Annotated in this window: 100 protein-coding genes, 2 tRNA genes and 1 other RNA gene (2 of these 103 cut by a window edge); 57 read left to right on the top strand and 46 right to left on the bottom strand. The window is 69.5% G+C overall.

The features are described from left to right. Positions 1–118: the 3' end of a TIGR02444 family protein gene (locus J2851_RS09685; RefSeq protein WP_209766021.1), read on the top strand. The gene continues 323 nt to the left of window position 1, outside the view; 118 of the gene's 441 nt are visible here — the last part of the coding sequence; its start codon lies beyond the left edge, outside the window; it ends in the stop codon at positions 116–118. Here the strand turns inward: J2851_RS09685 and J2851_RS09680 are convergent. Further along, complete coding sequence (locus J2851_RS09680; RefSeq protein WP_209766020.1) at positions 115–531, bottom strand: hypothetical protein; 417 nt, start codon at positions 529–531, stop codon at positions 115–117. The two genes, J2851_RS09685 and J2851_RS09680, sit on opposite strands and share 4 nt — an antisense overlap. A 188-nt stretch (positions 532–719) precedes the next feature. Between J2851_RS09680 and J2851_RS09675 the strand changes: the two genes are divergently transcribed. Then, positions 720–2,495: a tetratricopeptide repeat protein gene (locus J2851_RS09675; protein ID WP_209766019.1), complete on the top strand. Its 1,776-nt coding sequence runs from the start codon at positions 720–722 to the stop codon at positions 2,493–2,495. Here the strand turns inward: J2851_RS09675 and J2851_RS09670 are convergent. The 5 genes from J2851_RS09670 to J2851_RS09650 all read right to left on the bottom strand — a co-directional run bounded on the left by J2851_RS09670 (position 2,479) and on the right by J2851_RS09650 (position 7,494). Next, positions 2,479–3,855: a flagellar hook protein FlgE gene (locus J2851_RS09670; RefSeq protein WP_209766018.1), complete on the bottom strand. Its 1,377-nt coding sequence runs from the start codon at positions 3,853–3,855 to the stop codon at positions 2,479–2,481. The genes J2851_RS09675 and J2851_RS09670 overlap by 17 nt on opposite strands. 167 nt (positions 3,856–4,022) lie before the next feature. Next, positions 4,023–4,715 (bottom strand): carbonic anhydrase, encoded by a 693-nt coding sequence (locus J2851_RS09665; RefSeq protein ID WP_209766016.1) that lies wholly within the window; start codon positions 4,713–4,715, stop codon positions 4,023–4,025. Between the two features lie 81 nt (positions 4,716–4,796). Next, positions 4,797–5,384, bottom strand: coding sequence for a UbiX family flavin prenyltransferase (locus tag J2851_RS09660; protein WP_209766014.1), 588 nt, complete (start codon positions 5,382–5,384; stop codon positions 4,797–4,799). A gap of 171 nt (positions 5,385–5,555) precedes the next feature. Then, positions 5,556–6,176 (bottom strand): DUF1013 domain-containing protein, encoded by a 621-nt coding sequence (locus J2851_RS09655; RefSeq protein WP_209766013.1) that lies wholly within the window; start codon positions 6,174–6,176, stop codon positions 5,556–5,558. Between the two features lie 313 nt (positions 6,177–6,489). Then, a complete protein-coding gene (locus J2851_RS09650) occupies positions 6,490–7,494 on the bottom strand; it encodes an NAD(P)H-quinone oxidoreductase (RefSeq protein ID WP_209766011.1) in 1,005 nt (334 codons plus the stop codon). A gap of 152 nt (positions 7,495–7,646) precedes the next feature. Between J2851_RS09650 and J2851_RS09645 the strand changes: the two genes are divergently transcribed. Next, the gene (locus J2851_RS09645) at positions 7,647–7,835 is read left to right on the top strand and encodes a DUF1192 domain-containing protein (protein WP_209766010.1); all 189 of its coding nucleotides are present in this window, start codon (positions 7,647–7,649) and stop codon (positions 7,833–7,835) included. A 78-nt stretch (positions 7,836–7,913) separates the two neighbouring features. On the opposite strand, the gene J2851_RS09640 is transcribed toward J2851_RS09645, so the two are convergent. Further along, on the bottom strand, positions 7,914–8,717 hold the full coding sequence (locus J2851_RS09640; protein ID WP_209766009.1) for a DUF2189 domain-containing protein: 804 nt from the start codon (positions 8,715–8,717) through the stop codon (positions 7,914–7,916). A 303-nt stretch (positions 8,718–9,020) separates the two neighbouring features. Here J2851_RS09640 and J2851_RS09635 point away from each other — a divergent pair, with 303 nt between their 5' ends. Further along, the gene (locus tag J2851_RS09635) at positions 9,021–9,365 is read left to right on the top strand and encodes a hypothetical protein (protein ID WP_209766007.1); all 345 of its coding nucleotides are present in this window, start codon (positions 9,021–9,023) and stop codon (positions 9,363–9,365) included. 214 nt (positions 9,366–9,579) lie between these two features. Here the strand turns inward: J2851_RS09635 and J2851_RS09630 are convergent, their stop codons facing one another. Then, on the bottom strand, positions 9,580–9,771 hold the full coding sequence (locus J2851_RS09630) for a DUF4169 family protein (protein ID WP_209766005.1): 192 nt from the start codon (positions 9,769–9,771) through the stop codon (positions 9,580–9,582). A gap of 223 nt (positions 9,772–9,994) precedes the next feature. Here J2851_RS09630 and J2851_RS09625 point away from each other — a divergent pair, with 223 nt between their 5' ends. The 12 genes from J2851_RS09625 (at position 9,995) to J2851_RS09570 (ending at position 26,725) form a co-directional block, all read left to right on the top strand. Next, positions 9,995–13,432, top strand: coding sequence for an AsmA family protein (locus J2851_RS09625; RefSeq protein ID WP_209766004.1), 3,438 nt, complete (start codon positions 9,995–9,997; stop codon positions 13,430–13,432). 108 nt (positions 13,433–13,540) lie between these two features. Further along, positions 13,541–13,927, top strand: coding sequence for an accessory factor UbiK family protein (locus J2851_RS09620; RefSeq protein ID WP_209766003.1), 387 nt, complete (start codon positions 13,541–13,543; stop codon positions 13,925–13,927). A 220-nt stretch (positions 13,928–14,147) separates the two neighbouring features. Further along, a complete protein-coding gene (locus tag J2851_RS09615; RefSeq protein ID WP_209766002.1) occupies positions 14,148–14,651 on the top strand; it encodes a type III secretion system chaperone family protein in 504 nt (167 codons plus the stop codon). 4 nt (positions 14,652–14,655) lie between these two features. Next, complete coding sequence (proC, locus tag J2851_RS09610) at positions 14,656–15,486, top strand: pyrroline-5-carboxylate reductase (protein WP_209766001.1); 831 nt, start codon at positions 14,656–14,658, stop codon at positions 15,484–15,486. A gap of 9 nt (positions 15,487–15,495) precedes the next feature. Beyond that, on the top strand, positions 15,496–15,978 hold the full coding sequence (locus tag J2851_RS09605; RefSeq protein ID WP_209766000.1) for a YbaK/EbsC family protein: 483 nt from the start codon (positions 15,496–15,498) through the stop codon (positions 15,976–15,978). Positions 15,979–16,187: 209 nt separating this feature from the next. Further along, positions 16,188–17,843 (top strand): acyl-CoA synthetase, encoded by a 1,656-nt coding sequence (locus J2851_RS09600; protein ID WP_209765999.1) that lies wholly within the window; start codon positions 16,188–16,190, stop codon positions 17,841–17,843. A gap of 219 nt (positions 17,844–18,062) precedes the next feature. Beyond that, positions 18,063–19,265, top strand: coding sequence for a GNAT family N-acetyltransferase (locus J2851_RS09595; RefSeq protein WP_246500530.1), 1,203 nt, complete (start codon positions 18,063–18,065; stop codon positions 19,263–19,265). A gap of 165 nt (positions 19,266–19,430) precedes the next feature. Then, on the top strand, positions 19,431–21,767 hold the full coding sequence (locus tag J2851_RS09590) for a methyl-accepting chemotaxis protein (RefSeq protein ID WP_246500529.1): 2,337 nt from the start codon (positions 19,431–19,433) through the stop codon (positions 21,765–21,767). A 251-nt stretch (positions 21,768–22,018) separates the two neighbouring features. Continuing rightward, positions 22,019–23,254, top strand: coding sequence for an O-antigen ligase family protein (locus tag J2851_RS09585; RefSeq protein ID WP_209765997.1), 1,236 nt, complete (start codon positions 22,019–22,021; stop codon positions 23,252–23,254). Further along, complete coding sequence (locus tag J2851_RS09580) at positions 23,247–24,182, top strand: glycosyltransferase family 9 protein (RefSeq protein ID WP_209765995.1); 936 nt, start codon at positions 23,247–23,249, stop codon at positions 24,180–24,182. The genes J2851_RS09585 and J2851_RS09580 overlap by 8 nt, the downstream gene beginning before the upstream one ends. Before the next feature lie 33 nt (positions 24,183–24,215). Further along, the gene (locus tag J2851_RS09575) at positions 24,216–25,244 is read left to right on the top strand and encodes a lysylphosphatidylglycerol synthase transmembrane domain-containing protein (RefSeq protein WP_209765993.1); all 1,029 of its coding nucleotides are present in this window, start codon (positions 24,216–24,218) and stop codon (positions 25,242–25,244) included. Continuing rightward, positions 25,241–26,725, top strand: a complete 1,485-nt coding sequence (locus tag J2851_RS09570) for a glycosyltransferase (protein WP_209765991.1) — start codon at positions 25,241–25,243, stop codon at positions 26,723–26,725. Before J2851_RS09575 ends, J2851_RS09570 begins: the two co-directional genes overlap by 4 nt. Before the next feature lie 91 nt (positions 26,726–26,816). On the opposite strand, the gene queG is transcribed toward J2851_RS09570, so the two are convergent. The 7 genes from queG to J2851_RS09535 form a co-directional block, all read right to left on the bottom strand. Continuing rightward, a complete protein-coding gene (queG, locus tag J2851_RS09565) occupies positions 26,817–27,860 on the bottom strand; it encodes a tRNA epoxyqueuosine(34) reductase QueG (protein ID WP_209765990.1) in 1,044 nt (347 codons plus the stop codon). A 128-nt stretch (positions 27,861–27,988) separates the two neighbouring features. Next, entirely contained in the window at positions 27,989–28,453 is a 465-nt protein-coding gene (gene queF / locus J2851_RS09560; protein WP_209765989.1) for a preQ(1) synthase, read from the bottom strand. 54 nt (positions 28,454–28,507) lie between these two features. Continuing rightward, positions 28,508–29,677: a tRNA guanosine(34) transglycosylase Tgt gene (tgt, locus tag J2851_RS09555; protein ID WP_209765988.1), complete on the bottom strand. Its 1,170-nt coding sequence runs from the start codon at positions 29,675–29,677 to the stop codon at positions 28,508–28,510. Beyond that, positions 29,674–30,696: a tRNA preQ1(34) S-adenosylmethionine ribosyltransferase-isomerase QueA gene (gene queA / locus J2851_RS09550; protein ID WP_209765987.1), complete on the bottom strand. Its 1,023-nt coding sequence runs from the start codon at positions 30,694–30,696 to the stop codon at positions 29,674–29,676. Before queA ends, tgt begins: the two co-directional genes overlap by 4 nt. A 57-nt stretch (positions 30,697–30,753) precedes the next feature. After that, a complete protein-coding gene (locus tag J2851_RS09545) occupies positions 30,754–32,100 on the bottom strand; it encodes an ABC1 kinase family protein (protein WP_209765986.1) in 1,347 nt (448 codons plus the stop codon). Positions 32,101–32,344: 244 nt separating this feature from the next. Beyond that, on the bottom strand, positions 32,345–33,766 hold the full coding sequence (locus J2851_RS09540; RefSeq protein ID WP_209765985.1) for an FAD-binding oxidoreductase: 1,422 nt from the start codon (positions 33,764–33,766) through the stop codon (positions 32,345–32,347). 279 nt (positions 33,767–34,045) lie between these two features. Next, positions 34,046–34,969: an alpha/beta hydrolase gene (locus tag J2851_RS09535; RefSeq protein WP_209765984.1), complete on the bottom strand. Its 924-nt coding sequence runs from the start codon at positions 34,967–34,969 to the stop codon at positions 34,046–34,048. Positions 34,970–35,397: 428 nt separating this feature from the next. Between J2851_RS09535 and J2851_RS09530 the strand changes: the two genes are divergently transcribed. Further along, positions 35,398–36,582 carry an ABC transporter substrate-binding protein gene (locus tag J2851_RS09530; RefSeq protein ID WP_307419277.1) on the top strand — a complete coding sequence of 395 codons (1,185 nt, stop codon included), beginning with the start codon at positions 35,398–35,400 and terminating at the stop codon, positions 36,580–36,582. Between the two features lie 166 nt (positions 36,583–36,748). Here J2851_RS09530 and J2851_RS09525 read toward each other — a convergent pair whose 3' ends face one another. The 3 genes from J2851_RS09525 to J2851_RS09515 form a co-directional block, all read right to left on the bottom strand. Continuing rightward, a complete protein-coding gene (locus J2851_RS09525; protein ID WP_209765980.1) occupies positions 36,749–37,150 on the bottom strand; it encodes a bacteriohemerythrin in 402 nt (133 codons plus the stop codon). Between the two features lie 82 nt (positions 37,151–37,232). Then, on the bottom strand, positions 37,233–39,038 hold the full coding sequence (locus J2851_RS09520; RefSeq protein ID WP_209766055.1) for a M3 family oligoendopeptidase: 1,806 nt from the start codon (positions 39,036–39,038) through the stop codon (positions 37,233–37,235). 105 nt (positions 39,039–39,143) lie between these two features. Next, a complete protein-coding gene (locus J2851_RS09515) occupies positions 39,144–39,500 on the bottom strand; it encodes a hypothetical protein (protein WP_209765978.1) in 357 nt (118 codons plus the stop codon). 278 nt (positions 39,501–39,778) lie between these two features. Here J2851_RS09515 and J2851_RS09510 point away from each other — a divergent pair, with 278 nt between their 5' ends. After that, positions 39,779–40,927 carry an extracellular catalytic domain type 1 short-chain-length polyhydroxyalkanoate depolymerase gene (locus tag J2851_RS09510; RefSeq protein ID WP_209765977.1) on the top strand — a complete coding sequence of 383 codons (1,149 nt, stop codon included), beginning with the start codon at positions 39,779–39,781 and terminating at the stop codon, positions 40,925–40,927. 165 nt (positions 40,928–41,092) lie between these two features. Further along, positions 41,093–43,015, top strand: a complete 1,923-nt coding sequence (locus tag J2851_RS09505; RefSeq protein ID WP_209765976.1) for a propionyl-CoA synthetase — start codon at positions 41,093–41,095, stop codon at positions 43,013–43,015. Between the two features lie 162 nt (positions 43,016–43,177). Here J2851_RS09505 and J2851_RS09500 read toward each other — a convergent pair whose 3' ends face one another. Then, a complete protein-coding gene (locus J2851_RS09500; RefSeq protein WP_209765975.1) occupies positions 43,178–43,477 on the bottom strand; it encodes a DNA-binding protein in 300 nt (99 codons plus the stop codon). Positions 43,478–43,869: 392 nt separating this feature from the next. On the opposite strand from J2851_RS09500, the gene J2851_RS09495 reads away from it, so the two are divergent. The 4 genes from J2851_RS09495 (at position 43,870) to J2851_RS09480 (ending at position 48,081) form a co-directional block, all read left to right on the top strand. Then, positions 43,870–44,379, top strand: a complete 510-nt coding sequence (locus J2851_RS09495; RefSeq protein ID WP_209765974.1) for a sigma-70 family RNA polymerase sigma factor — start codon at positions 43,870–43,872, stop codon at positions 44,377–44,379. After that, positions 44,379–45,320, top strand: coding sequence for an anti-sigma factor family protein (locus J2851_RS09490; protein WP_209765973.1), 942 nt, complete (start codon positions 44,379–44,381; stop codon positions 45,318–45,320). Before J2851_RS09495 ends, J2851_RS09490 begins: the two co-directional genes overlap by 1 nt. Positions 45,321–45,451: 131 nt before the next feature. Then, complete coding sequence (locus J2851_RS09485; protein ID WP_209765972.1) at positions 45,452–47,158, top strand: tetratricopeptide repeat protein; 1,707 nt, start codon at positions 45,452–45,454, stop codon at positions 47,156–47,158. Continuing rightward, complete coding sequence (locus J2851_RS09480) at positions 47,155–48,081, top strand: hypothetical protein (RefSeq protein ID WP_209765971.1); 927 nt, start codon at positions 47,155–47,157, stop codon at positions 48,079–48,081. Before J2851_RS09485 ends, J2851_RS09480 begins: the two co-directional genes overlap by 4 nt. 242 nt (positions 48,082–48,323) lie before the next feature. On the opposite strand, the gene J2851_RS09475 is transcribed toward J2851_RS09480, so the two are convergent. The 4 genes from J2851_RS09475 to J2851_RS09460 all read right to left on the bottom strand — a co-directional run bounded on the left by J2851_RS09475 (position 48,324) and on the right by J2851_RS09460 (position 56,748). Next, positions 48,324–50,975, bottom strand: a complete 2,652-nt coding sequence (locus J2851_RS09475; RefSeq protein ID WP_209765970.1) for a tetratricopeptide repeat protein — start codon at positions 50,973–50,975, stop codon at positions 48,324–48,326. Positions 50,976–51,339: 364 nt separating this feature from the next. Further along, the gene (locus tag J2851_RS09470) at positions 51,340–54,840 is read right to left on the bottom strand and encodes an indolepyruvate ferredoxin oxidoreductase family protein (protein WP_209765968.1); all 3,501 of its coding nucleotides are present in this window, start codon (positions 54,838–54,840) and stop codon (positions 51,340–51,342) included. A 248-nt stretch (positions 54,841–55,088) separates the two neighbouring features. After that, on the bottom strand, positions 55,089–56,063 hold the full coding sequence (locus J2851_RS09465; RefSeq protein ID WP_209765967.1) for a response regulator: 975 nt from the start codon (positions 56,061–56,063) through the stop codon (positions 55,089–55,091). A gap of 247 nt (positions 56,064–56,310) precedes the next feature. Further along, on the bottom strand, positions 56,311–56,748 hold the full coding sequence (locus J2851_RS09460; protein WP_209765966.1) for a CBS domain-containing protein: 438 nt from the start codon (positions 56,746–56,748) through the stop codon (positions 56,311–56,313). 228 nt (positions 56,749–56,976) lie between these two features. Here J2851_RS09460 and J2851_RS09455 point away from each other — a divergent pair, with 228 nt between their 5' ends. Both J2851_RS09455 and J2851_RS09450 read left to right on the top strand, forming a co-directional pair. Continuing rightward, complete coding sequence (locus J2851_RS09455) at positions 56,977–57,657, top strand: cation efflux transmembrane domain-containing protein (protein ID WP_209765965.1); 681 nt, start codon at positions 56,977–56,979, stop codon at positions 57,655–57,657. Between the two features lie 232 nt (positions 57,658–57,889). Beyond that, positions 57,890–60,121 carry an anthranilate synthase gene (locus tag J2851_RS09450; RefSeq protein WP_209765964.1) on the top strand — a complete coding sequence of 744 codons (2,232 nt, stop codon included), beginning with the start codon at positions 57,890–57,892 and terminating at the stop codon, positions 60,119–60,121. 38 nt (positions 60,122–60,159) lie between these two features. Here the strand turns inward: J2851_RS09450 and J2851_RS09445 are convergent, their stop codons facing one another. Next, positions 60,160–60,408, bottom strand: a complete 249-nt coding sequence (locus J2851_RS09445; RefSeq protein ID WP_209765963.1) for a DUF2312 domain-containing protein — start codon at positions 60,406–60,408, stop codon at positions 60,160–60,162. 254 nt (positions 60,409–60,662) lie between these two features. Here J2851_RS09445 and J2851_RS09440 point away from each other — a divergent pair, with 254 nt between their 5' ends. The 5 genes from J2851_RS09440 to J2851_RS09420 all read left to right on the top strand — a co-directional run bounded on the left by J2851_RS09440 (position 60,663) and on the right by J2851_RS09420 (position 65,976). Next, a complete protein-coding gene (locus J2851_RS09440; RefSeq protein WP_209765962.1) occupies positions 60,663–62,291 on the top strand; it encodes an ABC transporter substrate-binding protein in 1,629 nt (542 codons plus the stop codon). Positions 62,292–62,583: 292 nt separating this feature from the next. Continuing rightward, positions 62,584–63,741, top strand: coding sequence for a Re/Si-specific NAD(P)(+) transhydrogenase subunit alpha (locus J2851_RS09435; protein ID WP_209765961.1), 1,158 nt, complete (start codon positions 62,584–62,586; stop codon positions 63,739–63,741). Positions 63,742–63,760: 19 nt separating this feature from the next. Continuing rightward, positions 63,761–64,180 (top strand): NAD(P) transhydrogenase subunit alpha part 2, encoded by a 420-nt coding sequence (locus J2851_RS09430; protein WP_209765960.1) that lies wholly within the window; start codon positions 63,761–63,763, stop codon positions 64,178–64,180. A gap of 2 nt (positions 64,181–64,182) precedes the next feature. After that, positions 64,183–65,580, top strand: a complete 1,398-nt coding sequence (locus J2851_RS09425) for an NAD(P)(+) transhydrogenase (Re/Si-specific) subunit beta (protein WP_209765957.1) — start codon at positions 64,183–64,185, stop codon at positions 65,578–65,580. 108 nt (positions 65,581–65,688) lie between these two features. Next, positions 65,689–65,976, top strand: coding sequence for a DUF1330 domain-containing protein (locus J2851_RS09420; RefSeq protein WP_209765956.1), 288 nt, complete (start codon positions 65,689–65,691; stop codon positions 65,974–65,976). Between the two features lie 115 nt (positions 65,977–66,091). Here the strand turns inward: J2851_RS09420 and panB are convergent, their stop codons facing one another. Continuing rightward, positions 66,092–66,916, bottom strand: coding sequence for a 3-methyl-2-oxobutanoate hydroxymethyltransferase (gene panB, locus J2851_RS09415; protein ID WP_209765954.1), 825 nt, complete (start codon positions 66,914–66,916; stop codon positions 66,092–66,094). A 165-nt stretch (positions 66,917–67,081) separates the two neighbouring features. Beyond that, positions 67,082–67,285 (bottom strand): 30S ribosomal protein S21, encoded by a 204-nt coding sequence (gene rpsU / locus J2851_RS36295; protein WP_012974546.1) that lies wholly within the window; start codon positions 67,283–67,285, stop codon positions 67,082–67,084. 203 nt (positions 67,286–67,488) lie between these two features. On the opposite strand from rpsU, the gene def reads away from it, so the two are divergent. Together def and J2851_RS09400 are read left to right on the top strand one after the other, a co-directional pair. Continuing rightward, on the top strand, positions 67,489–68,031 hold the full coding sequence (gene def / locus J2851_RS09405) for a peptide deformylase (protein WP_209765951.1): 543 nt from the start codon (positions 67,489–67,491) through the stop codon (positions 68,029–68,031). Between the two features lie 2 nt (positions 68,032–68,033). Then, positions 68,034–68,744 (top strand): COQ9 family protein, encoded by a 711-nt coding sequence (locus tag J2851_RS09400; protein ID WP_209765949.1) that lies wholly within the window; start codon positions 68,034–68,036, stop codon positions 68,742–68,744. A gap of 71 nt (positions 68,745–68,815) precedes the next feature. Here J2851_RS09400 and J2851_RS09395 read toward each other — a convergent pair whose 3' ends face one another. The 4 genes from J2851_RS09395 to ssrA form a co-directional block, all read right to left on the bottom strand. Further along, positions 68,816–69,688: an SDR family NAD(P)-dependent oxidoreductase gene (locus tag J2851_RS09395; RefSeq protein ID WP_209765947.1), complete on the bottom strand. Its 873-nt coding sequence runs from the start codon at positions 69,686–69,688 to the stop codon at positions 68,816–68,818. A 103-nt stretch (positions 69,689–69,791) separates the two neighbouring features. Further along, the gene (locus J2851_RS09390) at positions 69,792–70,169 is read right to left on the bottom strand and encodes a TfoX/Sxy family protein (RefSeq protein ID WP_209765945.1); all 378 of its coding nucleotides are present in this window, start codon (positions 70,167–70,169) and stop codon (positions 69,792–69,794) included. 27 nt (positions 70,170–70,196) lie between these two features. Continuing rightward, positions 70,197–70,781 (bottom strand): SspB family protein, encoded by a 585-nt coding sequence (locus J2851_RS09385; protein ID WP_209765943.1) that lies wholly within the window; start codon positions 70,779–70,781, stop codon positions 70,197–70,199. 31 nt (positions 70,782–70,812) lie between these two features. Next, positions 70,813–71,189, bottom strand: a transfer-messenger RNA (tmRNA) gene (gene ssrA / locus J2851_RS09380). Between the two features lie 94 nt (positions 71,190–71,283). Here ssrA and thyX point away from each other — a divergent pair. Both thyX and J2851_RS09370 read left to right on the top strand, forming a co-directional pair. Beyond that, positions 71,284–72,222 (top strand): FAD-dependent thymidylate synthase, encoded by a 939-nt coding sequence (gene thyX, locus J2851_RS09375; protein WP_209765941.1) that lies wholly within the window; start codon positions 71,284–71,286, stop codon positions 72,220–72,222. Positions 72,223–72,356: 134 nt separating this feature from the next. Beyond that, positions 72,357–74,267, top strand: coding sequence for an O-linked N-acetylglucosamine transferase, SPINDLY family protein (locus tag J2851_RS09370; protein WP_209765939.1), 1,911 nt, complete (start codon positions 72,357–72,359; stop codon positions 74,265–74,267). Positions 74,268–74,366: 99 nt separating this feature from the next. On the opposite strand, the gene J2851_RS09365 is transcribed toward J2851_RS09370, so the two are convergent. Then, a complete protein-coding gene (locus tag J2851_RS09365) occupies positions 74,367–74,744 on the bottom strand; it encodes a DUF983 domain-containing protein (RefSeq protein WP_209765937.1) in 378 nt (125 codons plus the stop codon). Positions 74,745–74,799: 55 nt separating this feature from the next. After that, positions 74,800–74,976: a hypothetical protein gene (locus tag J2851_RS09360; RefSeq protein WP_209765936.1), complete on the bottom strand. Its 177-nt coding sequence runs from the start codon at positions 74,974–74,976 to the stop codon at positions 74,800–74,802. 81 nt (positions 74,977–75,057) lie between these two features. Here J2851_RS09360 and J2851_RS09355 point away from each other — a divergent pair, with 81 nt between their 5' ends. The 3 genes from J2851_RS09355 to J2851_RS09345 all read left to right on the top strand — a co-directional run bounded on the left by J2851_RS09355 (position 75,058) and on the right by J2851_RS09345 (position 77,860). Beyond that, a complete protein-coding gene (locus J2851_RS09355; RefSeq protein ID WP_209765935.1) occupies positions 75,058–76,023 on the top strand; it encodes an ABC transporter substrate-binding protein in 966 nt (321 codons plus the stop codon). 146 nt (positions 76,024–76,169) lie between these two features. Next, complete coding sequence (locus tag J2851_RS09350) at positions 76,170–77,066, top strand: ABC transporter permease (RefSeq protein ID WP_209765934.1); 897 nt, start codon at positions 76,170–76,172, stop codon at positions 77,064–77,066. Next, positions 77,063–77,860, top strand: a complete 798-nt coding sequence (locus tag J2851_RS09345) for an ABC transporter ATP-binding protein (RefSeq protein ID WP_209765933.1) — start codon at positions 77,063–77,065, stop codon at positions 77,858–77,860. Before J2851_RS09350 ends, J2851_RS09345 begins: the two co-directional genes overlap by 4 nt. Positions 77,861–77,891: 31 nt before the next feature. Here the strand turns inward: J2851_RS09345 and J2851_RS09340 are convergent, their stop codons facing one another. Both J2851_RS09340 and apbC read right to left on the bottom strand, forming a co-directional pair. Next, entirely contained in the window at positions 77,892–79,694 is a 1,803-nt protein-coding gene (locus J2851_RS09340) for a monovalent cation:proton antiporter-2 (CPA2) family protein (RefSeq protein ID WP_209765932.1), read from the bottom strand. 239 nt (positions 79,695–79,933) lie between these two features. After that, positions 79,934–81,100 (bottom strand): iron-sulfur cluster carrier protein ApbC, encoded by a 1,167-nt coding sequence (gene apbC / locus J2851_RS09335; protein WP_209765931.1) that lies wholly within the window; start codon positions 81,098–81,100, stop codon positions 79,934–79,936. Positions 81,101–81,283: 183 nt separating this feature from the next. Between apbC and hflK the strand changes: the two genes are divergently transcribed. The 4 genes from hflK to J2851_RS09315 all read left to right on the top strand — a co-directional run bounded on the left by hflK (position 81,284) and on the right by J2851_RS09315 (position 85,732). After that, positions 81,284–82,495 (top strand): FtsH protease activity modulator HflK, encoded by a 1,212-nt coding sequence (hflK, locus tag J2851_RS09330; protein WP_209765930.1) that lies wholly within the window; start codon positions 81,284–81,286, stop codon positions 82,493–82,495. A gap of 13 nt (positions 82,496–82,508) precedes the next feature. Continuing rightward, positions 82,509–83,453 carry a protease modulator HflC gene (gene hflC / locus J2851_RS09325; RefSeq protein ID WP_209765929.1) on the top strand — a complete coding sequence of 315 codons (945 nt, stop codon included), beginning with the start codon at positions 82,509–82,511 and terminating at the stop codon, positions 83,451–83,453. Between the two features lie 227 nt (positions 83,454–83,680). Continuing rightward, positions 83,681–83,869 (top strand): DUF2065 domain-containing protein, encoded by a 189-nt coding sequence (locus J2851_RS09320; RefSeq protein ID WP_209765928.1) that lies wholly within the window; start codon positions 83,681–83,683, stop codon positions 83,867–83,869. A gap of 396 nt (positions 83,870–84,265) precedes the next feature. Continuing rightward, on the top strand, positions 84,266–85,732 hold the full coding sequence (locus tag J2851_RS09315) for a DegQ family serine endoprotease (RefSeq protein ID WP_209766053.1): 1,467 nt from the start codon (positions 84,266–84,268) through the stop codon (positions 85,730–85,732). Between the two features lie 172 nt (positions 85,733–85,904). On the opposite strand, the gene serB is transcribed toward J2851_RS09315, so the two are convergent. Further along, positions 85,905–86,801, bottom strand: coding sequence for a phosphoserine phosphatase SerB (gene serB / locus J2851_RS09310; protein WP_209765927.1), 897 nt, complete (start codon positions 86,799–86,801; stop codon positions 85,905–85,907). Positions 86,802–86,955: 154 nt separating this feature from the next. On the opposite strand from serB, the gene miaA reads away from it, so the two are divergent. The 7 genes from miaA to ilvC all read left to right on the top strand — a co-directional run bounded on the left by miaA (position 86,956) and on the right by ilvC (position 93,696). Beyond that, positions 86,956–87,942, top strand: coding sequence for a tRNA (adenosine(37)-N6)-dimethylallyltransferase MiaA (gene miaA / locus J2851_RS09305; RefSeq protein ID WP_209765926.1), 987 nt, complete (start codon positions 86,956–86,958; stop codon positions 87,940–87,942). 18 nt (positions 87,943–87,960) lie between these two features. After that, positions 87,961–89,175, top strand: a complete 1,215-nt coding sequence (locus J2851_RS09300; RefSeq protein ID WP_209765925.1) for an aminotransferase-like domain-containing protein — start codon at positions 87,961–87,963, stop codon at positions 89,173–89,175. Between the two features lie 291 nt (positions 89,176–89,466). Next, positions 89,467–91,230 (top strand): acetolactate synthase 3 large subunit, encoded by a 1,764-nt coding sequence (locus J2851_RS09295; RefSeq protein WP_209765924.1) that lies wholly within the window; start codon positions 89,467–89,469, stop codon positions 91,228–91,230. Between the two features lie 50 nt (positions 91,231–91,280). Further along, the gene (gene ilvN, locus J2851_RS09290) at positions 91,281–91,787 is read left to right on the top strand and encodes an acetolactate synthase small subunit (RefSeq protein WP_209765923.1); all 507 of its coding nucleotides are present in this window, start codon (positions 91,281–91,283) and stop codon (positions 91,785–91,787) included. 66 nt (positions 91,788–91,853) lie between these two features. After that, on the top strand, positions 91,854–92,174 hold the full coding sequence (locus J2851_RS09285; protein WP_209765921.1) for a type II toxin-antitoxin system Phd/YefM family antitoxin: 321 nt from the start codon (positions 91,854–91,856) through the stop codon (positions 92,172–92,174). Then, complete coding sequence (locus tag J2851_RS09280) at positions 92,171–92,623, top strand: PIN domain-containing protein (protein WP_209765920.1); 453 nt, start codon at positions 92,171–92,173, stop codon at positions 92,621–92,623. The genes J2851_RS09285 and J2851_RS09280 overlap by 4 nt, the downstream gene beginning before the upstream one ends. Positions 92,624–92,676: 53 nt before the next feature. Beyond that, positions 92,677–93,696 carry a ketol-acid reductoisomerase gene (gene ilvC, locus J2851_RS09275; protein ID WP_209765919.1) on the top strand — a complete coding sequence of 340 codons (1,020 nt, stop codon included), beginning with the start codon at positions 92,677–92,679 and terminating at the stop codon, positions 93,694–93,696. Positions 93,697–93,854: 158 nt separating this feature from the next. Here ilvC and hisE read toward each other — a convergent pair whose 3' ends face one another. Together hisE and phoU are read right to left on the bottom strand one after the other, a co-directional pair. Continuing rightward, positions 93,855–94,241 (bottom strand): phosphoribosyl-ATP diphosphatase, encoded by a 387-nt coding sequence (gene hisE, locus J2851_RS09270; RefSeq protein ID WP_307419292.1) that lies wholly within the window; start codon positions 94,239–94,241, stop codon positions 93,855–93,857. Between the two features lie 76 nt (positions 94,242–94,317). Then, a complete protein-coding gene (gene phoU, locus J2851_RS09265) occupies positions 94,318–95,022 on the bottom strand; it encodes a phosphate signaling complex protein PhoU (RefSeq protein ID WP_209765918.1) in 705 nt (234 codons plus the stop codon). 224 nt (positions 95,023–95,246) lie between these two features. Here phoU and J2851_RS09260 point away from each other — a divergent pair, with 224 nt between their 5' ends. From J2851_RS09260 to mrdA, 5 genes are all read left to right on the top strand, one after another. Continuing rightward, complete coding sequence (locus tag J2851_RS09260) at positions 95,247–95,789, top strand: TIGR00645 family protein (RefSeq protein ID WP_209765917.1); 543 nt, start codon at positions 95,247–95,249, stop codon at positions 95,787–95,789. A 467-nt stretch (positions 95,790–96,256) separates the two neighbouring features. Continuing rightward, entirely contained in the window at positions 96,257–97,297 is a 1,041-nt protein-coding gene (locus J2851_RS09255; protein WP_014240000.1) for a rod shape-determining protein, read from the top strand. A gap of 115 nt (positions 97,298–97,412) precedes the next feature. Then, positions 97,413–98,282 (top strand): rod shape-determining protein MreC, encoded by an 870-nt coding sequence (mreC, locus tag J2851_RS09250; protein ID WP_209765916.1) that lies wholly within the window; start codon positions 97,413–97,415, stop codon positions 98,280–98,282. Positions 98,283–98,295: 13 nt separating this feature from the next. Continuing rightward, positions 98,296–98,808, top strand: coding sequence for a rod shape-determining protein MreD (gene mreD, locus J2851_RS09245; protein WP_209765915.1), 513 nt, complete (start codon positions 98,296–98,298; stop codon positions 98,806–98,808). Between the two features lie 16 nt (positions 98,809–98,824). After that, positions 98,825–100,705, top strand: coding sequence for a penicillin-binding protein 2 (gene mrdA, locus J2851_RS09240; protein ID WP_209766051.1), 1,881 nt, complete (start codon positions 98,825–98,827; stop codon positions 100,703–100,705). A 102-nt stretch (positions 100,706–100,807) separates the two neighbouring features. Here mrdA and J2851_RS09235 read toward each other — a convergent pair whose 3' ends face one another. After that, a complete protein-coding gene (locus J2851_RS09235) occupies positions 100,808–102,346 on the bottom strand; it encodes a class I SAM-dependent methyltransferase (protein ID WP_209765913.1) in 1,539 nt (512 codons plus the stop codon). A gap of 282 nt (positions 102,347–102,628) precedes the next feature. Here J2851_RS09235 and J2851_RS09230 point away from each other — a divergent pair. Both J2851_RS09230 and J2851_RS09225 read left to right on the top strand, forming a co-directional pair. Next, positions 102,629–102,704: transfer RNA gene (locus tag J2851_RS09230), tRNA-Lys, on the top strand. An 18-nt stretch (positions 102,705–102,722) separates the two neighbouring features. Further along, positions 102,723–102,798, top strand: a tRNA-Lys gene (locus tag J2851_RS09225). 78 nt (positions 102,799–102,876) lie between these two features. Here the strand turns inward: J2851_RS09225 and J2851_RS09220 are convergent. From J2851_RS09220 to J2851_RS09190, 7 genes are all read right to left on the bottom strand, one after another. After that, the gene (locus J2851_RS09220) at positions 102,877–103,350 is read right to left on the bottom strand and encodes a MaoC family dehydratase (RefSeq protein ID WP_209765912.1); all 474 of its coding nucleotides are present in this window, start codon (positions 103,348–103,350) and stop codon (positions 102,877–102,879) included. A 430-nt stretch (positions 103,351–103,780) separates the two neighbouring features. Beyond that, positions 103,781–104,122, bottom strand: a complete 342-nt coding sequence (gene sciP / locus J2851_RS09215; RefSeq protein WP_209765911.1) for a CtrA inhibitor SciP — start codon at positions 104,120–104,122, stop codon at positions 103,781–103,783. 279 nt (positions 104,123–104,401) lie between these two features. After that, positions 104,402–105,148 carry a flagellar hook assembly protein FlgD gene (locus J2851_RS09210; RefSeq protein ID WP_209765910.1) on the bottom strand — a complete coding sequence of 249 codons (747 nt, stop codon included), beginning with the start codon at positions 105,146–105,148 and terminating at the stop codon, positions 104,402–104,404. Positions 105,149–105,203: 55 nt separating this feature from the next. Beyond that, a complete protein-coding gene (locus tag J2851_RS09205; protein WP_209765909.1) occupies positions 105,204–107,279 on the bottom strand; it encodes a flagellar hook-length control protein FliK in 2,076 nt (691 codons plus the stop codon). Positions 107,280–107,532: 253 nt separating this feature from the next. Continuing rightward, complete coding sequence (locus J2851_RS09200) at positions 107,533–108,048, bottom strand: flagellar basal-body protein (RefSeq protein WP_209765908.1); 516 nt, start codon at positions 108,046–108,048, stop codon at positions 107,533–107,535. Next, complete coding sequence (locus J2851_RS09195) at positions 108,041–108,412, bottom strand: rod-binding protein (protein WP_246500528.1); 372 nt, start codon at positions 108,410–108,412, stop codon at positions 108,041–108,043. The genes J2851_RS09200 and J2851_RS09195 overlap by 8 nt, the downstream gene beginning before the upstream one ends. Next, complete coding sequence (locus J2851_RS09190) at positions 108,412–109,542, bottom strand: flagellar basal body P-ring protein FlgI (protein ID WP_209765907.1); 1,131 nt, start codon at positions 109,540–109,542, stop codon at positions 108,412–108,414. Before J2851_RS09190 ends, J2851_RS09195 begins: the two co-directional genes overlap by 1 nt. A gap of 251 nt (positions 109,543–109,793) precedes the next feature. On the opposite strand from J2851_RS09190, the gene J2851_RS09185 reads away from it, so the two are divergent. Together J2851_RS09185 and dksA are read left to right on the top strand one after the other, a co-directional pair. Further along, complete coding sequence (locus tag J2851_RS09185; protein ID WP_209765906.1) at positions 109,794–110,210, top strand: flagellar assembly protein FliX; 417 nt, start codon at positions 109,794–109,796, stop codon at positions 110,208–110,210. 184 nt (positions 110,211–110,394) lie between these two features. Next, positions 110,395–110,814, top strand: coding sequence for an RNA polymerase-binding protein DksA (gene dksA, locus J2851_RS09180; protein WP_209765904.1), 420 nt, complete (start codon positions 110,395–110,397; stop codon positions 110,812–110,814). Between the two features lie 33 nt (positions 110,815–110,847). Here dksA and J2851_RS09175 read toward each other — a convergent pair whose 3' ends face one another. Then, positions 110,848–112,296: the 3' portion of a tetratricopeptide repeat protein gene (locus J2851_RS09175; protein WP_209765902.1), read on the bottom strand. 954 nt of this gene lie beyond the right edge of the window; the window shows 1,449 of its 2,403 coding nt (coding positions 955–2,403); the start codon falls outside the window, past its right edge — the gene reads right to left on this strand; its stop codon occupies positions 110,848–110,850.

Here is a 112,296-nt window from a genome sequence, read left to right as displayed (position 1 = left end):
CGCCGCCTCCGGCCTCGTTCCGGGGCCCGGCGGATCGGCCGACCTCGCGGCGGCGAACCTGCGCCTTCTGGTGCCGGGCGACGACCCGGCGCTGGCCGCGCTTCTATCCGCGCTTTAGTGGGTCAGCACCCGGCTCTTCCTGGTCCGGTTGCCCTCCAAGTCCTCCTCTTCCTCGTCGCCGGAGACCTGATAGGGCTTGCCGACGTAGAAGGCGTTGCAGCGCTTGCCGCCGGACAGGCGGGTCAGCCCGGCTTCCCACTCCTGCCCCTTGGGGCCGAGGATGCGCAGCTTCAGCTGGTTGACCAGCGGGAAGATCTGGAACCCCTCCATGGTGACCGACTCACCCTTTTCGGAGAAGACGTCCTGCCCGAGCGTCAGCGTCTTGCCGGCGATCTCCAGCGTCACGTCCTGGGCCCAGGGGCATCCGCCGCCGCCACCGGCCGCCTTCTCGCTGGCGAGGGCCGTCTCCGGCGCGGTCGTGGCGACCGCCGAGACGAGCGTGCAGGTCAAGGCCAGAGCACAAAGCTTCACGCGCCGATCCATCGCGAAACACACCCACCGTCCCATGATCCGGACGGGAGCATATTTGCTGCGGTTGCGTAAGGCAACGCGAAGGACGTTCGAAGCAGGGTTGCACTTTCGGCTAGGCTGGGTTGGCGGCTATGCTGGCTTGGCGGCTAAGCTCATCAGGTTCCCGCAGTTCAGGATCCCGCGTCCCCATGGCGACCATCACCGAGGCCCTGCTGGCGGCCGTCGATCACCACCAGGCCGGCCGCCTGAACGAGGCCGCGACGCTGTACGCCCGCATCCTGGACGCCGATCCGGAGCAGCCGGACGCGGCCCAGCTGCTGGGCGTGCTGTATGCCCAGAGCGGCCACGCCGCGGAAGGCGCGCGGCTGCTGCGCCGGTCGCTGGCCCTGCGGCCGGAGTCCGCAGGGGGCCAGTCGAACCTGGGCGGCGCCCTGCACAGCCTGGGCGACGCGGCCGGCGCGGAGGACGCGTTCCGCCGCGCCCTGCGGCTCGACCCCGGCCTGGCCGACGCCCACGCCAGCCGGGCCGGCGCCCTGCGCGCGCTGGGCCGGGCGGGGGAGGGGGCCGCGTCGGCCGCCCGCGCCCTGGTGCTCGACCCCGCCCATGCGGAGGCTCTGGTGAACCGCGCCGATTCGCTGCTCGCGTTGCGCCGGCCGCCGGCCGCCGAAGCCGCCGCGCGGCGCGCCCTGACGGTCCGCCCGGCCTTTCCGGGGGCTCAGATGGCGCTGGGCTCCGCTCTGGCCGCGCAGCACCGCTGGGATGGGGCGGAGGCCGCCTACCGCGCCGCGCTGGCCGGTCGCCCGCGCTTTGCCGAAGCCTGGGAGAACCTGGGCGGCCTGCTCGCCAAGCTCGGCCGCTTCGAGAAGTCGCTGACCGCCTTCGCGGAGGCCGAGGCCCTGCGCCCCGGCCCCTCCCTGTGGGCGGCGCGCGGCACGGCGCTGGTCGCCATGGCCCGGCCGGTGGAGGCGCTGGCCGATTTCGACCGCGCGCTCGCCGCCCGGCCGCAGGACGCCGGCCTGCGCTGGAACCGCGGCTTCGCCCGCCTGCTGGCCGGGGACTACGCCGGCGGCTGGCCGGAGTTCGACTGGCGCCGCCACGACCAGGGGGCGGAGCCGCCCTGGCGCGATTTCCCGCAGCCGACATGGACCGGAGAAGACATCGCCGGGCGGACCATCCTGCTCTACGCGGAGCAAGGGCTCGGCGACACGCTGCAGTTCGTGCGCTACGTCCCGCTGGTCGCCGCGCGCGGCGCCCGCGTGATCCTGGAGGTGCAGCGGCCGCTTCTGTCCGTCCTGTCCGGGATGGAGGGGGCGGAGCGGGTGATCGCGCGCGGCGACCCGCTGCCCCCCTTCGACCTGGAATGCCCGCTGATGAGCCTCCCGCGGGCGTTCGGCACCACGCTGGACCGCGTGCCCGCCGCCGTGCCCTACCTGCGCCCCGACCCGGCGCGCGCCGCGGCCTGGAAGGAGCGGCTGGCGGGAGGGAAGGGGCCAAAAGTGGGGCTGGTCTGGGCGGGCAACCCGCGCTTTCCCGGCGACCGCCTGCGCTCCCCCCGGCTGGAAGGGCTGCGGCCGGTCCTCGATGTGCCGGGGGTGCGATTCTTCGGCTTGCAGAAGGGGCCGGGGCGGGAGGATCTGGAGGGGGCGCCGCTGCCTGCGACCTTCACCGATCACTTCACGGATCTGGGGCCGGAGATCGCCGACTTCGCCGACACGGCGGCGATCATGGCGAACCTGGATCTGGTGATCTCCTCCTGCACAGGGCCGGCCCATCTGGCCGGGGCGCTGGGCGTGCCGCTGTGGGTGGTGCTGCCCTTCTCGCCGGACTGGCGCTGGCTGCTCGACCGCGCGGACAGCCCCTGGTACCCGACCGCCCGCCTGTTCCGCCAGGACCGGGTCGGCGACTGGCGCACCGTCGCCGGCCGCGTCGCCGAGGCGTTGACGGCCTTTACGCCTTCAGCGTGAGGGTGGTTTGGGTCATCTCGTCGGCGGTGGACACCAGCTTCGACGCGGCCGAGTAGGTGCGCTGGGCCTGGATCAGCGTGGTGAACTGGTTCTCGATGTTGACGTTGGAGCCCTCGACGCTGTTGTTGTTCAGGCTGGCGCCCACCGTCGTGTTGCCGGACGTTCCGTTGCCGGAGGGTTTGCCGAAGGCGGCCAGCTTGATGGCCCCCGACTCGGTGGTCGTCCGGAAGGAGGTGCCGGACAGGTTCTCCAGATCCTGCGGGTTCGCCACGATCGCGTCGGGCACGTGGTAGAGATAGCGCTGCCGCCCGCCGGCGAAGGTCGCGGCGACATAGCCGTCGGAGGTCAGCTCGGCACCCTGGTAGCTGCCGGCCGCGATGCCGTTCTGGCTCGTCCGGGTGCCGATGTCCATGTCGGCGATGCTGGTGACCGAGTCGTCCGGCTTGCCGTAGGTGCCGAGGTCCACGGTCACCGGCCCGAAATTGCCGCCGGGGTTGATGCCCATCGACAGCTTGCTGCCGTTGGCGCCCCCGGTCAGGACGCCGCTGCGGTCGAAGGTCAGGCTGCCCATCGGCTGCCAGGTGGCCGGGTCGCTGGCCTTCACCGAGCCGACCGCCTGGCCGTCCGCCCCGACGGTGCCGGCGTTGTAGACCTTCCAGGTCGTGCTGCCGTCCTCCGCCACGCCCGTCTTCATGAAGCGCAGCATGGTGCTGCCCGCCGACCCGCTCTTGTCGATCAGGTTCAGCGTGGCCCCGGTCGTGTTGGCCAGCGTCGGCGTCGCCGCGACGGCCTGGGCCGTCGGCAGGTTCATGGCCAGCGACGCCTGGGTCGTGGCTTCATGATAGTCTGTCAAGCCGCTCAGCGAGACGGGCTTCAGGCTGGAGGTGGCGCCGAGGGTCGTCGACGGGTTGTTCGGGTCGAGCTTGAACCCCATCAACGCCTTGCCGGCAGTGTTGACCAGATAGCCGTCCTTGTCCATCGAGAAGTCGCCGGCGCGTGTCAGCTCGACGTTCGAATCGGTCGGGGTTCCGGTGGCGGTCGTGGTCCCCGCGGTGCCGTTGAGGAAATCGATGTCCTGGACGACGAAGTAACCGTTGCCGAGGATCGACGCGTTCGTCGTCACCCCGGTCTGGCTGATGGTGCCGGCGCGGTTGTCCAGCCGGTTGTAGGCGCGCACGCCCGCGCCCGGGTCGCCGACGTTGCTGGACCGGTCCTTCAGCCAGACGTCGTCGAACTGCGTCTCCGTGGCCTTGTAGCCGGTCGTCGCCGCGTTCGCGATGTTGGACGAAATGGAGCCGAGGGCGCGGCTTTGCGCCGTCAGCCCAAGCACGCCATTGTTCAGGATCGTGGTCATACCCATGGTCCGGCCGTCCTTCCTCGCGGAATCCGATTCGGCCGGGGTAAAGCAACAGGCGTGCCAGTCGTTTCGGCCGCCGGATCAGGCGTTTTCAGGGCTGGAGGCGGGGGAATGGGCAGAAATTGCCCCCGTCCGGGGGCTTGGAGCCCCCTTCTGGGAAAGAATGATCCTCACTCGACCGGCAAAAAGACCCCGGTCTTCGGGTCGATGGCCCACAGGTCGCCGCTGTCCAGGTCGAACCACCAGCCGTGCAGCTCCAGATCGCCCGACTCCACCTTCTCGCGGACGAAGGGGAAGGTCATCAGGTTGTCGACGGAGGTGCGGACGGCCGCGCGCTCCACCACGCCGGGATTCTGCTGCAGCCGGTCCAGCTCCGCCTTGCGGCGTTCCTCGTCGGTTTCCGCGGCGGGGAGGGGGACGTAGGGATCGAGCGCCGCGCTGGCGATGGACACCCACGGCGACACGAAGTCGTTCTGGTCCGGGGTGCCGGCGCGCAGGCGGATCAGCCCCTGGATGCCGCCGCAGAAGGCGTGGCCCAGCACGATCACATGGCCGACGTTCAGCACGCGCACGGCGTATTCGATGGCGGCGGAGGTGCCGTGGTAGGCGCCGTCGGGCTGGTAGGGCGGCACGAGGTTGGCGACGTTGCGCACCACGAACATTTCGCCCGGTTCGGCCTGGGTCAGCAGCGCCGGGTCGACGCGGCTGTCGGAGCAGCCGATCATCAGCACCTTCGGCTTCTGCCCTTCCTCCACCAGCTGGCGCATGTTCTCGGGCCGGCGCTCGTAGTAGCGGGCGCGAAAGCCCTTGATGCCGGCCAAAAGCTGACGAATGGGGACTTCCCGGTCGCTGTTGTTCATCATGGTACGGACATCCTCGCACGTTCCGGCCGAACCGGACTTCGCCAATCCAGACATTAACAGTGCGGTATAGCCCACGCCGGCCTAGGTTTCTAGAACCTCCGTTTGCTCGCCCCAGCGCCGGACGATTCCGGCGTCGAGCCCGAACAGGTCCAGCGCCCGGCCGACCGCGTGGTCCACCAGATCGTCGATGCTGCGCGGCTTGGCGTAGAAGGCCGGCACCGGCGGCGCGATGACGGCGCCCATCTCCGCCAGCTGCGTCATCGTGCGCAGGTGGCCGAGGTGCAGCGGAGTCTCCCGCACCATCAGCACCAGCGGACGGCGCTCCTTCAGCGTCACGTCGGCGGCGCGGGTCAGCAGGGTGGAGGTCACGCCCGTGGCGATCTCGCTCATCGTGCGGACGGAGCAGGGCGCGACGATCATGCCCATGCAGCGGAAGCTGCCGCTGGCGATGGCCGCGCCGATGTCGGCTGCGGCGTAGGACACGTCGGCCATCGCCCGCAGTTCGGCGACCTTCAGGTCGGTCTCGTGGGCGAGCGTCACCTCCGCCGAGCGGCTGACGACGAGGTGCGATTCGACGCCGATTCGGCGCAACGCGGTCAGCAGCCGGATGCCCAGGACGCTGCCCGAGGCTCCGCTGATGCCGACGACAAGACGGGAAGGAGGGCTCATGGCCGAGATCTAGCGCGGCGCGGTGGCCGCGTCCAGGGAAGGGTCGCTTCTTGCCCCCACCCTAACCCTCCCCCGCTTCGCAGGGGAGGGAACTTAGTCTCCCTCCCTTGCGAAGCGGGGGAGGGAAGGGGCCCATGGCACAGCCATGGGAAGGGTGGGGGCAAAGGCGCCTCAGCGCGCCTCTTCCTGCTCCGAATAGGGCGACTCGTCGCCGTAGCCGCCCTCTTCGCGGTCCTGCGCTTCGCGCTCTTCCGGGGTCAGGGGCACGCCGCCGCGGCGGACGGCCAGCGCCAGCGCCTCCTCCAGCTCGCGCTGGGTGCACAGGCCCAGCAGGACCGGGTTGCGCGGCTTGATGTTCGGGGCGTTCCAGTGCGACCGCTCGCGCACCGACGCGATGGTCGGCTTGGTGGTGCCGATCAGCCGGCAGAGCTGGGCGTCCGACAGCTCCGGATGGTGCTTCAGCAGCCAGGCGATGGCGTCGGGCTTGTCGCCGCGCTTGGTGATCGGGGTGTAGCGCGGGCCCTTCGACCGTGCGGCCGGCAGCGGCAGGTCGGGGACCAGCAGCTTCAGGCGCAGGTCCTGGTTGCGTTCGCACCGCTCGATCTCGGCCTTGGTCAACTGACCGTTGGCCACCGGGTCCAGCCCGACCATGCCGACCGCCACCTCGCCATCGGCGATGGCCTGGACCTCCAGGGAATGCAGGCCGCAGAAGGCGGCGATCTGCTCGAAGGTCAAGGATGTGTTCTCGACCAGCCAAACGGCCGTCGCTTTCGGCATCAAGGGCAGTGCCATCGTCCCTCCTGACAACTCCACTCCGACCACACCCGTTGTCCGGGTGGGGCGTTCGAAATCACTGTACCGGAAATCCCCCGGCTCCGCCCTCCATATAGGGCCGAAGCCGTTCTATGTAAGCGCGCCGGGGCAGGCGGCCGGGGAAGCCCCGGACGCCCATCCTCTGCTAACCATCTTGGCGAGCTTTAGCAAGCCTGCGGCGCGCGCCGCAAACAAGAATGACGGGAAAATCGTGGCCTATGCCGAAATTCCGGGCTGCGGCGCCCGGAATTCCTTCGCCGTCCTACGATTGCCGATCAGACCCGGACGGTCATCACGATACGGTCATCACGATCTTGCCGATGTGCGCGCTGGACTCCATCAGGGCGTGCGCCTCGACGGCCTGCTCCAGCGTGAAGACCTTGTGGATCACCGGCTTGATGGAGCCGCCTTCCAGCAGCGGCCAGACCTTCTCGCGCAGCGCCTGCGCGATGCGGCCCTTCTCCGCCACCGGCCGGGCGCGGAGCGTGGAGCCGGTCAGGACCAAGCGCTTGGTCATCACCGGGAACATGTTGATGGACACCTTCGGCCCCTGGAGGAAGGCGATGGAGACGTGCCGCCCGTCCGGGGCCATGATCTCGATGTCGCGGGCGATGTAGTCGCCACCGACCATGTCCAGCACCACGTCCACGCCGCGCCCGCCGGTCTCCTGCTTGATGACCGCGACGAAGTCCTCGGTCTTGTAGTCGATGGCCCGGTCGGCCCCCAGCTCCTCGCAGGCGCGGCACTTGTCGGCGCTGCCGGCGGTGGTGAAGACCTTCGCGCCGAAGGCCTTGGCCAGCTGGATCGCCGTCGTGCCGATGCCGCTGGACCCGCCGTGCACCAGCAGGGTCTCGCCGGCCTTCAGGGCGCCGCGCTCGAACACGTTGGTCCAGACCGTGAAGAAGGTCTCCGGCACGGCCGCGGCCTCGACCATGCCGAATCCCTTCGGCACGGGCAGAAGCTGCGGGGCGGGAACGACGCAGTACTGGGCGTAGCCGCCGCCGGCCACCAGCGCGCAGACGGCGTCCTCGGCGGCCCAGTCCGTCACTCCTTCGCCCAGCGCCACGACGCGGCCGGCGATCTCCAAGCCCGGCAGGTCCGACGCGCCCGGCGGCGGGTCGTAGCGGCCCTGGCGCTGCAGCAGGTCCGGCCGGTTCACGCCGGCCGCCTCCACCGCCACCAGCACCTCGCCGGGGCCGGGCACCGGGGCGGGGCGCTGCACGGCGCGCAGCACCTCCGGCCCGCCGGGTTGGGAAATCTCGATGCAGGTCATGCTGTCCGGCAGGGCGATGCCCATGGTTTCTCCCCTATCCTCGTTTGGTCGCTTGTTTCAGGTGTGCCGCTTGTTTCAGGTGTACTGTATACCTAAGCGTCGAAGGTAGATTTCCACGGCGGAACTGGCAAGGATGGGTATCGATCGGCCCGCATCACGCTTGGGGGAAAACGACCATGGACATCGACGACCTGGAACCGCGCAAGGCCAAGCCCGCGCCCAAGGATCTCTCCAGCCTCGGCGTGGCGGAGCTGAAGGCCTACATCGCCGGCCTGGAGGCGGAGGTCGAGCGCGCCCGCGCCGCCATCGCCGCGAAGGAGGCGCAGAAGAACGCCGCCGAGGCCTTCTTCAAGAAGCCGTCCTGAGGGTTTGGGCTAGAAACGCGAAAAGGCCCCCTCCCGCGCCGTGGCGGAAGGGGGCCTTTTCTTGACCGATAACGTCCGTCAGTCCCGGCCGACCAGATCGCGGTAGCAGTGCCAGGAGGCGTGGCCGATCAGCGGGAAGGCCAGCGCCATGCCGAGGAAGCCGGTGACCATGCCGGCGGCCATGAACAGCGCGATCAGGAAGCCCCAGACCGCCATGGCCTGCCAGTTCTCGCGCACCACGACGACGCTGGTCGCCATGGCGGTGAAGACGTCGGTCTCGCGGTCCAGCAGCATCGGGATCGACACAACGCTGATGGCGAAGACCACGGTCGCGATCACCCCGCCCAGGATCGTTCCGGTCAGCAGGAACGGGATCGTCTGCGACGAGAAGAAGATGCGCTCGACCAGCTGGTCGAAGGCCGGCGGATCCATGGAAAAGAACAGCGCGAAGACCAGGAAGGCGACGCGGATCCAGGCGAGCAGGGCCAGCATCAGGGTCAGCCCGATCCCGGCGATCTGCATCCCGTTGCGGTGGTAGGCGCCGGCCACCCGGGCCAGAGTCGGGCGCTCCCCGCGCTCCAGCAGGCGGCTCGTCTCGTAGAGGCCGACGGCCAGCACCGGCCCCAGCAGCATGAAGCCCGCCGCCATCGGCAGGATCAGGTAGCCCAGGTCGTACATGGCGAGCCCGGCCACCAGAACGAAGCTGGAGACGACGGCCAGGACGCCGTAGGCCAGGCTGATCGCCGGGCTGGCGCACATGTCGCGCCACCCCGCGGTCAGCCACACCCAGGGACGGTCGGTGCCGACCGTGCGGATGCGCGGCAGGAACCGGGACGGCTTGTGGAATTCGGATGCACCGCGATGAGACCAGACGTCGACCATGGCTGCGGCCTCCTCAGTCTTCAGTGGGCTTTGCCCGTTTGCCTCTCGTGAGCATCACTGTAGCGCAGCAAACGGCAGCTGAACAGATTGTCTGTTCGGCGGACTGTTTCAGCGCGTAATTGTCACGAAAGTCAGAGGGCCCGGTCCCTTGGTGTGGCCCTTATCGCCGCCCCCTGTTGCCGCCCCCCTGTTGCCGCCAAGACTCACCTTCCGGACGACCGTCGGGGGACCCGTCCACGACGGCTGACGCGGGAGTCGTCGCGGTGGTAGCAGAATGGGACTCAACGTCAGGGAATCCCGTTCATGGCACCGAAGGCCCTCAAGTCTCCCGCCCTCACCGTCGTCAAGGGTGGCATCAAGGGCGGCAAGACCCTTCCCCCCAACGCCGCCCGCCACATCGAGCGGCACAAGGCGGCGGCGCGGTCGCTGCGCAAGCCCGCCGCCTTCCAGGCGCCGACCCCGGTCCTGGAGCAGGACGGCCGCGTCGCGTTCCCGGGCGTGGTCGAATACCGCCTGAACGACGGCACCACCGTGGCCACGCCGCCCGCGGACAACGGCATCGTCTACCAGCCGGTCATCCACGACCTCGCGCTCTACGACTGGATGCGCGCCCGCGGCCTGACCGAGACCGGCCACCGCGTGGTCTGAGTCGTCCGTCCGGTCCGCAGACGTCCGCGGGCTGCCGTAAACACCCTCTCCCAGCCCCGCTGGGAGAGGGAGGGACCCGCCGGAGGCGGGAGGGTGAGGGCAAGGTTGTCCCGAGAAACCAAGCCCTCACCCTCCCACGGCTGAGCCGTGGGCCCCTCCCTCTCCCGCCGGGGGCGGGCGAGGGGGATGGAGGACCGCCCGGCGGGAGGGCGGTTCAGTCCTCGACCTTCTTGCCGTCCAAGTTCTTGCCGTCCAGGTCCGTCGTCCGGCGCTCGCGCTCCTGCCGGTCGCGCTGCTTTTCCGCCTTGGTGCGGCCGAAGCGCACGCGGTTCTCCTCCGCGACTTTTTCGCGCTCTTCCCGCTCGCGCATCTTTCGGAATCGGTTCAGGTTGACGACATCACCCATGCGCGTATCTCCAACGTCTTGCCCAAGGTCCCCGGCCATCCGCCGGCGCCTGGGCCGGGGCTGGGGACAAGGCGCGGGCCGGGCGGAAACTCGGCCGTGGATTTGCCCAAATTGCTTGTTCTTGTCTGTGTCTTAGCTTAGCGAAACACCGCGGGGGCTGGAAGGTTCGTGGCCTTGCGGACCGGGCTCGCGGTCCGGTGGTGCGGGGGAGGGCGGGGCGTCGGTGAAGAAGATCCTGATCGCGGTTCTGGTCGTGCTTGCCGTTCTGGTCGGCGCCGTTCTCATCGTGCCCGGCTTCATCGACTGGAACAGCTACAAGGCCCAGATCGCCGAACGGGTGTCGTCGGCCACCGGCCGCGCGGTGGAGCTGAAGGGCGACATCGGCCTGTCGCTGCTGCCGTCGCCGGCCCTGACCGTGCGCGACGCGCGGCTCGCCAACGCGCCCGGCGGGGCGGAGCCGGACATGGCCCGCCTGAAGGAACTGGACGTCCGCGTGGCGCTCGGCCCGCTGCTCGGCGGTCGCATCCAGGTGCAGAGCATCCGCCTGATCGACCCGGTCTTCGTGTTCGAGGTGCTGCCCGACGGACGCTTCAACTGGGACCTGTCCGGCGCCGACCGCCCGCCGCCCCCCGCCGGCCAGGGTTCGGGCGACGGGCTGGCGTCGGCGGTCAGCTTCGACCAGGTGACGGTCGAGAACGGCACCATCCTCTACCGCGACGCCCGCGCCGGCCGGTCGGAGACGCTGGACCGCCTGGACGCCCGCATCGTCGCCGGCAGCTTCACCGGCCCGTTCCAGGGGCAGGGCAGCTTCCGCGCGCGCGGCGTGCCCATGCGCGGGGAGATGTTCGTCAGCCGCCTCGTCGAAGGCGCCGCGGTGCAGGTCCGCGCGGCGCTGTCCATGGCCGACACCGACGCGACCCTCCGATTCGCCGGCATCGTCACCAAGGCGCCGGTCGGCGGCGGCTCGCGCGCCCAGGGCGACCTGCGCGTGGAGGGCGCCGACCTCGCCCGCGCGCTGGACAGCCTGACCGGCAAGGCGGCCGGGCAGGCGGCTGGTGGTCATGGCGCCGCCAACCCGGCGCTGGCGCAGAGCTTCAGCGTCCGCACGGCGGTGGAGGCCTCGGCGGCCGGGGCCAGCTTCACCAACCTGGAAGGCCAGCTCGGCGACACGCGCGCCACCGGAACCGCGACGCTGCGCAGCGGCGGCCCGGAGGCCGGCAGCCCGGCGCGGGCGGAGGTGACGCTGGGCCTCAACCGCCTGGACCTGGACGGCTGGCTCGACCGGGGGCTCGACCGGGCCGGGACCTCCGGCGGCGCGGCACCCTCCGCCTCCGCGCCCACCGGCGGGACCGCCCCGGCCGGCCCCGCCGCCGGCCGTCCCGGCAGTTTCGCGCTGCCGGAGGGGCTGGACGCCAAGCTCGACCTCTCCGTCGACGCCATCACCTACAACGGCGGGATCGTGCGCCAGGGGCGGGTGGAGGCGAACCTGTCCGGCGGCACCCTCAACATCGACCGCTTCAGCGCGCTGCTGCCCGGCGGGTCCGATTTCGTGGCGGCGGGGGAGCTGGCGGCGGCCAACGGTCAGCCGGCGCTGACCCTGCGGATGGAGGCGAACGCCGACAACCTGCGCGCCCTGCTGGAGTGGCTGAAGGTGGACGTGCACGCGGTGCCGGCCGACCGGCTGCGCCGCGCCTCGCTGTCCGCCCAGGTGCAGGGGCGGCCGGGGCGGGTGGATGTCTCCGGGCTCGACCTGCGGGTGGACACCAGCCGCCTGTCCGGCGCCGTCGCCTATGTGGACCGCGGCCGCCCGGCCTTCGGCGCACGGCTCGACCTCGACCGCCTGAACCTCGACGCCTACCTGCCGCAGCCGGCCGACGCCGGTGGGGCCGCGGCGCCCGCGGGTGCCGCGCCGGCGAACGGCAAGGGCAACGCCGCCGCCAGCGCCAATGGCAACGCCCGTCAGCCGATGACGCCCGCGCGCCTGCTCGCCTCGGTGGACGCCAACCTCGACCTGACCGTCGGGCAGCTGACCGTGCGCGGCCTGCCCGCGACGGGGCTGCACCTCGACGCCACGGCGGCCGGCGGCGCGCTGTCGGTCAAGCAGGCCACGGTCGAGGACTTTGCCGGGCTGAAGGGCCGGCTGGACGGGCAGGCCGCCGGGATCGCCCCCCTGCGCGGCGCGCACCTGACGCTGAACGTGGAGGCGGCCAGCCTCGACGGCCTGTCGCGGGTCGTGTCCTGGCCGGCCGGCGCCCCCGATCCGGAGAAGATCGGCCCGGTCAAGGCGCAGGCGCGCCTGTCCGGCGACGCCGACCGCCTGGCGGTGGAGCTGTCCATGGACGCGGTCGGCGGCAACCTGGAGGCCGGCGGCACGGTCCTGAACCTGGAGCACAACCCCTCCGCCGACCTGAAGCTGCGCACCAGGCACCCGGAACTGGGTCAGCTCGCGGCACTCCTCTCCAATCGCGCGGAGGCCGCCGCCTACGGCGCCATGGACCTCTACGCGGAGCTGGCGGGGACCAAGAAGGCCTTCACGCTCGCCAACATCCAGGGCACCGTCGCCGGCACCTCGCTGCGCGGCCGCGCCGCCACCGACCTGAACGGCGCCAAGCCGCGCGTGGACGCGGAGATCCAGACCGGCGACCTCGATCTCGACCGCCTCGCCGCCGGCCCCGCCGCGGCGTCCCGCCGGCCGGGCGCGCCCGCCGGCGGCCCGGCGCCGGCCGGGAGCGCCGCGCCCGCCCCGGCGGCCGACTCCGGAAGCCTGGATTTCGGCTGGCTGAACAGCTTCGACGGCCGCCTGGCGCTGACCTCCGCGGCGCTGGTCAAGGGCGAGACGCGAATCGAGAAGCCGGCCCTGCGCGCCGCCGTGCAGAACGGCGTGCTGACGCTGGAGCAATTCGACGGCGGCCTGCTCGGCGGCCAGTTGGGCATCACCGGCCGTCTTGCCGCGCCGGGCGGGCAGGCGCCGACCGCGGAGGCCGCGATCACGCTGGTCAAGGCGAAGCTCGCCCAAGCCTTCAAGGATGGGGGCATCGGCGGCGGGGCGCTCGACCTGACCGGCGGCACGCTGGACCTCGAATCGACTCTCGCCACCAGCGGCACCAGCACCGACGCGCTGCTGCGGGCCCTCAGCGGCCAGGGCCGGGTCAGCGCGCGCGACGGCGTGATCCGCGGCTTCGACCTGCGCGCCCTGCGCGACCGCCTGACCAGGCTCGACCGCCCGCAGGAGCTGCTGGGCGCGGTGATGGGCGGGCTCCAGGGCGGCGAGACGCAGTTCGCGCGGATGGACGGCACCTTCGTGGTGGACCAGGGCGTGCTGCGCACCGAGGACCTGAAGCTCGACTCGGACGTCGGGCAGGCCTCCGGCGTGGGGCAGGTCAACCTGCCGGCCAAGTCCATCGACATGCGCGTGCGCGTCACCATCCTGTCGGAGCAGGCGCTGCCGCCGCTGACCGTCCGGCTGACCGGCCCGCTGGCCCAGCCGACCCGCTCCTTCGAGATGCAGGAGGTGCAGGAGTATTTCGCCCGGCGCGCCGCCGAGGGCCTTCTGAACCGCGTGATCCCGAAGGACGTGCCGATTCCCGGCGCCGGCGGGGATGGCGCGCCGGTGAAGCCCGACACGCTGCTGAAGGGGCTGTTCGAGGGGCTGCGCCGGTGATCCGGCCAGCCCCGAACGCGGCGCGCCCGTGACGCATCGCACCCAAGCCCGTTGAAGTTCTGCGGGGTGGGTCCCATAATGTGCCAACGAAACCCGGATTTTGAGTCGATGCAGGTGGACAACAAGCTTCTGGACGATCTGGCCCGCGTTGCGGGTGGCGCGCTCGGCGCGCTGTCGTCCCTGCGTGAAGAGGCCGAGGCGCAGATGCGCCAGCAGTTCGAGCGCGTGCTGTCGCGGATGGACGTGGTCAGCCGCGAGGAATACGAGGCCGTTCGCGCCATGGCCGCCAAGGCCCGCGAGGAGCAGGAGGCGCTGACCGAGCGCATCACCGCGCTGGAAGCGACGGTGGCCACCCTGCTCGCCGACCGCGCTCTGCGGCACGAGGAGGGAGCCCCGCACCGCCGCGCTCCCGGCCAGGCCTCCGGCGTGGCGGGCAAGCCGACCGGCACGTCCCCTGGTTCAAGTGACGACTCGGGGACGGGCGCCGGGGTCTGATCCCGCCGCCGCCAGTCACGAATCCATCACGGACGCACCGCCGAAAACCAGTTGCGCCGGCCTGATCCTTTTTGGCACGGTGCTTCCGGTGGTAGCCTTTCGGCCGCCAGACACAATATCTCGGGGCTTTGGCTCTTGGCTTGATGAGCCGGGGGCCCGGCCTTGCCCCGGGGGCCTGGGGGCGGTGACGTCCACCGCGCCTTCACAGGAGGATGCCGACATGTCGGCTGTTGCCGTCGACACTCCCTCTTCCGCCCACAATCCCCTGGACATCGTCGAGGAGATCGTCACCGCCAACGAATGGCCTTTCGAGCGGGCCAGCGAGGATGAACTCGTCGTCGAGATCGGGGGGCGCTGGTGCGACTACCGGCTCTACTTCGTGTGGCAGCCCGACGTCAGCGCGATGCAGTTCTCCTGCCAGTTCGACATGAAGGTGCCCTCCGCGCGCCGGTCCGCGGCCAACGACCTGCTGGCCGAGGTGAACGCGCGCATGTGGCTCGGCCATTTCGACGTCTGCTCGGAGGAGCACACGCCGATGTTCCGCCAGACCATGCTGCTGCGCGGCTCGCGCGGGGCGACGGTGGAGCAGCTGGAAGACCTCGTGGAGATCGCGCTGTCGGAGTGCGAGCGCTTCTACCCCGCCTTCCAGTTCGTGATCTGGGGCGGCAAGTCGGCGTCGGACGCGGTGTCCGCCGCGATCCTGGACACCGTGGGCGAGGCGTAAGGTCATGTCGGAAGGCTGCGCGCTGCTTCTGGTCGGCTGCGGAAAGATGGGCGGCGCCATGCTGGACGGCTGGCTGGCCGCCGGCACCGCGTCGCGCGTCGTGGTGGTGGAGCCGTCGGGCCTGCCGGAGAGCGTGCGCGGCAACCCCGCCGTTTCCGCCGCGACCGGCCCCGCCGACCTGCCCTCCGGTTTCGTGCCTGACGTCGTCGTCCTGGCGGTGAAGCCGCAGGTGATGGACACGGTCCTGCCGGGCTACCGCCCGCTGGTCCGCCCCGGCACCGTCTTCCTGTCCATTGCCGCCGGCAAGACCATCGGGTCCTTCGAATCGCTGCTGGGCGCGGATGCGGCGGCCCCCGAATTGTCGATCGTGCGCTCCATGCCCAACACCCCGGCCGCCATCGGACGCGGCATGACCGTCGCCGTCGGCAACGCCGCCGTCACGCCATCCCAGCGCACGCTGTGCGACGCGCTGCTGCGCGCGGTCGGCGACGTCGCCTGGGTGGAGGACGAATTGCTGCTGGACCCGGTCACCGCCGTGTCGGGCAGCGGCCCGGCCTATGTGTTCCTGATGGTCGAGGCGATGGCCAAGGCCGGCGAGGCCGCCGGCCTCCCGGCGGAGCTTGCCATGCGTCTGGCGCGGGCCACCGTTGCGGGCGCGGGCGAGCTGATGCACCAGTCCCCGACCCCCGCCGCCGACCTGCGCAAGGCAGTGACCAGCCCGAACGGCACGACTCAGGCCGCGCTCGACGTGCTGATGGCCGGCGACGGCCTCCAGCCCCTGATGGACCGCGCCATCGCCGCCGCCACCCGCCGGTCGCAAGAACTGGCGCGGTAAGAGGGCGCCATGACCGACCTCAGCCCCTCCGCCCGCCGCGTTCAGGACCTTCTCGACCAGATCGGCCTCGGCCACCGGGTGGTGGAGCATGAGGGCAGCACCCGCACGTCGGAGGACGCGGCGAACGCCGTCGGCTGCAGCGTGGCGGAGATCGCCAAATCCCTGATCTTCCGCGGCAAGGAGAGCGGGCGCCCGGTCCTGGTGGTGGCCAGCGGGGCCAACCGCGTGGACGAAAAGGCGGTCGGCCGGCTGATCGGGGAGAAGATCGAGCGCGCCGATCCCGACTTCGTGCGCGATAGCACCGGCTTCGCCATCGGCGGCGTGCCCCCGATCGGCCACGCCGTGCCGCCGCTGGTTCTGATCGACGCCGACCTGATGGCGCTGGAGACGATCTGGGCCGCCGCCGGCACCCCCAACGCCGTCTTCCAGCTCACCCCCGCCCAGCTGGTCAGCATGACCGGCGGTCGCGTGGAGGTGGTGCGAAAAGGGTAAGGCACCCCACTTCGGAAGGCTTGGTCAATCGGGCGCATTGACGCGGGCGGATCGCCCCGCGACACGTCCGCGCAATGGCGGCGCTGCCCCCTTCCAAGCCCTTGGCTTCTCTGGCAAGACTCTCGGCAACACAGCCGCCGGGACGCCAAAGCGACTGCCATGGCCAAACCCGGCGGGACACCCTTGCGAGAGGCTGAAGGGAGGCCCCGATGACCGACGCCCGCCACAACCCTTACGAGACCGACCTGGACCAGAACGCGGCCAACACGGTGCCGCTGTCGCCGCTGTCCTTCCTGCGCCGCACCGCCGCCGTCTACCCGCAGCGCACCGCCGTCATCCACGGCCCGGTCCGCCGCACCTGGGCGGAGACCTACGAGCGCTGCGTGCGGCTCGCCTCGGCGCTGACCAAGCGCGGCATCGGGCTCGGCGACACGGTCGCGGTCATGGCCCCCAACACGCCGGAGGCCTTCGAGGCCCACTTCGGCGTGCCGATGGCCGGCGCCGTGCTGAACGCGCTGAACATACGCCTGGACGCCGAGGCGCTGGCCTTCATCCTGGAGCATGGCGAGGCGAAGATCCTGCTGACCGACCGGGAATTCTCCGGCGTGATCGGCAAGGCCATCCATATGCTGGAGCCCAAGCGCCGCCCCATCGTCATCGACATCGACGACCCGCAGGCCAAGGGCGGCGAGCTGATCGGCGAGCAGACCTACGAGCAGTTCCTGGAAACCGGCGACCCCGCCTTCGACTGGCCGATGCCGGCGCGGGAGTGGCAGGCCATCGCGCTGAACTACACGTCGGGCACCACGGGCAACCCCAAGGGCGTCGTCTACCACCACCGCGGCGCCTACCTGAACGCCATGGGCAACGTGCTGACCTGGGCGATGCCGCACCACCCCGTGTATCTGTGGACCCTGCCGATGTTCCACTGCAACGGCTGGTGCTTCCCCTGGACGGTCACGGCGATGGCCGGCACCAACGTCTGCATCCGCACCATCTCGGCCAAGGGCATCTACGACGCGCTGGCCGACCTGGGCGTCACCCACATGTGCGGCGCGCCGATCATCATGGGCCTGATCGTCAACGCGCCGGAGGAGCAGAAGCGCGAGATTCCGCGCGGCGTGAAGATGATGACCGCCGGCGCCGCCCCGCCCGCCGCGGTGATCGAGAAGATCGAGCGCTTGGGCTTCGAGGTCACCCACGTCTACGGCCTGACGGAGGTCTACGGCCCGGTCACCATCTGCGCCTGGCATGAGCGTTGGGACGACCTGCCGCTGGAGGAGCGCGCGGCGCTGAAGGCGCGCCAGGGCGTCAACTACGCCACGCTGGAAGGGCTGATGGTCGCCGACCCCAACACGTTGCAGCCGACCCGCAAGGACGGCGTGACGATGGGTGAGATCTTCATGCGCGGCAACACCGTCATGAAGGGCTACCTGAAGAACCCGCGCGCCACGCAGGAGGCCTTCTCCGGCGGCTGGTTCCACACCGGCGACCTCGGCGTCTGGCACCCCGACGGCTACATCGAGCTGAAGGACCGCTCCAAGGACATCATCATCTCCGGCGGCGAGAACATCTCGACCATCGAGGTCGAGTCGGTCCTCTACAAGCATCCGGACATCGTCGAGGCCGCGGTGGTCGCCCGTCCCGACGAGAAGTGGGGCGAGACGCCCTGCGCCTTCGTCACGCTGAAGGACGGCGTGACCCTGACCGAGGCCGAGGTGATCGCCTACTGCCGCGAGCATCTGGCCCACTTCAAGTGCCCGCGCACGGTGGTCTTCACCGCCCTGCCGAAGACCTCCACCGGCAAGATCCAGAAGTACGTCCTGCGCGAGCAGGCGCGCGCCCTGAACGGCGCGAAGGGCTGAGGACCCTCCTATTCCCTCTCCCCTCTGGGGAGAGGGTTAGGGTGAGGGGGTTGCGCGTTTGCCGGACGTACCAAGGTGGCGGGACCCCCTCACCCTGCCCTCTCCCCGGAGGGGAGAGGGTCATGCACCCTCTCCCGGGGCTCTCGGCAGCCAAAAGGCCACCTGACGCCGTCAGCGCCCGCAAGCGGGCGCGAGAGGCGGGAGAGGGAATTGTTGACCATGGCGGTGCGCATGGATTTCGGCCCCCTCTCTCCCGCCGATCTGGACGCCGCCGCGGCCCTGGTCCGCCAGGGCTTCGGCATCCCGCGGGAGAATTTCGAGCGGTCCATCGCTCTGTTCGGCACCGACGTGCTGCGCGGCCTGCGCCGCGACGGGCAACTGGTCGGCTGCGCCGCCGTCTGGCCGATGGACCAGTGGTTCGGCGGGCGCCCGGTGCCGGCCCATGGCGTTGCCGCCGTCGCGGTCGACCCGGCGGCGCGGGGGAGGGGGCACGGCTCCGCCCTGGTCCGCGGCGTTCTGGAGGAGGCCCGCGCGTCCGGCGCCGCGCTCTCCGTTCTCTATCCTGCGACTCTTGCGCTCTACGCCAGGGCCGGCTACGGCCGGGGCGGGGTGTCCTTCGACTGGAGCGCGCCGCCCGCCGCCTTGCTCGACGGACCTCCGCCGGGCGACGGCACCGTCATGCGCGCCGCCCCCCGGGACGCGACTCCGCTGGCGGCGCTGCGCCGGCGCGTGCTGGAAACCGGCAACGGACTGGTGGAACGCAACGAGGGGCTGTGGAGCTTCGCCCTCTGCCCGGATGGCGAGCCGTCCGACCTCTTCCTCCTGAACGGTCCGGACGGTCCGGAAGGCTACGTTGCCGTCGGTGCGCCAAAACGTCGCAGCCTGGTCGTCGCCGACATCTGCCTGCTCAGCCGCCGCGCAGCAAAGCTCGCGCTGGGTTTCCTGGCGGGCTACCGGGCGCAGGTCGACCGGCTGCGCTGGCGCGGCGGGCCGGACGACCCGCTGGCTCTGCTCGCCCCCGCGCCGGCCGCTGCCGGCGGCGTCGCCGTGGACGCGCGCGAGGAGTGGCTGCTTCGAATCCTGGACGTCGAACGCGCGCTCAGCACCCGCGGCTACCCGGCGGCGCTGACCGCGGAGCTTCTTCTCGACGTCGCGGACCCGCTGTTTCCCGCCAACGGCGGGCTTTTCCGGCTTTTCGTGTCCGGCGGCCGCGGCGGCGTCCAACGTGTTTCCGGGCCTGTCACGCTTCCGCCCGCCGGCGTGCTGTCCTTGGACGTCGCCGCGCTCGCCACACTTTACAGTGGGCATAGGGGTGCGGCTCTGCTCCGTCAGGTTGGGCTGCTGGAGGGCGGGGACGACGCCGTGGCGACCGCCTCCCTGGTCTTCGCGGGACCGAGCCCCTGGATGCCCGACCGCTTCTGACCGCGTGTCAATGAATGACACAGGTCATACCAGAAATTAATTCTTGGCGGCATATAAGGTTAAGACAAGGCATCAAAACCGCGGAAGCGGCGCCGCTGAACTCGGGGGAGCCCGATTGCCATGACGATCGGAAAGCGTATCGCGCTTGGGTTTGTGACCGTTCTTATGCTGACGATGGTTGTGGCCTTCGTGGGCTGGAGCAGCCTGCGCACCTACGCCGGGCGCGTCGATGTCGCAGCACACACCGCCGATTTGGACACCCGCCTGAAAGCCGTGCGCATCGAAGAGGCGCGTTTCGTGACGGAGCGCGACGCCCGCGCCGCCGCCAGCGTGCCGGGCATGCTGGAGACGCTGCGGGCCGAGGCGCGCGAGACGAAGGGCGCGCTGGACGACGCCGGCAGCGTCCGACTGCTCGACGACATCCTGGCGGGCATCGACGGCTACCGCGCCGCCTTCGCCAACTTCGTCGCCCAGGACAAGGAGGCCCGCGCCCGCACCGACGGCATGGAGGCCCGCGCGCGCGCCCTGAAGGACATCGCGGAGAAGATCGGCCGCCAGCAGTCCGACCGCTACGACCAGAACATGGTCAGCCTGCGCGACGCGGAGCACGCGGTCCGGCAGGCGCGCGACACCTCCGACCGCGCCGACCGGCTGATCGAGACGGTGCTGGAGGCCCGCCGCCTGCAGGCGGAGTTCCTGCGCACGCGCAACCCGGCCGGCATGCAGGCCGTGGGCGACGCCGTCGCGCTGCTGCTGTCGACCGTCGAGACCGTCGAGAAGGATCTGGCCGGCACCAACGACGAGGATCTGGCCAAGCAGATCGTCGCCGCGGTGCGCGACTACCGCGCCGCCCTGGATCAGGCCAGCGCGGCCGAGTCGGGCCGGGGGCTGGATGCCCACGCCCAGCAGATCCAGAAGCTCGCCCACGAGATGCAGGAGAATCAGGGCTCGGTTTCCGCCGCCCTCCAGGAGGCCGCCGGCTTCGCGCAGAGCGAGGTGAACGAGGCCGTGCAACTGCGCGGCGTCGCGATGCGCCTGATCCAGAACGCGCAGGCCGCCATGCTCGGCCAGCGCGACTATCTGCTGGGCGGCGACGCGGCGGCGCGGGCCACGGTCGCCGAGGCGGTCAAGGAGACGCTGGATCTGGCGAAACAGGCCAGCGCCGTCCTGGTGGACGCGGAAGGGCGCGCGCTGATCGCCGCGATCACCGACGCCGCCCAGGCCTTCGACCGGGAATTCGCGGCGCTGGTCGCGGCCAGCGAGAACCAGCGCACCGCCTCCACCGCCATGGCCAAGGCGGCCGGGGCGGTCAGCGACCAGGTGGCGCGGCTGGTCTCCATCCAGCGCGAGGACCGCGAGAACGGGCGCGCCAACGCCAGCACCGTGATCATCGTCGGCGCGGTGGTGTCGCTGGCGCTCGGCCTGATGCTGGCCTGGTACATCGACCGCGGCATCACGCTTCCCCTGCACGCCATGACCGGCGCCATGGGCCGCCTGTCCGAAGGCGACCTGGACGTCGACATCCCCGGTGCCGACCGCAAGGACGAGCTGCGCGCCATGGCGCTGGCCCTGCGCGTCTTCAAGGAGAACGCGCTGGAGATGCGGCGCATGGAGGGCGAGCGGGAGGAGATGCGCCGGCAGATCGACGCCGACCGTCGCCGCACCATGAACGAGTTCGCCGCCGGCTTCGAGCAGGCGGTGTCCGGCGTCGTCCTGTCGCTGACCGATTCGGCCGGCAACCTGGGCCGCGACGCGCAGGAGATGTCGTCGGACGCAGCGCTCACCACAGCCAAGTCCAGCGCCGTGGCCTCCGCGTCGGAGCAGGCCTCCACCAACGTCCAGACGGTCGCCGCCGCGGCGGAGGAACTGTCCTCCTCCATCGCCGAGATCTCGCGCCAGCTCAACGCCAGCTCGCAGGTGGCCATGGGGGCGGCCGGCAAGGCGCGGGAAACCAACACCATCGTCGAAGGGCTGGCCGACGCGGCGCAGCGCATCGGGCAGGTCGTCAACCTGATCGGCGAGATCGCCAGCCAGACCAACCTGCTGGCGCTCAACGCCACCATCGAGGCCGCCCGCGCCGGGGAGGCCGGCAAGGGCTTCGCCGTGGTGGCGACGGAGGTCAAGAACCTCGCCGGCCAGACCGCCAAGGCGACCGAGGAGATCTCCTCCCAGGTCGCGGACATGCAGGCCGCGACCGGCGGTGCCGTGGAGGCGATCCGCACCATCTCCGACGCGGTCGGGACGATCAGCCGCACCGTGACCGACATCGCCCAGGCGATGGAACAGCAGGGCCTCGCCACCCGCGAGATCGCGCAGAACGTCAACGAAGCCGCCGAGGGCACCCAGCAGGTGATGCGCCACATCGCCGAGGTCACCCACGCCGCCAGCAAGACCGGCGGCGCCGCCGACGCGGTGCTGGACGCCAGCCGCACGCTCGCCCGCCAGGCCGAACACCTGCGCGCGGAAGTCCAGGGCTTCCTGAACAAGGTGCGGTCGGCGTAAGGGGGAGGCGCCAGCCGTTGGGCCCCCTCCCTAACCCTCCCCCATCTTCGACGGGGGAGGGAACTCCGCCGCTTCGAGGATAGCCCCTCCCCCGCGAAGTGGGGGAGGATGGGTGGGGGCCCAATTCCAACCACTCCCCACCACCACTCCCATCCCCACCATCCCCGCCCCAACATTCGCCCGGCCGCTCCCCGTTGCTTTCACACCGGGCTTCTGTTAAGCCGCGCCGTGCCTTCCGGACGCGAGATCTCATGGCCTTTTCCCTGTCACGCCTCGATTCCTCCAGGGCGCTCCCCGATTCCATCCTTGCGGTGCTGGCCGGTCTGGCGGCGGCGCTGCTCGGGCCGCTGGCGGCGATGGCGCCGCGCGGACTGCCGGTGTGGGCGATCCTGGTGATCCTGATCGGGCTGGCCGGGCTGGCGCGGCGCGACGCGCTGGGCCGCCTGCAACGGGCGCTGCCGGGTCTGGCCGTGGTGGGCGCCTTCCTGCTGCTCGCCGCCGCCTCCGTGACCTGGAGCCCGTCGTCCCGCGCCGGGCTGACGGTGGTGGAGATCGGCTACGTGGCGCTCGGCGCGCTGGTCGGCGGGGCATGGCTGTCCTCGCTGCCGGGGGTGGAGGCGCGGCGGCTGGTCCAGCTGTTCCTGGCCGGCACCTTCGTCGGCATCGCCGTCTTCGCGGCGGAGGCGGCGCTGGACTTCCCGCTGCACCGCTGGTGGAACCGCGTCCCGGCGGACTTCCCCATCGCCGACAGCAACGTGCCCAAGCGCACTGCGGCCTTGCTCTGCCTGCTGGTCTGGCCGGCGGCGATGGCGCTCGACCGCGGCGGGCGCCGCGGGGTGGCGCTGCTGCTGCCACTCGGCTACGCCGCCGCCTGCCTGTTGCTGACCAGCCGGTCGGCGATGATGGGCATCGCGGTCGGCGTGGCGGTCTTCCTGCTGTCCTGCGCGTCGGTGCGGGCGGTCCGGGCCGCCCTGGGCGTTGTCCTGGCCCTGGCCTTCGCCGGCGTCCTGCCGGCCGTCCTGCTGTTCGACCGCGTGCTGGACCTCGACGCCGCCACCTGGCTGTTCCGCTCCGCCCAGCACCGCGTGGAGATCTGGGGCATGGCGGCGGAGCGCGCCCTGGAGACGCCGTTCTTCGGGCAGGGGATCGACGCCTCCCGCGCGCTGATGCCGGAAGGCGAGGTGTCGCGCTTCGGCACCATCACCGACAGCCTGCTGCCGCTGCACCCGCACAACGCCTTCCTCCAGGTCTGGCTGGAGCTGGGCGGCCTCGGCGCCGCGCTGGCCCTGGCGGCGGCCCTGCTGCTCCTCTTCGGCACGGCGCGGCTGGAGGAGCGGGAGCAGCCCTTCGCGCTCGCCCTGTTCGCCTCCGGCCTCGCCATGGTCAGCACCGCCTACGGCATCTGGCAGGCCTGGTGGATGGCCGGCATCCTGTCGGCCGGCCTGATGCTGCGCCTCGCCGCCCGCGCGCCGGCCCACGATGACTAAAGGGCAGCCTCGCCGCATCCTGGTCATCAAGCTGGGCGCCTTCGGCGACTTCTTCCTGGCGCAGACGGCCTTCGCCGCCATTCGGCGCCACCATGCCGGCGCTCATCTGGCCCTGCTGACCCTGCCGTCGCTGGCCCCGCTCGCCCGCCTGAGCGGCCTGTTCGACGAGGTGCTGGAGGACCCGCGCGGGCGCAAGCTCGCCGATTACATGCGGGTGCGCCGCCTGCTGCGCGCCGGGCGCTTCGACCGCGTCTATGATTTGCAGGCGCAGCCGCGCACCGACCGGTATTTCTGGCTGCTCGCCCCCGGCCCCTGGCCGGAATGGTCGGGCACGGCGCTGGGCGCCTCCCACCGCGACCAGTATCCGGGGCGCCGCCGGGTGCCGGTGCTGGCGCGCTACGCCCGGCAGCTGGCCCCCTTCGGCATCGCGCTGGACGACACGCCCGACCTGTCCTGGCTGGACGCCGACATCGCCCGCTTCGGTCTGACCGCCCCCTACGTCCTCCTGATCCCCGGCTCCTCCCCCGGCCGCCCGGACAAGCGCTGGCCGGTCGAGCGCTATGCCGAGCTGGCGGACACGCTGGCGGCGCGCGGCGTGACGCCGGTGGTGCTGGGCACCGCGATCGAGGCCGACCTCGCCAAGGCCATCGTTGCCGCCTGCCCGGCGGCCGTGGACCTGACCAGCCGGACCAGCGTGCCGGAGATCGCCGGGCTCGCCCGCCGGGCCTGGGCGGCGGTCGGCAACGACACCGGCCCGACCCATCTGGTGGCCGCGGTCGGCTGCCCGACGGTGGCCGTCTTCTCCGACGCGTCGAAGCCGATCCACGCCAACGGGCCGCGCGTCGTGGTCCACCACCGGCCGGACTTCGCGGCCATGGACGTGGCCGGCGTGCTGGACGCGATGGACGCGGTTTCCGCGAACCGGTAGAGTGCCGCGCGCAATTCAGGAGTTTTTAAGCGTTTGAGCAGCCACGAGGTCAGCCTCAGCCCGACGGAGCCGATCGTGCTGCCCGCGCCGAAGCCGGGCGGGCGCTTGATGCTGGCCGCCAAGCTGGTGGTGACGCTGGGCGTGCTCGGCCTGCTGGCGTCGAAGGCGGACTGGTCCGGCGTGCTCGACCGCGTCGCCGGCGCCGACCCGGCGTGGCTCGCCGCCGGCTTTGCCGCGAAATTCCTCTCGGTCGTCTTCTCCGCGGAGCGCTGGCGCGACGCGCTGCACGCGGCGGGGGAGCGCGTGTCCCGCTGGCTGGCCATGCGGCTGATGTTCGCCGGCCTGTTCTTCGGGCAGGTCCTGCCGGGAGCGCTGGGCGGCGACGTGGTGCGCGGCTGGCTGACCTACCGCGGCGGCGGCTCCTCCTCCGCGGTGGTGCTCGCCCTGGTCATGGACCGGCTGCTGGCCTTGGTCGGCTGCGTGCTGTTGCTGTTCGCCGGGCTGCCGCATCTGGTCGCCACGGCCCCGCCGGCCGTCGCCTGGGCGGGTCCCGCCGCCGTCCTGCTGCTGGCCGCCGGGCTTCTCGCCGGCATCCAGGCCGACCGCATCCCGCTGCCGTCCATCCTCAAGCGCCCGCCGGTCCTCGCCCTCCAGGCGCTGGTGGCGCGGCTCCGGCGGGCGCTGTTCAGCCGCTGGGCGCTGGTCGGGCTGGTCCACAGCACCACCGTGCATGTCTGCACCATCTTCGCGGTGATCGCCTATTCCCGCGCGCTCGGCCTGCCGGTGGCGGTGGCCGACGCGGTGGCCGTCGTGCCGATGACCATCTTCGCGGCGGCGCTGCCCATCTCCCTCAACGGCTGGGGCGTGCGCGAAGGGGCCTTCGTGGCCGGCTTCGCGCTCTATGGCCTCGGCCCGGCGGAAGCCCTGGTCCTGTCGCTGATGATCGGGCTGTCCGTCACCCTGTCCTCCCTGCCGGGCGGTCTGCTCTGGCTCGGCCTGTCGGGCCGCCGCCCATCGGACCGCCGGGGTGAGAATTCCGCATCCTCCGGAACTCCTTCATGACCGTCATGACTCTCGAACACGACAACCGCCCCGAAACGGTGGAGAGCCGCCCCCTCAGCCCGCGCCAGAAGGCCGTGCGCTCGCTGTTCGAGACGCTGGCCCCGCAGGTGGAGCGCTGGGCCGCCCGCAATGCCGCCTTCCACGAAGCCGACCGCGCCTACCTGCGCTTCCTGGTGCCGGACGGCGCCAGCGTGCTGGAGATCGGCTGCGGCCTGGGCGACACGCTGGCCTTCCTCCAGCCGTCGCGCGGCGTCGGCATCGACCTCGCCCCCGGCATGATCCACCGCGCCCGCGAGCGGCACCCCTACCTGGAGTTCCACGCCGGCAACGCCGAGGATCCCGCTGACCTGGCCCGCGTCGAGGGCACCTTCGACGTCATCCTGCTGTCCGACACCATCGGCTTCCTGGACGACTGCGAGGAGACGCTGCGCCTGCTGCACCGCTTCGCCACGCCGCAGACGCGCATCATCGTCAGCTATCACAGCCGCGCCTGGGAGCCGATCCTGGCCTGGGCGGAGAGCCTGGGTCTGAAGATGCCGCAGGGCCAGCACAACTGGCTCAGCACCGCCGACACCATGAACCTGCTGGACCTCGCGGGCTGGGAGCCGGTGCGGCGGGAATGGCGCCAGCTGGTGCCGCGCAAGGCCTTCGGGCTGGGCACGCTGGTCAACCGCTGGATCGCGCCGCTGCCGGGCATCCGCCGCCTTTGCGTGCGCAACTACGTGGTGGCGCGCCCGGCCGTGACGGAAGCGCCGAAGACGCTGCCCTCCTGCACCGTGCTGGTGCCCTGCCGCAACGAGCGCGGCAACATAGAGAACGCCGTCCGCCGCCTGCCGCGCTTCTGCCCGGACCTGGAGGTGATCTACGTCGAGGGCAACAGCAAGGACAACACCTACGAGGAATGCCTGCGCGTCCGCGACGCCTACCCGGACTGGGACATCAAGGTCCTGAAGCAAGACGGGAAGGGCAAGGGCGACGCGGTCCGCAAGGGCTTCAACGCCGCGCGCGGCGACATCCTGATGATCCTCGACGCCGACCTGACCGTGCCGCCGGAAAGCCTGCCGAAATTCTATCAGGCGATCGCGTCGGGCAAGGGCGAGTTCATCAACGGCACGCGCCTGGTCTACCCGATGGCCGACCAGGCCATGCGCTTCCTGAACTGGGTCGCCAACCGGACCTTCGCCCAGATCTTCTCCTTCCTGCTGAACACCCGCTTCACCGACACGCTGTGCGGCACCAAGGTGCTGTGGAAGCGCGACTACGACCAGATCGTCGCGAACCGCCACTACTTCGGCGACTTCGACCCCTTCGGCGACTTCGACCTGATCTTCGGCGCGTCCAAGCTGAACCTGAAAATCGTCGAGGTCCCGATCCGCTACGCCGACCGCACCTACGGCGAAACCCAGATCAGCCGCTTCAGCCACGGCTTCCTGCTGCTCCGCATGGTCCTGTTCGCCTGGAAAAAGCTGAAGGCGTTCTGATCCCTGCCGCGATGTTGGGTTCCGCCTGCGGCTGCACCCAACCTACGACGCCCGTAGGTTGGGTGGAGGCGAAGCCGCAACCCAACACCCTTTAGGGAAGAAGGCGCCCCAACGCCCATCCCGCCGCGTCGCGCACCACCTCGCTCGGGTCCTCCAGCAGCGCCCGCACCACCGGCGCCTGCCGCGCGTCTCCGGAATTCCCCAGCGCCACCAACACGTTGCGCACGAAGCGGTCGCGCCCGATCCGCTTGATCGGCGACCCGCTGAACACCTGCCGGAATCCGGCATCGTCCAACTGCGCCAGATCGGCCAGCCGCGGCGCGGTCAGTTCCGCGCGCGGCAGGAAGGCCGCCTCGCGGGAGCGTTGCGCGAACTTGTTCCAGGGGCAGGCGGCCAGGCAGTCGTCGCAGCCGTAGATGCGGTTGCCCATCAGCGGGCGCAGATCCTCCGGGATCGGCCCCTTGTGCTCGATCGTCAGGTAGGAGATGCAGCGCCGCGCGTCCAGCTGGTTGGGGGCTGGAAAGGCCGCGGTGGGGCAGGCGTCCAGGCAGCGTCGGCAATTGCCGCATCGGTCGGTGCCCGGTTCGTCCGGCGGCAGCTCCAGCGTCGTGTAGACCTCGCCCAGGAACAGCCAGGAGCCGTGGGTGCGCGACACGAGGTTCGTGTGCTTGCCCTGCCAGCCGAGCCCCGCCTTTTGCGCCAGCGGTTTTTCCATGACGGGGGCGGTGTCCACGAACACCTTCAGCTCGGTCTTGTATATGTGCGCCAGCCACTGGCCCAGCGTCTTCAGCCGGCCCTTGATCAGGTCGTGATAGTCGCGGTTCTTCGCGTAAACCGACACGATGCCGCGGTCGGGGTGGTCCAGCAGGGCGCGCGGGTCCTCCGCGGGGGCGTAGCTGGTGCCGAGCGCGATGACGGTGCGCGCCTCCGGCCACAGGGCCTGGGGATGGACGCGGCGGTCGGCCTTGTCCTCCATCCAGCCCATGTCGCCGTGCCGGCCCTGGCGCAGGAACTCGGCCAGCCGGGCTTTGGCCTCCGGACCCAGCTCCGCTTTCGCGAAACCGACCGCGTCGAAGCCGAGCGCCAAGGCCCGGTCGCGGATGGCTTCGCGGATGGAGAGGGCAGGGTCAGCCATGGTGATGCCTTGAACCACAGAGGCACAGAGGCACAGAGACTATCAAGGGAAGACGGTCGCGCCGGATACGGGCGGTCGTCCGGGCGGAAATCTCCGTGTCTCCGTGTCTCTGTGGTGAAATCCCCCGATCAGCCACGCCCACGATACGGCTGGACCTCCTGCGACGGGATCCACACGCCCTTCGGCGGCTCGCCGGTGGCGTAGAACACGTCGATGGGGATGCCGCCGCGCGGGTACCAATAGCCGCCGATGCGCAGCCACACCGGCTTCAGCTCGTCCACCAGCCGCTTGCCGATGCCGACCGTGCAGGCCTCGTGGAAGGCGCCGTGGTTGCGGAAGGCGGTCAGGAACAGCTTCAGCGACTTCGATTCCACCAGCCAGTCGCCGGGGACATAGTCGATGACCAGATGCGCGAAGTCCGGCTGCCCGGTGATGGGGCAGAGCGAGGTGAATTCCGGCGCGGTGAAGCGCACGAGATACTGTTCACCAGGGTTCGGGTTCGGCACGCGCTCCAGCACCGCCTCTTCCGGCGTCTTCGGCTGGACGGTCGCCCCGCCGAGCTGCGTCAGCCCGGCGTAGATGTTCTCGGACATGGTCTCTTCCACAATGCTTGCCGCTGTTGGGTTGCGCCTGCGGCTCCACCCAACCTACGAAACTTTGACCTTGGCCAACGGATCGGGCACCGCCTCGACGTCGCCCTCGTTCAGGCGGGCTTCCATCGCGCTGGCGACCTCCTCGAAGCGGCCGTCCTCGATGGCCTGCCGCAGCGTCGCCATGACGTCCTGGTAGTAGTGCAGGTTGTGCCAGGTCAGCAGCATCGGCCCCAGCATCTCGCCGGCCTTGAACAGGTGATGCAGATAGGCGCGGCTGTGGTTTTGGCAAGCGGGGCAGCCGCATTCGGCGTCCAGCGGGCGGTCGTCGTGGGCGTGGCGGGCGTTGCGGATGTTGATGGTGCCGCGCCGCACGAAGGCCTGGCCGGTGCGGCCGGACCGCGTCGGCATCACGCAGTCGAACATGTCCACGCCGCGGCGCACCGCGCCGATCAGGTCGCTCGGCCGGCCGACGCCCATCAGGTAGCGCGGGCGGTCCTTGACCATCAGCGGCTCGGTGAAGTCCAGCACGGTGAACATCGTCTCCTGGCCTTCACCCACGGCCAGCCCGCCGATGGCGTAGCCGTCGAAGCCGATGTCGGTCAGCGCAGCGACGCTCTCCGCCCGCAGGTCGGGATAGACGCTGCCCTGCACGATGCCGAACAGGCCATAGCCCGGCCGCTCCACGAAGGCGTCCTTGCTGCGCTTGGCCCAGCGCATGGACAACCGCATGGAGGAGGCGGCCTGCGCTTCCGTCGCCGGAAACGGGGTGCACTCGTCCAGGCACATGGTGATGTTGCTGTCCAGCATGTGCTGGATCTGGATGGAGCGTTCCGGCGTCAGGTGGTGCTTGCTGCCGTCCAGGTGCGACTTGAAGGTCACCCCTTCCTCGGTCATCGTCCGCAGGTCGGACAGAGACATGACCTGGAAGCCGCCGCTGTCCGTCAGGATCGGCTTGTCCCAGTTCATGAAGCGGTGCAGGCCGCCCAGCTGCGCCACGCGTTCGGCGGTGGGGCGCAGCATCAGGTGGTAGGTGTTGCCCAGCAGGATTTCGGCACCCGTGGACTTCACGGCGTCCGTGGTCATCGCCTTCACGGTGGCGGCGGTGCCCACGGGCATGAAGGCCGGCGTGTTGATGACGCCGTGCGCGGTCTTGACCTGTCCGCGCCGGGCCCGGCCATCGGTTTTCAGAAGATCGAAGCCGATGCCGGTGGTGGTGCCGGTCATGAAGCCCTCCGGAGCAGCGACGCGTCGCCGTAGCTGAAGAAACGGTAATGGATTGCGATGGCGTGCGCGTAGGCCGCCTTCATGCGCTCCATGCCCGCGAAGGCGCAGACCAGCATGAACAGGGTGGAGCGGGGCAGGTGGAAGTTCGTCAACAGAAGGTCCACGATCTTGAAGCGGTAGCCGGGCGTGATGAAGATGTCCGTCTCGCCGCTGAAGGGCCGGATGGTGCCGTCCTCCAGCCCCGCCGTCTCCAGGATGCGCAGCGGCGTCGTGCCGATGGAGACGATGCGCCCGCCGGCCGCGCGCGTGGCGTTGATGGCTTCGGCCGTCTCCGCCGGGACCTCGCCCCATTCGCTGTGCATGCGGTGCTCCGCCACGTCCTCCACCTTCACCGGCAGGAAGGTGCCGGCGCCCACGTGCAGCGTCACCGGCACGCGACGGATGCCGCGCGCGTCGAGTGCGGCCAGCAGCTCCGGCGTGAAGTGCAGGCCGGCGGTGGGGGCGGCCACGGCGCCCTCGCGCGCGGCGAAGACGGTCTGGTAGTCCGACGCGTCCTGGGCGTCCGCTTCCCGCCGGATGTAGGGGGGAAGCGGCATGCGCCCATGGCGGTGCAGCGCCGCCATCAGCTCCGCCCCGCCGGCGGAGAAGCGCAGCCGCACCTCCATGCCGTCCTTGGACAGCACCTCCGCCGAGAAATCGTCGGCGATGGCGATGACGTCGCCGGGCTTCAGCCGCTTGCCGGGGCGGGCGAAGGTCGCCCATTCCCGTTCGCCCTCGCGCTTGTGCAGGGTGATCTCCACGCGCACCTCGCCGCGCCGGCCGTCCAGCCGGGCGGGGATGACGCGCGTGTCGTTCACGACCATCAGGTCGCCCGGCTCCAGCAGGCTGGGCAGGTCGCGCACGACGCGGTCGTGCAGGCGCTCCGCCACGTCCAGCAGGCGGGCGGCGTCGCGCGGCTTGACCGGATGCTCGGCGATCCGGTCCGCCGGAAGGTCGAAGTCGAAATCGGCGGTCTTCATGGGAGCCGCCCGTATAGACCATTCGACGCCGAAGAGGAAAGCATTACGAGTCGGCGTCTACTCGGGCAGCGGCAGGGCCTGCGCCTTCAGCGCCGCGGTCTGGCGGGCGTGCAGGGCGTCCACGTCGAAGCCGCGGATCATCTCCTGGAACAGCTGGTACCAGTTCACCTCGGCGTTCAGGTGCAGGAAGACGGAGCCGAGCCCGATCGCCGCGCGGTCCATGAAGACGAACTCCCGCGGCACCTCCACCCCGCCGACGCGGCGCAGCTCCGCGTGCACCTTGGCCGCCGTCTCGCGGCCGTAATGGCCGGAGTTGGTCTCCTCGATGCGGCGGGCGCGGTCGTCCATGATCGGGGCGTAGACGAAGCGCGCCCAGATGTTCAGGACGTCCACCAGCTCCTTCGACGGGTTGGCGAAGCCCCAGGTGCGGTAGGCCTCCACCGCCTTGTCGCGGTTGTCGGTCTTCAGCGCGTCGTACAGGTCGATCACGCCCTTCACGAAGCGCGCCGGGAAGACGCGGATGCAGCCGAAGTCCAGAAGGTTGATCGACCGGTCCGGCCGCACCGTGTAGTTCCCCAGATGCGGGTCGCCGTGGATGACCCCAAAACAGTAGAAGGGCACGTACCAGGCCCGGAACATGTTCATGGCCAGCTCGTCGCGGGCGTCCGGGTGGTCCTTGACGAAGTCCAGGATCTTGCGGCCCTGCACCCACTCCATGGTCAGCAGGCGGCGGGTGGACAGGTCCGGCACCACCTCCGGCACATGCACGCCGGGCGTTTCGGCCAGCATGTTGCGATAGAGGCGGGCGTGCTTGGCCTCGCGTTCGTAATCCAGCTCCTCGCGCAGGCGGGCGCCGATCTCCGCCTGGATTTGCTTGGTGGAGACGGCGCTGTCGGAGCGTTCGAAGATCGCGAAGATCAGACCCAGCTGGCGCAGGTCCGCCTCCACGGCCGAGGCCATGTCCGGGTACTGGAGCTTGCAGGCCAACTCCCGCCCGTCCAGCCCCACCGCCTTGTGCACCTGCCCCAGCGAGGCCGCGGCGGCGGCGGTGTGCTCGAAGCTCTGGAAGCGCTTGTGCCAGACGGGGCCGAGCTCGCTCGCCATGCGGCGCTTGACGAAGGGCCAGCCCATGGACGGCGCGTCGGCCTGAAGCTGCGACAGCTCCTGCACATACTCACGCGGCAACGCGTCAGGAATGGTGGAGAGCAGCTGCGCGACCTTCATCAGCGGCCCCTTCAGGCCGCCAAGCGCCACGCGCAGTTCGGACGCGTGGCGTTCCCGTTCCAACGGGATGCCCAGCACGCGCTCCCCGGCGAAACGGGCCGCAAGGCCCCCCACGGCGGTCCCGACCCGCGCGTACCGCGCGATCCGGCCGCCCAGCGTGTTCTCGTCTGTGTTCGGCATGCCGAATAGGTGGGTGCGGCCGGGCCGAAAGGCGAGTCCCCGCGGGGATGAAGAAGTCCCCTCTCCCCCCTGGGGAGAGGGTTAGGGTGAGGGGGTTGTGCGTGTGCCGGACGTCCCGCAATGCACGGCCCCCTCACCGGCTCTCAGCGGATGCCAGAGGCATCCGCCTGACGCCGTCAGCGCAAACTTCGTTTGCGCGAGAGGCCCTTCGGGCCACCCTCTCCCCAGGGGGGAGCGGGCTAATTCATCCGGACGGCGCGATGTTCTGGTTCACGCAGAACAGGTTGCCGGGATCGTACTTCTGCTTCAGCGCCCGCAGCCGGTCGTAGTTCGCGCCGTACGCGGCCTGTACGCGCTGCTCGTCGTCGGTGACGAAGTTCACGTACACCCCGCCGGTGGCGTAGCCCGCCGTGCGGTCGAAGACGTCGCGGGCCCAGCGGACGCAGGCGGTGTCCTCCGGCGCCATCTCCCAGCGGGAATGCACATTCATGACGAAGGCGGCGTCGCGGTGCGGGTAGGCCGTCGCGTCCGCCGGCACCCGGTTGGCCGCCCCGCCCAGCTGCCCGACGAAGATCTCGCAGTGGGGCGACGGCAGCTTCCCGGCCTCCTCCACCAGCAGGTCGATCAGCCCATCATCGATGTGCGTGAAGTTGTGCGACTTCCAGTAGTTCCGCGCCCCCGGCGCCAGCAGCGGGTCGAAGGCCGACTGCCAGGCGGCGTAGGGCATGGGGCCGAGATGCTCGCCGATCGGCGTCCCCAGCGCCCGCACGGGCTCCAGCGCCTTCGCCGCGGCCTCCTCGTCCAGGGCGCAGAAGACCGCCAGCACCATCACCTCCTTCCCGTGCACCTCGGCCGGCAGGAAGGGCAGGGGCGGCGCCTTGCGCAGGACGATCCAGCAGGCGGCCTCGTCCGGCAGGGCGGCCGCGGCGTCGCGGTAGCGGCGCATCAGGTCGCCGGCCTTGTCGAAGGGATGGACGATCAGCCCCGCCGTCACCATCGGCCCGACCGGGTGCAGCCGGAAGGTGAAGGAGGTGACGACGCCGAAGTTGCCGCCGCCGCCGCGCACCGCCCAGAACAGGTCGGCGTTCTCCTCAGCGCTCGCCCGCAGGAACTGGCCGTCGGCGGTGACCATGTCGACGCCCAGCAGGTTGTCCACGGTCAGCCCGTATTTCCGCGTCAGCCAGCCGAAGCCGCCGCCCAGCGTCAGCCCGGCGATCCCCGTCGTCGAGTTGATGCCCACCGGCACCGCCAGCCCGAAGGCCTGCGTCTCCCGGTCCAGGTCGCCCAGCGTGGCGCCGGGCGCCACCCGCGCCGTCCGGCCCATCGGATCAACCTGCACGTAACGCATCGAACTGAGATCGATCAGGACACCCCCGTCGCACAGCGCGTTGCCGGCGATGTTGTGCCCGCCGCCGCGCACCGACACCAGCAGCCCGTTCTCCCGCGCGAAGCGCACGGCCTGCATCACGTCGGCGGCCCCGGCGCAGCGCACGATCAGGCCCGGCCGGCGGTCGATCATGGCGTTCCAGATCGCCCGCGCCTCCTCATAGCCGGCGGACTGCGGCGTCAGCAGCGTGCCGCGCAGCCGCCCGGCAAGGTCGTCGACGGCCTGCTGTGTGAGGGTCGTGTCCCGCCGGTCGGCGGTGCGCACCGTGAAGTCGCCCATCGGTCACCTCCCGTAAAAGGGTTGTGCGGGGCCGGCGCGGCGGGCTTGGGCGATGGTCGGATAAGCGGGTCGGACAAGCGCGGGACCGCGCGGCTCACGTCGTGAATGGAAATTTCATGATTGATTGATGCTGTTTCGGCGCAACAAGACTACGGCTGCGCGGGCGTGGCGGCCATTCCGGAAAGGGGCGCGGGCGCCGTTCTTACGCGCCGCGCGCACCCCGCTATTCCGGTCCGTCCGCTACTCCCCGCGGAGACCCCCAAACAGGGCGAACCGCGTTCAGCCGCAGGACGCCCCGTCCTTGCCGGCGGCGGCGGGAGCCGGCCCCGGGCTCGGCGCCTTCATCCGCGCCAGGCCATAGATCAGCGCATCGCCGATGGTCTCATGCCAGATCCGCCATTCGTGATCGCCCTGCACGACGCGGAATTCCGTCGCATCCGGCTGCAGATGCAACAGTTCCCGATGCAGGACGGCGGTGTGGTAGGCGATGTCGAAGCGGTCGCGGTCACCGGAGTTGAGGTAGAGAGGAACCCGCAACGGCTGGGCGCGGTAGGCATCGATCAGCGACTGCCAGTTCAGCCGGATCCACAGGTCCTTGTCGAAAGCCCCGTTCTTCATAAAGGCCGGATCCTTCACCGCCGCGGAGTTGGGCGGCGGCAACGGGCTGTAGATCGCCGGGCTGAGCGCCATGCCGACCGCGAACAGGTCCGGCCGGGTGAAAGCGAAGCGAATCGTCGCGTATCCGCCGGCCGACAGGCCACCGACGGAGCGGCCGGCGCGCTCCGCATACACGCGGAAGCGGTGTTCGATTTCGGGAAGCAGTTCGGTCAGGAAAACGGTCTCGGCCTTGTCACCATCGCCATCAACCCACCACATGCCACGATGGCCGGGCATCACGACGACGGTCGGCGGGATGCGCTTCTCGGCAATCAACTGGTCCAGGACCGGCTTGACGTTGGCCTTGTCCAACCAATCCCGCTCGTTTCCACTGGAGCCGTGCAGCAGATAGACGACCGGATACGTGCCGCAGCCTTCGGCGTATCCATCGGGAAGGTAAATCGTGTACCGGTAGTCCCTGTCGAGGACCCGCGACGGAAGGCTCAACTCCTGCACCACGCCGGCGGCCTCGGCCGCAGGCACGGGCGCAGCAAGGATGATGAACAGAGTGCAGACCGCGCGGATGATCGTTTCAATACGGGGCATGGCGTCTCGCTAATCTCTGGGATTGCCGACCGGCCCGCGCCTCCAGAGCGCGAAGAGTCCGATCGGAATTTAACGCAAACGAGTGTAATTCCTATCTCGTTCGCGCTAAGAGCGTATCGGAATTACCAATTGCCCGCAACAAACGATCCACTGGCCCTCAAAACGCGCGAGGTCGCACCAGCCTATAGTTCGGGGCCGGCGCCTACTCCCCACGCAGCCGGCGCGTCAAAGCCCAGAACGCGGATTTCCGACGACATGCCCGTCTCTCTCTCCACCATGGTTCGGAAAAGGAGTGGTGGCCGACCCTCACCTTGGCAAGAGGCGCGTCCTTGATGGTTGGCGCAGCAGTTTCAAATGATACCATACGTACGAATGAGGGGCCGAACGGTCCCCAAGAATGAGTGGGAGGAGGAAGCATGAGGCCGTGGGTGAAGGCGTTCGTTGCGGTGTTGCTGGCCGCCGGCAGCGCCGCCGCGCAAGGCACCAAGCCGGTCAAGATCGGCGTGCTGGCGGACGAGCAGGGCTTCGCGTCGGACATCGGCGGCATCGGCGCCACGCTGGCCGCCAAGATGGCGGTGGAAGATTTCGGCGGATCGGTGCTCGGCCGCCCCATCGAGGTCGTCTCGGCCGACATGCAGAACAAGCCGGACGTCGCCTCCAACATCGTGCGCCAGTGGTTCGACGTGGACGGGGTGGACATGGTGACCGACATCCCCGTGTCGTCGGTGGCGCTGGCGGTCCAGTCCGTGGCGCGCGAGAAGAAGAAGGTCCTGATGATCAGCGCCGCCACGACGACGGAACTGACCAACGCCCAGTGCTCCCCCTACACGATCCACTGGGCCGACGACACCAACGCCCTGTCGGTCGGCACGACCAAGGCCGTGGTGGAGTCCGGCGGCAAGAGCTGGTTCTTCATCACCGCCGACTTCGCCTTCGGCACCGCCATGGAGAAGGCGGCGACGGAGGCCATCAAACAGGCCGGCGGCACGGTGGTGGGCGGCGTGAAGCACCCCATCGGCACCAGCGACTTCGGTTCCTACCTGCTGAGCGCGCAGGGCAGCGGGGCGAAGGTGGTGGCGCTGGCCAACGTCGGGTCGGACACGATCACGGCGATCAAGCAGGCGGCCGAATTCGGCCTTCCGGCCGGCGGGCAGACCCTGGTCGGCTACATCGTCTTCATCACCGACGTGCATTCCCTCGGCCTCGACCTCGCCAAGGGGCTCTATGTGACGGAAAGCTTCTACTGGGACCAGAACGACCAGACCCGCGCCTGGTCGAAGCGCTTCCTGGACCGCCACGGCAAGATGCCGTCGAAAGAGCAGGCCAACACCTACCTCGCCACCCTGCACTGGCTGAAGGCGGTCAAGGAGGCCGGCACGACGGACTCCGAGCCGGTGACCGCCAAGATGAAGGCGATGCCGACCGACTATTTCGGCCGGCCCGGCAGCGTCCGCAAGGACGGCCGCGTGCTCTACGACCTGACGCTCTACCAGGTAAAGGGCAAGGCGGAGAGCAAGGGCTCCTGGGACTACTACACCGCCATCCGCAGCATCCCCGCCGCCGAAGCCTTCCTGCCGCTGGAAAAGAGCGCCTGCCCGTTCGTGAAGGGGTGAGTTGGGTGGGGAGGGGGAGTGGTCGCGTCGGGCCCCCACCCTAACCCTCCCCCATCTTCGACGGGGGAGGGAACTCCGCCACTTCGACGCTCAACCCCTCCCCCCGCGAAGTGGGGGGAGGTTGGGAGGGGGGCCCAACGCGACCACTCCCCACCCACCAAAACCCTCAACCCCCCTGGCTGCGGATCCACGACGCCGTGGCGCTGTCCATGGTGTTCTTGTGGTTCACGAACCACTCCGGCACCACCTCGGTCAGATAGCCGCGGACCAGCGCGAGGTTGCCCATCGCCATCCGCTTCTCGATGCCCTCCAGCTCCAGCCGGACGCGGTTGTGCTCGCCGACGTGGATCGGGGTCGGGGGGAAGCCGTACTGGTGCATCAGCTCCTCCTCGCGGGCGAGATGCTCGCGGAGGTGCTGGGCGAAGGCCTTGAAATGGGCGGGCAACTCGGCGTCGGAAGCCTTGGCGGCCTCGGCCAGCAGTTCGACGGTTTCCTTGTGGTCGGCGTCGATGATGGCGTTGCCGACCTCGAGGGAGGAGTCCCAGGCGGGAATGGAGATGGTGGGCATGGTGGTCTCCGGAAGGATCGTTGGAGACCACCATACCCACACTTCGATCAGGGATTCTTGACGGCCGTCAACCGGACGGGCTTCACCCCTGCTTTTCCAGCTCGTCCACGAAGCCGCGGATGACGCCCAGCCCCTTCTGCCAGAAGGCCGGGTCGCTGGCGTCCAGGCCGAAGGGGGCCAGCAGCTCCTTGTGGCGCAGCGTGCCGCCGGCCGACAGCATGGCCAGGTACTTCTCCGCGAAGCCCTTCTCGGCGTCCTGGTACACGGCGTACAGCGAGTTCACCAGGCAGTCGCCGAAGGCGTACGCGTACACGTAGAAGGGCGAGTGGATGAAGTGCGGGATGTAGGACCAGTAGTTCCGGTAGCCGTCATCGAAGCGCAGCGCCGGGCCCAGGCTTTCCGTCTGCACCGCCATCCAGATCTCGCCCAGCCGATCGGCGGTCAGCTCGCCGCCGGCCCGTTCCGTGTGGACGCGCTGCTCGAAGTCGAAGAAGGCGATCTGGCGGACCACCGTGTTCAGCATGTCCTCGACCTTGGTCGCCAGCATGATCTTGCGGCGCTTCGGATCCGTCTCCGAATCCAGCAGCGCGCGGAAGGTCAGCATCTCGCCGAACACCGACGCCGTCTCGGCCAGCGTCAGCGGCGTGTCGGACAGCAGGTGACCCTGCTTGCCGGCCAGAATCTGGTGCACGCCGTGCCCAAGCTCGTGCGCCAGCGTCATCACGTCGCGCGTCTTGCCCTGGTAGTTCACCAGCAGGTACGGGTGGACGCTGGGCACCGTCGGGTGGGCGAAGGCGCCCGGCGCCTTGCCGGGGCGCACCGGCGCGTCGATCCAGGCGTTGTCGAAGAAGCGCTTGCCGAGCCCCGCCAACTCCGGCGAGAAGCGCCCATAGGCGCCCAGCACGAGGTCGCGCGCCTCGTCCCAGCGGATGCTGCGGTCGGTGTCGTCGGGCAGCGGCGCGTTGCGGTCCCAATAGTCCAGGTGGTCCTGGCCGAACCACTTGGCCTTCATCGTGTAATAGCGGTGGGACAGGCTGGGGTAGGCGTCCTTCACCGCCTTCACCAGCGCGTCCACCACCTCGTCCTCGACGCGGTTGGACAGGTTGCGGGCCGAGACCGGGCGCGGGTAGCTGCGCCACTTGTCGTCGATCTCCTTGTCCTTGGCCAGCGTGTTGGTGACCAGCGCGAACAGGCGGATGTTGTCGCCGAACGTCCGGCCGATCACCGTCCCGGCCTCCTTGCGCACCGCCGGGTCACGGTCGGACAGGCGGTTCAGCGCCTCGGCGCAGGTCAGCTCCTTGCCGCCGATGGGGAAGCGCAGGCTCGCGATCGTCTCGTCGAACAGGCGGTTCCAGGCGGCGCGGCCGACCACGTGCTTTTCATGGAGCAGCCGCTCCACCTCGTCGGACAGCTGGTGCTCGCGGAACAGCCGCACGTCGCGCAGCCAGGGGGCGTAGCGGGCGAGATCCTTCGACGCCTTCAGCTTGGCGGCGAGATCGCGCTCCTCCAGCCGGTTGATCTCCAGCGTGAAGAAGACGAGGTGGGTGGAGATGACGTTCACCCGCTCCTGCGCCGACTGGTAGAACTTGGCGATGGCCGGGTCGACCATGTTGCCGTTGTAGACCAGCCCGGCGAAGGACATGATCCGCGACAGCACCTCGTCGATTCGCTCATACTCGCGGATGGCCGCCGCGAAGCCGTTGCCGTCCAGCCCGGCGAGCTTGCCGGCATAAGTGGCGTGGAACTCCTTGGACGCGGTCTCCATCCGGTCCAGGTCCGCCTTCAGCTCGGGCGAATCCATGCCGGGATAGAGGTCGTTCAGGTCCCACGAGGGCAGGGTGCCCAAATCCGGCCCGTCCCCCTTGGCCACGGCGGTGTCCGGGGCCATGGTTTCGGCCATCCTGTTGTCCGGCGGCGCGGCGCTGCGCTTCATCAATCCCTCCGTTCGGTGCTTGGAAGGGGATATAAGCGCCGCGGCGCCGTCCTGGAAGGCTCAGCTGGCGGGGGTTTCCTGCGCGCGGCGGATCGCCGCCTCCACGCATTGCAGGTGCAGCTTCTTGCGGGCGAGCTGGCGGGCGCGCCGCTCCTCCAGGTCGGTGGTGGGCATCGCCTCGATGGCACAGCCGCGCCAGCCGTTGGCGTCCAGCGCGCGGGCGACCTCCGCATAGCCGAAATAGCCCTTGTCCGGCTGCTCCCACGGGGCGCGGAAGTCGGCGCGGCGCAGCACGAACCGGTTGGACTGGCTGGACCCGCCGAGGTTGGTCAGCCGCGCCACGATCAGCCGCTCGCCGTTCGGGTGGACGACGGTCAGGATCGGGCGGATTCCCGTGATGGGCGGGTCGAGGCTCATGCCCGCATGCATAGCGTCCCGCCGTCGGTTAGGCCAGCGACAACGGACACGGTGCCAATGCCACCCGGCGGCCGATTTCCGCCCGGACGAACGTCCAGTACTTTCCAAGAAATCACCAAGGGCGCCTGCGGGGATCGCGAATAACATACCGCAGTATGATTGCGCGCCCGTGCCCGGAGATTGGCCGCCCCGTGGGCCATCATTGCGTCATGTCTTCTGTTGTAGGCGATAAAAATCAGCGGCATCATCCGCCCTCGCGGTGAAAGGAAGAGGGCATCATGGCGCTGGGTGCATGGCTGCGCGCGTCGCTGGCGGCGGCGATCATCGGTTTGTCGGGTCTGCTGCCGGGACAGGCCCCGGCGATGCCGACGGGCCAAGCGCTATGGAGCGAACTGCCGGGCGACGCCTTCAACGCCCAGGGCAGCGCGCTCAAGGCCAGCGTCTATGTGTCCGTGGGCGCCCGGGTGCGGGGCAAGGCTCCGCTCCTGGTCCTTCTCCACGGCTGCGAGCAGGACCCGTCCACCTTCTTCACCGATTCCGGCTGGCTGGACGTGGCCGACCGCTACGGCCTCATCGTCCTGCTGCCGGAGCAGCAGCACAACGCCTACGCCATGATCGCGGGTGCCTCCCGCTACGGCAACCCGCTCGGCTGCTTCAACTTCGCCGACCGGCTGACCAGCCCGCTGAAGGGCGGCGTCCCGCGGGAGGCGGCGGCCATCGTCTCCATGATCGACGCACTGCGCGCCGGCAAGGGGCTTGACCCCGACGGCCCGCGAATCGAGGACGGGCACATCTACGTCACGGGCCTGTCGGCCGGGGCGGGGATGGCCGCGACGCTGCTCGCCGATTATCCGCAGGTCTTCGCCGGCGGGGCGCTGTTCGCGGGCGTGCCGGCGCTGTGCGCCCAGAGCATGACGTCCGCCGCGTCCCTCTGCGGCATTTCCGTGATGCGCGCCTGCGGCGAGGTGAAGGCGCGGACGGGCGGCTATGACAGCCGGGAATGGGCGAAGGCCGTGCAGCGCGCGTCGCATCCCCAGGGAAGCCCCCAGGGAAGCCCCCAGGGAAGTCCACGTGTGCTGATCGTCCAGGGAACGGCCGACTGCACCGTGGACCCGGCGAACGCGCTTTACCTGACCAACCAGTGGACCGCCTTCCACGGCCTGCCGGCGGACCGGCCCACGGTCATCGGGCAGGAGCCGTCCTGGCCGGACCGTGCCGTGCGGAAGGGCTACGCGCCCGCGGGGATCAACGACCTGTGGGTGGAAACCGTGCTGCTGGCGGGGGTCGGCCACGTCATGCCCATTGCGACCGGCGATCCGAACCGCCCCTGCGGCCGCGTGCGCCCGTCGGACAAGAAGACCTACATCGAGGACGTGGGCTTTTGCGGCGCGGCGCTGGCCGCCGACTTCTTCCACCTCACCCCCTGAGGGGGTGGCGGCTCCGCTTCGGAAAGGGGTGCGACAGCCCGCCGCACCTTCCGCAATGCCCTTTGCCAAGCGGGCCATCTTTGTCGCAGATTGGGCCTGCTGCGCGACCGTTCATTGCGCGGCTGCGGAGAAACGCGAACCAAAGCAAAATATAAGGGGCGCCCGATGAGCAGCTCAGCCGATCTCTACAACCAGATCCACGCACGGTCCCTGTCCGACCCGGACGGCTTCTGGGGGGAGGCCGCGGAGGACATCACCTGGATCAAGCGCTGGGACAAGGTGCTGGACGACAGCAACGCGCCCTTCTACCGCTGGTTCACCGGCGGCGTGCTGAACACCTGCTACAACGCGGTGGACCGCCATGTGGAGGCCGGGCGCGGCGCGCAGGCGGCGATCATCTACGACAGCCCGGTCACCAAGACCGTCCAGTCCATCACCTACGCGGAGCTGCAGGACCAGGTCGCCCGCTTCGCCGGCGCGCTGCGCGCCCAGGGCGTCGAGAAGGGCGATCGCGTCATCCTCTACATGCCGATGATCCCGCAGTCGCTGGTCGCCATGCTGGCCTGCGCGCGTCTCGGCGCCGTGCATTCCGTGGTGTTCGGCGGCTTCGCCCCGCACGAGCTGGCGACCCGCATCAACGACGCCAAGCCGAAGGTCATCGTCTCCGCCTCCTGCGGCATCGAGCCGAACCGCATCGTCAAGTACAAGCCGATGCTCGACGCCGCCATCGAGCAGGCGGAGCACAAGCCGCAGGCCGTCGTCGTCTACCAGCGTCCGCAGGAAACCGCGACCCTGGTCGAAGGCCGCGACGTCGACTGGGTCGAGGCCGCCGCGAAGGCGGAGCCGGCGGAGTGCGTGCCGGTCGCCGCCACCGACCCGCTCTACATCCTCTACACCTCCGGCACCACCGGCCAGCCCAAGGGCGTCGTCCGCGACAACGGCGGCCACGCGGTGGCGCTGAAGTGGACGATGAAGAACATCTACAACGTCCAGCCGGGCGAGGTGTACTGGGCGGCGTCGGACGTGGGCTGGGTGGTCGGCCACTCCTACATCGTCTACGGGCCGCTGCTGCACGGCTGCACCACCGTGGTGTTCGAGGGAAAGCCGGTCGGCACGCCGGACGCCGGCACCTTCTGGCGCGTCATCGAGCAGCACAAGATCGGCACCCTCTTCACCGCCCCGACGGCCTTCCGCGCCATCAAGCGCGAGGACCCGAACGCGGAGCTGCTGAAGAAGTACGACCTGTCGCACTTCCGCGCCCTGTTCCTGGCCGGCGAGCGGTCGGACCCCGACACGCTGCACTGGGCGGAAGACAACCTGAACGTTCCGGTCATCGACCACTGGTGGCAGACGGAGACGGGCTGGGCGATCTCCGGCAACCCGCTGGGCGTGCACCTGTTCCCGATCAAGTACGGCTCCGCCACCCGCCCGATGCCGGGCTGGGACGTGCAGATCCTGAACGCGGAGAACAAGGAGGTGCCGCGCGGCGACATCGGCGCCATCTGCGTGAAGCTGCCGCTGCCCCCGGGCACGCTGCCGACGCTGTGGAACGCCGACGAGCGCTACAAGAAGTCCTACCTGTCCGACTACCCCGGCTATTACCAGACCGGCGACGCGGGCTTCATCGACGACGACGGCTACGTCTACATCATGGCCCGCACCGACGACATCATCAACGTGGCCGGCCACCGTCTGTCCACGGGCGCGATGGAAGAGGTGCTGTCCAGCCACAAGGACGTGGCGGAATGCGCGGTGATCGGCGTGGCCGACGACCTGAAGGGCCAGGTGCCGCTGGGCTTCCTCTGCCTGAAGGCCGGCGTGACCCGCCCGCACGAGGACATCGTCAAGGAGGTGGTCCAGCTGGTGCGCGAGCAGATCGGCCCGGTCGCCGACTTCAAGCGCGCCGTGGTGGTCGACCGCCTGCCGAAGACCCGGTCGGGCAAGATCCTGCGCGGCACCATGCAGAAGATCGCCGACGACCAGGAGTACAAGACCCCCGCGACCATCGACGACCCCGGCATCCTGCCGGAGATCGCCGACGCCCTGAAGTCGCTGGGCTACGCCAAGGCCCACGACGGCGCGCAGTAACGCTGCTGTCCTGAGCCAGCCCCTCTCCCGGCATCGACCCGGGGGAGGGGCTTTTCTTTTCCACAGAACCGTAGGTTGGGTGGAGCGCAGCGCAACCCAACACACCGTGCCATGCCGACGATGTTGGGTTCCGCCATCGCTCCACCCAACCTACGGCCCCTGTCAGGGAGCGCGCTCCAACGCCTTCAGCGACTCCTCCATCTCGTCCAGCCGCGCCTGCTCCGCCTCCAGTTCGGCGAGGGCGCGGCGGGCGTCGGTCAGTTCCAGGTCCAGCGCGGCGCGGCGGCGGCGGATCAGTTCCTCCAGCGGGGTCAACTCCGCGCTGGCCAGCGCCTGGGTGATTGCCGCGGTGCTGCCGCCGCCCAGCGCCAGCCGCACCATGCGCGCGGTGGGGCGGATGCCCTGCGCCTCCAGGTGGCGGGCGGTGATCAGGATCTCGATGGGGTCGTGGTGGCGGTTCATGGCGCGGTGTCCCATTTTCTCCACACGGCCCGCCCACGGGGCCAGGAATCGGCGGGCAGCGGCGATTTGCCACAAGCTCCGCCAGCCCTTCCTGGGGCGCAAAGGACATACCTCCGCGGCCCAGCGCCTGTCCGATCGGGTCCGGTGCGCACCCGAAATAACCGAGCGATTGTGTGGGCCGGCCGGAGCCTTGCCACCATTCCGCCGAATTTTTGCTGCACGCCCATCAAAGTCTGGAATAAACCGGATACGGCGTGCGTTCACCCAGGCATACCGGGTCCTCATCGGCCCTCTGCCCTGGGATGCAACGCCGCGTGTTCCTACTTGAAGGGGCGCCAAGGGCGGGCCGCACCGGCCTGCCGTGGCGCCGCCGTTAACGATCGGGTGCGCGGTTGAGCAAGTTCGGGGTCGAGCTGGAAGTCCACATCGCGTCGTTGCGCCGCTACGCGCGGGCGCTGCTGCGCAACCGGACGGATGCCGAGGATCTGGTGCAGGAGGCGCTGACGCGCGCGGTGGCGCGCGCCGACACCTTCAAGGCGGGGACGAACCTGCGGGCTTGGCTTTTCACCATCCTGCACAACGTCCACGTCAATCAGGTCCGCTCCAAAGCCGCGCGGCCCGACGAGGTCGACGTGGACAGCGTGGAGTCGAAGCTGGTCACGCCGGCCCGGCAGGAGGAACGGGTGGAGTTGCGCGAGATGATGCGCGCGCTCGACGAACTGCCGGAGGAGCAGCGCAAGGTGCTGCTGCTGGTGGCGCTGGAGGGCCTGAAGTACGAGGAGGTCGCCGAGATGCTCGGCGTGCCGATCGGGACCGTCATGTCGCGCCTCTCGCGGGCGCGCGAGGCGGTCAGGGCGAAGCTGGCGAACGAGGGCTCTGTGACCCTCAGACGGGTGAAGTGATGAACGCGCAACGCGTAACGGACGACGAACTGCACGCCTATGTGGACGGCCAGCTCAACCCTGACCGCCGCCTGATCGTGGAGCGATGGTTGGCCGACGATCCGGAGGCAGCACTGCGGGCGGAGGACTACCGCGCCCAGGCAGCGCTGCTGCACGAGCTGTTCGACCCCGTGCTGCGCGAATCGGCCAGCGACCCGGTGCATGAGCTGACGGAGAAGCTGCGCGGCCGCGTCGCCGGCAACGACAACGTCCCGGCCTGGTACGCCAAGCCGTGGGTCCGCATGGCCGCCGCGGTGATGCTGGTGGTCGCGGGTGCGGGCGGCGGCTGGATGGGCCGCGGCGCGGTCGGCACCTCGCCCGCCGTGCAGCAGCGCCAGACGCTCCAGACCTTCGCGGAGGAGGCCACCCAAGCCCACCGCTTCTACACCTCCGACGAGCGCTTCCAGGTCGAGCTGAACGCCGACAACCAGGACGAGCTGAACAGCTGGCTGTCGAAGCGGGTGGGCCGTGACGTCTTCGGCCCGAACCTGGAGAAGGTCGGCTTCCGCCTGATCGGCGGCCGGTCGCTGCCGACCGACCTGGGGGCCGGCGCGCAGTACATGTACGTCAATGACGCCAACAAGCGCGTCACCCTGTTCGTGGGCGCCCCGCAGGCCGGCAACCCGGCGAAGTTCGGCTTCACCCAGAACGGCGACGTGGCGACCATCTACTGGGTCGAGGGCACGCTCGCCTACGCGCTCGCCGGCCGTCTGGCGAAGGAGGAACTGCTGGGCATCGCCGAGGCCGTCTTCAACGACGTCAAGGCCGGCCCGCCGCGCCGCGACCCGCCGCCGCAGCAGCAGAACCCGCAGCAACCGCCCGGGGACCAGCAGCACCCGCCGGAGCAGCAGCAGAACGGCGTCCAGCCGATCAGCGACACGCAGAAGCCCAAGGACAGCTGATCCCAGCCCCGACCGGTCACCGGAAAGGCCCCGTTCCCGCCGACGCGCCGGGGGCGGGGCCTTTCGCGCGTTCGGGCGCTGCGCTATAACCCCGTCCGTGTCGTCCGGGCCGCCACGGGGAATGTCCGCGCGTGAACGCACCAATCGAGTTCATCCGCGCGGGCGCCGGCGCCCTGCAGCGGCGCGATCCCGCCCTGGCACGCCGTCTGGTCGCCCGCGCCGTCGCCCTGGCGCCGGAGTCCGCCGACGCCTGGAACCTGCTGGGCGTCGCCCACACCACCACCGGTGACTTCGCCGCGGCGGAGCCCCGTTTCCGCCGCGCCGCGCTCTGCGCGCCGGCCAATCCCGCCACCGCCCGCAACCTTGCCGAATGCCTGAAGCGCCAGGGCCGCGCGGAGGACGCGCGCCTCCACCTGGTGCAGGCGGTGCGGCGCGGCGCGCTGTCGCCCGACCTGCTGTGCGATCTGGCCGACCTGATGGGCACGGGGCCGGACGCCGGGCCCGCCCTGCGGCTCTACCGCCGCGCCCTGGCGCTGGCCCCCGACCATGGCCGCGCCCTGAACAACATGGCGGAGGCGCTGCGGCGGGGCGGCCCATCGAGCGAGGCGGCGCGGATCCTCCACGCGGTTGCCCGGCTGCGCGGCACCGCCGCCGCCTGGGCCACCGTGGGGGCGGAGTCGCTGGCGTCGGGCAACCAGCCCGCGTCCGCGCTGGACGCCTTGCGCCGCGCCGTGCTGCTCGACCCGGCGCTGCCCGGCGCCTGGGCGAACCTGGGCTTCGCCCACCTGGAGCGTCACGGGGCGGAGGAGGCCGAAGCCGGCTTCGCCCGCGCCCTGCGCCTCGCCCCGGACCTCGCCCCGGACCTCGCCCCGGATTTCGACGTTGCGCAGGTTGGGCTGGGCAGCGCGCGGCTGCTCGCCGGGCGCCTGCGCGAGGGGTCCGCTTCCTACGAGGCGCGGCTGCGGCTTCCCCAGTTCCAGCCGCCGCGGCGGTTCAGCCGGCCGGCCTGGGACGGGCGGGTTCGGCCGGGGACGACCTTGCTGATCCACGCCGACCGGGGCCTCGGCGACGCCATCCAGTTCATCCGCTACGCCCCTCTGCTGCGGGGGCGGGGCATGCGCGTAGTCTTCCTCGGCCCGTCCGGCCTGCTGGATCTGATCCGCGCGTCGGGGTTGGTGGACTCCGCGCACGACTATGACGGGCCGCTGCCGGACCACGACGCGCACGCCCACGTCCTCAGCCTGATCCACCTCATGGGGACGGAGCTGGACAGCATCCCGGCGGACGTCCCCTACCTGCGCGCGCCGGAGGAGGCCGTGCGGCGGTGGGGCCGCCGGCTGGCCGGGCTGCCGGGGCTGAAGGTCGGGCTCGTCTGGGCGGGCTCGGCGCAGTTCCAGTACGACCGCCAGCGCTCGCCGCGGCTCGGACCCTTGCTGCCCCTGACCACCATTCCGGGGGTGAGCCTGGTCGCCTTGCAGGTCGGGCACGGGCGCGAGGATCTGGAGCGCTTCCCCCTTCCCGAAACGGCGCTCGACCTGGGGGCGGAGCTGCGCGACTTCACCGACACCGCCGCCGTGGTCGCGGGGCTGGACGTGGTGGTCAGCTCCTGCACCTCCATGGCGCATCTGGCGGGGGCGATGGCAAAGCCGGTGGCGGTGCTGCTGCACGCCGGGTCGGAGTGGCGCTGGCTGCGGGAGCGCACGGACTCCCCCTGGTACCCCACCGCGCGCCTCTACCGCCAAGCGATTGCCGGCGACTGGTCCGACCCGGTGGAGCGGCTGCGCCAAGACCTGAACGCCCTGTTGGAACGGGGCGGCACGCCCAAGGACGGACCATGACGACGCTGTGCGTGACGGGCTGCGACGCCCAGTATTTCATCACCACCCTGGCGCTTCTGGAAGGGATGCGCGACCGGTTTCCCTCGGCCCCGATCCGCGTCTGCGATTTCGGCATGACGGACGGCCAGCGCGAGTTCCTGCGCGCCGCCGGGATGCTGCTGGATCGCCCCAAAATCCTGCAGCCGGGCGCGCACCCGTACCTGTGCAAGGGGCATCTATCGGACTATTGCGCCTGGGAGCCGTGGGACAACCTGCTCTGGCTGGACAGCGACCTGATGCTGGGCGCTCTCGACCTCCCGGCGGTCACGGCCATGGCGGACGGGTTGCGGCGGGCCGGCAAGTCCCTGGCCGCAACGGCGACCATCGACCGCCTCAGCATCGGCGGGATGCTGGAGGAACTGCGCGCCAAAGGCTATTACGTGGAGCCGGCCGAGGCGATCCTGCGCGGCCGCGGGGTGGATCCGGATCTGCCATACATCAGCACGGGATTGATGCTGTGGGTGTCGCGGGGCCCGCTGGCGCTCTGGTCAACGGCCTGCCGTTCCGTTCCCCAGCACGCGCTGTGGGAACAGAATGTGCTGAACATGGTGATGATGAAGGATCCGGAGTCGGTGGACGTGCTGGACGCCCGGCTGTGGCAGGTCTACGACGCGCCGCTGGCCGACGTGCAAACCACCGATCCGCAGGACCCGCGCGGCCTGCTGCTGGACGGCCGTCCGGTGATGTCCGTCCACGCCTCCTCCCGCCAGGGCCACCATCTGGACGCCGACGTGGCGTTCAACTTCGGGGACCATGTGTTGAAGGGCTATCTGCGCACCTTCGCCAACCCGACGCTTCAGCAGCGCCACCTGCGGCTCCTTGCGGCGGCGGTGTTCCGCGACCAGCCGGCGCTGGCCGACATCGGCGTCCTCCAGCCGCGATGAAAAGGTGAGGAGGTCGTTTCCCCCGCCCTCCACCCCCTCTCCCGCCCCCGGCGGGAGAGGGAGGGACCCACGCCCCCGGCGTGGGAGGGTGAGGGCAAGGTTACCCCGAGAATCCCCGCCCTTCATCTCCGGCATTCTCGGGACAACCAAGCCCTCACCCTCCCGCCGCTGACGCGACGGGCCCCTCCCTCTCCCTGCGGGGCAGGGAGAGGGGCAGGAGCGCGGGGGTTGCGCAACGACGGTCACGCGCCCGCCGTCGCCCCGCGAAGTTCGGCAAGCCTCTGACGCGCCCAATCGGCGTAGGGACTTTCGATGGCCTCGAAGATCGCGAGTGCTTGTTCCAGACATTCAACCGCGCGCCGCGTCTCGCCCAAGTCGGCGTAGGCGAGGCCGAGGTTGCCGAGGCTGACGCCCTCACCGTGGCGGTCGCCGATCTCGCGGGCGATGGCGAGGGCCTGCTCGTACTGCTCGATGGCGCGCCGCGTCTCGCCCAAGGCGGCGTAGGCGAGGCCGAGGTTGCCGAGGTCGCTGCCCTCGCCGCGGCGGTCGCCGATCTCGCGGGCGATGGCGAGGGCTTGCTCGTGATGCTCGATGGCGCGCCGCGTCTCGCCCAATCTGGCATAGGCGCAGCCGAGGTTGCCAAGGTTGTTGCTCTCGCCGCGGCGGTCGCCGATCTCGCGGGCGATGGCGAGGGCCTGCTCGTAATGCTCGATGGCGCGCCGCACCTCATCCAAATCGGCGTAGGCGAGGCCGAGGTTGCCCAGGACGCTTCCTTCACCGCGTCGGTCGCCGATCTCGCGGACGATGGCGAGGGCCTGCTTGTGATGCTCGATGGCGCGCCGCGTCTCGCCCAAGGTGGCGTAGGCGACACCGAGGTTGCCGAGGCGGGTTCCCTCGCCGCGTCGGTCGCCGATCTCGCGGGCGATGGCGAGGGCCTGCTTGTGATGCTCGATAGCGCGCCGCGTCTCGCCTAAGGCGACGTAGGCGACACCGAGGTTGCCGAGGTGGCTTCCTTCAAGCCCCCTCTCTCCCAGGGATCTTGCGGAAGCCCTAGCCGCTTCCAACCAGAAAATTCTCTGACGTGCAGTGAGACGAAGGCTGAGGACATTCACGCCAGCGTTCGGCAGTTCCGCGGAAACACCACGGGCTTGATCGTTCTCCTCCCTGTGCGCCTGAGCCCACTCGGCCGTCGCCGAAATGTTCAGCCACTCCCGGTCGCAAAGGGCCAACCCGTCCGCCACGCCCTGGTGTCCCGTCCGAAACAGGACATTGGCATGGCCGAGCACCGTCATGAAATACTGTGCAAACGCGCTCTGGCCATCGAGCAACCGTTGCGCGGAGCCGGGGGACGGGTCGCGGTCCGGTGCCCATGCGAACACGCCGCGGGCCAGCGGGCGCATCAAATCATGCAGCCGGTACCGCTTCGAACCATCCTCGAACAGGAGCAAACCGCGGTCCAGCACTTTGCGCAGAGGAGCGGCCGCGTCTTTCTCCCCGGCAAGTCCCCACACGGCCGCCGCCGCTGCGCGGTCGAAATCCGCGGGAAAAATGGTCAGCACCTGCCAGAACGCGGCAAGCTCCGGGTCTGTCTCGGCCAAGCGGCGGGCGCTGTGGGCAAGGACGGTCCCGACATTCCCGCGCTCCTTCCGCTCAACCTTCAAAACGTCGAGCCGGGTCTGCTCGTCGGCGAGGTCGGCGATGTAGTCGGCGGCGGTGCAGTCCTCGGCGTGGGCGAGGAAAGACCCGGCGACGCGCAGTGCGAGCGGCAGGTCGTCGCAGAGGTCGGCGATGCGGTCCCACTCCGCGTCGGTCGCCGTCTTGGGGCGTGCGGCGGCGCGCAGCAGGGCGACGGACTCCGGGCGGGGCAGCAGGCCGAGCTTCAGCGGGGCGGCGCCGTCGAGGTGGATGGGCTCCCGCGCGGTGACGATCAGGCCGCAGGGCGGGGGCGGGACGAGGGGTTCGACCTGGGCCGTGTCCGCGGCGTTGTCCAGCAGGATCAGCGCGCGCTTGCCCTCCAGCACGGACCGGTAGACCGATGCCATTTGCTGCGGGTCGTCCACAGGCTTCATGTCTGGATGGAAGGCGCGGATGACCTGGGCCATCGCCTCCAGCGAGGTCAACGGGGCGGCGTCGCCATGGCCCTGGAGGTTCACCACGATCTGCGCGTCGGGGTAGCGGCGCAGCAGCCGGCGCGCCGCGTGGACGGCCAGCGTGGTCTTGCCGATTCCGCCCATGCCGCGGATCGCGCTGACCGCTGCCGATCCGCCATGCTCACGGTCCAGCGCGGCAATGAGTTGGTCCACCTCCGTCGCTCGGCCGGTGAAATCTGGGAGGTCGGAGGGGAGTTGGTGCAGGGGCTGCTTGTTCGGCGGAGCCGTCGGGGATGCGTCCTGCTTCCGGGCTGCGGAGGATTCGTCCGTTTCGATCTGACCCGCAGCGTTGTGCAGCGCGTTGATTACCTTCGTCGCCAAATCGTCCGGCAGCAGGAAGCTATCAAACGTGCATTCCCGTTTGATGGCTTCTCGGAAGGTTGCAGCACGGATGAAATCCTCCTGATTCGAAATGAATTTCATCGATGGCTGAAAGTCTTCACCGATGACGAACGTCAGAATTTTCTTCCTTCCTGCTTTGGCCCATCGATATTCGAGCTCTGTGAAGGAAAGATTATCTTCGACGGAAATTGACCCGTAACACGCGCCGAAAATTCCGACGTAGATGTCGCATTGTTCCAGCTTTCGTCGGCAGACCTCCTTCGGCGCACCATCCTGCGCGCCGAAATTTTCCATATTGGATGGCTGGAACCGGTAGGACGTGTGAATGGCGTCAATGACCGCCTTGCGATATTCGGACAGATCGCGCTGCGTGGAACTTATGAACACGTTGATTTTCGACATGCGCGCGTCCGTACGTGTGCGGTTCTTTTGCACAACCATTGTAGCGGAGTGGCGTGAGGGTCGAAAGACTTGCGTGGGATGCTGAGCTGCGGACGTTCCGCCCCCACCCTGACCCTCCCCCGCTGGGCGGGGGAGGGGATTGGTTCAATCCGGGGTGGTTGCTTGGGTGAGGTGTCTAGGCTATAATTCCCATTGTCAATGGCGTTCCCGCGTCTGGCGCCCGTGCGACGTTACGCATTTCGATGTCGCACAGCGTTTCACGGTGTTTCATTCGGGTGCTCGTCTGGACCTTGCCCTCACCCTCCCACCGCTGACGCGGCGGGTCCCTCCCTCTCCCGCCGGGGGCGGGAGAGGGGATGGGGTGTTACTCCGCCGCCAGCGGCTGCGGGGTGGCCGGTTGGCGGAGGGTGTCGAGGAGTTTGGCTTCCTTGGCCTTGGCGGCCTCGACGTTGCGGGTCTTGATGTGGCCGTAGCCGCGCATGTCCAGGGGCAGGCGGGCGATCTCGACCGCCGTGGGCAGGGTGTCGCGGGTCAGGCGGTGCAGGACTTCGCCCATGACGGTCTCGTACTCGACGATCAGGCGGCGCTCCAGGCGGCGTTCGGCCAGCCAGCCGAAGGGGTCGAGCGGGGTGCCGCGCAGGCGCTTGCCTTTGGCGAGCAGGCGCAGCGCCTTCAGCATCCAGGGGCCGAAGCTCTTCTTCTTCGGTTCGCCGCCATCCTCGCCGGTCTCGCCCATCACGGGCGGGGCCATGTGGAAGACCAGCTTGTAATCGCCCTCGAACATGCGGCCGATCTGCTCGACGAAGCCGGTGTCGGTGTGCAGGCGCGCCACCTCGTACTCGTCCTTGTAGGCCAGCAGCTTGAAGTAGCCGCGGGCGACCGCCTCGGTCAGGGCGGTGGAGCCGGGAGCCTTCTGCCCCTCCACGCGGCGGGTCCAGTCGACCAGCGCGTGGTAGCGGCTGGCGTACGCGGCGTCCTGGTAGTCGGTCAGGAAGGCGGTGCGGCGCTCGATGGCCTCGTCCAGGGTCGCCGACGGGCGGCGCTGGTCGAGGATGAACAGGTCGTGGGCGGCTTTCTCCGCGGCCGGCGGGGTGGCGGCGGCCTCCACGCTGGCGAGGTCAACGGCGGCGCGGCGGCCCCAGTTGAAGGCGTCGGTGTTCATCGTCACCGCCACGCCGTTCAGCGCGATGGCCTTCAGGATGGCCTCGGCCGAGATCGGGATCAGGCCCTTCTGCCAGGCGTAGCCCATCAGGAAGGGGTTGGTCGCGATGCTGTCGCCGAGCAGCGCGGTGGCGAGCTTGGTGGCATCGAAGGCGTTCACCGCCCCGTCGCCGCAGGCCTTGCGGATGTCGGCGACGAGGTCGCGGACGGGCACGGTGAAGTCCGGCTTCTTCAGGAAGTCGACCGTGATGGTGTCGTGGGTGTTGATGACGGCGCGGGTGTGGCCGTGCTCCATCTTCGACAGGGCGTCGCCGGCCGCGGCGACGATCAGGTCGCAGCCGACCACCGCGTCGGCCCCGCCGGCGGCGATGCGGACGGAGTGGATGTCCTCCGGGCTGTGGGCGATGCGGATGTGGCTGGTGACGGCGCCGCCCTTCTGGGCGAGGCCGGTCATGTCCAGCACGCCGACGCCCTTGCCCTCGATGTGCGCGGCCATGCCGAGCAGCGCGCCGATGGTCACCACGCCGGTGCCGCCCACGCCGGTGACGTAGATGCCCCAGGGCCGGTCGAGGCTGGGCAGGTGGGGGGTCGGAAGGTCGGAGGCATCCGTTCCCTTCGCGGCGGCCGGCTTGGGCTTGCGCAGCTGCCCGCCCTCCACCGTCACGAAGCTGGGGCAGAAGCCCTTGGTGCAGGAATAGTCCTTGTTGCAGCTGGACTGGTCGATCTGGCGCTTACGGCCGAACTCGGTCTCCTGCGGCACGACGGACACGCAGGACGACTTGACGGAGCAGTCGCCGCAGCCCTCGCAGACCAACTCGTTGATGACCACGCGCTTGGCCGGGTCGACCATCTTGCCGCGCTTGCGGCGGCGGCGCTTCTCGGTGGCGCAGGTCTGGTCGTAGATCAGGACGCTGACGCCGGGGATCTCGCGCATCTCCTTCTGGACGCGCTCCAGGTCGTCGCGGTGCTCGACCGTGGTGAACTGCGGCAGGCCGGCGCCGATGCCGTACTTCTCCGGCTCGTCGGAGACGACGGTGATGCGCTCCACGCCCTCCGCGCGCAGCTGGGCGGCCAGCGACTGCACGGTCAGGGTGCCGTCCACCGGCTGCCCGCCGGTCATGGCGACGGCGTCGTTGAACAGGATCTTGTAGGTGATGTTGGCCTTCGACGCGATCGACTGCCGGATCGCCAGGATGCCGGAGTGGTAGTAGGTGCCGTCGCCGAGGTTGGCGAAGATGTGCTTCTCCTCGGTGAAGGGCGCCTGGCCGACCCAGGGCACGCCCTCGCCGCCCATCTGGGTGAAGGTGTCGGTCTTGCGGTCCAGCCACGTCGCCATGTAGTGGCAGCCGATGCCGCCCAGCGCGCGGCTTCCCTCCGGCACGTGGGTGGAGGTGTTGTGCGGGCAGCCGGAGCAGAAGGTCGGCTTGCGGATGACGCGGGCTTGGTGGGCCTTCTGCTTCTCCTGCGCGTCCAGGAAGGCGACGCGGCGCTTCAACTGCTCGTTGTCGATGAAGCGCTCCAGCCGGCGGCCGATGACCACGGCGATCTGGGCGGGGGACAGCTCACCGGCGGAGGGGAGGATCCACTCGCCATGCTCGTCGAACTTGCCGACGACCTTGGGGCGGACGTCCGGGTGCCAGTTGTACAGCTGCTCCTTCAACTGATTCTCGATGACCGCGCGCTTCTCCTCGACGACGACGATCTCCTCCAGCCCTTCCGCGAAGTGGCGGACGCCGTCGCGCTCCAGCGGCCAGGGCATGCCGACCTTGTAGACGGTGATGCCCCAGTCGGCGGCCTTCTCCTCGGTGATGCCCAGCTCGTCGAAGGCCTGGCGGACGTCCAGGTAGCTCTTGCCGGTGGTGACGATGCCGAAGCGCGGGCGCGGGCTTTCCATCACCACGCGGTCGATCCGGTTGGCACGCGCGAACGCCAGGGCGGCGTACAGCTTGTGCTTCATCAGCCGGTATTCCTGCTCCAGCGGCGGGTCGGGCCAGCGGATGTTCAGGCCGCCCGGTGGGATCGGGAAGTCGGTGGGGATGACCGGGCTGACGCGGTGCGGGTCGATGGTGACCGACGCGGAGGTGTCCACCGTCTCCGCAATCGTCTTCATGGCGATCCAGCAGCCGGAATAGCGGCTCATCGCCCAGCCGATCAGGCCGTAGTCCAGGATCTCCTGCACGCTGGCCGGGTTCAGGACCGGGATCATGGCGTGCATGAAGGCGTGTTCGGACTGGTGCGGGAAGGTGGAGGACTTGGCGTTGTGGTCGTCGCCGGTCAGCACCAGCACGCCGCCGTGCTTGGAGGTGCCGGCGCCGTTGGCGTGCTTGAACACGTCGCCGGAGCGGTCGACGCCCGGCCCCTTGCCGTACCACATGGCGTAGACGCCGTCGTACTTGGCGCCGGGGAACATGCCGACCTGCTGGCTGCCCCACACGGCGGTGGCGCCCAGCTCCTCGTTCACGCCGGGCTGGAACTGGATGTGGTTCTTTTCCAGGAACTTGCGCGCGTTCCACAGATTCTGGTCGAACCCGCCCAGCGGCGAGCCGCGATAACCTGAGATAAAGCAGGCCGTGTTCAGGCCGGCCGCGAGGTCGCGCTGGCGCTGCATCATCGGCAGGCGCACCAGCGCCTGGGTGCCCGTCAGGTACACACGCCCCTGTTCGAGCGCGTACTTGTCGTCCAGGGTCACGGTCGCGAGAGCCATTGTTCCATCCCCATATGAGCGCACGCTGAGGGCGCTGTTGCCGGGCGCCTTTGCGGCGCCGCTTTGTTTGTTGGATAACCAAAAAGGTAATGAAAGCTGCCGTATCTGTCCACGGGCCGCGGGGGCCGGCCTGCAAAAAGCAAGGAACGGTCGAGACCTCGCAGCGCTGTGAAACGGACGGGCGGGAATCCCCGCCCTAACGGAAATTCCCGCTCGCCTTCATTGGCTTCGGAATGGATATGGGGAGGCTATGAGGCCGGCGGCAGGGGGTGGCTTTGGCCATCGGGGGCGTCCGGCCACAGGCTCGGGTCGGCGGAGCCGCGCAGGGTCAGCGTGCGCACCATGGAGCGCAACGCCCGCACCAGGGCGCGCACGGCGACCGCGGTTTCGGCGTCGTGGGCGGTGGTGGCGACCCAGCGCAGGGCGTCCATGTGGGCCTGCACCGCCTCCTTGAAGCTCTCGGCGTCGTGATCCACCCAGGTGACGCAGGTGGACAGGGACGCCACCATCGCGGAGGCGCCCTGGACGCCGGTGGGATCGGCGCTCGCCGCGATCTGGAGGTCGGACACGGCGTGGCGCAGCCGGGTGCCCAGCGGGTCCGGCTTGTCGAGCGCCGCCTCAAGCCGGTCCAGCGCCAGCAGGAGCCGCACGCGCCGGGGTTCGGCCGAACGCACCGGCGGTCCGGGCGGCGGCAGGCGGAGAGGGGACCCGCCGGACAGGGCCGGGCGGGAGGATGCCGGGCGGGAGGGCGCAGGCTCCGGCCGGTCCTCGGGGCGGCTCTCGCGGACCTCGGGCTCGGCCTCCGGCCTTGACGGCCGCGGGCGGCGCGGGCGGGTCAGCACGGTCTCGATGCGGCGGGCGATGGTGGCGGCCGACGCCGGCTTGGCGAGCACGGAGTCCGCACCCGCGTCCCAGGCGGCGCGCACGGTGGCGAGGTCGGCGTTGGCGGTCAGCACAATGATCGGCAGGTCGGGGCTGAGGCTGCCGGGCGACCGCCGCACCCAGCTGACCAGCTGGGCGCCGCCCACCGGCTCCATCATCCAGTCGGTGACCAGAAGGTCGTACGGCTCGCGCCGCAGCAGCTCCTTGGCCTCCTGCCCGTTGGACACGGTGACGACCTGCCCGACTCCCCACAGCTCCAGCATGTCGCGCAGCGCCCGCTGGAGCAGGGCGTTGTTCTCGACGACGAGGATTTTCAGGTGGCTCGGATAGCGTCGCGCCATGGGCCGGTCCCGCAGGTTCAGATGATGTTGCGGGCTGAATATCCGAACGCAGTTCCCGGCTTTCAGGGTGCGGAGACGTGTTATCGCCGATCGGGCGCGGAACCGGCGCATGGGTTATCGGGTGGGGCAACAGGTCGGTGCAGGGGGTAGGAGGCTCCCCGTTCGAAGTGGCGGGGTGGTGCGTTCGGGGCGCGAAGGGAGCAGGCGCGGGTGGGCGCCGCCCCCTTCCCGGCTGCCTTCCGGACGCTCAGCGCACCAGCGCCAAGTCCTTCAGCACGGCGACCTCGTGGGCCTGCTCGTCCAGGCGCGCCTTCACCGCGTCGCCGATGGACATCACGCCGACCAGGTCGCCGGCGTCGTCGCACACCGGCACGTGGCGGTGGCGGCGGAGCGTCATCATCTGCATCAGGTCCTTGACCGTGTCCGCCGGCCGGCAGGTCTTGACCTCCTTGGTCATCAGATCCTCGACCGTAAGCTCCAGGGCGTCGGCCCCCTGGGTCGCAACGGCGCGGACGATGTCGCGCTCCGACAGGATGCCGACCAGCTTCCCGCGGCGGTCGCGCACGACCAGCGCGCCGATGCGCTTCTCGGTCAGCAGGCGCGCGGCGGTCGCCACCGATTCCGATGGAAGCGTGGCGGCGACGGTGTGGCCTTTGCGGTTCAGAACCTCGGCAACGGTGGTCATGTCCTCCCTCCCTGGCGGCTGCGGCGCGGCTTCGGAACGGCGGGACGCGGCGGGCGGACCGCCCGCGGCGCTCCTCTCCTCATCGTCATAGAGCGTGGGGCGGGCGACGGGCCGCGACAAGGAGGACCCCGCGTATAATCCCGTATATTAGAAAACGCTTTTTCTGTCCTGGACGCGCCGCATCCGTCCTCCTATGCTGCGCCGGTGGGAACGAGGGTGGAGGTGGCCATGGCCGGCAACTGTTGTGGTGGCTCCTGCGGAGGCGGTGGAGGCGGTCCGGGTATCGGACGGCAGGCGGACTACCGGCGCGTCCTGCGCATGGCGCTGCTGATCAACGCGGTCATGTTCGTGATCGAGCTGGTGGCGAGCCTGGACGCGGAGTCGATGGCGCTCCGCGCCGACGCGCTCGATTTCCTGGCGGACGCCGCCAATTACGGGGTCAGCCTGTGGGTGCTGGGCAAGGCGCTGGAGTGGCGATCCTGGGCCGCCGTGGTGAAGGGCTTGTCGCTCGGCGCGATGGGGCTGTGGGTCGTGGGATCGACGGCATGGAACGCCTACGCCGGAACGCTGCCCGACGCCCCGGTGATGGGCCTCGTCGGGTTGCTGGCGCTGGGCGCCAACCTGTCGGTGGCGGCGCTGCTGTTCGCCAGCCGGCGCGGCGACGCCAACATGCGCTCGGTCTGGCTGTGCTCCCGGAACGACGCGATGGCCAACGTCGCGGTGATGCTGGCGGGGGCCGGCGTCTGGACGATGCGCGAAGGTTGGCCAGACATCCTCGTGGCCGCGGTCATCGCCGGCCTTGCTTTGTCCGCCGCCTTGTCGATCCTGCGCCAAGCGTTCTCGGAGTTGCGGGCCTACCACGACTCCGCAGCCGGGGCCTCCGCAGCCGGGACGGGCGAGGGGGCTTGACAACCCGCGCGTCCTATGGCGGAGTTGCCGCCATGAACACCGTTTCGCTCTCCCCGTCGCGTCGTTGGTGGCGGCCCGTGTAACCGGGCCGGCCAGCCGACGCGCGTTGAGCGCAGAACCATCGAAAGGCCGCCCGGGGGTTCCGGGCGGCCTTTCCTCTTCGAGGGTTCAGGGTGTCGATCAGGGATCTCCGGGTGTGCTCCACCCCCGTCACGATCCCCGGAGACGCCCGATGTATCCCGCTGACTTCCTCGCCCAGCCGAGACAACTCGACCCGCTGATCTACCGGACGGCGGGCGGCCTCATCGTCCATCGCATGGCGGAGCCGCTGGAGGCGGACGGCGCGCTCGACCCGGTCATCGATGCGCTCGACACCCGGCGCGGCCTTCTGCTGGGCAGCGGGGTGGAGGCGCCCGGCCGCTACCGCCGCTTCGCGCTGGGCTTCACCGACCCGCCGCTCGCCGTCACCGCGCGGGGGCGGACCGTGCGCATCGACGCGCTGAACGCGCGGGGGCGGGTGCTGCTGCCGTCGGTCGCCGCGCAGCTCCGGGCGATGGAGGCGCTGGCCGGCATCGAGGAGTCGCCCGCCCGCGTCACCGTCCTGGTCCGCAAGCCCGTCCACCCCTTCCCAGAGGAGGAGCGGAGCCGCCAGCCCTCTGTCTTCTCCGTCCTGCGTGCCCTGCTTGCGCTGTTCGCGGCGCCGGACGACCCGCTTCTGGGACTCTACGGCGCCTTCGCCTATGACCTCGCCTTCCAGTTCGAGCCGATCCGCCTGCGGCTGGAGCGGCCGGACGACCAGCGCGACCTCGTCCTCTACCTGCCGGACCGCCTCGTCGCGGTGGACCCGGTGAGCGGCGTGGCGCGGCGCTTCGACTACGAGTTCGCCGACGACACCGGTTCGACCCGGGGCCTGCCCCGCACGGGGCGCGCCCACGCCTATCGCCCGGACAGCAACGCGGCGGGCGCCTGCGACCATGCCCCCGGCGACTACCAACGGGTCGTGGAGGCCGCCAAGGAGGCCTTCCGGCGCGGCGACCTGTTCGAGGTGGTGCCGGGCCAGACCTTCGCGGAGCCCTGCGCCGACACACCGTCCGCCGTGTTTCGCCGGCTGCGGCGGGCCAACCCGGCGCCCTACGAGGCGCTGGTGAATCTCGGCTTCGGGGAGTTCCTGGTCGCGGCCAGCCCGGAGATGTATGTGCGGGTGGGACAAGGGCCCAGTGGAGAGGGCCGGGTGGAGACCTGCCCGATTTCCGGCACCGTGGCCCGCGGCGCGGACGCCATCGGCGACTCCGCGCAGATCCTGCGTCTGCTGACCTCGGCCAAGGACGCGGCGGAGCTGACCATGTGCACCGACGTGGACCGCAACGACAAGGCGCGGGTGTGCGAGCCGGGGTCGGTCCGCGTGGTCGGCCGCCGTATGATCGAGCTGTACTCTCGCCTGATCCACACGGTTGACCATGTGGAGGGGCGCCTGCGGCCGGGCTTCGACGCGCTCGACGCCTTCCTGACCCACACCTGGGCGGTGACCGTCACCGGCGCCCCGAAGCGCTGGGCCATGCAGTTCCTTGAGGACACGGAGCAATCGCCGCGGCGCTGGTACGGCGGGGCCTTCGGGCGGCTCGGCTTCGACGGCGGGATGGACACCGGGCTGACTCTGCGCACCATCCGCATGGCCGAGGGCGTCGCCCAGGTGCGCGCCGGCGCCACCCTTCTGTCCGACAGCGATCCCGACGCGGAGGACGCGGAGTGCCGCCTGAAGGCGTCGGCCTTCCTCGACGCCATCCTCGGCGCCCGAGACACCATGGGGGCGGCCGCGGCGGTGGAGCCGGCGGCACCGGTCCGGACGGGGCAGGGGCGGCGCGTCCTGCTGGTGGACCACGACGACAGCTTCGTCCACACGCTGGCCGACTATCTGCGGCAGACCGGGGCATCGGTGACGACGCTGCGGCACGTCCACGCGCGCGCGGCGCTGGCCGCCGACCCGCCCGACCTCGTCGTGCTGTCGCCGGGTCCCGGCCGCCCGTCCGACTTCGACGTGGCGGGCACGCTGGACGCGGCCCTGGCGCAGGGCGTGCCGGTGTTCGGCGTCTGCCTCGGGCTCCAGGGCATGGTGGAGCGGTTCGGCGGCAACCTGTCCGTCCTGCCGGAACCCGCGCACGGCAAGGCGTCGGAGGTGCGGGTGCTGCCGGGAGGAGCGCTGTTCGAAGGGCTGCCGGAGCGCCTGACGGTGGGGCGTTACCACTCGCTGGTGGCGCGGCGCGACCGCCTGCCGGAGGATCTGCGGGTGACGGCGGAAACCGCCGACGGCCTCGTCATGGCCGTGGAACACCGCCGGCTGCCGGTCGCGGCCGTGCAGTTCCACCCCGAATCGATCCTGTCGCTCGGCGGTGGTGCGGGCTTGGCGCTGGTGGGCAACGTGATGGCCCGGCTGGCCGGGCGGGTGCGCGTGGAGGAGGCGGCCTGAGGCCGCCTTTCCGGATCGGAAGCGGGGGGTGCGGAGGGTTACTCCAGCATCCCCAGCGCTTCCTTGTACAGCTCCAGGATCGCTTCCTGCTCCTGCCGGTCCGCCTTGTCCATTTTGCGCAGGCGGATGATCTGGCGGATGATCTTGGTGTCGAAGCCAGTGCCCTTGGCCTCGGCGTAGACTTCCTTGACGTCCTCCTGCAGGCCGCGCTTTTCCTCTTCCAGGCGCTCGATGCGCTCGACGAAGGACCTCAGGCGATCCGCCGCAATGCCGCCGACGTCGGACATGATGGGGTAACCTCAAATAGGGAGCTTTGGAAAACCGGGGCGGACGATATCGGCGGGCGTGCCCGATGGCAAGGGGGCTGCCGGCCGCGACGCCGGTTGCCACAGGCGGGCGCGGTCCGGAACAGCCGGCAGGACGGGTCCGTGGCGCGGCGGAGTGCCGCTGCGGACAGGCTTGCAGAAAAGATCCTTCACAAAATCGGGTTGAATCGGTCATGGTGCGCCACTCCGTTTCCGTGCCCTCCGGGAGCCCGACGATGCGCCGTGGTCGAACGCCGATTCCTCCCTACGCGCTCCGGCTTTGCCGCGTCCTTCTCCTGGCCCTGTGGGTCGCCGGGGCCGGCCTTGCGGCGCCGTCGCGCGCCACGGCGGAGGACTTGGCCATCGGGCTTGGGTCGGAGGTGACCTCGCTCGATCCGCACTTCCACAATCTGACGCCCAACAGCATCGTCGGCAGCCACGTTTTCGACTCCCTGACCCTGCCCGACGAGTTCAAATGGCCGACACCGGGCCTCGCCGTGCGGTGGCGGCCGGTGGACGACAACACCTGGGAGTTCGCGCTCCGCCGCAACGTCGTCTTCCACGACGGGACACCGTTCACCGCAGCCGACGCGGCGGCCAGCCTGAAGCGCGCCCTGGCCGTGCAGGGCAGCCCCTATCCCTATGCGGCGATTCTGCGGTCGGTGACCGACCTGGTCGTGGTGAACGACCACACGCTGCGCATCCGGACCAGCACGCCGGATCCGACGATTCCCGCGGCCGTCGGGCAGGTCGCGGTCATCCCGGCGCGGTTCGCCGACGCGGCGCGCGAGGATTTCGACAGCGGGCGCGCGATGGTCGGCACGGGGCCTTTCCGCTTTCTCGGCAGCCACGGACTGTCTGAGGTGACGCTGGCGGCAAATCCCGTCTATTGGGGCGGCCGCCCGCGTTGGGACAAGCTGACCCTGCGGATCATGCCGGTGGCGAGCGAGCGGGTGGCGGCCCTGACCGCCGGGACCGTGCACGTCATCGACCAGGTGCCGCCCTCCGACGTCGGCCGGCTCCAGGCCGACCCGCAGGTCGCGGTGCGCAGCGGTCTGTCGGCGCGGCTGATCTATCTGGCGCTGGACGTCGGGCGGGACCGGTCCCCCTTCGTCACCGATCGCAACGGCGCGCCGCTGCCGCGGAACCCGCTGAAGGACCCGCGGGTCCGCCGGGCCATCTCCAAGGCGATCAACCGCCAGGGCACCGTCGACCTTTTGCTGGAGGGGCTGGGATCCCCCGCCGGGCAGCTGTTGCCGCGCGGCTTCTTCGGCACCAGCCCGGCGCTGAAGCCCGACGACTATGACCCGGAGGCGGCCAAGCGGCTGCTGGCGGAGGCCGGCTGGCCGAACGGCTTCGTCCTGACGCTGCACGCGCCGAACAACCGCTACGCCAACGATGCGGCGGTCGCGCGCACGTTGGGCGTGGCCCTGTCCCGCATCGGCATTTCCACGAAGGTGGAGACGCTGCCCTCGGCGGAGTTCTTCGCGCGCGCCGCCAAGCTGGAGTTCAGCGCCTACATGTCCGGAATCACCACCGACCTCGGGGAAACGACGGACATCCTGCTGTCGCTGATCGCCACCTACGACGACGGGCGCAACCGGGGGCGCATCAACCGGATGCGCTATTCCAACCCGGCCATCGACTCCATCCTGGAGCGCGCCGTCGTCACGCTGGACCCCATGGCGCGGGAGGGGCTTCTGCGCGAGGCGGTGGAAGGGGCCATGGCGGACGCCGCCGTGCTGCCGCTCTACTTCGAGAGCAAGACTTGGGCGATGCGCGCGCGCTATTCCTTCGCACCCCGCGCCGACGAATTCACCCTCGCCACCGAGGTGGAAGCCAAACGGCCCAGCGCTGCCAAATAGGCCGAGTCGGCCCGCGCCCCGCCCGTCCGCGTCGCGTTCGTCGCGCCACGCTCGCCCTATAGAGCGCCTCCGCCGAAAGGAGGATGGCGCCGCGTTGAGAATGGGGCGACCCTGCGCGTCCGAAGACGCGCGTCCATTCCGCCAGCTTCCGAATTGTTGCGCCGCACTATCACCGCTGGTAATACCATCGACGGGTGACTCTTCACAACGTGTCACAAATCCGGCATTCATGCCTATGGTCTAAGCCGATTGCCCGGAAATCGGCCACTTCGCGGCAGGGGAGACAACAACCATGAAAATCGCCATACCCAGGGAGCGGCGCGCGGGGGAACATCGCGTCGCGGCGTCGCCTGAGACGGTCAAGAAACTGAAAGCCCTCGGCCTCGACGTGGTCGTGGAAAGCGGCGCCGGGCTGGGCTCCAACCTGCCGGATTCCTTCTTTGCCGACGCTGGCGCCACCATCGCGCCGGACGCCGCGTCGGCACTGTCCGACGCCGACATCGTGCTGAAGGTTCAGCGCCCGCTGATCGCGGGCGAGGGCGAGTTGGACGAGCTGGCGCTGCTCAAGCGCGGCGCCCTGCTGCTCGCCATCCTGAACCCGTACAACAGCCGCGACCATGTGGCCGCCTACGCCACCGCCGGGGTGAACGCCTTCGCCATGGAGTTCATGCCGCGCATCACCCGCGCCCAGGTCATGGACGTTCTGTCCTCCCAGGCCAACCTCGCCGGCTTCAAGGCGGTGGTCGACGCGGCTTCTGAGTACGGCCGCGCCTTCCCGATGATGATGACCGCCGCGGGCACCGTGCCGCCGGCCAAGGCTTTCATCATGGGCGTCGGCGTCGCCGGCCTGCAGGCCATCGCCACGGCCAAGCGGCTGGGCGCCATCGTCTCGGCCACCGACGTGCGCCCGGCGGTGAAGGAGCAGGTGCAGAGCCTCGGCGGCAGCTTCGTCGCGGTGGAGAACGAGGAGTTCAAACAGGCCGAGACGGCCGGCGGCTACGCCAAGGAGATGTCGGACGACTACAAGCGCCAGCAGGCCGCACTCGTGGCCGAGCACATCAAGAAGCAGGACATTGTGATCACCACGGCGCTGATCCCCGGCCGCAAGGCGCCGGTGCTGGTGACGCGGGAGCATGTGGCGTCGATGAAGCCGGGTTCGGTGATCATCGACCTGGCGGTGGAGCAGGGCGGCAACGTCGAGGGCTCCGAGTTGGGCAAGGTGGTTGTCACCGAGAACGGGGTCAAAATCGTCGGGCACGCCAACTACCCCAGCCGCATCGCCGAGAGCGCCTCGCTCTTGTACGCCAAGAACCTGCTCGCCCTGCTCCAGTCGCTGCACGACAAGGAGAAGGGCATCACGCTCAACTGGGACGACGAGATCGTCAAGGCCATCGCGCTGACCCGCGACGGTCAGGTCGTCCACCCCGCCTTCGCCGGCCAGACGGTCTGACGGCCCTAGGGAGAGAGACATGGACCAGACCCAACTGTCCAACCGCATCGTCGAGCTGAAGGCGCAGCTTTCCGCGGCCAGCCAGCAGATCGACGCGCTGGCCGCCCAGGCGGCCGCCCTCGGCCACCCCGCCGCGGCGGAGGCCGCCAGCCACGGCAGCTTCTTCATCACCGGCCTGACGGTGCTCGTGCTGGCCTGCTTCGTGGGCTACTACGTGGTGTGGCGGGTGACGCCGGCGCTGCACTCGCCGCTGATGGCGGTGACCAACGCCGTGTCCTCGGTGATCATCGTCGGCGCGCTGATCGCCGCCGGACCCGCCGGATTCGGCTTCTCCAAGATCATGGGCTTCCTCGCCGTCATCCTGGCCAGCGTCAACATCTTCGGCGGCTTCCTGGTCACCCAGCGCATGCTCTCCATGTTCAAGAAGAAGGGCAAGTAACCATGGAAACGCTGTCGGCCCTTCTCTACCTCGTCGCCTCGGTCTGCTTCATCATGGCGCTGCGCGGCCTCAGCAGCCCGGAGACCTCGCGCCAGGGCAACCTCTACGGCATGGTCGGCATGACCATCGCCATCCTCACCACGCTGGCCCTGCCCATCGTCCAGTCCTACTGGATGATCGTGCTCGGCATCGCCATCGGCGGCGGCATCGGCTACGTCATCGCCAAGAAGATCGAGATGACCGCGCTGCCCCAACTGGTCGCCGCCTTCCACTCGCTGGTCGGTCTGGCCGCGGTGTTCGTGGCGCTGTCGGCCTTCTACTCGCCGGAGGCCTACGGCATCGGCGTGCCCGGCGCCATCGCCAAGGGCTCGCTGGTCGAGATGGCGCTCGGCACCGCCATCGGCGCCATCACCTTCACCGGCTCCATCGTCGCCTTCGCCAAGCTGCAAGGTCTGGTCACCGGCAAGCCGCTAGTCTTCCCCTTCCAGCACCACCTCAACGCCGCGCTCGGCGTGCTGACCATCCTGCTCATCCTTTGGCTGGTGCAGTCGAATTCCTCGGCCGCCTTGTGGCTGATCGTCGGCGTTTCCCTGGCGTTGGGCTTCCTGCTGATCCTGCCGATCGGCGGGGCGGACATGCCGGTGGTGATCTCGATGCTGAACAGCTACTCCGGCTGGGCGGCGGCGGGCATCGGCTTCACGCTGCAGAACAACCTGCTGATCATCACCGGCGCGCTGGTCGGCTCCTCGGGCGCGATCCTGTCCTACATCATGTGCAAGGGCATGAACCGCTCGATCTTCAACGTTATCCTCGGCGGCTTCGGCGGGGAGAGCGCCGCAGCGGCGGCCGGTCGCGCCGGTGGCGGTGAGCGCGGGCAGGTGAAGGCCGGCTCGCCGGAGGACGCGGCCTACATCATGAAGAACGCGCAGTCGGTGATCATCGTGCCGGGCTACGGCATGGCGGTGGCGCAGGCGCAGCACGCGCTGCGCGAGATGGCCGACCTGCTGAAGAAGGAAGGCGTGGACGTCAAGTACGCCATCCATCCCGTCGCGGGCCGCATGCCGGGCCACATGAACGTGCTGCTGGCCGAGGCCAACGTGCCCTACGACGAGGTGTTCGAGCTGGAGGACATCAACCGCGACTTCGGCACGGCCGACGTGGCCTTCGTGATCGGCGCCAACGACGTGACCAACCCGGCGGCCAAGACCGACCCGGCCAGCCCGATCTACGGCATGCCGATCCTGGACGTGGAGAAGGCCAAGACGGTGTTCTTCATCAAGCGCGGCATGGCCGCCGGCTACGCCGGCGTGGAGAACGAGCTGTTCTTCCGCCCCAACACCATGATGCTGTTCGGCGACGCCAAGAAGGTCACCGAAGAGGTCGTGAAGTCCATGGAGTGATCCGCGGCGTTTCGACCCTGGCGTGATGCGAACCCCCGAGGCATGCTGGTGCCTCGGGGGTTTTCTTTTTCCCCCGATAAGAAGACCCGAACGAGGCCGGAGGACGCCATGCCCGCCTACATCATCGCCGACGTGAAGGTGACCGACAGCGCCGCCTACGAGCGCTACAAGGCGCTGACCCCCAACGCCATCACCAAGAACGGCGGCCGGTTCCTGGCCCGCGGCGGCGAGACGGAGGTGCTGGAGGGCGGTTGGCAGCCCAACCGCGTGGTGATCCTGGAGTTCCCGGACATGGCCGCGGCCAGGGCCTTCTACGACAGCCCCGAATACCGCGAAGCGCGCGAAGCCCGGAAGGGCGCCGCCGACTTCAAGATGATCCTGGTGGAGGGGGCGTGATCGTGGGGCAGGGTGGCGTCGGTTCGACGAGCTAACCTTAACCACAGAGACACGGAGACACAGAGTGCGGAAGGCTCTGTGTCTCCGTGTCTCTGTGGTTAAATTCCGCCGTGCTTCAGCTCTTCTTCACGCCGAAGCAATGCTCCGGCCCTGGGAAGGTCCGTGCCTTGACCTCGGCGGCGTAAGCCGCCGCGGCCTCGCCCATGGCGGCGCCCAGTTGGGCGTAGCGCTTCACGAACTTCGGCTGGAAGTCGCTGAACAGGCCCAGCATGTCGTCGGAGACCAGCACCTGCCCGTCGCAGGCGGGGGAGGCGCCGATGCCGATGGTCGGAACGGCGACATCCTCGGTGATCTGGCGGGCGAGCGACTCCATGGTGCCCTCGATGACCAGGGAGAAGGCGCCGGCCTCGGCGATGGCGCGGGCGTCGTCGCGGATGCGCTCCGCGCTCGCCGGGTCGCGGCCCACGGCCTTGTAGCCGCCAAGCGCGTTGACCGACTGCGGCAGCAGGCCGACATGGCCCATCACCGGCACGCCGCGGCTGGTCAGGAAGGCCACCGTCTCGGCCATCTCGGCCCCGCCTTCCAGCTTCACCGCCTGGGCGCCGGTTTCCGCCATCACGCGCGCGGCGTTGCGGAACGCCGCCTGCGGGCTTTCCTGGTAGCTGCCGAAGGGCAGGTCGACCACGACGCAGGCACGCTGCGATCCGCGCACCACGGCGGCGCCATGGGCGATCATCAGGTCGAGCGTGACGGGCAGGGTGCTGTCGAAGCCGTAGACCACCATGCCCAGCGAGTCGCCGACCAGCAGCAGGTCCACATGCGGATCGAGCAGCCGGGCGACGGGCGCCGTGTAGGCGGTCAGGCAGACGATTGGCTCGCCACCCTTGCGGGCGCGGAGCGCCGGGACAGACATGCGTGCGGTGGTCTTGGACGCGCTCATCACCCATCCGCCTGATCGAGAAAATGCGGATGCACCAAAACCGCCCACGCGAACGAGCACGGGGCGGCAGGCGCAAGACACAAGAGGGGCTGGCGCGCGAACGCGCTTTGGGTGCCCGGCGCGCCGAGGCGCGCCTGTCAATCCGGCGCGAAAAGCGCTCGGCTATTAATAGCCCTCGCGCTCCATGCGCTTGCGGAGCAGCTTGCGGGTGCGACGCACCGCCTCAGCCTTCTCGCGCGCGCGCTTCTCCGAGGGCTTCTCGTAGTTCCGGCGCAGCTTCATTTCCCGGAAAATGCCCTCGCGCTGCATCTTCTTCTTCAGCGCGCGGAGGGCCTGATCGACGTTGTTGTCTCGGACCAGAACTTGCACGTTTACCGTCACCCTTTCAAGTGAGCCGAGTTGCAATTAAGCAACAAACAGGCATGCGCTTGCGGGCGCACCCCTTGTGTGGACGATTGTTTAGCACGGACAGCGCCCTGTGTGAAGCGGAGTCTTCGGCTTCCCCGTCTCCACGTCGGAAGGACTGGGGCGAAATGGTTGCCGGACAGGAGGAATCTCCCAGATAATGGGCCATGGCCCTTCTGAAAATCGCCCGCATGGGGCATCCGGTCCTCCGCATGGTCGCGGACCCCGTGCCCGACCCGACCGATCCGGAGATCCGGCGGCTCGCCGCCGACATGATCGACACCATGATGGACGCGCCCGGAGTCGGGCTGGCGGCCCCGCAGGTGCACGAGTCGCTGCGCATGATCGTGTTCCGCGTGCCCTCCGACCGCTCCGGCGGCGAGGTGGTGGCGCCGACCGTGCTGATCAATCCGGTGGTCGAACCCGTCGGCGACGCCATGGCCGACGGCTGGGAAGGCTGCCTGTCGATTCCCGGCATGCGCGGCATCGTGCCGCGCTTCACCCGCATCCGCTACCGTGGAGTCGGGCTGGAGGGCGAACCCGTCGAGCGGGAGGCGAGCGGCTTCCACGCCCGCGTGATCCAGCACGAATACGACCACCTGGACGGCATTCTTTACATCGACCGCATGCCCGATCTGCGCTATCTCGCGTTCAATGAGATGGCGCATCACGTGACCGAAGCGCTGGAGCGGGAAAAGGGGGAGGATTGACCATGGACGCTGCCCTGGACATGGATGTGGTGCGCGACGACATCCTGGTCTCGACGCTGCCCAACATCGTCTTCGACGGGTGGAGCATGACGGCGCTGCGCGACGGCGCGCAGATGGCCGGCTACGACACGGCCACCATGCACCGCGCCTTCCCCGGCGGCATCCCGGAGCTGGTCGAGCATTTCGGCGTCTGGACCGACCGGCGCATGCTGGCGGAGATGGACCAGCACCCGCTGCCCGACATGAAGGTGCGCGACCGCATAGCCCTGGCCATCCGCACCCATTTCGAGGTGCTGGAGCCGCATCTGGAGGCCAAGCGGCGGCTGATCGCCTACCTCGCCATGCCGCAGAACCTGGGCCTCGGCCTGCGGATGCTCTACCGCACGGTGGACGCCATGTGGTTCGCGGCCGGCGACACGGCCACCGACTTCAACCACTACACCAAGCGCGCGACGCTGGGCGCGGTGCTCAGCTCCGCCACCTTCTACTGGCTCGACGATCGGTCGGAGGGGCATGTGGAGACCTGGGCCTTCATCGACCGGCGCCTGGACGACGTGATGAACATGGGCAAGGCCATGTCCGCCATGGGCCGCGCCGGCCGGCTGCTGAGCCACCTGCCGAGCCCGATGCGCTTCGCCCGCCAGATCCGGCAGCGCAGCGGCACCGTCAAAGCCGCGGAGAGTGCGACCACGCACATGGCTGAGAATATCTGAGGGCTGAGAACATTTGAGGGCGGAGAACATCCGAGGGGAGGCGCGCCCCGCGCCTTCCCCGGTGCGACCCTTTACGGCTTCGGCGGCGTGCCGCCTTCGGCCATGAAGGCGGCGAAGGCGTCCTTGTAGTCCGGGTGCCAGCGCGACAGGGGCGGGCGATTGCGGATGATGTCCTCCGCCGCCCACTGGATGCGCCGGTTGTCCATGTCCCGCGTCACATCGTTGTCCGGGCACAGGATGTAGAAGTCGCCGGCCGCCATGGCGGGCAGCATGAAATCTACGACCTGGTCCGCCGTCCAGGCGCCCGCGGGCTTCTCCGCGACTCCGCGCGCCCGCGTGAAGCCGGTGTAGGTGAAGCCGGGAATCAGCAGATGCGCGGTGACCTGGCAGCCGTCGGTGTTGCGCAGCTCGTGCGCCAGGGCCTCGGTCACCACCTTCACCCCGGCCTTGCTGGTGTTGTAGGCGGTGTCGCCCGGCGGGCAGGTGATGCCTTGCTTGGACCCGGTGGTGACGATGGCGGCGGGCGTGCCCTGCGCGATCATCGCCGGGGCGAAGAGCTGGATGCCGTGGACGACGCCCCACAGGTTGACGCCCAGGATTTGCCGCCAGCGGTCCGTGCTGCCGAACAGGGCGCCGCCGCCTTCCGTGCCGGCGTTGTTCATCAGCAGCGCGACCTCGCCGAAGGTCCGGTAGGCGAGGTCCTTCAGCCGCTCGACCTCCTCCAGGCGGGAGACGTCGGCGGTGACGGTGACCACGTCCTGCGGCTTGCGCGCCGCCTTGCGCACCGTCTCGGCTGCATGGCCCAGCGCCTCGGCGTCGACGTCGGCGAGGCAGACGGCCATGCCGAGCGACGCGAAGCGGGCGGCGGCGGCGAGCCCGATACCGCTTGCGGCCCCCGTGACGACGGCGGCGCGGCCGGGGGTCAGGGCGGGATGGTTCTGCATGGGAAGAGCCTTCGATTGTCTCGAGTCGGTGTCCGTGCGAACGCACCATGTGGAGCGTCCGGCGGAGGTCGGCAATCGGGCAAGGGCAATTAAAGGAGGGTGATCAAACCGGCTCGCGCGCCGGCGTCTTCTTGCGGGCGCCCTTCAGGGCGGTGGCACGCGCCGCGGCGGCCAAGGCCGGCCGTGCCCAGCGAATCAGCTCGTCCGGCTCATCCAGCGCCGATTCGGGCGGTGGGTAATAGGCGAGGGTGACGGGCTTGTCGTCGGAGGGCTTGAAGGGTCGCAGCCCCAGCGCCTCGTAGTCGGCGCGGTTGCCGTCGTCAGCCTTGAAGTACAGAACCTCGTCCGCGACGATGGCGAAGAACAGCCCGTCGCAATAGAGGCCATAGCCGCCGAACATGCGGCGAACCGCCAGATCGCCCAACGGCGCCAGCGACTCGCACACCATCTGCACGAAATCGCTGAGCGGCGCCGGGGCCATGGGCGGCGGTGTCCTGTAGGGTGGGAACTACTTCTTGCGGAAGGCGTCCAGCGCCACGACCTCGCCGCGCTTCGGCTCCTCGGCCGGGGCGGCGCCGTCGGTCTTGTCCGCTTCCGCCTTCGCCGTGTCGGTCTTGGCCAGCTTGGCGATGGTCGGCTTGGCGCCATCGCGGGCTGGGCCGTCCTTGCGCAGTCCGTCCTTGCGCTCCGGCGCCTCGCGAGTCGGCAGGGCGGCGACCTCGGCCGATTCGGCCGGCGCCGCGGGCTGGAACTGCAGCGCGAAGTTCACCGACGGGTCGGCGAAGGTGGTGATGGCGGCGTAGGGGATGACCAGACGCTCGTGCACGTTGTTGAAGCTCAGCGTCACCTCGAAATGGTCGTCCAGAGCCTCCAGCCCATAATACTGGTACTGGATCACGATGGTCATTTCGTTGGGATACTGCGCGGCCAGATATTCCGGGATGTCGACGCCCGGAAAGGCGGTGCGGAACGTCAGGTAAAAGTGGTGATTGCCGGGGAGCCCGCGGTCGGTGACTTGACGAAGCGCGTCACGGACGACACCGCGCAGGGCGGCCTCGACCATGCGGTCATAACGCAACTGCTCTCTCGGCATTCTTGGGCGGGTCCTTAACGCCAAAAAGGAAGGTGTGGGCCTTCTGTTGCTAGGCGGCCCACGGCCCCACCCTCAGGTGCTACCCATCGGGGATTGATTTCGGTCAGTTACCGCTGTTAGGCGGCAACGGCGACCGGAGCAACGTTGTCGTTGGCAACTATTGCAATGGCCCGATAACGGCGGAACCATGCCGAGCGAAGACCATGCCTTTACCACGCGTGTCGATCCTATTTCGCCCCCAACGAACCCGTTCCCAAAGGCCAACACCTGAGAGGACGGTGGTTTGTTTGGTGGAGGCGCCGGGTACCGCCCCCGGGTCCACAACGCTTATTCCGCAAGGCGTTTATCGCCGTAGTCGGTGCGACCGACGGGCTTAATATAGGCCCTTCGTCCGAGCATTGAAAGGGGCCATCGAACGGGAGAGTCCCTGGAACCCAAAAGGGGATGACGCGACAACCGGCGGGACGTAGAGTGCGGCCCGCATTCAGTCCCCGGAGTACCCATGCCGATCACGCCCGACCAGCGCGCCGAGATCGACCGCCTGCGCGCCGTCACCGCCACCACCCGCCGCGCCACCGTCCCGGCCCTGGAGGAGATCCTCTACGAGCCGATCGAGGTCCTGGACCACGGATTCGTGCGCGTCATCGACTATATGGGCGACGATTCGGCCGTCGTTCAGGCTGCCCGCGTGTCCTACGGCAAGGGCACCAAGAAGGTTACGGAGGACGCCGGCCTCATCAAGTACCTGATGCGGCACCGCCACTCGACCCCGTTCGAGATGTGCGAGATGAAGTTCCACGTCAAGCTGCCGATCTTCGTGGCGCGCCAGTGGATCCGCCACCGCACGGCGAACGTGAACGAGTATTCCGCGCGCTATTCAATCCTCGACCGCGAGTTCTACATCCCGTCGCCGGAGAACCTGGGCGCCCAGGCCGTCGTCAACCGCCAGGGCCGCGGCGACGTGCTGCAGGGCGACGAGGCCGCCGCCGTCATGAAGCTGCTGCGCGACGACGCGGAGGCCGTCTACTCCCACTATGAGGAGATGCTGAACCACCGCGAGGACGGCACGACCATCGAGGAGGGCCGCCAGGGCTTGGCCCGCGAGCTGGCGCGCATGAACCTGACGCTGAACTACTACACCCAGTGGTACTGGAAGGTCGACCTCCACAACCTCCTGCACTTCCTGTCGCTGCGCGCCGACCCGCACGCCCAGTACGAGATCCGCGTCTACGCGGAGGCCATGCTGGACGTGGTGAAGCGCTGGGTCCCGGCGGTGTTCGAGGCCTTCAGCGAGTACCGCCTGGGCGGCACGCACGTCTCCAAGACCGGGCTGGAGGTGGTCAAGCGCCTGCTGGCCGGCGAGGCCGTGACGCAGGAGACCAGCGGCCTGTCCAAGCGCGAATGGCGGGAGCTGATGGACCAGCTCGGCCGCTCGGAATAACCCGCGGCGAACCTAGGTTCGCCGCGGATTCACATCGCCTCATTCGCCGGCGGGCTTCGGTCGCACGTGCGACCGGGACCGCTGTCGCGGTCCAAAGCGGATCACAATCCGCTTTTCACGCCCGGAGCACCGCCATGACGCCGCCCGCCATGACTCCACACGAGGCCGACGCCCGCCACCGCCAGGGACTTCTCGCCGCCCAGGCCGGGCGGTTCGAGGAGGCGATGGACCTGATCGGGCAGGCGATCGCCGCTTACCCGACGGTGCCCGCCTGGTGGGCCAACTACGGCCTCGTGATGGAAAGCCTGGGCGATGTGGCGGGGGCGGCCAACGCCTACGCCGGCGCGCTGAACCTCGACCCGGCGCTCGACCACGCCATGGACGGGCTGCTCGCCATGGCGGAGGCGGTGCGCCGGGCCGGCGATTCGGCCCGCGCGGAGGCCTTCTTCCGCCGGGCCATCGCGCTGAACCCACGGACGCTGGCGGCGGTCGCCAACCTCGGCGTGCTGCTGCGCGCGCAAGGACGGCGGGAGGAGGCGGTGGCCCTCTACCGCCGCGCCGGGCTGCTCGACCCGGGCAGCTGGATCCACCCCTACAACCTCGGCAACGCGCTGGCCGAACTGAACCGCTTCACGGAGGCGGACGCCGCCTACGTCGCGGCGCTGGAGCGCGAGCCCGGCCGCGTCGAGGTGCGCGCCAACCGCGCCACCCGCGTGCTCGCCATGCAGGGCCGGGCGGAGGAGGCGCTGGCGGAGATCGAGGCGGTGCTGCAAACGCACCCCGACGTCGAGTCGCTGAACTCCTCGCGCCTCTACCTGATGCAGTTCGTGCCGTCGCTGAGCATGGAGACGGTGGCGCAGGCGCACGGCATGTGGGGTTCCCGCTTCCGCCACGCGCCGATCCCGGCGGTCGCGGCGCCGGCCCCGAAGATCCGCATCGGCTACGTCTCCCCGGACTTCCGCGCGCACCCCGTGGGCTTCTTCCTGGAGCCGGTGCTGGCGAACCACGACCGGTCGGCCTTCGAGATCGTCTGCTACGCCAACACCGCCAACCCCGACTGGAAGACGGAGCGGCTGATGCCGCTGGCCGACGGCTGGGTCTGGACGCCGGGCATGGACGACGAGGCGCTGGCCGCGCGCATCCAGGCGGACGGGATCCACATCCTGGTCGATCTCGCCGGCCACACCTTCGGCAACCGGCTGCCGGTGTTCGCGCGGCGCGCGGCGCCGGTGCAGGTGACCTGGGCGGGCTATGTCGGCAGCACCGGCCTGCCGGCCATGGACTACCTGATCTCCGACAGTCGCCAGAGCCCGGCGGGTGCGGACGGCTGGGCGACGGAGGCGATCGTGCGCATGCCCGACGGCTACGTCCCCTGGGCGCCGCCGGAGGACGCCCCGCCGGTGTCCCCGCTGCCCCTGGCCAACCGCGGCTACGCCACCTTCGGCTCCTTCAACGCGCTGCCCAAGCTGAACGCGTGGGTCGCGGGCTTGTGGGCGGAGGTGCTGAAGGCCGTTCCGGACTCGCGCCTGTTGCTGCGCACGCCGGGCTTCGAGGATCCGGGCACCGCGGCCCGCGTGATGGCCCTGTTCGAGCGGGCGGGCGTCGACCCGGCGCGGGTGGACCTGATGCGCGGCGCGCCGCACCGTGCCTTCCTCGCCGGCTACGCCGGGGTGGACGTGGCGCTGGACCCGTTCCCGTACTCCGGCGGGCTGACGACGCTGGAGGCGTTGTGGATGGGCGTTCCCGTGGTGACGCTGGGCGGCGACCGCTTCTGCTCGCTCCATTCCGTGACCCACCTCGCCTCGGCGGGGCTGTCGGATCTGGTGGCGAGCGGGCCGGAGGACTACGTCGCCAAGGCGGCGGCGCTGGTCGCCGATCCGGCGGGGCTGGCGCAGCTGCGGGCAAGCCTGCGCGACCGCATGGCGGCGTCCCCCACGCTCGACGGCGCGCGCTTCACCCGCGCGCTGGAGGCCGCCTACGGCATCATGTGGCAGCGTTTCCAGGCCGAGCAGGGGCGTGTCGGCTTCACGCTGAATTTCCAGTAGGGAAGGGGGTTGCTGTTGGGTTGCGCTGCGCTCCACCCAACCTACGATTTCGGCCGTAGGTTGGGTGGAGGCGAAGCCGCAACCCAACGGCCATTCGCCTCACGCCCGCTCCGACCCCGGGGCGCCGGTGCTCCACAGCAGGCCCAGCACCACGCCCTTGCAGCGCGGCAGCAGAAGCATGGTCAGAAGCAGGGTCAGCGCCGGCCAGATGGCGAAATGGACCCAAGCCGCGGGCTGGTAGCGCTGCTCGACCGACAGCAGCATGGGGATGACGATGTGGCCGACGACCAGGATGGTCATCCAGGGCGGGGCATCGTCGGCGCGGAAATGGCCGAAGGCCTCGCCGCAGTGGGCGCACTGGTCCACCGGCTTCAGGTAGCTCTTCAGCAGCCGCCCGCGCCCGCAGGCCGGGCAGCAGCCCATCAGCCCGCGCAACGCCGCCGACAGCTTCGACCGCGCGCCATAGTCCACCGCCATTCCCGCCGCCCTATTGTTCGTGTCGCCGTCCATATGGGCAGGGTAGGCCAACTGTTCAGGGAGCGGAAGGCTTTGGGGCGCGCGCGGCCTCGGCGCGGCGGGCGATGTTTTCCAGCCGCATCTGCAACTCGTGGGCGCACAGGGCATGGGCGGCGGCGCGCGCCTCAGCCTGGATGTCGGCGATGGCCTCCTCCAGAGCGCGGATTCGGGCCTCGCGGGGGTCTTCGCTCATCGGCTGCGCTCTCCCGGCAGTTGACGGACCGGCCTGTTGGCGTCTACGGGATGGGCAACCACTCCCGGTGAGGTTGGAGCCATGAAGATCACCCGCCTGTTCCTTGCCGCAACCGCGGCCGTCGCGCTCGCGACCTCCGTCGCGCAGGCGCAGACCAAGACCGTCGCCATCACCGCCATCGTCGAGCATCCGGCGCTGGACGCCACCCGCGACGGCGTGGTCGACGCGCTGAAGGCGGCGGGCTTCACGCCCGGCCAGAACCTGAAGGTCGACTATCAGAGCGCCCAGGGCAACCCCGCGACCGCCGCGCAGATCGCGCGCCAGTTCGCCGGAGCCCGCCCGGACGTGATCGTCCCGATCTCCACGCCGTCCGCGCAGGCCGTCGCCGCCTCCACCCGCGACATTCCCGTGGTCTTCACCGCGGTGACCGACCCGGTCGGCGCCCAGTTGGTCAAGAGCATGGACAAGCCCGGCGGCAACGTCACCGGCGTGTCGGACATGGCCCCGGTCGGCGAGCACGTCGCCCTGATCCGCGAGATCGTGCCGTCGGTCAAACGCGTCGGCGTCCTCTACAACCCCGGGGAGCCGAACTCCGTCTCGCTGGTGAAGGCGCTGAAGGAGGAGGCCGCGAAGGCCGGCCTGACCGTGACGGAGGCGACGGCGACCAAGTCGGCCGACGCCCAGCAGGCCGCCCGCAGCCTCGTCGGCAAGGTGGACGCGGTCTACATCCCGCTCGACAACACGGTCGTGTCGGCGCTGGAAAGCGTGATCGCGGTCGGCCAGCAGGCCAAGCTGCCGATCTTCTCCGCCGACACCGACAGCGTGGCGCGCGGCACGGTGGCCTCCATCGGCTTCGACTACCGCCAGGTCGGCCGCCAGACCGGCGAGGTCGTGGCCCGCGTCCTGAAGGGCGAGAAGCCCGGCGACATCCCGACCATCCACGCCAAGGGAACCGACCTGTTCGTGAACCCGAAGTCCGCCGCCGCCATGGGCGTCACCATCCCCGCGGCGGTGACCGCCCGCGCGACCAAGGTGGTCGGGCAGTAAGTCGTTGATTGTTTGACGGGAGTTCCGGAGTTGGGCCCCCACCCTAACCCTCCCCCACTTCGCGGGGGAGGGGATCTTTCCTCCCCCCGTCGAAGATGGGGGGAGGATGGGAGGGGGGCCCAACGCGTGAACCCCAAGGACCACACATGAGTGAAATAGCCTTCTTCGGGGCGGTTGAGATCGGGCTGGTGTACGCGCTGGTCGCTCTCGGCGTGTACCTGTCGTTCCGCGTGCTGGACTTCCCCGACCTGACGGTGGACGGCAGCTTTCCGCTGGGTGCGGCCGTATGCGCCACGCTGCTCGTCGCCGGGGTGAACCCGTGGCTCGCCAGCCTCGCCGCGGCGCTGGCCGGCGCGGTTGCCGGGCTGGTGACGGCGACGCTGAACGTGCGCTTCAAGATCCTGCACCTGCTGGCCAGCATCCTGACGATGATCGCGCTGTTCTCGGTGAACCTGCGCGTCATGGGGCGGCCGAACGTGGCGCTGCTGATGCAGGACACCGTGCTGACGCCCTTCTACGGGTTGGGGCTGCCGGACCACATGGTGCGGCCGCTGGTCGTTGCGGTCGTGGTGGTGGCCGTCGTGCTTCTGCTCGCCCGTTTCCTGGGCAGCGAGTTCGGTCTCGCCATGCGGGCGACCGGCGTGAACGCGCGGATGGCGCGGGCGCAGGGGGTGGAGACCGACTTCCACATCTACACCGGCATGGCGCTGTCGAACGGGCTCTGCGCGCTGGCCGGCGCGCTGTTCGCGCAGACCAACGGCTTCGCCGACGTCACCACGGGCATCGGCACCATCGTCGTCGGCCTCGCCGCCGTGATCGTGGGCGAGACGGTGCTGCCGGCGCGCACGATGCTGTGGGCGCTGGTCGGCTGCGTGGTCGGGTCGATCCTCTATCGGCTTGCCGTGCAACTGGCGCTGTCGGCCGACGTGATCGGCCTCCAGGCCTCCGACCTGAACCTCGTCACGGCGGTGCTGGTCGCGGTGGCGCTGATCCTGCCGCGCGTCCGGCTGAAGGCAGGCCGCAAAACGGAGGCGGCGCGATGATCACCGTCAACGGCATCCACGTCACCTTCGGCCGCGGCACGCCGCTGGAGAAGCACGCCCTGCGCGGCGTCGACCTGACGATCCCCGAGGGGCAGTTCGTCACCGTCATCGGCTCCAATGGCGCCGGCAAGTCCACCTTCCTCGGCGCGCTGGCCGGCGACGTGATCGCGGAGAGCGGCAGCATCGCCATCGACGGCACCGACGTGACCCGCTGGGCGACTCCGAAGCGCGCCTCCCTGGTCGCCCGCGTGTTCCAGGACCCGATGGTCGGCAGCTGCACCGCCCTGACCATCGAGGAGAACATGGCGCTGGCCGCCGCGCGCGGGCGCAAGCGCGGCCTCGGCTTCGCGCTGAGCGGCGACCGCCGCCGGCATTTCCGCGACCGCATCGCGGAGCTTGGTCTGGGGCTGGAGAACCGGCTGCACGACCGCATGGGCCTGCTGTCGGGCGGGCAGCGGCAGGCGGTCAGCCTGCTGATGGCGACGCTGGCCGGGTCGAAGATCCTGCTGCTCGACGAGCACACGGCCGCACTCGACCCCGGCACGGCGGAGTTCGTGCTGGGCCTGACCCGGCGCATCGTGCAGGAGAACCGGCTGACCACGCTGATGGTCACCCACTCCATGCGGCAGGCCCTGGACTACGGCGACCGCACGGTGATGCTGCACGAGGGCCGGATCGTCCTGGACGTCTCCGGCGAGCAGCGCGCCGGGCTGGACGTGCCGCACCTGCTGGCCCTCTTCGCCCGCCAGCGCGGCGGGGAGGAGATCGCCGACGACAGCCTGCTGATCGGCTGAGTTTGGATGAACAAGGGCGTGCCGGCGGGCTTCAGCCCAGTCGGCGCTTCCGTTCCTCCGGCTCCTCGCGATCCGCTTCGAACAGGGACTGCAACTCGGCGGCGGCCTGCTGGGAGGTCTGGATCAGGCGGTTCTCGTCGTGGTGGACGGCGTGCTGGCGGATCAGGGTGCGCTCGTCGTGCTCCCGGAAGGTTTCCATGGTGCGCTCCGCCTCGTCGTGCGGGACGCCCAGCGCCTCCAGCACGCCGCCGGTCAGGCGCAGGCTGGAATCGAAGGTCTCGCGCACGAAATGCGTCACGCCCCGGTCCATCAGGTAATGGGCGTGCCGGCGGTTGCGGGCGCGGGCGTAGATGGTCAGGTGGGGGAAGTGGCGCTTGGCGACCTCCACCACGCGCAGCGACTGCTCCATGTCATCCAGCGCGACGACCAGAACCTTGGCGTGCTCGACCCCGGCGGCGCGCAGCAGGTCTTCCCGCGACGGGTCGCCGTAATAGACCTTGCTGCCGAAGCGGCGGACGAAATCGACCTGGGCGGCGCTCTGCTCCAGCGCGGTGAAGGGGATGTTGCGCAGGCGCAGCACGCGGCCGACGATCTGCCCGACCCGGCCAAAGCCGCAGATGATCACCGGCGGCTCCCCGTCCAACTCGATCGTGTCGTAGGGGCGCGCCGGCTTGATGATCAGCCGCGGGGCGAGCCACTTCTCCTCCGCCGCGAAGAGGAAGGGCGACGCGATCATGGTCAGCGTGACCACCAGCATGGCGGCGGCCGACTGCTCGGTCGACATGGCGCCGACGCCCACGGCCAGCCCGAACAGCACGAATCCGAACTCGCTGCCCTGGCTCAGCACCGACGACAGCCGCGCGGAGCCTCCGGGGCGCAGGCCGGACAGGCGGGCCAGCGCGAACAGCACGGCACCCTTCAGCGCCATCACCCCCAGCGCCAGCGACAGGTAGAACAGGGGCCGCTCCATCAGCGCCTTGACGTCGGCACCCATGCCCACGGACACGAAGAAGAAGCCGAGCAGCAGCCCCTCGAAGGGCGCCACGTCGGCCTGCACCTCGTGCCGGTATTCCGAGTCGGACAGCAGCACGCCGGCCATGAAGGCGCCCAGCGACATGGACAGTCCGCCCCAGGCGGCGAGGAAGGCGGTGCCCAGCACGATCAGCAGGGCGGCGGCGGTGAAGATCTCCGGCGTCTTGGCGGCGTCCACCGCGCGCAGGATGGGGCGCAGCAGGTGCCGGCCGCCGGCCAGGATCGCGGCGACGACGGCCATCGCCTTCAGCACCGCCAGCCAGGCGCCGTTGGCGTCCGGCATGACGTCCCCGGTGCCGAGCAGCGGCAGCAGCGCCACCGCCGGGATGATGGCGAGGTCCTGGAACAGCAGGATGGAGAAGGCGCTGCGGCCGGCGTTGGTGGTCAGAAGCTCCCGCTCCGCCAGCATCGGCAGGACCATGGCGGTGGAGGAGAGCGCCAGCCCGAACCCCACCACCAGCGCCGCCGCCATGGACAGCCCCAGGAGAAGGAACGCCACCGCCGCGATGACCAGCGTGGTCAGCGCCACCTGGGCGCCGCCCAGCCCGAGCACCGCCTTGCGCATGACCCAGAGCCGGGCGGGGCGAAGCTCCAGCCCGATCAGGAACAGCAGCATGATGACGCCGAATTCGGAAACGTGGCTGATCGCGCCCACGTCGGTGACGAGGCCGAACCCGGCCGGCCCGATGACCAGCCCCGCCCCCAGGTAGCCCACCGGCCCGCCGAACCCCAGCCGCTTCGCGACCGGAACGGCCAGCACCACGGCGGCCAGCAGGACCACCACCGTCAGAAGATCCGACATCCACCCCGTCCCAGCGTCATTTCCGTGTCGGAATATGGGGACGGGGTGGCGGATCGGGTACCGACCGGCTTCCAATGCTTACGTATGATGGAAGCGCGTTCTAATGTCCCCTCTCCCCTCCGGGGAGAGGGTTAGGGTGAGGGGGTTGCGCTTTTGCCGGACGTACCAGAGTAGCGAGACCCCCCTCACCGGCCCTTCGGGCCACCCTCTCCCCAGAGGGGAGAGGGCTAGAAGGCGGCCTACTGCACGACGATCCGGGGGGCGGCGCGCGTCGGCCCCTGGTCGCCGGCGATCTTCTCCCAGACGCGCTTGGCGATGCCGCGGTAGGCCTTCGCGTGCTCCGACTCCGGCTGGGAGACGGTGATCGGCTGGCCCTGGTCGGAGGTCTCGCGGATGTCGATGTGCAGCGGGATCTCGCCCAGGAACTCCATGCCCAGGTCGTCGGCTTCCTTGCGGGCGCCGCCGTGGCTGAAGATGTCCGTGCGGTGGCCGCAGTTGGGGCAGCAGAAGTAGCTCATGTTCTCGATGATGCCGAGGACGGGCACGTCCACGCGGCGGAACATGTTCAGCCCCTTGCGGGCATCCAGCAGCGCGATGTCCTGCGGGGTGGAGACGATCACCGCGCCGGCCAGCGGCACCTGCTGCGCCATGGTCAGCTGCGCGTCGCCCGTGCCCGGCGGCATGTCGACCACCAGCACGTCCAGCTCGCCCCAGTTCACGTCGCGCAGCATCTGCTGCAACGCGCTCATCACCATCGGGCCGCGCCAGATCATCGGCGTGTCCTCGGCGACCAGGAAGCCCATGGACATCACCTTGATGCCGTAGTTCTCCATCGGCTCCAGCACGCGGCCATCATGGCTGACCGGGCGGCCGGAGATGCCGAGCATGCGCGGCATGGACGGGCCGTAGATGTCGGCGTCCAGCAGGCCGACCTTCTGACCGTTCGCCGCCATGGCGAGCGCCAGGTTGGCGGCGGTGGTGGACTTGCCGACGCCGCCCTTGCCGCTTGCCACGGCGATGATCGCCTTCACGCCGGGGACGAGCGGCTTCTGCTCCTGCGGCTGTCCTTGCCCGTGGCTGTGCCCGTGCCCGCCGTGGGCGTGGCTGTGACCGTGGCCCTGCTGCGGGGCGGGCTGGCCGCCGCCCTGGCCGCCGGCGCGGTGCGCCGTCAGGACCGCGGTGACGGACAGGACGCCCGGCACGCGCTCCACTGCCTTCTCGGCGGCGTGGCGCACCGGCTCGGCCTGGGCGCCGCGCTTGGGGTCCACTTCGATCGAAAAGGCGACGTTGCCGTCGCGCACGACGAGGCCGGACAACATGCCGAGGCTGACGATGTCCTTGCCCCGTTCCGGATCGATTACGGTCCTGAGAGCCTCAAGGACTTGAGCTTCGCTGACCTGGGCCATGGTTGAAAACTCCGCTTCCTTCCCGATATTGGCGGATATCCGTCGGTGAACTCCCTCTCCGAAGGGAGAGGCACTATAGGACCGTCGGGCAATAATGGTAAAGGGACCGGACCGGTCGGCAATGATTTCGGTCGGCCAAGGCACCCGGTCAGGAACGAGAGAGCGCGAAGGGGAACGAACGGAATGCCGTGGAGCAATCAGGGTGGGGGTGGCGGTGGCGGCCCCTGGGGATCTCCGCCGGGGGGCGGCGGCCAGAATCCGTGGGGCAGGCCGCCAAACGGCGGCGGTGGCGGTGGGGGCGGCGGCGGACCGCAGCCTCCCGACCTTGAGGATTTGCTGCGCCGCGGCCAGGACCGCCTGAAGAAGGTGATGCCGGGTGGCGTGGGCAGCGGCCGCGGAATCGCGCTCGTCGTCGGCCTGCTCGCCATCATCTGGCTGGCCAGCGGCATCTACCGCGTCGAGGCGGACGAACAGGGCGTCGTCCTGCGCTTCGGCCAATGGACCCGCACCGAGCAGCCGGGCCTGCGCTATCACCTGCCGGCGCCGATCGAGACGGTGCTGCTGCCCAAGGTGACGCGCGTCAACCGCATCGAGGTGGGCTACCGGTCCGCCGGCGACGGGCGGCGCGGCGACCGCGACGTGCCCGACGAGTCGCTGATGCTGACCGGCGACGAGAACATCATCGACATCGACTTCACCGTCTTTTGGGTCATCAAGGACGCGGGCCAGTACCTGTTCAAGATCCGCGAGCCCGAGGTCACCGTGAAGAAGGCGGCGGAAAGCGCCATGCGCGAGGTCATCGGCCGCACGGAGCTGCAGCCGGCCCTGACCGAGGCGCGCCAGCAGATCGAGACCTCCACGCGCCAGCTCCTCCAGGCGATGCTCGACGACTACCAGTCGGGCATCGAGGTGACGCAGGTGCAGCTGCAGAAGGCCGATCCGCCGGCCCCCGTCATCGACGCCTTCAACGACGTGCAGCGCGCCCGCGCCGACCGCGAACGCGCCCGCAACGAGGCGGAGGCCTACCGCAACGACGTGATCCCGCGCGCCCGCGGCGACGCGGAACGCCTGATCCAGGAGGCCTCGGCCTACCGCGAGCAGGTCGTGAACCTGGCACAGGGCGACGCAGAACGCTTCCGCAAGGTCTACGACGCCTTCTCCCAGGCCAAGGAAGTGACCGCCAAGCGCATGTATCTGGAAACCATGGAAGAGATCCTGCGCGGCGCCCACAAGGTCATCATCGACGGCAACGCCCAGGGTGCCCAGGGGGTCGTCCCCTACCTGCCGCTCGGCCAGCTCCAGCCGGCCCCGGCGGCCGTGCCGCCGTCTCCGGCCAGGACCGGACAGTCCGCCTCGCAACCCGGGCCGGTGATGTCCGGCCAGCAGACCCGCTGAGGAGGCGACGACCATGAACCGCAGTCTCTTGCTCGTCGGCATCGGCATCCTGCTGGCTGGCGTCATCGCCTCGGCCTCGCTCTTCACCGTCAACGAGGCGCAGCAGGCGCTGGTCCTCCAGTTCGGCGAACCGATGCGCGTTCTGCGCGAACCCGGCCTGAAGGCCAAAATCCCCTTCATCCAGGAGGTGCGCATCCTCGACCGGCGCGTGCTCGACCTCGACCCGCCGGTGGAGCAGGTGATCCTGGCCGACCAGAAGCGCCTGGACGTCGACGCCTTCGCCCGCTACCGCATCCTTGACCCGCTGCGCTTCTACCAGACCGCCGGGACCGAGGCGGTGGCCGAGACGCGCATGAACGCCATCGTGAACTCGGCGCTGCGCCGCGTGCTCGGCAGCGTGACCCTGCTCGCCATCCTGTCGGACGAGCGCCCCCGCGTGATGAACGACATCCGCGGCCAGGTGAACGACGAGGCCAAGCGCTTCGGCATCGAGATCGTCGATGTGCGCATCCGCCGCGCCGACCTGCCGGAGGAGACCAGCCAGTCGATCTTCGCCCGCATGCGCTCCGAGCGTGAACGCGAGGCGGCGGAAGCCCGCGCCCAGGGCCAGGAGCAGTCGCAGCAGATCCGCGCCCGCGCCGACCGCGAACGCACGGTCATCCTGGCCGAGGCGCAGCGCGACTCGCAGATCCTGCGCGGCGAAGGCGACAACCAGGCGCTGAAGCTGATCGCCGAGGCGACCTCCCGCGATCCGCAGTTCTACAGCTTCTACCGGTCGCTGGAAGCCTACCGGAAGGCGCTGAACAAGGACGACACCACCATGGTGCTGTCCCCGACCGGCGAGTTCTTCCGCTACTTCGGCGACATCACGGGCAACGGCGGGCAGGGTCCGGCCCCGGCCAACGCCCCGGCCTCGCCCGGCCCGGCGAACACCGGCGCCGCCACCGCGCAGCAGTAAGCGTCCCATTTCCACGGACGCCCACCGCCTGTCCACCGTCATTCCCGCGAATGCGGGAATCCAGGGCACATCAGCCGCTTAACGGCGGAGTTTCCTGGATCCCAGCCTTCGCTGGGATGACGGTGGAAAGGGGCGTTCGGTCGCATACGGTTCGATTTGTTGACGCAGTCACCGGCCGAGGGGATAGGGTGGGGCCGTTCCCGCCACCCACCCATCCATCAACTCCCATGACCGACCTTTTCACCGCGCTTGCCCTTGTCCTGGTGATCGAGGGCGCGCTCTACGCGCTGTTCCCCAACGCGATGCGGCGGGTGATCGCCGAAGCGCTGGCCCTGCCGGAAAACCACATGCGCGCCGCCGGCCTCGTCGCGGCGATGGCCGGGGTCGGGCTGGTCTGGCTTCTGCGCGGGGCCTGAACGGCGCCGCGCATAGGGGGAGACAGGCCCCGGACCGGTGCGCGCTCTCTGGACCAACGCGCCATTTTCCGGCCATACTCACCCCCCTATACTCAACCAGAGTATATTCGATCTTGTATATTCGCCGGCCGTCCTTGGACCGGGCCGCGGGGAGTGTGAGAGTTCGCGGGCGCTTGGGGGCTTGATTGCTTGAAGCACGGTCGCGCACGGCTTACATCCGCTTCACACGGATCGGGTGGGCGCCCTCGGCACGCACGCCAAATGGAACAAGAAGCGGCCGGACGTCCGGCAGGGAGAGCTGAGTTGAACCCTAACCTTTGCACCAAGCGCGCCGTGGTCGCGGCTTCCGCCGACCGGCGCAACCGTCTGTCCACACGGGCGGGTGTCGTTCCCCTGATGGCCGCTCTCCTGTGGGTGCTGACCGCCGTGGTCGGCAACCCCGCCGCCGCGCAGGCGCGGCAGGCCCCCGGCAGCTTCGCGGATCTCGCGGAGAAGCTGTTGCCCGCCGTGGTCAACATCTCCACCAGCCAGGCGGCGCCGCAGCGCCCGCAGGGCTCGCGGCCGGAGCTGCCGCAGTTCCCGCCGGGCTCGCCGTTCGAGGAGTTCTTCAAGGACTTCTTCGACCGCCAGCAGCAGGACCAGCCGCAGCAGCAGCGCAAGGCCACCTCGCTCGGCTCGGGCTTCATCATCGACGCCAAGAACGGGCTGGTCGTCACCAACAACCACGTCATCCAGGACGCGGACGAGATCACCGTCATCCTGCAGGACGACACCAACATCAAGGCGGAGTTGATCGGCAAGGACACCAAGACCGACGTCGCCCTGCTGAAGATCAAGACCAACCACCCGCTGACCGCCGTGACCTTCGGCGATTCGGACGCCATGCGCGTGGGCGACTGGGTGCTGGCCATCGGCAACCCGTTCGGCCTCGGCGGCTCGGTGACCGCGGGCATCATCTCGGCGCGCCAGCGCGACATCAACGCCGGCCCCTACGACGACTTCCTGCAGACCGACGCCTCGATCAACCGCGGCAACTCCGGCGGCCCGATGTTCAACCTGAACGGCGAGGTCATCGGTATCAACACGGCGATCTACTCGCCGTCGGGCGGTTCGGTCGGCATCGGCTTCGCCATCCCGGCCAACCTCGCCAAGCAGGTCGTCGCCCAACTGCGCGACTACGGCAAGACCCGCCGCGGCTGGCTGGGCGTGCGCATCCAGGCGGTCACGCCGGAGATCGCGGAGAGCCTCGGCCTCCAGGCCCACAAGGGCGCGCTGGTCGCCTCCGTCACGCCGGGTGGTCCGGCGGCCAAGGCCGGCATCCAGGCCGGCGACGTGGTGACCAAGTTCGACAACCGCGACATCGGCGAGTCGCGCCGCCTGCCGCGCGTCGTCGCCGAGACCTCCATCGACAAGTCGGTCCCGGTCGAGGTGTGGCGCAAGGGCAAGGCCGTGACCCTGCAGGTCAAGGTCGGCGAGCTTGAGGCGGCCGAAGAATCCGGTCTGCTTGCCGCCGTCCCGGACGAGCAGCGCCGCCAGCCGCAGCAGGCCCCGGCCCCGAAGCAGACCGAGGCGCTGGGCCTGAAGCTGACCGGCATCACCCCGGAACTGCGCCAGCAGTTCGAGATCAAGCCCGAGCTGAAGGGCGTGGTCGTGACGGAGGTGTCGAACAACTCGACCGCATCGGAAAAGGGCATGCGCCCTGGCGACGTGATCATCGAGGTCGGCCAGGAGGAAGTCCGCAAGCCGGAAGACGTCGCCACCAAGATCCAGAAGGCCAAGGAGCAGGGCAAGAAGTCCATCCTGCTGCTGGTCGACCGCAAGGGCGACCTGCGCTTCGTCGCCATCCCGCTCGGCCAGGGCTGACGGCCGGCGCTTCAGCAAAAAGGCACCGACGGGAAACCGCCGGTGCCTTTTTCTTTTCGACGCGCCGTGGTGCTTCGTAGGTTGGGTGGAGGCGCAGCCGCAACCCAACAGCGTTTACCGGGCGAGGTCTGTTGGGTTCCGCTTCCGCTCCACCCAACCTACGTTTCCTCGTTCACCCCTCCACGATTTCGCCGGCGCGGTAGCCCTGGGCGTAGAGCAGGGCCGTCAGGTCGCCGTGGTCCACGCGGGCGCGGGCCTGGGCGGCGACGGTCGGCTTGGCGTGGTAGGCCACACCCAGCCCGGCGGCCAGTAGCATCGGCAGGTCGTTGGCGCCGTCGCCCACCGCCATGGTCTCCGGCGTCGGGACGCGGCGCTCGCCGGCGTAGGCGAGCAGGGCTTCCAGCTTGCTGTCCTTGTCCAGGATCGGTTCGACCACCGCGCCGGTCATGGTGCCGTCCACCACCTCCAGCACGTTGCCGCGGTCGTCGTCGAAGCCGACCCAGGTCCGCACCCGCTCGGTGAAGCAGCGGAAGCCGCCGGAGACCAGCACGCAGGTGGCGCCGTTGGCGCGCATGGTGGCGACCAGCGCCTTGGCGCCCGGCATCAGTGTGGCGCGCTGCCACACCTCGTCGATGACGCTCTCCTTCAGCCCCTTCAGCAGGGCGACGCGCTCGCGCACCGCGCCCTTGAAGTCGATCTCGCCGTTCATGGCGCGGGCGGTGATGTCGGCGATGTGCTGCTTCAGCCCGACATAGTCGCCCAGTTCGTCCAGCATCTCCTGCTCGATGATCGTCGATTCCATGTCGGCGACCAGCAGGCGCTTCTTCCGGTTGGCGGGGGCCTGGGCGATCACGTCGACGGGCAGGTCGCCGAGCGCCCGGCGCACCGCGGCCTCGGCCTGCTCCGGCGCCAGCCCGCCGAGCGCGATGTCGCAGGCCCGTCCGGGGGCCAGCCAGTCAAGCGTCACGGAGTCCGCGCCGAGCGGGCCGAGGGCGGCGCGCGCGGTCTGCGCGGTCTGCTCGTCAAGGGCGAAGGACGTGGCGGCGATCAGGGTGACGACAGCGCTCATGGGGGCGATCCTGGAGAAAGTCCTGCGGGGAGGGCGCGCGCGCTGCCTACCACAGCCGGGGCACTCCGCCAACCAATCTGGCAACCATCGTGGCATTGCATTCCGGCGGCATCCCCTGCCATACGCTGTTTCCTCAGGGAGACGGGCAGGCGCGATGACGACAGGCAGCGACACGAAGCGGGACGTGGTGGTGATCGGCGGGCCGACGGCGTCGGGCAAGTCGGGGATGGCGCTGGACATCGCCGAGGCGCTGGGCGGCACGGTGATCAACGCCGACAGCATGCAACTCTACGCCGACCTCGACGTGCTGACCGCCCGGCCCGGCCCGGCGGACCTCGCGCGCGTGCCGCACCGCCTCTACGGCGTGCTGCCGGCGAGCGAGCGCGGCTCCGCGGCGCGCTGGCGCGACATGGCTCTGGCGGAGATCGCCGCGGCGCACGCGGCCGACCGCCTGCCGGTGGTCGTCGGCGGCACCGGCCTTTACCTGCGCAGCCTGATGGAAGGCCTGAGCGCCGTTCCCGCCATCCCGGAGGAGGTCCGCCGGGCCGCCCACGCCCGCCTGCGGGAACTCGGCGGCGAAGCCTTCCGCGCGGAGCTGGTGGCCCGCGATCCGGCCTCGGCCAAGCTGAACGCCGGCGACACCACCCGCCTGACCCGCGCCTGGGAGGTGCTGGAGGCGACCGGCCACCCGCTGTCCCATTGGCAGACACGGACGGCGGAGGGCGCACCGGAGGGGCTGGCCTTCACCGTCCTGGTGCTCGACCCGCCGCGGGATGCGCTCTACGCCAACTGCGACCGCCGTTTCGTGGTGATGATGGGGCAGGGGGCGCTGGAAGAGGTGCGGCGGTTGGACGCACAGGCGCTGGATCCGGACCTGCCGGCCATGAAGGCGCTGGGCGTGCCGGAGCTGCGGCGGTACTTGCAAAACGAACTGTCCCTGGACGAAGCAATTGCGCTGGCGCAACAATCAACGCGGCGCTATGCCAAGCGTCAGGTGACGTGGTTCCGCCACCAGCTGGTGGCCCGCCCGCCGGACCCCGCCGGTGGAACCGTGCATGGCAGCCATACGGTCAATTCGCTCTATTCAGGATCGCTTAGTGAAGCAATACTGACCTATCTTGAAACGACGTTGCGTCGCTGAGCTTCAGGAGGATTTAAAGTGACGGTCGATTGGGGACACGTGTTTGCCGGCCGCGTCGCCGGCATGGGGGCCTCGGAAATCCGGGAGCTGCTGAAGCTGCTCGAACGGCCGGAGATCATCTCCTTCGCCGGCGGCATTCCGGACCCGGACTTCTTCCCGACCGCGGCCATCGCGCGTGCCTATGAGAAGATCTTCCAGTCCAACGCCGGCGCCGGCGGCGCGCTGCAGTACACGATCAGCGAGGGCTACACCCCACTGCGCGAGTGGATCTGCGCCTACATGGGCCGCCACGGCATCCAGGCGGGTCTGGACGAGGTGCTGGTCACCAGCGGCTCGCAGCAGGCGCTGGAGTTCGTCGGCAAGCTGCTGATCGGGCCGGGCGAGGCGGTGGCGGTGACGCGCCCGACCTACCTCGGCGCGCTCCAGGCCTTCTCGCCGTACGAGCCCCGCTACCTGTCCGTTCCGGGCGACGCCGAGGGGCCGGACCTCGTCGCGCTCGAGGCCGCGCTGGAGCAGAAGCCGAAGTTCTTCTACATGGTTCCGGACTTCCAGAACCCCAACGGCACGACCATCACGCTGGCCCGGCGCGAGGCGATCCTGGACCTCTGCGCCAAGCACGGCGTGCCGGTGGTGGAGGACGCCGCCTACACCGAGCTGCGCTACGACGGGGAGCGGGTGCCGCCGCTGGCCGCGCTGGACGCCGCGCGCAACGGCGGGAAGCTCACCAACGTGATCTTCTGCGGCTCCTTCTCCAAGACGATGGTCCCGGCCTTCCGCGTGGGCTGGATCAACGGCCCGGCCGAGGTGATCAACCGGCTGGTGCTGATGAAACAGGCCGGCGACCTGCACACCAGCACGATCAACCAGATCGTCCTGCACGACGTGGTGTCGCAGATCTTCGACACGCACCTCCGCCATCTGCGCACGAAGTACAAGGAGCGGCGCGACGCCATGCTCTCCGCCCTGGAGCAGTTCGCGCCGGAGGGCGTGCGCTGGACCAAGCCGGAAGGCGGCATGTTCGTCTGGATCGAACTGCCGGAGGGCACGGACGGCGTGGCCCTGCTGGCCCGCGCGATCCAGGAGGCCAACGTGGCCTTCGTCCCCGGCTCCGCCTTCCACGCCGACCGGTCGGGCAAGAACACGCTCCGCCTCAGCTTCTCCAACAACAACCCGGAGCGCATCCGGGAGGGCATCCGCCGCCTGTGCGGCCTGCTGGAAACCGTCGCGGCGTAATCACGCCCCACGCACGGATCGGCCCGAAGGCCCGTCGCCGCTGCCGCGGTGGCGGGCCTTCGGCTTTTGAGCGTTTCCAGAATGCGAAATATTCGGAAAAACTGCGGCAAAAAAGCTTTTCGATCATTCGCAAAATGGGTTGACCACCGACCGGCGGATTGTCTAGGTTGCCGATCCCGGCTTTCGCCTTTGGGAATAACCCTTTGTTTTTCCGAGGGCTGCCTGCCGGGGTTGAGCGAAGGAACAGGGCCGCCCGTGGAAAGAGGGGCCCCCATTGGAAGGTCGCAAGCTATGCCCGAACAGACGCTGACCGGCGCACAGATCGTCATCAAGTCCCTGAAGGATCAGGGCGTAGACATCATCTTCGGGTATCCGGGCGGCGCGGTACTTCCGATCTACGACGCCCTGTTCCAGCAGAACGACATCAAGCACATCCTCGTCCGGCACGAGCAGGCCGCCGTGCACGCCGCGGAAGGCTACGCGCGCTCCACCGGCAAGGTGGGCTGCGTGCTGGTGACCTCCGGACCCGGCGCCACCAACGCCGTGACCGGCCTGCTGGACGCGCTGTGCGACAGCATTCCGCTGGTCTGCCTGTCCGGCCAGGTGCCGACGCACCTGATCGGCAACGACGCCTTCCAGGAGGCGGACACCACCGGCATCACCCGTCCCTGCACCAAGCACAATTACCTGGTGAAGGACGTCAACCAGCTGGCCCGCACGCTGCACGAGGCCTTCTACGTGGCGCGCAGCGGCCGTCCCGGCCCGGTGCTGATCGACATCCCGAAGGACGTGCAGTTCGCCGACGGCACCTACGTCCCGCCGACCGAGGTGAAGCACAAGACCTACCGCCCGCAGGTCAAGCCGGAGATCGCCCGCGTCGAGGAGGCGATCGAGCTGATCGCGTCGGCCAAGCGCCCGGTCTTCTACACCGGCGGCGGCGTGGTGAACGCCGGCCCCTTCGCGGCCAAGCTGCTGACCCAGTTCGTGAAGCTGACCGGCTTCCCGATCACCTCGACCCTGATGGGCCTGGGCGCCTTCCCGGCGTCGGACCAGCAGTGGCTGGGCATGCTGGGTATGCACGGCACGTACGAGGCGAACCTCGCCATGTACAACTGCGATGTCATGATCAACATCGGCGCCCGCTTCGACGACCGCGTGACCGGCAAGCTGTCGGAATTCGCGCCGGGTTCCAAGAAGATCCACGTCGACATCGACCCCAGTTCCATCAACAAGAACGTGGCGGTGGACATCCCGATCGTGGGTGACGCCGGCGCGGTGCTGGAAGACATGATGCGCCTGTGGAAGGCCAAGCAGAAGCGCGCCGACCAGGCCGCGCTGAAGGACTGGTGGAAGCAGATCGACGGCTGGCGCGCCCGCAACTGCCTGAACTACAACCGCACGGAGTCGGTCATCAAGCCGCAGTACGCGCTGGAGCGGCTGCGCGAGGCCCTGCGCGGCAAGGAGCACTACATCACGACCGAGGTCGGTCAGCACCAGATGTGGGCCGCCCAGTTCCTGCCCTTCGACCAGCCGAACCGCTGGATGACCTCGGGCGGGCTCGGCACCATGGGCTACGGCCTGCCGGCGGCCATCGGCGCGCAGCTGGCCCACCCCGACGCCATCGTCGTGGACGTGTCGGGCGAGGCCTCCTTCCTGATGAACATGCAGGAGATCGGCACCGCCGTGCAGTACCGCGCGCCGGTCAAGATCTTCATCCTGAACAACAAGTACATGGGCATGGTCCGCCAGTGGCAGGAGCTGCTGCACGGCTCCCGCTACTCCAACAGCTATTCGGAGGCGCTGCCCGACTTCGTGAAGCTGGCGGAGGCCTGGGGCTGCGTCGGTCTGCGCGCCACCACGGTGGCCGAGGTGGACGAGGTGATCGAGAAGATGCTGGCGGTCACCGACCGTCCGGTCATCGTCGACATCGCCGTGGACCCGAAGGAGAACTGCTTCCCCATGATTCCCGGCGGCAAGGCCCACAACGAGATCCTGTTCGGCCCGGAGGACAGCCCGTCCAACGCCACGCCGGAAGACGGCATGGTGCTGGTCTGATCGCGGCGACCTGGACAAACGGATAAAGGCCCTCTGGCGGAGTACGGATCGTGGAAGAGAAGATCGAGAAGCACACCATCGCCGTGCTGGTGGACAACGAACCGGGCGTGCTCGCCCGCGTGATCGGGCTGTTCTCGGGCCGCGGCTACAACATCGAAAGCCTGACGGTGGCGGAGGTGAACAACGCCGACCACCTGTCGCGCATCACGCTGGTCACGTCGGGCACCCGCATGGTGGTGGAGCAGATCAAGGCCCAGCTCGACCGCCTCGTGCCGGTGCACAAGGTCCACGACCTGACCGACGACGGCCCGGCGGTAGAGCGCGAGCTGGCGCTGCTGAAGGTCGCCGGCACCGGCGAGAAGCGCATCGAGGCGCTGCGCCTGGCCGACATCTTCAAGGCGAAGGTGGTGGACGCCACGCTCACCTCCTTCGTGTTCGAACTGACCGGCACGACGGCCGAGGTCGACGACTTCGTCGGCCTGATGGCCCAGCTCGGCCTTGTCGAGGCCAGCCGCACCGGCGTCGTCGCCATGTCGAAGGGAGCCGCCGGCTTCTGAGTCCGGGTCGCGCCGCCGCCCGTTCTCGTCTAGGATGAACGGGCGGCTGCGCGCCAGGAGACGGTCATGAAGATGCTGTCCATCGAGGAAGCCCGGGATCAACTCGCAAAGCTCGTCGAAGAGGCGAAGCGGGGCGAGGAGGTCTACATCGTCGAAAACGGAACCGCCGTTCTGCGGCTTCAGCCGGTTGAAAAGCGTTTGCCGATGTTCGATGGGCGGCCGGTCACTCCCGAAGAGCGGAAGGCCGCTTGGCAGCGCCTTCGCGCGAGCATGGAGCGTGGCTTCCCAAATCCAGTCGGACGTTTCTCCAGGGACGAGATCCACGAGGAACGCATCGAAGAACTGGAGCGGCGGCGCCGTCAGCATTCGGGTCGGCATTCGGAATGAGAGTCAGTTTCGACACTAACCTGCTGTGCTACGCGTTCGACCATCGGGAACCGACCAAACGCGCTTTGGCGCAGTCGTTCCTCGAACGGGCTCTTCAGGCGGATTGCGTGCTGGCGCAGCAAGCTCTCGCCGAGTTTTACGCGGTCGCAACACGGAAACTGTCCCTGTCGAGCGCGGAGGCGCGATCGTATGTGGAGGATTTCCAGCGGTCGTTTGCCGTCGAATGCGCCAGCCAGGACTGCCTCGCTTCGGCCATGTCTGCCCATCGCGACCACGGGATCCAATTCTGGGACGCGATGCTGTGGGCAACCGTGCAGAAAGCCGGATGCGACATCCTGCTGTCCGAGGATGGGCAGGACAGCCGCCGGCTTGGAAACGTTCTGATCGTCAATCCATTCCTGGTAACCAACCGCGAAATTCTTGACGCGGCCCTTCCGCCGGTGGAGTAATTCCGCTGCGCAAAACTCGCACCACCAGATCGAAAAATCCAAGGAAGCACACCATGCGCGTCTATTATGATCGTGATGCCGACGTCAACCTGATCAAGGGCAAGAAGGTCGTCATCGTCGGCTACGGCAGCCAGGGCCACGCCCACGCCAACAACCTGCGTGACAGCGGCGTGAAGGACGTGCGCATCGCCCTCCGCCCGGGTTCGGCCACCATCAAGAAGGCCGAGGCCGCCGGCTTCACGGTCATGTCCCCGGCCGAGGCCGCCGCCTGGGCCGACGTGGTGATGATCCTCACCCCGGACGAACTGCAGGCCGACCTGTACCGCGACGACCTCGCCCGGAACCTGAAGCAGGGCGCGGCGATGGCCTTCGCGCACGGCCTGAACGTGCACTTCAACCTGATCGAGCCGCGCGCCGACCTCGACGTGTTCATGATCGCGCCGAAGGGCCCGGGCCACACCGTCCGCGGCGAGTACCAGCGCGGCGGCGGCGTGCCCTGCCTGGTGGCCGTTCACCAGAACGCCTCGGGCAACGCGCTGGACATCGCCCTGTCCTACGCCTCGGCCATCGGCGGCGGCCGCGCCGGCATCATCGAGACCACCTTCAAGGAAGAGTGCGAGACCGACCTTTTCGGCGAGCAGGCCGTGCTCTGCGGCGGCCTGACCGAGCTGATCAAGGCCGGCTACGAGACGCTGACCGAGGCCGGCTACGCCCCGGAGATGGCCTATTTCGAGTGCCTGCACGAGGTGAAGCTGATCGTCGACCTCATGTATGAGGGCGGCATGGCCAACATGCGCTACTCGATCTCCAACACCGCCGAGTATGGCGACTACAAGACCGGCCCGCGCATCATCACCCCGGAAACCAAGGCCGAGATGAAGCGCGTCCTGGAGGACATCCAGACCGGCCGCTTCGTCCGCGACTGGATGCTGGAGTGCAAGGCCGGCCAGCCGTCCTTCAAGGCCATCCGCCGCCGCAACGCCGAGCACTCGATCGAGCAGGTCGGCGAGAAGCTGCGCGCCATGATGCCCTGGATCGCCGAGCGCCGCCTCGTCGACAAGAGCAAGAACTAAGCCGTTCTTGGTTTTGGGTCAGGAAAAGCGCGCCGCAAGGCGCGCTTTTTCGTTATGGCCCGTAGGTTGGGTGGAGCGCAGCGAAACCCAACAGTGCTCGCACGGCGACCTGTGTTGGGTTGCGCTGGCGCTCCACCCAACCTACGAAATCGTTGGAATCACTTCCCGCCGCCCTCCGCCGTGGTCATCTTCGGCAGCTTCTCGGCGATGCCGTAGAGCGTCTCCCGTCGGCGGATTTCGGCGAAGACATCGTCGGGCGTGATGCCCATGGCGGCCCACAGGACGGACAGGTTGTAGAGCAGGTCGGCGCTTTCGTTCACCACGCCCTGGCGGTCGTCGTTCATGGCGTCCAGCGCCACCTCGACCGCTTCCTCGCCCACCTTCTTGGCGATCTTCTTCGGCCCGGCCGCGAACAGCCGCGCCGTGCGGGATGAGGACGGGTCCATCCCCTGGCGTTCCAGGATCGCGGCGTAGAGGCGGATCAGGTCGTCGGACATGACGGGGCCGGGCAGCCTGTGGTTGATCGAATAACCTGACGGTTCCAACCGGCTATTTCCATTCCCCAAGCGGCTGGCACCTTTTTCTGCGGCACCGAGTCGCAACGGGCATCCACGGATTCCATCAGCCGGCGTCGCGGGAGCGGTCGGCCTTCGGCCGTTCCTCCAGCAGCGGGCGGCCGGTCGACACGAAATGCACCACCTCCGCGATGTTGGTGGCGTGGTCGCCGATACGCTCCAGGCTCTTGGCGATGAACAGCAGGTGCATGTTCGGCGTGAACAGGCCCGGCTCGTTCTCGGCGGAGCGGGTGATCCCCTCGCAGATGCTTGTGTACAGCTCGTCCACCTCGTCGTCGGTGCGCCAGACCCCCATGGCCATCTCGACGTCGTTGTCCACATAGGCGTCGATGGCGGTGGTCAGCCGCTGGCGCACCAGCCGGCCAAGGTTCGGCAGGGCGTGTGTCGCGGAGGTCTCCGGATAGCCGGCGATGGCCGCGGCGCGCCGGGCGGTGTTGGCGGCGTGGTCGCCGACCCGCTCCAGGTTGCCGGCGATCTTCAGCGCGGCGATCACCTCGCGCAGGTCGTCGGCGACCGGCTGGCGCAGCACCAGCATGCGCATGCAGTTCGCCTCGATCTCATGTTCGAACGAGTCGAGGCGGGCGTCGGACTCCACGATGGCGCGCGCGAGGTCCGGGTTGCGCTGGGCGATGCAGGCCAGCGCCTCGTCGATCTGGGTTTCCGCCGCGCCGGCCATCTGCACGATGCCGGACTTCAGCCGCTTCATCGCGTCTTCGAAGGCGGAGACGATGTGCGGGGCGGGGTTCCTCATGGGGTGGACCTTTCGGCGGCGGGCCTGCCGGCTCCGGCCCTGGCGGGGCCGACGCGGCGGGGCGGAAAATCGCGGAACCGTACAATGCCGGGCCCGCCAAGGCCAGCCCTCTCCTTGCCGGGCAACCGCGGCACGCGCGGTTGATTTCGTCCCCCGGCGATGGCAGAACGCACCCGCAGCAAAGACGCCCTCCCTCTCCCCGACGCAACACGGATGCCGCCGCCATGATCGAACGCCGTTTCGAGCAGATCATCTTCGCCAGCCGCTGGATCCTCGCGCCCTTCTACCTGGGGCTGGTCATCTCGCTGGTGATGCTCCTGGTAAAGTTCCTGCAGGAGATCCTGCACATCGTCCCGCATGTGCTGGAGATGCAGGAGAAGGATGTCCTTCTGGCGGTGCTGACGCTGATCGACCTGTCGCTGGCCGGCAACCTTCTGCTGATGGTGATCTTTTCCGGCTACGAGAATTTCGTGTCGAAGATCGACGTCGCCAACCACGAGGACCGCCCGGACTGGATGGGCAAGGTCGACTTCGGTGGCCTGAAGCTGAAGCTGATCGCCTCCATCGTGGCGATCTCGGGCATCCACCTGCTGAAGGGCTTCATGAACATCGACCACACGAACAGGGACGAGCTGATGTGGATGGTCATCATCCACATGACCTTCGTGCTGTCGGGCGTGCTGCTGGCCCTGATGGACCGGCTGGAAGGCGACCATCACGGCGCCAAGATCGCCAAGGCGGGCGAGCCGAAAAACGAGCATCACTGATGCGCGCCGCCCGCGCCCGGATGTGCCCGGCGGCGCACCCGGAACGGTCCACAAAGCCGTTGCGGCGGGGTCTGAATCGGCCTAGAGATACCGCCCTGCGCAGGCAGGGCCGATGGCCGGCCGGCGGAGCCTTCGGCCTCTGCTGTTGACGGAAAATTAACCCTGTTCGGCCAGTGTGACGGGCACCGGAGCACGGCGGATCGCCGGCACTTCGGGGCCTGACGGTCCCCTGAGGGACTGGTCCTTTCCGAAGGCCGGTTCTCCATGGACAACCATCCGGATTGGCTGCGGCACCCGCCCCGCGGGTGGCCCCGGACCGGTTCGGTCAGGCGAGCCGGTTGCACTCTCCGCTTGAGCGCGAAGGGGCATTCGTCTATGGAACCGTTGGCGGGCGTGAGCTTCCCCACTGGGGCCTGCATGACCGTCGGCAAGGCCGTCTCAACCGCATTGAAGAGTTAGTCGGGTCCATGCTTTCCAAACTCCTCGGCGTGCTTTCCGCCGACATGGCGATCGATTTGGGGACGGCCAACACCCTGGTCTACGTCAAGGGCCGTGGCATCGTCTTGAACGAGCCCTCGGTCGTGGCCATCGCCAACGTCCGCGGCAAGAAGCAGGTGCTGGCCGTCGGCGACGAGGCGAAGATGATGCTGGGCCGCACGCCCGGCAACATCCAGGCCATCCGCCCCTTGCGCGACGGCGTCATCGCCGATTTCGAAGTCGCCGAGGAGATGATCAAGCACTTCATCCGCAAGGTGCACAACCGGCGCAGCTTCGCCAGCCCGCAGGTCATCATCTGCGTGCCGTCGGGCTCCACCGCCGTGGAGCGCCGCGCGATCCAGGAGTCGGCGGAGGCCGCCGGCGCCCGCCGCGTCTTCCTGATCGAGGAGCCGATGGCCGCCGCGATCGGTGCCGGTCTCCCGGTGACGGAGCCCACGGGCTCCATGGTCGTGGACATCGGCGGCGGCACCACCGAGGTGGCCGTGCTGTCGCTGGGCGGCATCGTCTATTCGCGCTCCGTGCGCGTGGGCGGCGACAAGATGGACGAGGCCATCATCGGCTACATCCGCCGCACCCACAACCTGCTGGTCGGCGAAGGCTCGGCGGAGCGGATCAAGAAGGAAATCGGGTCGGCCTGCCCGCCGGAAGACGGCGAGGGCCGCATCCTGGAGATCAAGGGCCGCGACCTGATGAACGGCGTGCCCAAGGAGCTGATCATCTCCGAGCGGCAGATTGCCGAGTCCCTGGCGGAGCCGGTGTCGGCCATCGTCGAGGCGGTGAAGGTCGCGCTGGAGCACACCGCTCCGGAACTGGCCGCCGACATCGTCGACAAGGGCATCGTCCTGACCGGCGGCGGCGCGCTGCTGGGCAACCTGGACTTCGTGCTGCGCCACGCCACCGGCCTGCCGGTGTCGATCGCCGACGACCCGCTGTCCTGCGTCGCGCTGGGCACCGGCCGCGCGCTGGAAGAGATGAAGACGCTGCGAAACGTCTTGGTCAGCGCCTACTGATTGGTGTATTCCTCGATTGGATACCTCCAGCGCCTAGAACCCGTTTTGGAAATGGGATACTGGGGCGCTGGAGGCGGACCGCGGATCTCGACGGGAACCTGGACGGGATGATCCTGTGAAGCCTCGCACCTCCGGATCCGTCGTACGCCTCGCCGCCCCCCTGCGGGCCCTCGCGCAGCGATTCTCCTTCCTCCTGCTGGTGCTCGCCTCCATCGCGCTGATGATGGTCGGCAAGATCGACGCGCTGTCCGTGGACAACGCGCGCGCCCGCGTGACCGACGCCTTCGCCCCCATCCTGGACGCCATCTCGCGCCCCGCCGCCACCGCCGCCCATGTGGTGGAGTCGGCGGTGGAGGTGCGCAACGCGTTCGAGGAGAACCAGCGGCTGAAGGCGGAGAACGCGCGGCTCCTGCAATGGAAGCAGGCGGCGCTGCGGCTGGAGGCGGAGAACACCAGCCTGCGGTCCCTGCTGAAGGCGACGCCGGAACCCCCGTCAACCTACATCACGGCGCGCGTCATCGCGGCCCCGGGCAGTTCCTTCCTGCGCACGCTGGTGGTCACCGCCGGCCGCCGCGACGGGGTGCGCAAGGGTCAGGCCGCCATCGCCGGCGCCGGCCTCGTCGGCCGGGTGGTGGAGGTCGGGGAATGGTCGGCGCGCGTGCTTCTGCTGACCGACATCAACGCCCGCGTCCCGGTGGTGCTGGAAGGCTCCCGCCAGCGCGCGGTGATGGCCGGGGACAATTCCGACCAGACCAAGCTTTTGTACCTGCCGCCCGACGCCGCCATCCAGGTGGGCGAGCGGGTGGTGACCTCCGGCCATGGCGGTCAGTTCCCGCCCGGCCTCGCGGTGGGCGTCGTCTCCTCCGTTGGGGAGCGGGGCGTGCGGGTCCAGCCGAACGTGGATCTGGCGCGGGTGGAGCACCTGCAACTCGTCGATTTCAACATGCCCGGGGCCGAGACGGAACCGTCGCACGAGACGAAGTGACGTTGACGCGGCCATGACGTTGACGCTTTGGCAGCGGCTGGACAAGACGGGCCGCAACCTGGCGCCTTTCGCCGTTACGGTGATGCTGGCGCTGATCGGTCTGGTTCCGGTCCCGGCACCCGCCTATGGGCCGGTGGCGCCGTTCCTGACCGCGATCGCGATCTACTACTGGGCGATCCACCGGCCGGACCTGATGCGGCCGGGGACCGCCTTTTTGATCGGGCTGCTCCAGGATCTGCTCACGGGTGGTCCGCTGGGCGTGAACGCGCTGGTGCTGGTGCTGATCCACTGGACGGTGATGAACCAGCGCCGGGTGCTGATGGCCAGCAGCTTCGGCATGATGTGGGTCGGCTTCGTCCTGGTGATGCTGGGCGTGGCCTGCGTGCAATGGCTGGCCTTCTCGGCGCTGAACGCGACGGTTCTGCCGTTCAACCCGGCGCTGTTCCAGGCTCTGTTGACGGTGGCGATGTTCCCGGCCGTGGCCTGGATCCTGATCCGCGTCCACCGCGCCTTCCTGCAGGGATGATGGGCTGTTGAGTTCCATGGACCGCGATACCGACCGTTACCGCCTCCTGACGCGCCGCGCCGCGGTGCTGGGCGGCATCAAGCTCGCCGGCCTGGCGACGCTGGTCGGCCGGCTCTATTACCTCCAGGTCGTGGAGTCGGCGCGCTACACCATGCTGGCGGAGGAAAACCGCATCACCCTGCGGCTGGTGGCGCCGTCCCGCGGCACGATCGTGGACCGTTTCGGCACGCCGCTGGCCCAGAACCAGCAGAACTACCGCGTCGTCGTGGTGTCGGAGCGCACGCGCAACATCCAGGACACGCTGGACAAGGTCTCCAAGATCGTCCCGCTGACCGACGGCGACCGCCGCCGCGTGATGCGGGAGCTGCACCGCAAGCGCCGCTTCGTGCCCGTGACCGTGCGCGAGAACCTGACCTGGGAGCAGGTCGCCACCATCGAGATGAACACGCTGGACATCCCGGGCGTGGCGATCGAGGTGGGCGAAATCCGCCATTACCCCTATGCCGACGCCACCGCGCACATCCTGGGCTACGTCGGCGCCGTGTCGGAGGCGGAGCTGAACGGCGACCCCGTGCTGTCGCTGCCGGGCTTCCGCATCGGCAAGGCGGGCATGGAGAAGTTCCACGAGAAGGCGCTGCGCGGCACCGCCGGCACCAGCCAGCTGGAGGTGAACGCCATCGGCCGCGTCATCCGCGAGCTGTCGCGCGACGAGGGCCAGCCCGGCCGCGAGGTTCAGCTGACCATCGACATCGGCCTGCAGAAGTTCGTGCAGCAGCGCCTGTCGCAGGAGGTCAGCGCGGCGGCCGTGGTGATGGACGTGCACACCGGCGGCATCTACGCCCTGTGCTCCCACCCCAGCTACGACCCCAACCAGTTCACCATGGGCATCAACGCCGAACTGTGGGAAGAGCTGCTGTCCAACCCGGCGACTCCGCTGAACAACAAGGCGGTGGCCGGCCAATTCCCGCCAGGCTCCACCTTCAAGCCGGTGGTCGCGCTGGCCGCGCTGGAATCGGGCATCGTCAGCCGCAGCCATTCGGTCTTCTGTCCCGGGCACATGGATCTGGGCGACCACCGCTTCCACTGCTGGAAGAAGGGCGGGCACGGCACGGTGGATGTGGTCGGGGCGCTGCGCCATTCCTGCGACGTGTTCTTCTACGACGTGGCCCGGCGCATCGGCATCGACCGCATCGCGGAGATGGCGAACCGCTTCGGCATGGGCGTGCCGACCGGGCTCGACCTGCCGCACGAACGCGGCGGCCTGATCCCCTCGGTGGAGTGGAAGAAAGGCGCTCTCGGCAAGCCCTGGTCGCCCGGCGAGTCGCTGATCGCGGCCATCGGCCAGGGCTATGTGCTGTCCACGCCGCTCCAACTCGCCCTGATGACCGCGCGGCTGGCCAACGGCGGCTTCGGCGTGAAGCCGCATTTGACCAAGCAGATCAAGAACCTGATGACCGAGGCCTCCTCCTGGCCGGCGCTGGGGCTGAAGAAGGAGAACCTCGACCTCGTCATGCGCGGCATGTTCGAGGTGACCAACGCCCCGAACGGCACGGCCTACAAGTCGCGCATCACCGAACCCGGCTTCGAGATGGCCGGCAAGACCGGGTCGGCCCAGGTCCGCCGCATCACCATGGCGCAGCGCAACGCCGGCCTGAAGAAGCAGGAGGAGATGCCCTGGCGCGACCGCGACCATGCGCTGTTCATCTCCTACGCTCCGGTCAGCGCGCCGCGCTACGCCTGCTCGGTCTTCGTGGAGCATGGCGGCGGCGGTTCGACCGCGGCGGCGCCCATCGCGCGCGACATCCTGCTGGAAACGCAGAAGCGCGATCCCGGCCGCGCCGCCGTCGCCGAAGGCGTCCCACCCCCGGTCCCGCCGCTCGACCGCACGCGCGGGTGAACGCGCGGGCTGCGTAGGTCGGGTGGAGGCGAAGCCGCAACCCAACAGCGCGATTCATGGTGAGAATGTCGGGCTGCGCTGCGCTCCACCCGACCTACGGGCTCACACAATCCCCAAGCGTTCCAGCACGGGGATGCGCCGCCGGGTGAAGCTGCCGAAGCGTCCGCGCAATTCCGCGAGGTTTTCTTCGGCGGTGGCAAGCCGCACGCCGTCGCGCGACAGGGCCAGCCCGTCGGCGGACAGGCGCTCCCAGGCGAAGGCGGCCGGGTCGAGGTTGCGGCGTTGCGCCAGCAGGAACAGCGCCTCGACACGCGACACCGCAACACCCGACCCGATCACGGGGGAGGCGAGGGTGCCCAGCGCGTCGTCGGTGCGGTTGCGGTCCAGCACCGCGGCGTTGAAGCGGTCGGTGTGGTTCTTGCGCTCCGCCAAGCCGCTTTCCGGCAGGGCGGGGGAGGCCAGCGCCAGGCTGGTCAGCATCATCAGCGCGCGCAGCACCGCGTCCTCGCCGTGGCGGGCGAGGGCGGGGAGGGCCGTCAGTTCCTCCAGCGACGGCACGCCGCCGGCCAGGGCTTCGGCGAGAGGGCCGTAGAGGTCGGGCGGGAAGGGGATGCGGCCCACCGGGGTGATCGCCACCTCCGGTACGTCCTCGGCCGGGACCAGCAGGGTGAAGCGCGTGGCGCGCAGCCTTTCCCTGCGCTCAGCCGGCGTCAGCCGCTCCGCCCCCTTCACGAACAGGTCGCGGCGGAAGGCGCGGTTGGTCAGCACGTCGCGCAGCGTCTCGCGGTAGGCCGGGTCGCGCACCTCCTGGATCAGGGCGATGGCGTTCGGGTCCAGCGCCAGCTCGTCGATCTGCTCCATGGGCACGGACGGGCCGGCGAAGTCCAGCTTTGCCCCGGCCAGTTCCCGCGCCACGTCGGCGTGGTAGAAGGCGGTCCAGTCGCTGTTCAGGTATTCGTGCGCGATGTAGTTGGGCGACTTGCGGGCCAGTGACTCCAGCCGCGCCGGCACCTCGTCCGCCTGCCGGAACCAGCCGGCGTTCAGCGCGGCGAGCCGCCCGGCGAAGCCCACTGCCTGCTCGATCCGCTCCGGCAGGTCGCCGGACCGGTCGGCCGTGTGCTCCACCAGGATGCGGCGCAAGGGCATGTAGGCCAGCGTGCCGGGCAGGGCGTTGTAGCTGACGAAGACCAGCCCGCCGGGCTTCAGCCGGCGGCGCAGCAGGTCGACCAGGATCGCCCGGTTCTCCGCGCTGACCCAGGACCAGACGCCGTGCAGGGCGACCATGTCCAGGTCCTTGGCCCCGGTCGTGGCCCCGGTTGCTGCATAATCGGCGAAGCTCTCCTCCAGGAAGGCGGCGTTGTCGAGCCCGGCCTCGGCGGCGAGGCGCTGGGCGCCGGCGATGTGGGCGGGGTTGAAGTCCACCGCCTCGAACCGCGCGGTGGGGTGGGCGGCGGCCAGCACGGCGCTGCTGACCCCGTGGCCGCAGCCCAGTTCCGCGTAGGCGAAGGCGCCGTCCAGCTCCGCCGGCGGACGCCAGCCGCGCAGCAGCAGGGCGAAGGACAGCAGCGACGGCGACAGCTCCCGATAGAAGGCGCGGATGTAGTCGATCCCGCCCACATACCCCTCGGTCCAGCCCGTCATGCTCAGCCCCTCCATCGCACTCCGCTGGGTGATATCGCCGGTCGCCGGGCCTGTCAAAACAAGGCGGATCCCAAGCCGATCGAGGCCAACCCAAGGATGGATCCGGGGCCGAAACGGACCCGTCAAAAAAATGCGGGCCTATCCATTTTGGTATCGACAAGGCCGGGGGGCTTCGCTATAAACCGCGCCACACCGGCCGGGACGACGGCTTGGCCGGACGGGAAGCTAGTCGATACCGCATGGTAAAGACGACGCCTCCGCCGCCGGTGTCGATCATGTGATGGGCGCATAGCTCAGTTGGTAGAGCAGCTGACTCTTAATCAGCGGGTCCAAGGTTCGAGTCCTTGTGCGCCCACCATCACATGGTCCTGGGAATGGGCGCATAGCTCAGTTGGTAGAGCAGCTGACTCTTAATCAGCGGGTCCAAGGTTCGAGTCCTTGTGCGCCCACCATTCCCTCCCCAAAGCACCAAGAGCACCGCACACAAACAAGGCCGCCGTCGAGCGGCCTTTTGTGCGTTTGCGTCCCGCCTATTCGGCCGGGGCGGTGGCGTTGGCAGATGCGTCGGCGCGACGCGGCACCAGCAGGTTCGCCGTCATCACCTGCACCGTCTCATCGTCCTGGTTGAAGGTCGTGGTGCGGACGCGGGCGATGCCGCGGTCCGGCCGCCTTTCGGAAACACGGACCTCCAGCACCTCGCTTTCGATGCGCAGCGTGTCGCCGGGCCGTGTGGCCTTGGGCCAGCGAAGCTCCTCCACCCCCATGCCGACGAAGCCGCCGGCCAGGCGGCCCTCGCCGTTCACGATCATGCGCATGGTCAGCCCGGCGGTGTGCCAGCCGCTCGCCGCCAGCCCGGTGAACACGGTGTCCTTGGCCGCCTCCGCGTCGAGGTGGAACGGCTGCGGGTCGAACTGCCGGGCGTAGGCGACGATGTCCTCCGCCGTCACCGTCACGGGGCCACCGGCGAAGCGGTCGCCGGGCGTCAGGTCGTCGAGATAGCGCATGGGGCGGGCGTCTCCCAAATGTGGCAATGGGGATGGGGCAGGTCTGCAGGGCCATCGCAGGTGGAGCCCGGAGTCCAGGCGCAGGGCGTCCTCATCCGCCGAGCGAATGAAGCACCGTGAAACGTTATGAAACATGAGCGGCGATGGTGTTTCATGGCGGCTCCCTTCCAGCTCCATAGGTTTTGTATCCTACAGAACTCGGGGGCGTGAGGCAACAGGGCGGGATTGGAACAGGTCGGGCCATCGCCTCCGCCGGGGGCCAGACCCTGGGATCGGAAGGAACGGGGGAGGCGGTGGCCTCCGCGGCGGCGGTGCTGGTCGATGCGGCCTGCGGTCGGCCCAGACAAAACTATAAGGCAACCAAAAAACATCGACGCCGCAGGATGGACCTGCGGCGGACGAATTCGACGGTGAGGCTGGACGTGGACGGCTATTCCGCGGCCGTGCTGGCCATGCGCGACCGCACGGGCACCGGCTGGTTGCCGCGATAGTCCTGAAGCCGCGTGGCCCGCAGGCCGCGCATGCCGTGGCTGTCGATCAGCCGCTGCCAGGACAGGAACTCCTCGACCGACAGGGTGTAGCGACGGCATGCCTCCTCGAGGCTGATCAGCCCCGAGCGCACACCCGCCACAACCTCCGCCTTGCGCCGCATCACCCAGCGCTTGGTGTCGGGCGGGGGCAGGTCGTTTTCCGTCATCGGCCGTCCTGCTGGACCGATGATCGACGCTCCACTGGAGCCATCGTCGCTTAATTCAAGCTCGCGAGATGACATGCGCGGACGCTCCACCATCAGCAGTGTATTCCACGATTTCGTGGTAACCTACCCCTTCTCCGCTTAACAAAAACCTAAACGATAGGGTTAATGTTGCGCGCGTAAAGCATTGAAGGCGGTGGCGCTTTTGCCCGTTCCCGGGCGGCTCCGGCCCCGCCGCCACGCCAATTCGTCAAGGCGCGGCGCGTGTTGGGCGGTGCTGCGGTTGCGGCGGGGAGCCCGGCAAGCCCGGCCCGGGGAAAAAGCTGCCGGGCAGGAATTTCGCCGAAGTCTGAATTTTCAATAGACTTTCGTCACATCGGACAGCGGGATGTCCTGGCTGCCGACGCTGACCACCGTCTCGCCGTCCTTGTTGGCGCCGACGCCGTTGACGACGCCGAAGGTGTAGGTGGTCGCCTTGATGATGTCGTCCTTCTTGTCCGACACCGGGGCGATGTTCAGGCGGTAGGTGCCGGGCTGCACCGCGTTGCCGCCGTTGTCCTTGAAGTCCCAGTTCACGACGTGCTTCTCGCCGGCCTTGGTCTCGCCGGTCATGGACCGCACGGTGCGCCCCTGGCTGTCCAGGATGTCCACGCGCACCGACTTCGCCTCCTTCTCCAGCTCGTAGGCGAGCGGCGCCTGGGTCATGCCCTGCGTGTAGTCGAAGCCGTCGCCCTTGAAGCTGATCGTGCGGCCGAGATAGGCGAGGTTGGTCGACGCGGTGGAGGCGCCCTGCAGCTTCAGCAGCTTGTCCAGCCGGCTGTTGGTGCCGATGTTCTGCTCCACGTTGGCGAAGTCGACCAGCTGCCGCGTCATGTCGTTGGTGTCCATCGGCTTCAGCGGGTCCTGGTTCTGCATCTGCGTGGTCAGCAGCTTCAGGAAGCTCTGGAAATTGTCGCCGAGGCCGGTCGCCGCCTTGTCCAACGCCTGCTCGTCCGTCGACTTCGGCGTGCCGGACGAGTTGGTCGTCTTGTTCGTCGTGTTGTTGGTCTTGGTGGTGCTGTTGGTGTTCCAGCTGCTGCCGTAGTCGGTGTTGGTCGTGGCCATGGCGGGTGTCCTTCGGCGTTGCTGGATCGGGCGGTGCGGGTCACGCGTGCCCGATTTAGGCGTGGAGATCGACGCGGCCGGGGGCCAGCGTGACGGTGTAGGCGGCCTTCACATCCTCGACCTCATCCCCGCCGCCGGAGCCGCCGCGGCCGCGCCGGCCATAGCCGCCGCCCTGGCGTCCCTCGTCCTGGAACGGGTTTCCGCCCTCGCCGCGCAGGCTGAAGTTGAGGCTGTTGCTGTCCGCCTTCAGCCCGGCGTCTTGCAAGGCCCGTTCCAGATTGCGGCTGTCGCGCTGCAAAAGCTCCAGGGTCTGGGCTTTCTCCACGGCGACCTGGGCGCTGACCCGGCCGTCCGACGCGATCTCCAGACGGATGTCGATGCGGCCAAGCTCGGTCGGGCGCAGGTTGATGGTGAAGCTGTCGTTGCCGTCCGCGACGTTCTTACGCATGTGGACGGCCACCTGCTCCTGCACACCCATCGGCAGGCCGGCCGACCCGCGCGAGGGGCGCAGGTGCGCCAGGGCGGCCGGCGCGTCCACGCCCGCGGCGGCGCGCGGCGCCTCCATGGCGGCGATGGCCGGGTGCGTCGCGGTGGTGGAGGCGCCGTCGGCCGGCTTCGCGGCGTCCGGCGCGGCCGCGCCGTCACCCTTCGCGGCCTCGGCCGCGGCGGCGAGGAAGGCGGACTGGGCCGTTCCCTTCGCCGAGTCGGGGCTCGGCGGCGCGGGCTGGGCCTGCATCGCGGCGTTGTTCGGGGTCTGGCCGTCGCCCTTGGCACCGGCGTCGGACTCGCCCTTGCCGCCGCCCTTCGCCGCGGCCTTCGCCTTCGCCGCGGCGGCCAGTTCCGCCAGCGACTGGGGAAGGGGGGTGTCGTCGGACGGCAGGGCGGTCACGGCCCCATCCCCGTCCGTGGCCCCATCCGCCGTTCCGGTCGCCGCGCCATCCGCCGTCGCAACCTTGGCGTCAGTCGCCGCGCCGGTCGCCGCGGCGGAGGCCTTGGCCTCGGCGCCCGCCGCTTCGGCAGCCTTGGCGAGCGCCGCCTTGAGATCCTCCGGCTTCAGGCCGTCGCCGCGTTGCGGAAGGTTGCCGGTATTGACGCCGGCGGCCTTGCCGGCGCCGTCAGCGGACTCTGCCGCCGCCGCGCCGTCCCCGGCCTGGGGCTGCGTGGACGGTGTCCCCGCCGTCGCGCCAGCCAGGGCGGCCTGCTGCGCTGCGGCCAACTGCTCCACCCCCAATTGCGCTGGGGTGAGCGGAATGGCCGCGTCCTGGGCGGAACTGACCGGGTCGGTCTGCGCCGTCGCGGCATCCGCCGTGTCGCCGGCCCCCGGATCATCCGCCGCGGCTCCCGGCGCCATGGCGAGCCCCAAGGCCAGCGCGGCGTTGCTGTCGGTCACCGTGCAGGACTGGTCCGCGGAAACGACGGTGACCGTGGTTTCGGTGATGGTGAGGTCGACCTCCACCACGACCGCCTCACCATCGTCCTGGTCCTCGGCCTCGTCCGTTCCGCCGCCGTCCTCGGACGCGGCATCGGTCCGCGGAGCGGCGGCGCCCGTGCCGTCCTGCGAGGCGGCCGCCGCAGCCGCGTCCGCGTCGTCGTGGTCGGCGTTCCGGGCGTCCTTGTCCTTGGCGCCTTTCGCGGCCTTTCCGTCCTTGGCCGCCTTCGCGTCGTTGGCCGCCGCGGCGTCCTTGGAGTCCGCCTTCGGGTCCTTGCGGGCCGGCGCATCCGCCTTGTCGGCGACCGGCCGCTCGGCGTTGCGCGGGAGGGCGTCCGCCGCAGCGTCCTTGGGATCCGCCTTCGGCTCGGGCCGCGGCGGCTCCTCCCGGCGCACGGCCTGCGGCGCGGCAGCGGCGGCCGGGCGGGGCCGTGCCGGCTCCAGGCGTGCGGCGCGCGTTTCGGCCGCGCGCGAAACAGCCGCCTTCCGGTCGGCGGCCTTGCGGTCGGCCGCTTCGGCGGCGGCCTGCTCCTGGTCGCGCTTGCGGGCCGCGGCGTCGCTGAGGATGCGGTCCATCATCGACGCGAACGCGTCGGTGCGGGCGCTTCCGCCCTGGTGGGCACCCTGGCTGGCGGCTTGGCCGGACGCCTGGCTTTGGGCAAGGCTGTCGAACGCGGACGCGATCTTCGAGGGGATGTCCATGGGCCAGGTTCCTTGCGGCAGCAACGCTTCCCCGGGACTAAGCAACTCTGGGGCCAAGTGGGGAAGACGCGGGCTCCCGGTATTTCGCCGAAAATCCGCCGCCGGCCGGCGGTGCCCGGCAGTTCCCGCCGGGGGGCGGCAAAATCCGCCGGGTCGGCCCTGCCGTTTCTGCCGCGCGGAGACCGTACGCGGAAACGGAAAAGGGGCCGCCCGTGTAAGGCGGCCCCTCTCTCACGTCCGTGGACGTTTCCGGCTACAGCCGCGTGTTCAGCGTGGCCGAGGTGGCCGGCCCGTGCGAGGGAACGACGTAGGTGCTGCGCGGCGGGGTGGGGGAGTTGTAGGCCACCGTCGTCACCTGGCGGGCGTGGTTGATGGCGTTGACGACCGTGTCCACCAGGATCTTCTGGGCCCCGCTGTTGCGGCGCAGGACGTCCGCGTTCTCGGCGGAGGCATCAAACAGGTCGCGCGTCGCGGCGCGCAGCTTGGCCTTGGTGTCGTCGGGCAGGTTCGCCATGCCCTCGCGGTCCACCCGCAGCAGGCGCGAGACCTCCTCGTAGACCAGCATCATCGGCTGCTTTTCCTTGGCGAGCCGCGCCAGCTCCGCGCCGGTGCAGCGGCGCTCCACCGCCTCCGCCTCGCGGCGCAGGTGGGCGCTCAGGCGGTCCATCAGCTCGATCAGGGCGCCGGCGCGCTCCTCGGCGTTCTTCGGCAGGTTGGCGGTCGGGGCCTTCTTGCCGGGCTGCGGGAAACGGACATCGACCTTATCCATGGTTGACCTCCTGGGCGCGCAGAAGCTCGCGGTAGACCTGGTCGGCGATGCCGAAGCCGCCGCGGCTGTTGACCTGCTTGGCGTATTGTTCGGTGAGCATGGAGCGGAACATCTCTTCCCCGTGCCCGCCGCCGAAGGTCTCGTCCACCTCGATGCCGTCGAACATGTGGCCCAGCATCTGGGAGACGAAGACGTTCTCGAAATCGTCGGCGGCCTTGCGGATCTGGGCGTGGGTTTGGGCGCGCTTGCCGGGATCCGCCTTGCTCTCGTCCAAAGCCGCGGCCCGGGCGCCCTGCGCCGCGCGCTCGGCCAGCGTCGGCATGCGCGGGGTGGGAAGGCTGGGGAGGGGGAGGGCCGTGTCCATCAGATCACCTCGATTTCCGCTTGCAGGGCTCCGGCGGCCTTGATCGATTGCAGGATGGCGATCATGTCGCGCGGGCCCACCCCCAGCGCATTCAAGGATTGTACCAACTCCTGGAGCGTCACCCCGGCATTCATCACGCCGAGGCGGTTGTTGGACTGGTCGTCCACCTGGATGTCGGTGCGCGGCACCACGGCGGTCTGGCCCTGGCTGAAGGGGCCGGGCTGGCTGACCTGCGGCGTCTCGGTCACGCGGATCGTCAGGTTGCCCTGGGCGATGGCGACGGTGGAGATGCGCACGTTTTCGCCCATCACGATCACGCCGGACTTCTCGTCCACCACCACGCGGGCGACCTGGTCGGGGGTGATGCGCAGCTGCTCGATCTCGGTGATCAGGCCGACGATGTCGCCGCGGCGCGCTTCCGGCACGGTCAGCAGGACCGACGACGGGTCGGTGGCCTGCGCCCGGTTGCCGCGCAGCTGCATGTTGATGGCGGTCGCCACGCGCTGGGCCGTGGTGAAGTCGGGGTTGCGCAAGGACAGGCGCAGCACCGGCAGCTCCGCCAGCGAGAACTGGATCTCGCGCTCGACAATGGCGCCCGAGGAGATGCGGCCGGCCGTCGGCACGCCGCGCGTCACGCTGGCGCCCTGGCCCTGGGCGGAGAAGCCGGACACGGCGATCGGCCCCTGGCCCACGGCGTAGACCTCGCCGTCGGCGCCCAGCAGCGGGGTGACCAGCAGCGTGCCGCCCAGCAGGCTCTTGCTGTCGCCCATGGCCGACACGGTCACGTCGATGCGCGTGCCCTGGGCGGCGTAGGGCGGCAGGGTCGCGGTCACCATCACCGCCGCCACGTTCTTGGTGCGCAGGTTGGTGCCGCGGGTGTTGACGCCCATCCGCTCCAGCATGCCGACCAGGCTCTGCTCGGTGAAGGGCGAGTTGTTCAGGCTGTCGCCCGTGCCGTTCAGGCCGACCACGAGGCCGTAGCCGATCAGCATGTTGTCGCGCACGCCCTCCACGTCCACGACGTCCTTGATCCGCGCCGACGAGGCGGCGGCATGATGCGGCAGCGCGACGATCGCGGCGATCAGCAGGGCGGCGAGGAAGCGATACAGGGCGGCGGCGCTGGTCGGCATGACGGGGGCACTCCACAACGGGTGTCCCGGTCCTTACAAAAGCCGTGCCAGACCCACGGGGCGCAGATCAACCAAGGGGAGGCGGTGCCACTTCCCCGGGCGCGATGGAAAAGTCCGGAAAAACGCACCGCGGATCACCGCTTTGTGTCACACAAACAGGGCAATTTTTGCCGGATTGCGGCAAGCCTTGACCAGATGTTAATGTCAATCCATCTAGAGTGTCAGCATTACCGAAACCGGTTGCACGGAACATGAAAGTCGAAGGCCCCGGAAAACTTCGCGGCAGCTCCTCGGTCCGGCGCACCGGAAAGTCCGAGGGGGCGTCCGGCGCATCCTTCTCCAAGCAGCTCGTCGGCGAGACGGGCGGTGCGGCGGGGGTGCACGCGTCGGCGCCGCTGGCCGGCATCGCCAGCGTGCTGGCGCTGCAGGAGGTCGACGACGCCGCGGCCCGCGAGTCGCGCGGCAAGATGCGCGCGGAGGACATGCTCGACAGGCTGGAGGAGATCCAGCACGGCCTGCTGGCCGGCACCCTGTCGGCGCAGAAGCTGATGGATCTCGCCAAGGTCGTCCAGTCCCGGCGCGCCCAGGTGGATGACCCCAGGCTTGCCGAAATCCTTGACCAGATCGACCTGCGCGCGCAGGTCGAGTTGGCGAAATACACGCCCTGACCGCGAAGCCTACGCCCGGCCGTTCCGCATCGGCCATCCGGCCGGGCCCGACGCGTCCGCCAAGCCTTTGCATCTCAAAGAGTTTGTTCGCGTTCCGCAGGGCGAACCGCGGGGTTGCGATTGCCGATCCGGCTACCTATACTCCGCGCCGCCCGGATCACCCTTTTGCGTTGGATGCTCTCGGATGACGTCGCCGCTTCTGCCCAAGGACTACACTCCGTCGGAAGACGAAGAGTTCATGAATCCCGTCATGCGGGAGTATTTCCGCCAGAAGCTGCTGCGCTGGCGCGCCGAGCTTCTGCAGGAATCCAACGAGACGCTGAACAGCCTCCAGGAAGGCGGCATTCAGGAGCCGGACATCGCCGACCGCGCGTCGGCGGAAACCGACCGCGCGTTGGAACTCCGCACCCGCGACCGTGAGCGCAAGCTGATCTCCAAGATCGACGCGGCGCTGGAGCGGCTCCAGAACGGGGAATACGGCTACTGCGAGGAAACGGGGGAGCCGATCGCGGTCCGCCGCCTCGACGCCCGCCCCATCGCCACGCTGAGCCTCGAAGCCCAGGAGCGCCACGAGCGCCTGGAGCGCACCCAGCGCGACGACTGACCGCGGCCTGCCGCCCGTTGATCCGAAGAGCGATCAGCCCTCCGCCGGCACCGGCGGGGGGCTTTCTTCGTGGGCGCAAACCGCGTCGCCGCTGCCGGCAAGCGCGTCGATCCGGCGCAGGGTGTCGGCGTGCCGTTCGCCCGCCCGCAGGCCGGCGCGCGCCAGCCCGACGAATCGCGGCCCGAAGTCCTGGCGCTCCTCGCAATCCCGCAAGGCCTCCTCGACCGCTGCCAGCTCGGCGTTGAGGCTGGCCAACCGGGCGCGCAGGTCCTTCAGGGCGCTCGTCGCCGGCAGATGAAGGGCCGCGCTGCGCTCCAGCGTGGCGAGTTCGGCCTGCATGCCGTTCCGGACCGCGTCACCGTCGGTGCTGTCGTCGGTGTCGGCCAGGCGCAGTTCCAGCGTCGTGATGCGGTCCAGCAGTTCTCCGGGTCCGACCGCGACCGTGATCGTGGGCGGCTTTCTTTCCGCCTTCGCCGCGGCGAGTCGGGCCAACTCCCCGGCCATCCGCGCGAACACCGCGTCCCAGTCCCCGGCGGACGGTTGCCGGAACAGCCGCATGGACGGGTACCAGGGGCTGTCCTCGCGGTCGCGCAGCCAGCGCCAGTCCGCGGCGAAGGGCAGCAGCATCCAGACCGGCCGGCCGAGCGTCCCGGCCAGATGGGCGACCGAGGTGTCCACGCTGACCAGCAGATCCAGCGCGGACAGCGCCGCCGCCGTGTCGGTCCAATCGCGGAGGTCGGGCCCCAGCGGCGTGACGACGTCGCCCAGCGCCTCCAGCACCGCCGCGTCGGCCGGACGCACATCCTTCTGAAGCGCGTAGAAGCGGACGCCGGGAATCCGCAGCCAGGGCGCCAGCCGGTGGAGCGGGATGGACCGGTTGTGATCGTTCTTGTGCGATGGGTTGCCCGCCCAGACGATGCCGACGCGCAGCGCGCCGCCCGCCGGATCGTTGGATATGCGGGCGCGCCATCGCTCCACTCGGTCCGGTCCGGCGTCCATCAGGGGCATCGGGGGCGGGATCGTCTCCAGGGTCGTGGCGAAGGCGCGCGGCAGGCTCATCAGGGGGCACTGGGCGTCGCAGGGGGGCAGGGGGTCGTTTCCGGCCACCAGCGTTACGCCGGGCATCGGGCCGAACAGACCCTTCAGCGGGGGCGGCACCTCGAAGACGACCTTCCAGCCGCGCTCAACCGCCATCGGGACGTAGCGCGCGAACTGGATCGTGTCGCCCAGCCCCTGCTCGCTGTGCAGGAGCAGCGTCCGGCCCTCGCCGCGCTCGCCGTTCCACAGCGGCTGCGCGAATCCGCGCGCGTCGAGCCCGGTGCGCGGCCGGCGCCACTCGTAGGCGTCCCAGCCCTCGGCGAATCGTCCTTCCAGCAGCAGGGTGAACGCGCGGTTCAGCTGCCCGTCCGGATAGTCGGGCCGAACCGCCAGGGCCCGGTGGTAGAACCGAAGGGCCCCGAGGGAATCCCCCAAGGTTTGCAG

The sequence above is a fragment of the Azospirillum rugosum genome (genome assembly GCF_017876155.1).
Lineage (GTDB): Bacteria > Pseudomonadota > Alphaproteobacteria > Azospirillales > Azospirillaceae > Azospirillum > Azospirillum rugosum.
The sequence above is the reverse complement of the archived record's forward strand: the minus strand, read 5'-3'. Positions and strand labels throughout refer to the sequence as shown.

Bases quoted from the DNA above. Each gene is read 5' to 3' on its own strand.
- J2851_RS09545 (WP_209765986.1), bottom strand. From the start codon at position 32,100: ATGCCGAACACAGACGAGAACACGCTGGGCGGCCGGATCGCGCGGTAC.
- J2851_RS09455 (WP_209765965.1), top strand. From the start codon at position 56,977: ATGGCCGGCAACTGTTGTGGTGGCTCCTGCGGAGGCGGTGGAGGCGGT.
- J2851_RS09440 (WP_209765962.1), top strand. From the start codon at position 60,663: ATGCGCCGTGGTCGAACGCCGATTCCTCCCTACGCGCTCCGGCTTTGC.
- tgt (WP_209765988.1), bottom strand. From the start codon at position 29,677: ATGACCGGCACCACCACCGGCATCGGCTTCGATCTTCTGAAAACCGAT.
- J2851_RS09430 (WP_209765960.1), top strand. From the start codon at position 63,761: ATGGACCAGACCCAACTGTCCAACCGCATCGTCGAGCTGAAGGCGCAG.
- J2851_RS09465 (WP_209765967.1), bottom strand. From the start codon at position 56,063: ATGGCGCGACGCTATCCGAGCCACCTGAAAATCCTCGTCGTCGAGAAC.
- J2851_RS09500 (WP_209765975.1), bottom strand. From the start codon at position 43,477: ATGAACCGCCACCACGACCCCATCGAGATCCTGATCACCGCCCGCCAC.
- J2851_RS09470 (WP_209765968.1), bottom strand. From the start codon at position 54,840: ATGGCTCTCGCGACCGTGACCCTGGACGACAAGTACGCGCTCGAACAG.
- J2851_RS09400 (WP_209765949.1), top strand. From the start codon at position 68,034: ATGGACGCTGCCCTGGACATGGATGTGGTGCGCGACGACATCCTGGTC.
- J2851_RS09220 (WP_209765912.1), bottom strand. From the start codon at position 103,350: ATGCGCTATCTCGACGACCTGACGCCCGGCGACCGCTTCGCCGGTGGC.
- J2851_RS09520 (WP_209766055.1), bottom strand. From the start codon at position 39,038: ATGGCCCCGGACACCGCCGTGGCCAAGGGGGACGGGCCGGATTTGGGC.
- J2851_RS09200 (WP_209765908.1), bottom strand. From the start codon at position 108,048: ATGGATAAGGTCGATGTCCGTTTCCCGCAGCCCGGCAAGAAGGCCCCG.
- J2851_RS09645 (WP_209766010.1), top strand. From the start codon at position 7,647: ATGGACATCGACGACCTGGAACCGCGCAAGGCCAAGCCCGCGCCCAAG.
- miaA (WP_209765926.1), top strand. From the start codon at position 86,956: ATGACGACAGGCAGCGACACGAAGCGGGACGTGGTGGTGATCGGCGGG.
- J2851_RS09670 (WP_209766018.1), bottom strand. From the start codon at position 3,855: ATGGGTATGACCACGATCCTGAACAATGGCGTGCTTGGGCTGACGGCG.
- J2851_RS09450 (WP_209765964.1), top strand. From the start codon at position 57,890: ATGTATCCCGCTGACTTCCTCGCCCAGCCGAGACAACTCGACCCGCTG.
- phoU (WP_209765918.1), bottom strand. From the start codon at position 95,022: ATGAGGAACCCCGCCCCGCACATCGTCTCCGCCTTCGAAGACGCGATG.
- mrdA (WP_209766051.1), top strand. From the start codon at position 98,825: ATGGACCGCGATACCGACCGTTACCGCCTCCTGACGCGCCGCGCCGCG.
- J2851_RS09370 (WP_209765939.1), top strand. From the start codon at position 72,357: ATGACGCCGCCCGCCATGACTCCACACGAGGCCGACGCCCGCCACCGC.
- J2851_RS09665 (WP_209766016.1), bottom strand. From the start codon at position 4,715: ATGATGAACAACAGCGACCGGGAAGTCCCCATTCGTCAGCTTTTGGCC.
- ilvC (WP_209765919.1), top strand. From the start codon at position 92,677: ATGCGCGTCTATTATGATCGTGATGCCGACGTCAACCTGATCAAGGGC.
- J2851_RS09640 (WP_209766009.1), bottom strand. From the start codon at position 8,717: ATGGTCGACGTCTGGTCTCATCGCGGTGCATCCGAATTCCACAAGCCG.
- J2851_RS09210 (WP_209765910.1), bottom strand. From the start codon at position 105,148: ATGGCCACGACCAACACCGACTACGGCAGCAGCTGGAACACCAACAGC.
- queA (WP_209765987.1), bottom strand. From the start codon at position 30,696: ATGAAGACCGCCGATTTCGACTTCGACCTTCCGGCGGACCGGATCGCC.
- panB (WP_209765954.1), bottom strand. From the start codon at position 66,916: ATGAGCGCGTCCAAGACCACCGCACGCATGTCTGTCCCGGCGCTCCGC.
- J2851_RS09350 (WP_209765934.1), top strand. From the start codon at position 76,170: ATGAGTGAAATAGCCTTCTTCGGGGCGGTTGAGATCGGGCTGGTGTAC.
- J2851_RS09525 (WP_209765980.1), bottom strand. From the start codon at position 37,150: ATGCCCACCATCTCCATTCCCGCCTGGGACTCCTCCCTCGAGGTCGGC.
- J2851_RS09585 (WP_209765997.1), top strand. From the start codon at position 22,019: ATGGCCTTTTCCCTGTCACGCCTCGATTCCTCCAGGGCGCTCCCCGAT.
- J2851_RS09460 (WP_209765966.1), bottom strand. From the start codon at position 56,748: ATGACCACCGTTGCCGAGGTTCTGAACCGCAAAGGCCACACCGTCGCC.
- J2851_RS09505 (WP_209765976.1), top strand. From the start codon at position 41,093: ATGAGCAGCTCAGCCGATCTCTACAACCAGATCCACGCACGGTCCCTG.
- J2851_RS09190 (WP_209765907.1), bottom strand. From the start codon at position 109,542: ATGCCGACCAGCGCCGCCGCCCTGTATCGCTTCCTCGCCGCCCTGCTG.
- J2851_RS09535 (WP_209765984.1), bottom strand. From the start codon at position 34,969: ATGCCCCGTATTGAAACGATCATCCGCGCGGTCTGCACTCTGTTCATC.
- J2851_RS09295 (WP_209765924.1), top strand. From the start codon at position 89,467: ATGCCCGAACAGACGCTGACCGGCGCACAGATCGTCATCAAGTCCCTG.
- J2851_RS09205 (WP_209765909.1), bottom strand. From the start codon at position 107,279: ATGGACATCCCCTCGAAGATCGCGTCCGCGTTCGACAGCCTTGCCCAA.
- hflK (WP_209765930.1), top strand. From the start codon at position 81,284: ATGCCGTGGAGCAATCAGGGTGGGGGTGGCGGTGGCGGCCCCTGGGGA.
- J2851_RS09660 (WP_209766014.1), bottom strand. From the start codon at position 5,384: ATGAGCCCTCCTTCCCGTCTTGTCGTCGGCATCAGCGGAGCCTCGGGC.
- J2851_RS09235 (WP_209765913.1), bottom strand. From the start codon at position 102,346: ATGACGGGCTGGACCGAGGGGTATGTGGGCGGGATCGACTACATCCGC.
- J2851_RS09195 (WP_246500528.1), bottom strand. From the start codon at position 108,412: ATGGACACGGCCCTCCCCCTCCCCAGCCTTCCCACCCCGCGCATGCCG.
- J2851_RS09360 (WP_209765936.1), bottom strand. From the start codon at position 74,976: ATGAGCGAAGACCCCCGCGAGGCCCGAATCCGCGCTCTGGAGGAGGCC.
- J2851_RS09355 (WP_209765935.1), top strand. From the start codon at position 75,058: ATGAAGATCACCCGCCTGTTCCTTGCCGCAACCGCGGCCGTCGCGCTC.
- J2851_RS09630 (WP_209766005.1), bottom strand. From the start codon at position 9,771: ATGGGTGATGTCGTCAACCTGAACCGATTCCGAAAGATGCGCGAGCGG.
- J2851_RS09490 (WP_209765973.1), top strand. From the start codon at position 44,379: ATGAACGCGCAACGCGTAACGGACGACGAACTGCACGCCTATGTGGAC.
- J2851_RS09340 (WP_209765932.1), bottom strand. From the start codon at position 79,694: ATGTCGGATCTTCTGACGGTGGTGGTCCTGCTGGCCGCCGTGGTGCTG.
- J2851_RS09515 (WP_209765978.1), bottom strand. From the start codon at position 39,500: ATGAGCCTCGACCCGCCCATCACGGGAATCCGCCCGATCCTGACCGTC.
- sciP (WP_209765911.1), bottom strand. From the start codon at position 104,122: ATGTCATCTCGCGAGCTTGAATTAAGCGACGATGGCTCCAGTGGAGCG.
- J2851_RS09420 (WP_209765956.1), top strand. From the start codon at position 65,689: ATGCCCGCCTACATCATCGCCGACGTGAAGGTGACCGACAGCGCCGCC.
- J2851_RS09540 (WP_209765985.1), bottom strand. From the start codon at position 33,766: ATGGGCGACTTCACGGTGCGCACCGCCGACCGGCGGGACACGACCCTC.
- J2851_RS09320 (WP_209765928.1), top strand. From the start codon at position 83,681: ATGACCGACCTTTTCACCGCGCTTGCCCTTGTCCTGGTGATCGAGGGC.
- J2851_RS09655 (WP_209766013.1), bottom strand. From the start codon at position 6,176: ATGGCACTGCCCTTGATGCCGAAAGCGACGGCCGTTTGGCTGGTCGAG.
- J2851_RS09425 (WP_209765957.1), top strand. From the start codon at position 64,183: ATGGAAACGCTGTCGGCCCTTCTCTACCTCGTCGCCTCGGTCTGCTTC.
- hflC (WP_209765929.1), top strand. From the start codon at position 82,509: ATGAACCGCAGTCTCTTGCTCGTCGGCATCGGCATCCTGCTGGCTGGC.
- J2851_RS09570 (WP_209765991.1), top strand. From the start codon at position 25,241: ATGACCGTCATGACTCTCGAACACGACAACCGCCCCGAAACGGTGGAG.
- J2851_RS09615 (WP_209766002.1), top strand. From the start codon at position 14,148: ATGTCGGCTGTTGCCGTCGACACTCCCTCTTCCGCCCACAATCCCCTG.
- J2851_RS09445 (WP_209765963.1), bottom strand. From the start codon at position 60,408: ATGTCCGACGTCGGCGGCATTGCGGCGGATCGCCTGAGGTCCTTCGTC.
- J2851_RS09580 (WP_209765995.1), top strand. From the start codon at position 23,247: ATGACTAAAGGGCAGCCTCGCCGCATCCTGGTCATCAAGCTGGGCGCC.
- J2851_RS09315 (WP_209766053.1), top strand. From the start codon at position 84,266: ATGGCCGCTCTCCTGTGGGTGCTGACCGCCGTGGTCGGCAACCCCGCC.
- J2851_RS09590 (WP_246500529.1), top strand. From the start codon at position 19,431: ATGCTGACGATGGTTGTGGCCTTCGTGGGCTGGAGCAGCCTGCGCACC.
- J2851_RS09620 (WP_209766003.1), top strand. From the start codon at position 13,541: ATGCAGGTGGACAACAAGCTTCTGGACGATCTGGCCCGCGTTGCGGGT.
- queF (WP_209765989.1), bottom strand. From the start codon at position 28,453: ATGTCCGAGAACATCTACGCCGGGCTGACGCAGCTCGGCGGGGCGACC.
- J2851_RS09260 (WP_209765917.1), top strand. From the start codon at position 95,247: ATGATCGAACGCCGTTTCGAGCAGATCATCTTCGCCAGCCGCTGGATC.
- J2851_RS09650 (WP_209766011.1), bottom strand. From the start codon at position 7,494: ATGGGCATCGCCCTGCCGGACAGCATGACCTGCATCGAGATTTCCCAA.
- J2851_RS09480 (WP_209765971.1), top strand. From the start codon at position 47,155: ATGACGACGCTGTGCGTGACGGGCTGCGACGCCCAGTATTTCATCACC.
- J2851_RS09635 (WP_209766007.1), top strand. From the start codon at position 9,021: ATGGCACCGAAGGCCCTCAAGTCTCCCGCCCTCACCGTCGTCAAGGGT.
- J2851_RS09675 (WP_209766019.1), top strand. From the start codon at position 720: ATGGCGACCATCACCGAGGCCCTGCTGGCGGCCGTCGATCACCACCAG.
- J2851_RS09345 (WP_209765933.1), top strand. From the start codon at position 77,063: ATGATCACCGTCAACGGCATCCACGTCACCTTCGGCCGCGGCACGCCG.
- J2851_RS09395 (WP_209765947.1), bottom strand. From the start codon at position 69,688: ATGCAGAACCATCCCGCCCTGACCCCCGGCCGCGCCGCCGTCGTCACG.
- J2851_RS09185 (WP_209765906.1), top strand. From the start codon at position 109,794: ATGAAAGTCGAAGGCCCCGGAAAACTTCGCGGCAGCTCCTCGGTCCGG.
- J2851_RS09385 (WP_209765943.1), bottom strand. From the start codon at position 70,781: ATGCCGAGAGAGCAGTTGCGTTATGACCGCATGGTCGAGGCCGCCCTG.
- serB (WP_209765927.1), bottom strand. From the start codon at position 86,801: ATGAGCGCTGTCGTCACCCTGATCGCCGCCACGTCCTTCGCCCTTGAC.
- J2851_RS09600 (WP_209765999.1), top strand. From the start codon at position 16,188: ATGACCGACGCCCGCCACAACCCTTACGAGACCGACCTGGACCAGAAC.
- def (WP_209765951.1), top strand. From the start codon at position 67,489: ATGGCCCTTCTGAAAATCGCCCGCATGGGGCATCCGGTCCTCCGCATG.
- proC (WP_209766001.1), top strand. From the start codon at position 14,656: ATGTCGGAAGGCTGCGCGCTGCTTCTGGTCGGCTGCGGAAAGATGGGC.
- thyX (WP_209765941.1), top strand. From the start codon at position 71,284: ATGCCGATCACGCCCGACCAGCGCGCCGAGATCGACCGCCTGCGCGCC.
- J2851_RS09510 (WP_209765977.1), top strand. From the start codon at position 39,779: ATGGCGCTGGGTGCATGGCTGCGCGCGTCGCTGGCGGCGGCGATCATC.
- J2851_RS09605 (WP_209766000.1), top strand. From the start codon at position 15,496: ATGACCGACCTCAGCCCCTCCGCCCGCCGCGTTCAGGACCTTCTCGAC.
- queG (WP_209765990.1), bottom strand. From the start codon at position 27,860: ATGGCTGACCCTGCCCTCTCCATCCGCGAAGCCATCCGCGACCGGGCC.
- J2851_RS09255 (WP_014240000.1), top strand. From the start codon at position 96,257: ATGCTTTCCAAACTCCTCGGCGTGCTTTCCGCCGACATGGCGATCGAT.
- J2851_RS09280 (WP_209765920.1), top strand. From the start codon at position 92,171: ATGAGAGTCAGTTTCGACACTAACCTGCTGTGCTACGCGTTCGACCAT.
- J2851_RS09595 (WP_246500530.1), top strand. From the start codon at position 18,063: ATGGCGGTGCGCATGGATTTCGGCCCCCTCTCTCCCGCCGATCTGGAC.
- J2851_RS09365 (WP_209765937.1), bottom strand. From the start codon at position 74,744: ATGGCGGTGGACTATGGCGCGCGGTCGAAGCTGTCGGCGGCGTTGCGC.
- J2851_RS09475 (WP_209765970.1), bottom strand. From the start codon at position 50,975: ATGTCGAAAATCAACGTGTTCATAAGTTCCACGCAGCGCGATCTGTCC.
- J2851_RS09435 (WP_209765961.1), top strand. From the start codon at position 62,584: ATGAAAATCGCCATACCCAGGGAGCGGCGCGCGGGGGAACATCGCGTC.
- J2851_RS09390 (WP_209765945.1), bottom strand. From the start codon at position 70,169: ATGGCCCCGGCGCCGCTCAGCGATTTCGTGCAGATGGTGTGCGAGTCG.
- J2851_RS09285 (WP_209765921.1), top strand. From the start codon at position 91,854: ATGAAGATGCTGTCCATCGAGGAAGCCCGGGATCAACTCGCAAAGCTC.
- mreD (WP_209765915.1), top strand. From the start codon at position 98,296: ATGACGTTGACGCTTTGGCAGCGGCTGGACAAGACGGGCCGCAACCTG.
- dksA (WP_209765904.1), top strand. From the start codon at position 110,395: ATGACGTCGCCGCTTCTGCCCAAGGACTACACTCCGTCGGAAGACGAA.
- apbC (WP_209765931.1), bottom strand. From the start codon at position 81,100: ATGGCCCAGGTCAGCGAAGCTCAAGTCCTTGAGGCTCTCAGGACCGTA.